This window comes from Mesorhizobium sp. M4B.F.Ca.ET.143.01.1.1 (assembly GCF_004792275.1).
GTDB lineage: Bacteria > Pseudomonadota > Alphaproteobacteria > Rhizobiales > Rhizobiaceae > Mesorhizobium > Mesorhizobium abyssinicae.
Map to the genome: position 1 here is coordinate 57,672 of NZ_SRSR01000015.1, position 85,112 is coordinate 142,783.

Sequence of the window (85,112 nt, forward strand, 5' to 3'; positions counted from 1 at the left end):
GTGAGATGCCGGGAGATTCCAATAGGCGCAGAGTAGCATCGGTGATCCAATTTCCGATCGCCCAACGAGCCAGCTCAAGGGCAAAGCACGGCTAATATTCGTGGTCTTTTCCGTCCGCGCACCAAGTCGCATCGCACTTTTCTGCAGGAGGACTACCACACACTGCCGAGAATGTGGAATTGGGTGCAAAATTGAAGTCCACGCTTTGGCCTTTTTGCAAACTCTGCGCCCCATGCCCCGAAGCACCGCCATCACCGTAACATGCAAAAACATAGAGAACTGTGTCGCACGTTTTGTTAGTTATTTTGGATTGCCCTCCAACACATGTATTCGCTGCTTGGACTGGTCCGGCCGAAATGCCAAGTCCAACCAGGACGCCAGCTGTTACGAACAAGGCCACTCTGCTCAAAAATAAAACGCTTAGTATTTTCGACATGCATGGCTCCTATTTTCCTAGATTTCTTTCCACGATATCCGCCTTTCCTAGGTGCTGTCAACTCGGCAGAAGACCACCCGAGACTAATACTTAAATTTAATCACGAATAGTGCTGTAGTAAATTTCGACAGCCTGTTCGGTTGTGAGGAGATCCGCGCCTCTAATCTAATTACGACAACTCAAGGAACGGCACTCTGGCACTGAAGCGTGGGCCTGATGTCACAAAGGTCGTCCTGTCGAACATCTTGTCGAGCGTGACCGGCTCTTCACGATAGGACGCCGGCATGCGGAGATCGATCTCCTCGAGATAGATGACCATCTGGCCTTTGCCCAGTTCGCCCAGCGCGGAACCCGACAGATCGAAACTGTGTTTCCAGATCAGGTCGGGGTCGCCGTCCACATTCGCCTCCGGCATTTCCAACGGCAGATCCTCTTCGGGGAAGGAAGCAGACCATCCGTCCAGATTGACCGGCCTGCGGATGCGGTCGCCGGCATCGCCGCTTTCGTGGAACACGCTCGCCCGGATTTTCGGCAATTTCAGCCTGTCGAAGTTCTGCTTCCAGCCAACCTGCTTTTCGGCCGTTTCCGCAGGCAGGTCGTCGAAGTTGAGTTCCCTGATGCCGCGCGAGGCCCGCCCTGAAACCTCGATCGTCACTTTGCGGCTGGCTGCGAGCGCCGGGGCTTTCAACAGTTCCACGTTGACGCTTACTTTCCGCTTCGGCAAAAGCTGCATGTGCAGGGCGATAGGCTCGGACGTCGTCAGGTCCGGCGAAATCGCATTTTCCTGATAGCGTACGAGACCGAAGCGGACGAACGGCTCTGAGGCGCGATTGGCCCTGAGGTCGACATCGACATACCACTCCTCGCGGTCGAGGTCGAAGCACGGCTCGTAGGTCAGCAGAGAAACGGCAAGGAACTCGCGTTTTTCATTTTCCGGCGCCTTCTGCTTTTCGTCATCCTTGTTTGGCGGAGCGGCCTTCGGAATGGGCATACGTGCTTCCCCAACAAATTTCGGCCGGTGCGGATTGGATTCCGCATCGGTGGTGGGGGGCGATACGTCATCGCCTGGCTTTGAACCGGCGGAATTGTCCGGCAATGGAATGTCGGCGAACGCATTGGGCGGAATGAAGTTGCCCTCCTGAATGCTCTTGTCGAGACGGATGGGATCTCCTCCCCATCTCGTGAGATAGGCGCCGGCCGCTCCCAGATCGCGGTCCTGGAAATCTTTGAGCTCCATCGTTCGGCCGCCGTTCAGGACGAGGTTGTTATCGAGTTTCTGCCAGTTGAGCTGGTCATACCGTGGCGGCCACAGGACGATGCCGAGACGCTCGCCCTCGCCTGAACTGAACCAGCCGCGGCCCAGATAAATACGCGCCAGCGCGTGGCGCTCCACGACATGCTCGATTGTCGTCTTGCCCGCAACCGGCGTGGCCGAGCGCCGGAAGACGAAGGAAGGCTCTGGCTTGCGGGCGTCCGGAGAGGCAGGCGCCTTGGTCGACTTGATCCACAGCTCGATGGGTGTGGCCGCCCGCGTCGCCTGATCGACGCGCCTGAGGGGCTGGCGGCGGAACAACGTCTGCTCCTTCCCCTGTATATAGGTCGGCGCCGTTTCGAAGGCTGCCGCGCCCCGCGAAACCGCGACGAGATCCAGGGTCAGCTTGCGGGCAAGCGTGTCCTTGAAAACATGCGGACGCTGTATCTGCAGCGCTCTTTTCCGATTGGTCCTGTCGACGCCGTTGGGAGGCATGGCGACCGACTCCTCGATCGATGTCCCGTTGATCACGGCGGCAAACAGGGGCAGCAGCGAAACCTCCGTCATCCGCGCCCCCTCCTTCGGCAAGGTGAAGACTTCTGGCATGCAGGCATCAGCGTTCACCGGCTGCAGCGGACCGATGGCGTCGGTCGAAGGCAAGTTCCCGACGCTCAGCAAGGTCACCGGCTCGCGCGGCAGCGTTACCCTGCCATCCTCGGCGACGGCGAAGCCGACGACATCTGCGGGCATCGCATAGGCGTCGGCGCCGTTGGGCGTGGTAACGACAGGCCACCTACCGGACCGCCTGGAAATCAGGCTGCGGCCCCTGTCCGGCGCGTCGAGCTGGAAGCCATTGGTGGCCACGGTGGTGGCGATGACCTGGAAGGACTTGATCAAATCGAGGTCGACCTTCAACTTGCCGTCGATAATGAGGTCTGTTGCGTCCTGTTCATCGATATTCTTGCCGGGGGCGTTGTCGCAAACCGACGTATCCTGCGTACGGATCGACCGGGGCTTGGGGTCGTCTGAAAGCCAGTCGATGGTCTTGGATAGCGGCTTGTTGAGCGCGTGATGGACACGAAGGCTCTTGACCTCGGCGATTTCCTCGACCGGCCATTTTGACTTCATGGCTTTGAGCAGCGACTCGGCGACCTTGCGCCGATAGCCGGGGACAGGGATCTGCTGTCCGGCCAACCCGGTCAGGCTGTCCGAACCGCCAGGAGTGCAGTCGGCAATCACCGAGTCTCCGCAGATGGCCTTCAGTCGTTTCCGCGCATCCTCATCTCCGGCAGCGGCGCTTAGCTGCATCGCCATCGTCTCGGGCACCGAGAACCTGTCGGCAAGCGTGGCGGCATCCGGCAGGCAGCTCACTTCGAGGTCGAAATCCTCGCCCTGATACAACGTGATCTCTACGAACTGGACGCGGGCGCGTCTCATATCCTTGGCCGGAATTTTGCCGGCGATATCCATCGAGGTCAGTTGCGGCGCTTTCGCAATATCGGAGATCGAACGTGGCCGAGACAGGCGGACTCCCGCGACGCGAACCACCTTCACCGCCAAAGGCAGTGCGTGGGGATAGTTGCTCGCCTGATAGAGTGGAACCGCCAGCGCCCCATCGAGATACTTGTCGCTGCCCTTTATCTTTGCCCGCATGCTGTATTCAGCAATGGCGGGGTCCGGGAGATAACCGACCTCGCCGTTCTGGGTCGTGTTCTGGCCGCCGGGTTCGAAGACCGGAATGCCGCGCGGCGTGCCGTCCTTCACGGGAAAGACGGTTCGCGGATAGATGACGCCCTCGTCGTCAAGCGAATCGCGCCGCGTGCTGACCGCGACCGGGAACCCGCTCGGCCTTTCGCGCTCGTCCTCAGCGGTGACGGCATTGCCGTGATTCTTGCGCGGCGTGTAGCTGACGTCGCGCAGGCCCCCCTTGCGGATATCGGCGGCATTCGGATTGTCCAGCCTGCCATGAGCCGTGACGAGCTGGTGCGGCGCCTCCGGCGCGACGAAAACGCGGATCGTTTCCGTCGGGTTGGCGCGGACGTCCTTCCCGACATATTCGCCCTTGATATCGTCCGGAAGCTGGATTTCCGCGACCTTCGAATCCTCATCGTTCCACGAGCGGACGATCGCCTGGTCGACCAGTTCATATCCCATCTGCTTGAACCGATAATCGGCAAGATGCCGGGGCAGTAGAAGGATAGGGGCGCTGATGGACTCGTGTCGCAGATACCGCCGAGGCGCGACCGCCTTGACATAGTGCCCGTCCTTCATGACGTGCTTCTCGGCGGGGACGACCGTCCCGTGTGTGCTTGGGGTGGACAAAGACGGTGAGCCGCCGCCCAGGAACATGGAGCGGAAGCGGAACACATAAGGTACGCCGAAGCGAAGCGGAGGAGGACGCAAGCCGGCTTCGCCGGCGGCAGACCCCGGTAGATCGAGTATTCGATCGAAAGGCAGGCCGCTGGATATCGATTCGTTGCTCGGGCGGCCATCGGTGAGGACGCTCACCGGTGTGCCGTCCCATAGAAATATGGCCTCCTCAGCCACCGCTTCGAATTCGGAAATCTCGGCGTTGCCCGAAGTCTTCGGGACGAAGCGCGCCGCGGTCTGGAATGAGGTTTCCTCCAGCAGGCCCTTGCTGTTGGTCTTCGTCCCCATCAGCGCGTAGAGCACCGACTCGACGAGCTTGTCGTTCTTGCCGAAATCCAGGTCGACGAAGCGATGCATAAGACTCCGCCAGACAAGCGCATCGAGCAGCTTGTTCGCGGAGGCAACGGCCACGTCGACACGCCGCCCTATCGTCAATTCCTCGGCATGAAGGACGACAACGGATTCCTCCTCGCGAAGTTTGTCACGGTTGATGTCAGCGAGGGCGATATCGCGGGCGATCTGTTCGGACCTGCCACGATCCAGGATCGTGAAGCCCCCGGTTCGATGGGCTTCGCCGCGGTCGCGTCCGAGTGTCTTGGAATCTACTGATCGGCGGATGTCCAGTGAAGCGAGTTCGTAGCGCGGTCCGTACTCAGTTGTGGCGCCGAGCTTCCAGATGCCGTCCGACTGCTCCACGAGGTGCGCCTGCCTGTTTTCCTGCCCGGGCGCTTTCGTGTCGAACACAGAGACTGGCCAGAAACCCTGCTTGTGGAGCTTCGCGGCGGTCGCCACCTGACCCGTCGCGGACGCGCCGCCGTCTGCCGAAACCGCAAGATGCAGCCGGAGCTCCGAGCCGGGAGCGGCAATGGAGCCGAGGGATGCGATTTTTTCGTCGATCGGCGCTTCGAAATCGAAGGCCAGGCCGAAGAGGCGCGACAGAATCGGGTCGCCTTGCATCGCGAAATAGACGCCCCGCATCGCCATCAGCGCCGCCGTCTTTGCATCATCTTTCAAGGCTTGATCGTCGACGACAGGTGGAATGATCGCGCCTCTACCCTCGGTGCTTTCGTCCTTCTTGCCGACGAGTTCAGGGCGACGCTGCAGCCAGCCGCCATATTCCTGCGTGGCCCGCCGTGTCTGGCGCGCGGATTCGCCATCGCCTTCCCGCGGGTGCTGGGGATCGATCACGTCGGCAGCCTCTGGAATCAGATAAGGTCGGAGAGGCGCTCCATTTGCGATTCCAAGGGCCTTGTCATCGTTGAGAGCCTCCTTGATCTTGTCGTAGGCATCCTTGGAATAGGCGCGCTCTGTCCTGGTGGCATTGATGGCCGCAGCGAAGCGGTCGACTGCCGAGCCGACAGCCCCGAGGTCTTCCTTGCGCTCATCGAGCACGGAGAACGGCCCCGCATACTGCTTTGCAAGCACCCGGGCGGCGCGCACGGTCTCCTCTTCCACGGCCAGGTCGCTCTGCCTGACTGGCAAAACCGCGCCCACCGTCAATTTATCTTCGGACGCCGGCCGGTGCACGGCGATGGAGCCGTCTGGCGCGAGCGTGCTCCTTGCCAGTTCCTCGTCCCCCTTTTCGATTTGCTCAGGCGTGCCCGTGGTGCCCGAATAACTGCCTTTCAGATCGGCCTTGTGCTTCGAACCCTTGAGCGATTGGGCAATGTCCTCTGCGAGTTCTTCCCAACTCGCGCCAGGTTCGGTCAGCGCTTTCTTCCATAGGTCGTTGATTTTCAGCCAATCGCCGCGCCGCGGCTCGGCAGCAGCGGCACCTTCGTCCATTCTGGTTCGGCGATCTCGGGAATATCGCCTCCGATCTTGCGGACCCAAAGCATCAGTCCGCCGTCCGGAAACGGCGAGTTGCCATCCCGCAATCCTTGCGCCATGGCGCTCGGCCAGTTCTCCAGTTCGAACGCCCCGGCATCGCTGCTCTGCTGGGGCGTCGCGATCACCGTCAGGCGCAGGGTCTTTTCATCCTTGAGGCCGTTGGCCACCGCGCGGAACAGCGGCTTGACCCTGGAACCACTCATCACATGAACTCCTTGGTCAGATTGGTGTCGAAGTACGTTGCGTAGGTTTTCCAGTCGCGCGCCTGGTCGGCGGCCCTGATCAGGATTGCCGAGGCAGCGGGCGCAAAAGGAGCAGTCGTGGAGGTCGAGCCGGTCGTAATGAAATCGACATCCGCGTCGAGCGCGGCGAAGCGCGTCTTCCCGCCGGACAATGACGCCTGCTTGCCGAGCGCATTCTCCTTTTTGTACGCGGTGATCGAATAGTCATAGTCGGCGATGCCGAGAGAGAACGAGAACGAATAGATTGCCTCGCCATACATCTCACCGCCCGCCGCGGTTCCCAGCCTGACGTAGAGCGACGTCGCGAAGTGAAATATCCAGACGCTGGCTGAACCGCCCGCGAAGAACGTGCCGTATAGTTCGGTCGTCTTCCTGCCATCGCTCTTGATGACGCGCACGAAGACGCCGACCTGGATGCGGCAGCTTGCCTGGAACGGACCGTACCCGATGGCCGCACCGCCGCCATATTCGAACGAGGCCTCGAATCCCCTGACCCCGTCGGCGGCGGCGAAGATAGCGAAGTAACCCGAGCCGACAAAGGGGAAGACGCCCATGGTGAACGGGGAAAGCCGACGTCCAAGCGATACTTTGAACAGCGATTCCTCGTTGCCGAAGGGGAGTTCGGCCGACACATTCAGCGAGACGTTGAAGAAGGAGGTCGCGCCGATGCCGATCGTCCCCAGATTGATACCGTATCCGACCTCGATGCCGGCGGTGCGGGTCATTGGCTGGATGAAGACGCCGTTGCCATCCTTGGGCGAGAGGTAGCTTTGCAGCTTCTGTGCGAATTCCAGGTCGCGGCCGATCACGAAGTCCTGGTAGACGACATCGAAGCGCGGACTGGTGTTGTTGGTCACGGTGAAGGCCGCGCCACCGAATTTGAGCCGCAGCGCGTCAACCACGCCGCCGATCAGGTAGATTTCGAACGGCCCGAGGCTCGCCGTGGCGCTGAAATCGGACCTCTGTTTCAAGAGGTCGATGGTCGCGCGCAGGGTGATGCCGAAGGGCGACCCCGGAAGCGGCCGGAAGATCGCCTGTGCGCCGGGGTCCTTGTCGACCGTCGAATTGAAGTCATAGCTGAGATTGATCTTGGTCGGTATCAGGCTGGAGATCGCATCCTCGATCTGGTCGCGGAAGGCTCCGAAGTCGATCGCGTCAAGCACGTCGCCGCGCATGAGGTCCTTGGCCATGTCGTCGGCCTGCGACAGGATCACCAGCGGTGCCGCCGTCCTGGCTGACCAGCCATTCAGAAACGCCACGACGCGGCGACGGTGGCCTTGCTCCAGCTTGCCGTCGTCAATCGCCGCAACGTCCTCTGCCACGCTGGCCTCCTGCGCCAGCCGGTCGCAATCCGTCATCGGATTGACGGACGTTGCATCGTCCACTTTGCACTGGTCGAGACTTTCGTTCTCGTCGCGGGCCAGCACCTGGACCGGTGTAACGAGCAGCGCCTTGCGCGCCGCGTCGCTGAAGACTGGAACGCTCTCGGCCAGTTCGAGCAGGTCGTTGCGCTGCTTCTTGAGCTCGGCATAAGCAGCATTGACGACAGAAAAGGCGCCGGTCGAAAGCAGTGCCTTTTCTGCCTCCTGCCGAAGCTTTTCGGGCGCGCCCGTCACGCGCTCCTCGAGCATGCGCCACTCGCGGATGACGCCGGTCTCGGCGTTTCTCAGCGCCACTTCGACGGCATGATAGCTGTTGGCAGCATCGTCCGGATTGAACAGCTTCAGGATCTTGACCTTGGCGCCGTCGGGACCGACCTCAGCGTCGACGAAATCCTTGAGGGTGGAGAGGTTGGCTGGCACGGTGGAACCGTCGAAGCTGAGCAGCTTCTTCTTGAGTTGGACGACCGCAGCGGTCAGCGCCTGCATTTCCTTGCTAAGGTCGAAGCCGAAACTCGAGGCGACCGCCGCCAGTTTTGGCAAAGCTTGCTCGACCTGCTCGACGGCGCCGGCCGCACCGAAAGCCGACTTTCCGATGAGCCCGAGCGCGAAGTTGGTGACCGTTGTAAGCTGGGCCACGATCTCCTTTTCAGCCTTGTCGATTGCAGCCTTGGCTGTCGTGATCGCCTGCCTGACATCGTCGGCGATGCCCTCAAGCTGGTTCTTGTCCAGAAACGTCTGGAGAACTGCCACCCCGCCGCCGATTATCCCGCCGGCTTTCAGGACAAGCTGGTTGCCTGGCTCTTTTGCAAACTGCGACAAGCGCTTGACGATGGTCTCCAGCCTGTTGCCAAGGCTTTGGCCGAGCTGGCGGAGCCGGCGCATGAAATCGCCGAGCGCCGTCTGCAATGAACGCACAGTCTTCGGATCGGGATCGGGGAAGTTCTGCAACCCACGGGTCAGGACGACGATATCGACAATATCGCCGTAGAGGCCTTCCAGATCGGTGATCAGGCAGTCCTTTCTGTCAAGTTTTTCGCCTTGGACGAGAAACCGGACCGCCGCGATGAAGTTCAGGAGACCATCTGCCCCGAGCCCGGTTTCGCCAGCCTTCTTGGCGGCGTCGTCGATCTTCCCCCTGTTGTTTTCAATCAGCGACTTGAGTTTGTCGAGAGAAGTGTCCGCGCTTGCCGCAGGATCGATGAGTTTGTCCAGTTCGCCTATTTGCCTGCCGATTGCCGCGAGCAATTCATTGCTGGCCACAACGGTAGCCGAGTTCTGAAGGCTGTATATCGGCAGCGGGCCTGGCGTTTTGGGCACATAGGCAGGGGCACTCAGAACATCGACCGCTAGACGTTCCTTGGCGAGAACCGCGCCCTCGCCGTTGTTCGGAACAATCGCGAAGACATTATCCTTGAAGACGGCCCTCGCCTGGGTAACGATTTCCGTCACCAATTTCTGCTCGACACCATCGACCTCGGCCTTCACCGCGGCGATGTCGATGCCGAGCACGTTCTGCGCAAACGAACCGCTGGCTCTCAGGATCGTCTCGCTGTCGCCTCCTTCGATCGCCTTTGCGAACGCCTTGCCCTCGCGGATGGTGACGTTGAGCCGGTCGATGCCGGTGACGACGGCGTTCAGCTCGTCTGGGTACTGGCCGGCGACGTCGAAGACGGCACCCAGTACCCGCTTTTCGAGCTGGTCCGCGTAGCTGTCGAGTATCGCATTCAGTTGCTTGACGGCATCCTTGACCGCTACCTCGGCGCCGGTCGCCGCCGTGTCGAGCGCCTTCTTGGTTTGGGCGATTGCTTCCCCGGCGCTTGCCTTGACCGCATCGCAATAGGTTTTGAGGCCTTCCTCGATTGCCGGTACAGGATCTTCGCCGCGGAACACCTTGGCGAGCGCGCTGGTCAACGTCGATTTGAGCGCATCCGCCGACGTCTTCCTTAGGTCAAGGATGAGCGTGTCGGCGATACCGCCTTCCCTGGAAGTTGCATCCCAAAAATCCTTGGCGGTGGTCTCTACGTCGACAATCAGCAGCTTCGTCAGTGCGCGAAGGTCCGGAGGCAAAGATGCCAACGGCATGAGGTTGGCGAGTTCGGACGCACCTTTGCTGTCTGCAACGCTTCGATTGGAGCTGTCGGCAAGCTTCTCGAATATCCAGTTCGTGACATATTCGGCGGCTTTGTCGGGCGCGGCCTGGACGAACTGCTCGACGAACGTTTTGAAGCTGTCGGCAAGACCTTGGACCTCTTTCAGTATGGCTTCGAGCGAAGCGATTTTTTCGCGCAGGTTGGCGGTAACAGCCTCTTCCAAACGTTCGATCGGGTTGGACGCGATGATCGCTAGGCCGCGGATGAGTTCCTTGGCCGCGGCATGGACGGCAGCAAGCTTGGGGATGAGGCTTGCCGCGTCTTCGGTCGCCAGCGCATCGTCGAGCGATTTTTCCAGCTTGCCGAGTCCGCTGTCCACTTCCGGATAGATGGATTTGAGGCTGAGCGGACTTTTTTCGCCGAGCTCTTTCAACCCTTTCTGCAGATCGGAGGAGGTGTCTGCCACCTTTTGGTCGAAGAGATCCCATTCACGGCGCAACAGCGCAACTGCCTCGCGCAGAGGCACCAGAACCCGGCTGCGTATATCGCCACTCAACTCGTCGGCCTCGCGAAGCGCCGCCGTGCCGAATTCCTGCAGTTCCTTGAGAACCGGGACGCTGTCGAACGACAGGCCCAGCAGCCGCATCAGATGCTTGAGCTTGACGGTGCCCAAGAGCTTGGCGTCCATGCTGAAGAAGGAGCTGATCTGCTTGATAGCCTCCGACGCCTGCCCCATGGCACCATAGGGATCCTGATCTTCTTCGTTTTCTTTGGGAGGTTCCGGGGTCGGTTTCCGCTCGACCGCGCCATTGAAATAAGCCGCCAGCGAAAAAAGCACGCCGCGTTGCACAAACTCCCGGAGTTTGCTCTCGCTCGGCTTGCCGCTGTCATACTGCAAGGGATCGCTTGGCGCGCTTTGCCCCGGCGCCGTGCTCCACCATGTCGCCTCGTCGCCGCCGAGGGGCCCTTTGCTGCGGCTGATGGCGACGATGTTGGAGTTGGGGCGCGCAATGCCGCCGGAACGGTCGCCACTGTTGCCCATGTCGAGCGGATACATGTTGCGCAAGACCAGGAAAACTTCCTGCGGGTTGGCGTCCTTTCCTGCCGGCTTCGCATACCCCTTGGGCGGCTCCTCTCCGGGGAACCCAAAGAGGACGTAGTGGCCGTCATACTGGACCTCGACGCGCGCCTGCCTGCCGCCGCTCATGCGCTCGACCTGGCCGAGCCTGATCTTGGCGAACTCCATCGCTGGATAGAAGGGTGGCTGGCTCGCGCCTTCCAGCACGCCTGTCGTGACGAAATTGTCCTCCGCCTCCAGCTGGCCCGCCCAGCTATCGCTGCTGGCGGACAGGAGGCGGCCTTGCGACCGCACGACGATCTGCTCAGTCTCGAACTGCGCCTCGCCGCTCTTGCTGTTCGGCGCGTAGTCGATCTTGCGCCCGGCCAGCCGGAGCGTGCGGGTATAGGGCGGCCGCAGCGTGCCCGGCTGCACATCAGCCTCCGGCACGAGGCTGTTGTAGTAGTCGCACGCGGCTTTCAAAGAATGAGCGGACGTCGCTGCGATGTTGTCGAGGAACAGCATCGGCAGTTCGGTCGGCGCGCCGTCAATGGTTACTGGGAAGCGAAACACTCCTTGGTCCGTGACGTCCGTGCGTGGCCAGAATGCTAGGCCGGGGCCCTGGTCCAGCCAGATTTTTCCGCTGAGGCTGACCGGGTGGTTCTTGTCCAAATCGCCGTCGATCGGGAAGGTCGGGTCAAGGATATCCGGCGTCTTGTCCGCCGTCAGCCGCACCTTCTTTGCGCACCACAAGCGCCCGCCATGCGGCTGGCCCATGGCCCCGTAAAGCTTTTCGGGATCCGCCATGCGCAGGAACATGCGCTGCCGCAGGATAGCCTTGATGCCGTGGCCCTCGACGCGCAGGAACATGCGCTCGGTCAATTTGACGAACGACGCCTTGTGGCCGAGCGGCAGGAGATAGCCCTTGTAGACCACCTCGGTGCGGATATCGCGTCCAAGCACGATGTCCTGCTGCAAGGTGTCGATGGAGAAGCCTTCGAAGATCTTGCGGCCGAATATGTCATTCGCCCCAGCGGACGGCTTGAACGCCGTTTCGTGGAGGAGCGAGCCGCCCAGCGCCGTCAGCGACAAGGCCTTGACGTCCAGCGGCACAGGCTTGTGCAGAGCCTGGTCGTCAGTCGCGTCCAGCAGCACGAATCTTTCCCCGGGTTCGATCTGGCCGGATTCTGCGATCAGGCCGCCGCCTTTCTCGGGGTCATTGTCCTTGCCCGGCAGGCGCTTGCCAATAACCGGCAGGCCATAGGCCGAGGTCAGCAGGACGAGCTGGTGCCGATCGAACGCGTCGAGCGATGTCCGGAAATAGGTATAGTCGCCTTTTGGAAGATCCTTGCGGACCCTCATGCGCTCCATGAGCCAGCGCGCCAGCCGCGAGCCTGCAAATTTGGGCGCGGCAATCTCCGTGAGAGTCTGGCTTTCGAGCTGTTCGAGTCCGATGAACCAAGGCGCATAGGGGCCGCGTGGAGGCGGGCCTTCTCCGGGCAGTCTCGGAATTGATTCGAGTCTGCGCGGCGCGAGCGCCGTGGTGCGCAGGTCCGGCGAGGACACGGCGCGCACCCATGGGTTCTCCCCTTGCGTCGCGAGCCGCACAGACCAGAGGTCGTATGGATATTCGTTGGTGAGCGGGTTTCCGGCGACCGAAGCGCCGTTCTCGAGCTCGGGCAACGCCTCGTTGGCGGCTGGTACGGGGGTGGGTAAAGTCTTGTCGGGACTGAACACCTCTTTTGGCATCCGCCGATTTGTGTACCACACCGCATCCTGCGCCGTGGACAGGATCAGGCGCGACGGCAGTTCGATGGCCGTTTCGAAGTCCAGCGGCTCTCCAGGGAACGGACGGTCGTGGCCGTCTTCGAGCGACGCGACGCGCTCGCTCTTGAGTGCGGCGCGCACTTCGGCCATGCGCGCTTCACCATTGGTCGGCGCTTCGGTGAAGCCCTGGAAGCGCATCATCGCCTGGTCGCTCGGGTTCACAGCCCGGTTGCCCGGACGCGGCAGCGTGCCGGATGGCAGGGTCTGGAACAGTTTGCGCGCACGTTTCGTCACGGCGGGCTCGAACCGCGACCATTCGGTCAGGCCCTCGAAGGTGAAGGGAATGGGCCTGAACCGCGTGTTGCCCGCGCCGGAGACGGCGAGGCCGTCCCCGCTGCTGGGCATCGTGCCGGCCTCGCGCGCGTCGACGCCGATCTGCGCCTCGCCATTCACGCGGAACGCCAGGCGACTCGGGCCGGACAACCTTGCGCCCATGAGCTTGTCCAGCGGATCCTTGCCCAGCGCACGGTTGAGGAAGGCGTCGACGATCCTGTCGTATCGCGGCCTGATGTCGCCGTAGGTCTTTGGCCGGTTGTTGTCGATCAAGTATTCGACCTGCATCCAGGAGTTCTGATCGAGCTGCGGAATGCCGCCCGGAATGGCCGAAGGGTCGCCCGTAACGGATTCCCGCCAGAAGGCGCGGAAGACGCCGTAGAGGGGCTCGAGCGACTCGAGCAGCGCCTCGTTGCGCAACGCGTTTGCAAAGTTCTCCTGCTCGCCGGACAGCGTGATGTCTTCGAGCCGCTTCGTCAGCGGCCCAGCGACCTGCGCCTTTACGCGCTCCAGCATGTCCTGAAGGCTTTTCAGGACGCCCGCTCTGCCCTTCTCCCGCATCAGCCTGCGCGCGACGCCCATGGCGTCCGGGTCGAGGGCGAACGGGCCGATATAGACATATTGATCGGCCGGCGGGCGCCAATCTTTCGGCAACTTCGCGATCTCGCCGGGCAAGCCGTCTGCAATCTCGTGGAACGGGCCTTGCGGCCCCTCCTCGTCCTCCTTCTTTTTCTTGGCGTGCTGGACCTTCTTTCGGTATTCTGTCCGGGCCTGCTCATCCGTGATGCTTGCAAGATGATCCAGGATCTGCTGGCGCGAGCCCTTGATGGGTTCTTTTTCCGGATCTTCCTTTTCTTGCAGGACGTCGAGATCGATATCGGGCAATTGCGGGGTTTCCGGAAGAAACACCGCCTCCTCCATGACGTGCTGCGGGTCGAATTCCGCCACGAGGATCGGACGGCTGTCCTGGACCGCGCCGTCCTCACCGACGCGCACCCTGGCGTCATCCCGGGCGGGCCGGATGCTCGGATTCGGATCGTAATGCAGCAGCAGATCGTGGAAGCGTAGACGCACCTTCATCAGGTCGTAGTCGCGGGCGCAGGTCAGCGTTGCGCGGGAAAGATCGATCACCGCCAGCGGCTGCGCGAGCGTCGAGGGAGCGCCCGTCCACACAAAACTGGTCGACAGGGAGCGCGGATATTCGCCTCCGGACAGTTCCTGGATCGGCGCACCGTCCTCGAAGGCGAGACGGAGTTCCGTCCGCCGGAAGGCCAGCCTGCTAAAGCTGGCGTCCGGCAATGCGGTTGCAACGCCGAGGAGCGTCAGATCGACATGGATGCGCCTAAGACGCGAGTCGCCCGGGCTCGACAGCTCGCGGTCGGCCAGCGCGTGGATCGAGGCCTCGGGTACGCCGCCGCGATCGCCGTTCGCGGCCTGGAAGAAGGGCGCCAGCCGGTTGCGGTCCTGCTCCTCGGCTTTTGGCTCTTCCTCGCCGACCTTGGGAGGCTCGCAGACATCGTCCCCGGACTTCTTGGCTGCGGCTTCGTCCTTCTTGTCCGTAGCCTCAGCCGGCTCTTTGGAGTCTTTGTCCTTCTCCAAATCGAGACGCAGGACGGGCTTGTCGATGCGCAGGGGTCCGATCGGGGAGTCAATCGTTCCTGGCCCGCCGAACGCCTTTTCTTGCCCTTCCTTGTTTGGGTCCGCTTTTCCGGTGGGGTCAGACGCCGCCTTTTCCGGTACTCCAGGCAGCATAATCAGGGGTTCGCCTGCGCCGTTCGTATTACCCCACAGCACCGTGCGCAGGACGCGCTTCAAGCCGTTCGCGCCTGGAGTGGTAGTCTGCGCGATGGTCAAGCCGTTCACCGCAACGCGGTCCACGAGCGCCGCCTCGCCGGAACGAATCGCCACGACCGCCGCCGTCAGACTGAGCGCGCACACCGCCTGGGATTGCGCCGGCAAGAAAGTCGCCGCGCCGACGATGACATCGAGCCTCGCCGTCCTACCCTCTGGCAGCCTTACTCCGAGATGGTGACCTCCGGCATTGCCATGGCGGTATATGCCGTCCGTTGCCGCCAGCGACAGGCTCTCCGACGTCGCTTCTCCGGAAAAATAAATGATGTCTCGCGGGGAGCGCGCCGTTGTCTCGCCAGCCGCCACCCCACCAGCGCCGCCGTCTTCCTGATCGGATTTCTGCTCCTTGAGCCGCCGCCAGGCGAAGCTCAGGCTGGACGACCTGATCTTTCCCTCATGCGCGAGCAGCCTCGCCGAGTCAAGCGCCTCGACATGCCAAATGAGATGCCGGTCGAGGGACACGTCGAAGACGCTTTTCGACGGCGCGGCTGCGGTGACCAGGTGGCCGAACGTGACCTGCAGCGTCTTGCCGACCCGGCCGGCCTCCACAAATTCGGCGGGGCGCAGCCGGCTCGCCAGCGATGTCGGCTTTCCGTTGGTCAGGGCCTTGTCCGGCTGCTTTTCCGTTTCGCCGATGAAGCGCCCGAGCTCAACGGAGCTGCTACTGACGATCGCCTCGGTGCTGCCGCTGGACCTCAGCCACAGATCCGTCTCGTAGGCTATCTTCCAGCGCGGTCCGAGTCGCGTGAACCGGAAAGCGACATAACCGGCCTTGTTGACCTTGCCACCCTTGCTGGTCGGCGTCTTGCCATCGGGGTCCTGCCAGGTGAAACGCAGACCGTATTGAACGCGCCTGACATAGAGGACTCGCTCATAGGCATTTTTAGCATCGACTGGACGGGCGTCCGGCTGACCCATGTCGAAAAATGCGTCCTTGCCGAACGCCGCCGCAGGCACGTCCCACACGCATGCGACGCAACGGACCTCGGAGAGCACCTCCGTGGACTTGCCAGCCTTCTTGACGAAGTCCTTATATACGTCGACCTTGATCTCGCGAACGGAAACGGAGGACTGGTTCTCGGAGATGACCAGTTCGAGATCGTACCAGCTCGAACTGTATTCCGCCTCGGCGGATGCGACGCCCGAATAGAGAACAGCGGGAGAAGCAACCAGCCCGCCAAGCAACGCGCGTCGCGTCAGTCTGGGGTTGGCAACCTCCTGCCAACCAACAGGCAAACTCCCATGCAGCGGCGATCCGCTGCCATCGAGCAAACAGGCCAAGACATCCCCCCTTTTGGCCGTCGCGACAGCAGTCGCCGACCTTGTTTATGCAAGTTGATGCACCCGCTGGTACTCGTCAATACGAATTCTTCGCAAATGGAAAGTCATTGAACATTTTTTCATTGCTTTCTTGGCAGTCTAAAGCATACTGCTTCTACAAGAAAGAAGAGGGTAGCTGCGCAGCAGTGCGCCACCCTGTTTTATTTTGTTGCGCAGACCAGCGGTGTGCGAGCTGGAGTAGCAGGGCGGAAGGCCGCGACAGTAATCCGTTGCGCCACGAGCAGTCAGTTGGCAGCATTTCCACAAGACGCGGGTAGTGGACTGAAATAACCATGGGATCATTTAGTGCTTGGCATTGGCTGATCGTCCTTGCCGTCATCATGTTGCTCTTCGGACGAGGCCGTATCTCGGCGCTCCTGGCCGATATAGGAAAAGGCATTGGTGGCTTTCGCCGCGAGGCGCGCGAACTTTCGAGCGGCCAGGACGCGCCGCGCAGAGTCCCAGTTGCTGTGGCCTCGCCGGCTCCTGTCCATCCCGGAGGGGATCCGGCCGCAAGCAACGACGGGGCGTTGGCAGACGGGCCGTTGTCCGCGTCCCAACCCCCAGGGGCTAAGTGGATGCCGGCAACCTGGTCAAATCCGAGTAGGTAGCTTACTCCTTCTCACATCGACGGCGCGAAAAGTGATGCGCACAGCTATGATTGCCGCGGTTGCATGCTTGAGTCTCGGTGCGAGCACCCTCAAGGCTTTCGCCCAGTGTTACTGCGGTCCGGACTTTTGCCAGTCAGATCCACGTGTAGGAATTGCATTGGAATCGAAGAAGGCAGAACTTAGGAATGCAGGTTGCCCGGATCGACTGACTGCCCCGGTCGACAGTGGCGACCAATGCGTGGCGCGGTCTCGCCGGCTGCAGTGCAAGTCAGGTCAAGCGGGTGTGGGCGGAATATCAGCGTGAAAATCCGAAAGGAATTAGCGCTGCCGACAAATAGCGTGAACCCAGCCGTATAGGGGGCGACCCCAGATTCATCACTTTCGTGTCGTGACGCCTACCAGAGAATTTGCTGGTGAACTGACCGGCCAACGCCAAACTCATGCTCGCCGGGCCGACTTGTCAGCAGACGAGAGAAACCGCTCAACGGCCGCGCCTTAGTAACCGCTTCAAGCTCAAGCCGGCCAACAAAATGTAAGGCGGCATGGCGAGCGAATAGTGACCACAGTTTAATTCCAAAATATTTGGCCTAGCCCCGGCGTCCCTCAGCCTCTGCATGAACCTCTCGGATAGCTCTAGCAACACCACTTTGTCTCTCTTAGCCAACACAACCTGAAGATCGAGATCAGGCCGTGCCAAACTATGCGCGTAATTCTCCAAGTTAAGTGGACCCCAGGCCCTTCTGAGATCGGTCAGCTCAATCTCAGGCTCAAGGCTATCGCGTATCGATCGTGTCGCCCGGCCCGTCCAAACCATATCCGCTAGACTCCCCGCCGTCAGAAACAACGAGGCTTTTGACACAGCCAAGTCGTGTGCCGCGACGATGGCCGCAACCCAGGAACCTAAGCTCATTCCGAGAACCGAAATCTCTCGATAGCCTTCGCTTTTCAACCAACGTATGAGTTTTCGCCCATCCAACACTGCCTGCCTTACAGATTGGATCGTTCGACCGAGATTAGGGCTAAGCATATAGTCGGCGTGCACGGAGCCGGGACGGCTGCGTTCGAAGTGATAAGGCATAGCAATCTCGACAACCGTGATACCACGCTGCGAGAAAAAGTTGGCAATCTGACGATTCCGGGCGCTTGCATTCCAATGGTGAAAAATCACCATCGACTGATCGAACGACCCGCTTTCTGTGATTTTCGCCGAGACGACATTGTTCTGTTCGATTTCAGTAGAAATGTCCGATGGAAATTTGAGCCACCCATCTAGCCTTTCAAAACCCTGATCACTCACACTCGGCTCATCGAAAAAGGTTGGATCAGCCACGGCTTGGTCCGCAAGGGCACAGAATTCCTCGATACTTGTTATCTTCTTCGCACCTGGAAAGGCGCGTTCCGCGTCAAGGACGAAATCCGTTGGTTTCTTCCCTTCCTCTCCGCGAAGGGCCCGGCGTTCGTCCCAACGATCGAGCCAACTATGAAACACTCTAATTGTTTCCTAACTCGCTCGCTCGCCAGCGGCCTAATCCTGGATCGAACAGGCCGTATAGTGCGACTAGCACTGAAATGGCCAGAAGGGTGGAAAAGCCGGCAAACGCGTCGATCAACAAGTAGCTGACAACAAGTAACGCCACGACCGCCGACATCTTCCACAAAGGCGCAAGAAATCGACCTCCGACACCTAATCGGATGGAGCCGTACAGAAATACAAAACAGGTCGAAATAACGATAAGAAGGCTGCTGTAATGCGTCGGCATACGATAGCGGAACCCGGTGCTCACATCATCGCGACCTTGGAACATCGAAGACATATCGCCGACCAACCACGCCACGATATTCTCACCACTGGATGCCAGATAAGAGCTTTGGACCTTCATCCATATGGCGACCAGAACCCCCAAAACAGTACACCGAAAAACCCCACGCATCACTGTGAGGCCGGCTTCATTGAGCTCTTGCTGATGATCAATATGCGGCAGCTTCTTCAATCCGTCTCCAATTCTCCAAAGATCATGAACAACCGTATAGAGCAAAATGAGACCTGCGAAGAAAAGATAAAACACCAGGCACATGTATAGGTAAGCGAGCCCCGTAAAAACGACTGTTTCTGGGGCAGATATGACCTCAGGACGCACAAGAGCTATTTTTCCCCAATCTATGGCATAGTTGCCACCGCCCTTCATCAACGGGATCAAGGACACGCCGATCCATTGAAAAAGACCCGCGAACAGCAAGCAAATCAAAAAAACCGACCAATATGTGTACGAGGAAGCGTCAACGTTGCGCAACCAGGCGTCGTCGCTTTCCACCTGATCGCCCTGCGCTGCGAGCTTTCTGCGCCCCTCACTTTTCCAGAAGACCAGCAACTCTATAACGAAGAAGAAAAACAGCGGTAAGAACACCATAAAGTCGAGTGTCCAATTCGCTGCCCAAAGGAATCCAACCTGCTTAACGAGCCCGTCCGCTCGCTCGTAGGTGACGTTGTGGATACCAATGATGTACGACAAAAAGCCGAGGGCGGTCATGCCGGCAAACACCGACGCCGGTAAATTCAGGGGAGATCCGTGACTAAAAAACGCCTCCGATTTCCTCGCCAAACTAAAACGCCGCCTCGGCCCCTTGGCGTCAGTATCCCGTGTCGGCTCTGCCGGGGAGTCTGTCTCGTCATCGAATGTCGCAGTCAGCGCCGTATCTGGAATCTCCTGTGCAACGCTGCTTCCGGCTCTCTTCCATTCTCGTCTCTTGGCCGATAACCGCGATTGCGCCGCACTAAGCTCCATCTGCCATTCGCTGGTTGCCACCGGATCATCGCACCCAAAAACCCTCGCCAGCCAACGAATATTGGCAGTGCTAATTCCCTTCTCGTTCTCTTGAAACCAAAGCTGCACCGTTCGCAGATCGACCCCAATTCGGTTGGAATCGATCTGTGAAATCGCCTCTGCGAGAAGCTCTGGCGTCCATGGGCCTGCAGGGAACCCGTCCTTGCCTAATGGCCTACCAGCACCCGCCGCGGCCAACCGCTTGAATATTTCTTTGAAATCACTTTCGTCCCCCGGCGGAGGGAGAAATATTTTTCCATTCTTAATCAATGGCTTACAGGCGCTGCTTTCGTTTCGTTTCGTATCCTATCGTGCTCTCGTCCTTGATCAACGTTTTTATCAACTCGATTTGGCCGGGGTGGCAGGGGCGGAGTGTGCCCGCATGAGGAATGAAGCCATGCTGAGCCTAGGAAAATCTTCAAATGACCTATCCGGAGACAACCATTTCACTCGGCAGAATCGCACGGCGATTAATGCTGAGGCGCGGCTCGGCACACTGGCCGACATAACCGAACGACATGTCGCAGCTCAAAGAGTGGCCAAAGCGTTGCGAGAGGCTGAGAAGGGGCCCGGGGCTGGCGACGTGATCGCGTTGGACGAGGCCGCGGCGCGGCGCGACGTGATTGCGTATCAGCCCGCCGATCACCAGGAATCCATCGGGAAGCTGGTATACATCGCGGCATATTTGATCGCGAGGCGGGAGCGTCTCGAGGAACAGGAAATGGCGACGGTTATGGAGATGGCGGCGCCTTTTGGGTGAGGTGATCGGCCATCATGGGGGTGAACAAGCCCGTTGAAAAGCGGGCTTCTTCATGCCACACGCGCTTGCGGTCAAAGTCGATCTGCTCTTCCGTGGATCAACCTGATCGCACCGGCTTGCACGGCACCGGTCAAGCATCCCCAAATCAAAGCGGCTATGAAGTTCCAGCCGAAAAGCAGGGCAATGACGAGGCAGATCAGACCTGTCGCACAGACTGTGGCGTAGTCGAGCAGTTCGTCTTCCATTTTCAGCAACACCTGTTTTCGTCGGTCTCGCCGTTTAAAAACGGCGGCGGAGGCCGGCTAGTTGATGGTAGCGATCCATTCTCCGGATGCGTCTTTGGCAAACCCGACGACGCGATCCAGAGGCTGAGCCTGTGGTGACATCTTGATTGATGTCATGCACGAAACCCCGGGGCCGCTGCTGTTCTTGTCGCACTGGCCGAGAGCAAGCGAGATCTCGGGCATGTTGTTGCGGTCCCAAACGAGCGGCGAAGCTTGCTGTGCCTTCCGGAAAGCGGCAAGAGCTTCATCCTCCGTCGGCGCTTCGACGATCGGGGCTTGCCGAACAGGGCACAGAGAAGGATCGGCAGAAATAGCCGCTGTGAGTTCGGCCTTAGAAAGTGCCTGTGCTTCGACGCTGGGCATCGCAAGCCATGTGCCTCCAGCGCCGGCTAACAAGCCAACGGTGGCGGCAATCGCGAGAAGTGCGTTTTGGTTCACGCTAGAAAAATCCTCACCTAAAGATTCAAATTGAACCAGTGGCGTTGTTTTACACCTTGGTCGTTCGGGATGTCGAAATACCAGGGATCGGCGCGGCGGGGACGCATTGACGAAATTTCTTTGGTGCAGCTATTGCTTCCGTTGTCGCTGTCACGACCAGCGCGACGAACGGGAATAGTGAGGCCATTTTTGTCGGCCTGGCTGTTAAACCTCGATTTGCAGACATTCACGGTCTTGACGCACTGATCGGGGACGCGGCGATTGCCTTCCTTGCCCCGCTCGCTATAGTCGACCTTCGAGCCTTCGGGGCAGTCTGCGTACTCTTGGCGGCCAGGTTCTCCAGCCTTTGCTTCGTGGCAAATCGGCCAAGAGAAGCCTGGCTTCGCCATGGCGCGAATAAGTTTCGTCATTGGCGGAACGCAGTAGGAGACGCCATGCCAGGACGGACTTTGCGAGGCAGCACAGAGCAGTACTTGGCAACCCCAGGAGGCATCTTGAGCCTTGGCGGCGGTAGCAGGCAGGATAGCGACGGCTGCTAGGCCGGCTGCCGCATAAAGCAGGTTTTTCATGTCAGGTGGTCCTCTCGATGGTGACTGCCGGTGTCGCCCGATCGACCTGGAGATTGTCGACGGGTAGGGCGGGCTGCGCTCGATCGCCGGCGGCATAAATGATGGCGGCGATGATCGCGAAGGCTGAGAACCAGAAGATCCCTATGCGGAACAGAAGCAGCTGGTTGGGTATGTCCCGGCACAGTGGCGGGAAAGCAAAGAGCCCAACCAGAAAGCTGTCGAATGCGAGGTTGCGTTGACTTTGAAAAAGGATCGACACGGCGAGCAGTAGCACGGCAAAGGGGCCATGCACCCACCAGATTCGTGAGGAAAGGACGATCAGCGCGAACGATATCGGAATGGCAAGCAATAAGCTCGCCAAGGGATCGTTTGCGATGGCGTTCGCAATATGGGCGAAGTCTGGCAACTATCGATCTGCCCTCTTCGGTTTTTTGCGAGCGTCGGCGAAGGGAGGCGAAATTTCGCTTTCCCGTTCTGCAATAAGATTGAAGTCAGCGATCGGCCGGCGATCTAAGGTCTTGTCCACGGCCTTCCGTCGCCACTCGTTCATGTCGAGAACATAAGTCGCCCACATGCCGTAACGTGCCGCCATGGCGTGACGCTGATAGGTGATGTACTGGCCGTTGTAGGGATAAGGGGTTGCGACCCGCGCCCAGCCGACGCGGAGCATTTCGAGTGCGAGATCGCGGCCCGTCACGACGCATCGGGCCAATGGCACGCCATCATCGCCATAGGCGAGAACGGTGCATTCGACGGATTTATTGCCGACGGTTCGTTTAAGCCAGGCTTTGGCGAATGGGCCGCAAGGGACCGGAGGCGGTGCTTTGACACGCTCGCGGTCCTCCCATTTCGGATTGAGCGCCCATTGGGGCAGCTCGCAAGCATCGATGTCTGCGAGACGAACTTGCTGAGCGAATTGCGGATACCAGAGGGTACGACCGTCCATGACGGCGACGCGCCCTTTGAAGACGGGATAGACGGGAGCGGGCACAACTGCGCGCGGCTCATAGCGGACTCGAGCCGGGCTCCTGATGACGTCAGCTGAAATCGCGGGGGTCGCGATACCTACTGCAACAATGGCCATAGCGACGATGGTTTTGTTCATTGTTTCGCTTTCTTGGCACGCTCATTGGCCGATCGACTCAGAAGGACGGCCGGATGCTGGACGTCTTCGAACCGCCACAAGCCAGCCCGCCTTTCGCGGGCGTCCTGTTCGGCAACGGCATAGGGAGGATGAAAGGGGAGGCCTTCGGCATTGAGCGAAGCGAAGGCATAGCCGCTTGTGATCATCATTGTGGCCAGGTCGAGCCGGTCTTTACCAACCGTGGCGTAACAGACGACATAGGAAAATTCGGCCGTCTTGGCGACGGGCGCACACACCGGTTTCGTGTCTTTGATATAGGCGGCGAAGACGGCTAGCGATGCGTCGCCACAGTCGCGCTTTTGGCCTCTCTTGTCGGTGTAGGGCGTACCACGTAGGCAGGACTGGATGCCGAAGAGGCGGTATTTCTGTCCGTCTGAAACCCACGTATCGCCGGTTTCGAGCGTCACGCCTGGCTGAAGGTCGAAATAGCCGGCCGGGGCGGCGGATGTTGCCGCCGGAGGCAGCACGACACTGAGAAGGGTGAGAAGCCGTCTCATTGTGCTTTCACCCGTGGGTCGGACCACATGCCGTATGATCCCGCCTTGCCGATTTCTTCGGCCTTGGCGAGATCCGGCCGGACGTATGTTCCGTCCGGCTTCTTGGCGAGCCGAAGCGCTCCCAGCGACAAAAGCTGCTCCTCGAACATGTCTACAGTGTCGAGGCTGCCGGGGTAGTTGTAGTAGCCGTAGCAGGTCGCATTCTGCTTCGCGGCGTTTTGCTCACTCACAAACGCCCGGCAGAAAACCACCTTCGGGCTTTTCAACATGATCTGAAGCTGCTCTTGGGCGAATATTGAGCACGCCCCGGCAAAGTCTTCCTTGCGGTTGACCATCTCGCCCTGACACGGCTCCAGCCCGAAAAGATGCAGCGTTGTTTTTTCATCAACGCGAAAGTCTGTCGGGGAGACGGCCTTGTAACCAGCCTCAGACGCATAGCCCGTGCGGTCCACGACCTTACCGGAACCGTCGTAATACTCGATGACCAGCACCGTCTTGCCCGGTGCAGCTAGTGACTTGATGTAGTCCTTGTTGATGTCCTCCACGGACAAAGCCGGTGTTGCCATGACGCAACTAGCGAGTGCTGCAATGATGGTACGTTTCATTTTCTAGCCCTAACCATCCTGGTGACATTTGATTCCCCGCGAGAGGGGGGTTTAAGTATGGCGCAAAAACTTGTATCACTACACCAAATCGGTATCATGCAACTACGAACTTAATCGGTTTTCGTTGCAATCTCAACACCGCAAGTTAGGCGGGGGACGATGATCAGAAGGGCTAGAATTGACGGTGCTTCGCGATTGGCTGTGATGGCGGGCGCTATAGGCTTGACTGCGGTCGGACCGCTAGCGTCTACGGCTCAGGAATCGCAGAAACAAGCCGCTTTTATTACGAATATGCCAGCTTCGGCGTCGGTCAATGACGCTTCGATCAGCGCTATTTTCGCAAACCGGTGGGGTAAGGCAAGCGGCGAATTCGTGCTCGGTTCTGATGGTGTGGTCGCACCCGAAACGGAATCTTCCTCAGAGGCCGATCAAGATAACCCTATTGATAACGTAGGACTTGGTTATGCATCCGAAGGAGATATCAGAAATATTACCGATATGAGTAAGTCCACGACTGGTGCGATTACCCATAATGGTGTGGCCGTGCCGGCAAGCACAAACACGGCAAACGTGCATGAATGTGGACCGTCCCCGCTAAGCCCCCCGGAAATCAAGAGCTTAATCGTCGAAACGGCACGTCGACATAAGGTCGATGAAGTTTTCGCCACAGCCATTGCCTGGGCTGAAAGCGAATTTGACCAGACCCGCAATTCCGACAAGGGCGCACGCGGCCCAATGCAGCTAATGCCCGGCACTGCAACACGCTTCGGTGTCGAAGACGTTTGCGATCCCGCGCAGAACATCGAAGGCGGCATGAAGTACCTGCGCGAGCTGCTCGACGAGTTTCAAAATCCCCTTCTGGCAGCGGCTGCCTACAACAGCGGGGAGCACCGCATTTATGAGCATGGCGGCATCCCACCGTTCAAGGAGACGGTCGGGTACGTCGCCAAGGTGGTGAATTACCAGCTCGGTCTGGCAATGCCGACAGCTACGACAAAGACCACGGCGGCCGCCCCTGCGGCGGTCGCTGATGCGGGTGATGACGGCGACGCCGGCGTCATTGCCGTGACGAAAACCGGCAAGTTTGTCGGCGGTGTGATGCACTTTTGAAGGAGAGAAGGCATGAAGTGCTTTGCGGATAAGGGTACGGGGATTAGCGCCCTGAAGCTGGCGGCCTTGCTCGGGCTGGCGGCGACAATTCAGCTGGCGGGCGCCGACCTGGCGCTTGCGCAAGGTAGCGGCGGTGGAAGCGGAGCCTTTGCACCGCTGCAAACTGTCGTCCAAATGATCGTCGATTTCATTACCGGTCCGTTCGGCCGGTTGTTGGCGATTATCGCCGTGATTGGTCTTGGCTTCCTGGCCTTCGCCGGCCGTCTGTCATGGTTCACGGCTGGAGCCGTGATCGTGGGTATCGGTCTCGTGTTCGGCGCTCCAGCGATCGTCGACGAAATGATCGCAGCCGTCGGTCAGTAAGATGGCTGAGTACGAGGACGAAAAGCCAGCCTTGACGGCGTTAGTGATCGGCCTAACCCGATCGCCAACGTTTTGGGGCATCCCCTACATGGCGTTCATGATCATCGTCGGGGTGACCGTGATCGGTTGGTTGGCGACCAATCGCCTGTGGGCGCTGCTGGTCGCACCCATCAGCTATCTCGTTCTCTTTTCTCTTTGCGCCTGGGACAGCAGGATTTTGGACGTGCTGCAGGTGGCGTCGCGGATGACGCCTCGCACCCGGAACAAAACCTTTTGGGGCACCAATTCCTACGGACCGTAACCGATGCTGAAAGTCGTCAGAGAAGAGCTTGGATTTGGAAAGGTCGCTCATAATGAGCGGCCTATGTCCACACATATCCCGTACCTACGGCACGTGTCCGATACGGTGATAGGGCTGGAAAACGGCTCCTTGCTGAGCGTCATCAAGCTGGACGGCCTGTTTTTCCAGACGGAGGACCAGGCCGAACTCAACATGCGTTCCGTCGTGCAAAACACGATGATCCGGGCGCTTGGCTCAAGCCGCTTTTCGCTTTGGTCGACCGTCATCCGTCGTGAGGTCGAGACGGAGATTGGCGGCGCGTTCGACGAACCGTTCTGCGAGTTGCTGAACAGACGCTACATGGACCAATTGCGCGAGAAGCGCATGTTCACGAACGAAATCTACCTGACCATCGTGCGGTCAGGGATGCGTGGCGCTCTCGGTATTGGTGATACGGTCAAAAAGCTGCTTGATCGCGCCAACCGAGAAGTGCGGAGCCAGCAAACACGCGAGGATGTCACCGAGATCGAGGAGCTGATCTCCAACATCACGCGCGAACTCCAGAAGTACGGCGCTCGCGCGCTGGGGATCGCCTATCGCGACAAGGAGCCGTATTCTGAACCGTGTGAGTTTTTCAACACGATCCTGACCTGTGGCGTGCCGCGCAAGATGCGATTGCCGCGCATGGGCATACGAAACTTCGTCGGAACATCGCGGCTGCACTTCAGCAAGCGGACAATGCAGGCTCAGGCTGCGGTCGACGAAGAAAGCCGTTTCGGCGCTCTGCTGTCGGTGAAGGAATATCCGCCGTTCACCGGGCCGGGCATGCTCGACGGGCTGTTGCAGGTCAACCATGAATTCATCCTGACGCAGTCCTTCACAATCGCAGACAAGCCGATCGCACAGGAGCGCATCACTCGCCTGCAACGGCAAATCCAGGCGTCGGATGAGGCCGGAAGTTCGGTCGAGAAGGATATCGATTACGCGCTCAATAGTCTGATGAACCAAGAAGCGGTTTTCGGCTTCCACCATCTCACGCTGTTGTGCCTGTCCCGCGATCTGCAGGGCGTCAGCAAGTCGGTGTCTGAGCTTGGGGCCTGCCTCACTGACATGAATATCAATTGGCTGCGCGAGGACGTGAACCTTGAAGCCGGTTTTTGGGCGCAGTTGCCGGGAAATCGCAGCTACATCGCCCGCAAGGCGATGTTGTCGAGCGCCAATTTCTCCGGCCTCTCGTCGATGCACAATTTCGCAACGGGGCGGATCGACGGCAACCATTGGGGCCTGCCAATCACCATTCTCGAAACCACGTCGCAAACGCCGTACTGGTTCAATTTCCATCAGCGCGACATCGGCCACTTCTTGGTGACCGGTCCGACCGGTTCGGGCAAGACGGTGGCAATGACCTTCCTGCTCGCCCAAGCAATGCGCGTCAATCCGACCCCGAAAGCCGTGTTCTTCGACAAAGACCGCGGCGCCGAAATCTTCGTGCGCGCGATTGGCGGTTCCTATGAAGTCCTGTCACCTGAGACGCCGACCGGTTTCAACCCGCTTCAGCTCGAAAACACCGGTCCCAACCGCGAATTCCTGATGCGGCTCCTGAAAGCCATGCTGCGGTCCAGCGACCGCCGCGACTTCGCACAGGAAGACGAAGACACACTTGAGAAGGCGCTTACGCGCCTGATGCAAGAGCCGGCGGCTGAACGAAACCTGCCGAATCTGTCCGGCCTGCTCGTCGGCCGTTCGCGTGCTGACGCCAACGATCTGCATTCCCGCCTTCGGCCTTGGATCGACGGCGAAAAGGCCTGGCTGTTCAACGCACAGCACGACGTCCTGTCATTCTCGGGACAGAGTGTTTTCGGCTTCGATATGACCAGCATCCTCGGCAATGAAGAACTGCGGACGCCGGCGCTGATGTACCTCTATCACCGCCTAGACGAACTGCTGAACGGTGATCCGGTCATGTTCTTCATGGACGAGGGCTGGCAGCTACTGCAGGACGAGACATTCAGCAATTTCATCGTCGACAAGATGAAGACCATCCGCAAGCTCAACGGCATTGTGGGCTTCGGAACACAATCTGCGGCCGACATCGCGAAGGCCAAGGCTTCGCACACCCTGATCGAACAGTCGGCAACGAACATCCACTTCCCGAACCCTCGCGCCGATGAAGAGAGCTACATCAAGCGATTTGGCCTGACGGTGAAGGAATTCAACTTCATCAAAAACACCCCGCCGGAGAAGCGCACTTTTCTCGTGAAGCACGGCAATGACTCGGTCATTGCCCGGCTCGATCTGTCGTCCATGCCCGACATGGTGAAGGTTCTTTCGGGCCGCAAGAAGACAATCGAGGAATGCGCCGCTCTACGGGAAAAGTACGGCGATGAGCCGGAAAACTGGCTGGCTGAATTCTGCGGATTGGAGAGGGGTCAATGAAGAAAAGTCCTGCTCTGTGGCTGATGATAACAGCGCTTGCCGCGCCCGCTCCTGCATGGGCCGGGGGCGTCCCTGTCATTGATGGCGCAAACCTGACGGAAAAGACGGTCCGGAAGGATAAGACGAATGACATCGAAAAGGTCGATAAGGACCGACACTCGATCAACACGAGCGTCACATGTTCGATGTACCGGAAAGGCCGAAAGGACGATCCGGTGGCAGCTGCCAACGCTAATCCGGAGATTGCGGGGTTGGTAAAACGTGTTGCGCGCGAAGAAGGCGTTGATGAAAATCTGTTCATGGCTCTCGTCTACCAGGAGAGCCGTTTCAACCCTTGTGCCAAATCTGAGGCGGGCGCCATCGGCTTGTCGCAGTTGATGCCGGGGACTGCCGGCGATCTCGGCGTTAATCCCTACAATATCGAACAGAACCTGAGTGGCGGCGCGCGCTATCTGAAACAGCAGCTCAAGCGCTTTGGCGGCAACACGAACCTTGCCCTGGCCGCCTATAACGCCGGTCATGGCAATGTCCAGAAGTACGGCGGCATTCCGCCATTCAAGGAAACACAGGGTTACGTCAAAACGATCACCCAACAGTGGTTGCCGGCATTCGGCGGGTCGAACGGGGCCAACATTCCGCTGAACTATGGCGGCGGCGACAGCGCCTACACAGGCATGCGGGATTCGACGATCAACGCCATGGCAACCAGTCAGGCCACGCAGGAGAGCACCGGCAATGTGGCGTCCTGGCTGCAACAGCTGGGCGGTCTCAACGCCGGCACCATTCAGGAAAGTTGGGACCACAATTCGGGCGCCCGCAACGCCAATCTGGAGATGATAAACCAGGTCATCCTACTCGGAACGACCATGGCGGACCTGTTCAACTCGCGGAACACCTCGCAGACAAGTGAGGTGTCGGGATCGTCGCAGTCCGCCGACGTCAAGAAAAAGGACGACGAAAAACCGCGCGAAACGACGGGCATTTGCGACCCGCGCACCGGGCTCGAATGGAGCCCGATCGAAGAAGCCTGCGTGCAGAAGCGCGAACGCGAGGCCAACGTAAAACTTCAGCTGCAGCCCCAATAGGAGAACTACAATGAAGCGCTACATTCTCACTGCGTGCTCGATGCTCCTTGCATCGGCGGCATCGGCCCAGGTGCCGGTTATCGACAACGCGAACTTCAAGATCGCCAAGGAGACGTCGGTCACCACCGACAAGATCCTGAACACCAACAAGGACATTCTGACGACAGTCACGGATACTTTGAAGGCGGTTACGGGCGATCGAGGCAGCGAATCCGGCCATATGCAAAACCTTGCCGTGGGCAATGGTTTCAGCGTCGCAACCATGCCGTCCTTCGATAGCCTGATGTCGGGCGGCGTGCCGAATTTTGGCGGGATCGGCGGCGATATTTCTCAAGTCGCCTCCACCTTCATCAACGGCCTCCAACTGGTCAAAAGCCTGTCCGGCAAGGCAAACAGCGGTTTTTCCAGCGACAAGTCATATGAGGAGCTGGTTTCTACCGTTCTTGGTGTCGCCGCCTTGGTCAATGGCTCGCAAAAGGCTGTGACAACGCGCCGGAGCGCGTTCGAACAGGCCGGGCAGAGCATCGGCAAGGCCCAGGACATCAAGGGCTCGATCGACCAGAACACACAGCTTCAGGTGCAAGCCGGCCTGACGATCAACGAACTCGTCGGCGTGATGAACGGTGCCGTCTCCTCGCTGCAGGCCGACAATCAACGCCGTTTGACCGATATTTCCAATTCAAAGAAGGCGCTCACCTACAGTGGCAACTAAGACCATCAAAACTGCCAAATTGCTGTCGGTCATCGTGATCGCAGCCGGCATCGCCGGCTGCGGCACGGTCAAAGAAAAGACGGCTCCCTGTAAGCGACCCGCCAACCTAACGTCCTATGCCGCTGATCCTCGCCAGGAATGCGGCCGGATGGCGTCTATCAACGGCGACCCGTCGGCGGCCTTCGCGGCGATTGACGCGATGGTGGCGGAATAAAGGACAGTGGGCAAAAATGCAGGACTTCTTGGGCGATCTGCTAGACAGGATTGAGCAGTCAGGGGCGAATTTTTCTGAACGTGCATACGGCATTGTCAGCGGCGAGATCATGCCGCTGCTCAACATCATGTTTCTCGCCTATGTCGCCTATTACGGCCTCCAACTCTTCATGGGAACGTCGCGGGTCAGCGTGGCCGATGTCATCGGCCGCATCGTTCGCATGATGGTGATCCTGATCCTCATCAGCCAGTGGAGCCATTTCAACACGTTCTTCTATTCCTGGCTGAACGACACGCCCGAAGACGTAGGCCGCGCGATCCTGACCGCCACAGGCACCGGCATAACCGAGCCAACAAACGGCCTTTCCATGATCTGGCGCACCGCCAATGAAGCGGCATCCGCGTTTGCGGAACAGTCGGGCTATTTCTCGGTCTTGCCGTCGATGGTCGGCTTCCTGATCATGCTTTGCGTCGCCGTCTTCATCGCCGTCGCACTGGCGATCCTGCTACTAGCAAAGGTTATGATGTGGGTGCTGATCGGCACGGCACCAATCTTCATCGCCTGCATGCTATTCGAGCAGACGCGAAATCTCGGAGTTTCGTGGTTCCAACAGGTGCTTCTCTACGCGCTCATCCCGCTTTTCGTCTATGTCGTGGCCGCTTTCCTGATCGCTGCGATGGACCCTGAGCTGACCAAAGTCTCCAACGCGGCCAGTCAACGCCGGCTTCAGCTCAGCGATATCTCGGCGTTCCTGCTGCTGTGCTGCGCCGGCGCGTTCGTCCTCATCAATATTCAGGTTCTCGCGCAGGGCATTGTCGGTGGCGTCGCCGCCGGCATTGGCAATGTGGCGCGGGCTGTTGGACGCTTCAGCGGAGTGACCGCGTCGATGAAAGCCGTCGATGTCGCGCGCGGGGCTGCCGGCTTCGTCGGCACTGCCGGCATGCAGGCTCGCGATCGCACACATGCCGGCATGCTCAGCAACATCCGCGACGCCAACGCCAGGGCGGCGATGCAGAACCGAATAAGCAACAACAGCATGCCGCGCTGAGGTGCTTTTGAGAGTAACTAAGGGCTAGATCGAAAATGTCAGATTCAAAAGAGACCGCACTACGGACCTATTTCCAAGACGGCGATCGTTGGGAATATGAGATCGCAAAAAAGGCCAAGCGATCGCGCGGACTCGCCTGGTTCGTGACGATCATTTTCGGGGCGATCACGCTGCTAGCGCTCGCGGCACTGGTGCTGCTGGTTCCGTTGAAGAGCTTCGAACCGTATGTCGTCGTGGTCGACAAAAATACCGGCTATCTGGAGGTCAAAAGCGGTCTGACTAGGCCTGCCAACCTCACCGAACAAAAAGCGGTCACCCAGGCCAATGTCGTGCGCTATATCCGCGCTCGCGAAGGCTATGACCCCTACGAGATCGAACAAAACTTCGGCATTTCCGCCTTGTTGTCGACCGGCGATGCCGCGCGGGAGTTGCAGGAGCTTTATAGCGCCGCCAATTCGAATAACCCCGCAAAAGTCTACGGAAAAAACAAGCGGGTTTCGGTGGACATCAAATCGGTGGCGGTCACTGAGCCGAGCGATCCTAGTCAACCGCCGTCGACGGCTCTTGTCCGTTTCTCAACGACGGAAAAATCCGATACGGATTCCATCACGCGGCACTACATTTCGGTCGTGCGTTTCCGCTACACCGACACCCCCACTGAAAATCAGTGGCTTTTTGAAAATCCCCTCGGCTTCCAGGTCTTCAGCTACCGCCGCGACCAGGAGACGGTGACCCCAGGAGGTGAGGGATGATGAAACACCTCCTGTTTTCGGCGGCGTTCATCGCCGCGATCATGAATCACGCCCATGCGGCTCAGTCTCCACGCCCGGGCAACCTCGACGGTCGCGTTACGAGCGTTGTCTATCAGCCCAACAACGTCGTGACTGTCAACGCGACTTACGGCATTTCGACTATGATCATTTTCGATGAAGATGAACGTTTCGAGACCATTTCGCTTGGCGATACGGAGAGTTGGCAGGTTGCCCCTGCCGAGAAGGGCAACATCCTGTTTGTGAAGCCGATCGCCAAGAACGTCACCACAAATATGAATGTCGTTACGACGAAGAGGATCTATTTCATCGAGCTTCACGACAATCCGCCTGCCGCCGGCAAAAAGGTCTTCGGCGTCAGGTTTGTCTACCCGGAAAAGGACCTCAATGCGGCGCTGCGCAAGGAAGCTGAGTACCGCGCAGCCAATCCGAATATCTCGAACATCGACAAGGCAAACGTCAACATCGACTATTCGTTTTCGGGTGACGCTAACCTGAAGCCGTCGATGGTTTTCGATGACGGCAAGAAGACCTTTTTCAAATTCACCGGGCGTGTGCCGGCGATTTTCGCCGTGCAGTCGGATTTTTCCGAAACACTGCGCAACTTCCGCAAGGAAGGGGAATACCTCGTCCTTGATGGTGTCGCGACCCAATACACGCTGCGCGATGGCAATCAATGGACGTGCATCTTCAACCTTCGGAAGCCTGATTTCGGCGCTCCGGATCCTGATGTCCTCGGTCCGGCTCCTGATCGCGTCGCCAAAAAGCGCTGGAGGAGCGGCAACAAATGAACCGGACACCTGAGCTTGAGGCCATGATGTTGGCCGACGACACGGCCGTCAGCAACAAGAACGCAAAGCGCAACCCGCTCCTCGGCGGAGCAGCCTTGCTTATTGGCGGCGTCGTGGCAGCCTACTTCGTCCTTGCAACGCCGACGGAAACAGCTCGCGGCACAACCGAAGGCGACGAAGAATTCCGAACCACGACGTTCCGGCCACCGTCGTTCGTCCGCGAGGAAGAAAAGCCCGAACCGCAACCTAAACCTGACGTGATCAACATCCCGCCGCCTCCGGAGCCGGTACAGGAAAGGGTCGACACGACCACATTTAACGTGCCCCCTCCGCCTGAAGTCGTCCAGGCACCGCCCACGGACCCGGCAGCTGCGCCGCCGCCTGAAGAATTTCCGGAGCGCTATAGGTCCAAGCTGATATCGTTGGATACGGCTCGCGAGGAGGAGGGCGCCGGCGGCCTCGGTGGCGCCGACGGCAACGGTTTGAGTGTTGCGGGCGAGGACCGAAACAGCAAATTCCTCGCGGCGGCGTCGAGCCTGGCTGATCGGTCGGCAAGGGCAAAGCAGATCAAACGCATCGACGCGCTGGTGCCTGAAGGCACCCTAATCCCGGGCATTCTGGAGACCGCGATCGTCAGCGATCTTCCGGGCCAAATTCGCGCGATCACATCTCAGGATGTCTATTCGTTTGACGGGCGGCGCGTCCTGATTCCGACTGGAACCCGGCTGATCGGCGAATATCAGTCCGATGTTGTCAGGGGTCAGAAACGCATTTTCGTCATCTGGACCAGGCTTCTCCGCGATGACGGTGTGTCCGTTCGCCTCAACTCCATCGGCACCGACAGCCTTGGCCGCTCCGGATTGACCGGCCGTGTCGACAACAAATGGCGGGAGCGGTTCGGTTCCGCAATTGTGCTGTCAATTGTCGGGGCAGGAGCTAGCTACCTCACCGGCTATGGAAGCGATGAAGCTTTCGGCCAAGATAATGATGAAGCCAAGCGTGGCGAGGAACTGGCGCGCGACACGATCGCGCAAACGTTCAGCGATATGGCTAACCAGGCTTTGAGCGAAAATCTGCGCATCCCGCCCACCATCAGTGTCAGCCAGGGCGAACGCATCTTCGTCTACGTGCGCCAGGATCTCGATTTCAGCGCCATGTATGACGATCCCGTTACAGAAGCGATGAAGGAAATACAACGTGAACGTCGCGGTCAGTAACAAGGGCCGATCGGCCACCAATCCCTATTACTTCCTTGATCGGGCACTCGAACCGATCCGCGGCTTTCTTGACGATCCGCGTGTAGTCGAAATCTCCGTGAACAGGCCGGGCCATGTCTATGTGGAACGGCTGGGCTCCGATCATATGGAGCTTCACGAAATTAAGCCGCTCACGGCCTCTGAAATTGAAAATATAGGGGAGCGCGTGGCCGGCGCAACGAACCAGTTCATCAGCCGCGCCAAGCCCATTCTAAGTGCGGCCCTCCCGACTGGCGAGCGTATTCAGATCGTGCTGCCTCCCGCCGCGCCGGAAGGCGGCTCGATCTCGATCCGAAAGCAGGTCGTGAACAATTTCACGCTCGAGGAGTACCGCGATAGCGGCTCACTGGATAAAGTCTCGGTCGCAGTCGGCGGACTGAGCGACATCGACCGGGAGCTGATCGCGCACCTTCGGGCGAGCCGTATCTATGATTTCATCCATACGGCGATCACCAAGCGCGTGTCGATTTTAATCAGCGGCGGCACCTCGTCGGGCAAGACCACATTCCTCAACGCATGCCTGAAAAGCGTCGATCCGCATGAGCGGATACTGACGCTCGAGGACACGCGCGAGCTATTTCCGCCTCAGCCGAACAAGGTGCATCTGATTGCCTCCAAGGGCGACCAGGGTACCGCAGACGTGACGATCCAAAACCTGTTGGAAGCGTCGCTTCGGATGCGACCGGACCGACTCTTCGTCGGTGAAATTCGTGGCGCCGAAGCCTTCTCCTTCCTGCGCGCCATCAACACCGGCCATCCGGGCAGCATGTCGACGGTGCATGCCGACACGCCGATGGGCGCCTATGAACAGCTCGCCATGATGATGCAGCAAGCCGGCATGTCGTCGGGTTACTCCAAGCAGGATCTCATGTCCTACATTCAAATGGTCATCCCAATTGTTATCCAGTTGCGCCGCGATGGCGGAAAACGGGGCGTTTCCGAAATCTTCTTTGCCCGAGACGAGACATGAACAAGGGCTATCAGGCCTTCTATCTTCTCTTCTGCGCCGGAATCGTCTTCGCCGTCTGGACCCTCGCTTACGGACTTGGCTTGCAGCTCGTCTATAAGGACGGCCGAATTCTCGAAACGACGATCACCACCAATCCTTTCGCGCCTGTTCAACAGTTCTGGCTCTACAAGCGCAGCCCTACGCTGCAGCAGGTCGCGCTCGTTGCGCTCCTGCCGAGCCTGTTCGCCGGCGGCCTGGCAGCCTACCTTGGCTTGAAATCGCCAAGCAACCCGCTTGGTGACGCCGCTTTTCAGGACATTGCCGCTTTGCGACGCGGCAGATGGTTCCGCAAGCAGGGGCACATTTTCGGCCGCCTCGGACGCAAAATCCTCCGCTCAAAAGATGAACGTCACCATCTCATCATCGGTCCAACTCGATCCGGTAAGGGTGCTGGCTACGTCATCCCCAACGCCCTCATGCACGAAGGCTCGATGATCGTTACCGATCTCAAGGGCGAAGTCTTCAAGGCCACGGCCGGATATCGCCGCCGCAAGGGCAGCCAGGTCTTTCTATTCGCGCCGGGATCGGAAGCTACCAACCGCTACAATCCGCTCGACTTCGTGCGCCAGGAGCGCGGCACGCGGACGACGGATATACAGAACATGGCGAGCATCCTAGTCCCCCAGAACACCGAATCCGAGAATTCCGTATGGCAGGCCACGGCGCAACAAGTGATGGCGGGCGCTATCAGCTACGTGCTGGAAAGCTCGCACTATAAGGGCCGGCGCAATCTTGGCGAGGTCAATTCGTTCTTCAACAGCGGCGTCGATCTACAGGCGCTGATGAAGTTCATCAAATCGAAAGAGCCGTACCTTTCCAAATTCACCATGGAAAGCTTCAACGCCTATCTCGCGCTGTCAGAACGGGCAGCCGCCTCTGCCTTGCTCGATATTCAGAAGGCCATGCGGCCCTTCAAAAACGAGCGCATCGTTGCCGCTACGAACGTAACCGATATGGATTTGCGGGCGCTCAAGCGCCGGCCGATCTCGATCTATCTCGCGCCGAACATCACCGACATCACGCTTCTACGCCCGCTCCTGACGCTGTTCGTGCAACAGACCATGGACATTCTCACCCTAGAGCACGACACCTATTCCCTGCCGGTCTATTTCCTGCTCGACGAATTCCGACAGTTGAAGAAGATGGACGAGATCATGACAAAGCTGCCCTACGTGGCCGGCTACAACATCAAACTCGCCTTCATCATCCAGGACCTCAAGAACCTCGACGAAATCTATGGCGAGACCTCCCGCCACTCGCTGCTTGGTAATTGCGGCTATCAGCTCGTGCTTGGCGCCAACGACCAGGCAACGGCCGAATATGCCTCTCGTGCGCTCGGCAAGCGCACAATTCGCTATCAGTCGGAATCGCGTACCATTGAGCTTTTTGGCCTGCCTCGACGGACGAAGGTCGAACAAATTCGCGAACGCGATCTGATGATGCCGCAAGAAATCCGGCAGATGCCGGAAAGAAAAATGATCCTACTCATCGAAGGCCAGCGGCCGATCTTCGGTGAGAAGCTGCGATTTTTCGAGACACAGCCCTTCAAGGCTGCAGAGGTTTTCTCACAAGCGCACGTGCCGGAAGTCCCATCCGTCGAATACCTGCCCGTCAAACCGGTACCGGCGTTGACAGAAGCGTATGCAGGCGACAGCAAGCCAACCGTCGAGACGGTCCAAGACCTGGCACCGGCGAAGGCGCAAGCAACCTCCTCGACCGCCGACGACAAACAGCCGGAATCGGATTTCGGACGGCCGGCTAGTTCTTCCGCTCGTGTTGTCAACCGCAAGGCGATCGATGCACGAAAAAAACCAACCACGAGCGATTCCGGCGCCGGCGCCGAAACGTCGAAACGCGACGTTGCGGCAATCGAGGAGCGCATTAAGACGGTTGAAGAGAGATTGAAACCTAGCGCGGAACGGCTGAAGGCGACCGTTGCGCAGAAAGTCGAAAAGCTCGGTGACCGCTCCCCGACAAAACGAAAGAATTATCTGGATATATTTTCAGCGACGGTTCCTGATCCCGTCGACGTTGGCCTGGCCGCCGAAGCTTAAGTGTAGCGAACCGCAATCATCCGACGTTCGGACTGCAAACATCCACGGATTCTCGACCGAATTATTTGCGAGCATCGGGCCTGCTTGGACCACAATATCTGAGAACGGGACCAGATTAAATGAGAACGAGCTGCAATCATCGGGTCTCGACCACATTATGTGAGAATGAGAATTCTCCCGATAATTGTATCGGCTTGAGATCATCGGCGCTTGGGCGCGAGATCATCGCGATTTCTGGCTCAGATTATTTGAGAACATAAATCCGGCTCGGCTCAGATTAAATGAGAATGGGCTCGAACTGTCCGCGACGCGCTCACATTGCTGAGACCAGACGCCAGAGTGTGAGACTGAGCGCAGTTCCCCACCGCAAAAGCCTTGATCCTCCGGTTATTCTCGCGCAGGTTGTCGCCGATCAAGTCCGACTAAGGCAGGTGAGAGATGGCAAACTGCGGACGATCATTGCTCTTGGGATTGCTCCTCGCAGGGCTTCAACCGACGAACGTGATTGCCGCGGGGCCAGAAGCCTGTACGGCGATACGGGATGCGGCTTCTCAAACAATGGAAGCCGCGCGCGTTCGAATGAGGCAGGTATTGCAGTTGAGCGACGGTGGAGAGGTACAGCGCGAATGGCGGCTCATCGATGATCGCCGATACAGAAAGCAGGGCAACGCTGCTTGGGTCGAGGATAAACGCCCCAACGATTGGATACAGATGCGCGGCAACGAAATTTCGAACTGCAAGCGTGCTGACCAGGAGGTGATCGATGGTGTTGCCGCCACGGTCTGGACATATTCGCGTGACGTTGAAGGCGAGCGCGGCACGGTGAAGATGTGGGTTGACAAAACGTCGTCGCGGATTTTGCGAACCGATGTCGAATTTGAGCCGGGCAAATCCCGATATCGGCGATCAGATAGTCGGTTCGACTATAGCAACGACATAGAACGTCCGGGCGCTTAACATGGTTTGTGGGTGGTTCTCTTCATTCATAGGGCGCATTGCTATCGTGGGAGGCGCGCTGGCTGGCATCTGCTGGAGTGCACACGCGTCGGATGACTTTAAGCCTCAATGGCGAGAAGATCGGATCAAGCTGAGGATCACGGCGCCGGCCGAGTGCGCGCAATTTGCGCTCGAAGGACTGGTGCGACGCACCGTGTTGCGCATCGCTATGCGTTCTCGACAAGGATCATCCGCATGTGGCTGTATGAGAATGCAGTACGTCGTTCGGGCAAAGCCGTCGACCGGTGTCGCATCGGATGCCGGGGACGCGGCCACATCGCCCGGGTGGAGTGCATCGCGCCGAGGTCAGACCGTTGCCCAAGGCTCCTTCATGGCACTCAGGGATGTAGATCATCTTGACATTGTATTGCCGCGTAAACCATCGTTCAAAAACCCATGGCTTGAAGTCTCGATCGGCTGCTTCTCAGTCTCGCCGGACTTTTAAAGTACGACAGTGCCAGCCCTTCTAGAGAAGCATTCTCCGCCAGCGCACAGCCCGAAAGGGGCAGATTTTGAGGGAACTTGCTTATGCGCACGCGCCGTATTGTCCACCGCCGGCGACGAGGTCCTCTGTGAGGGCTGCATTATTGGAGGTTCGACGTTTCGATGGCCGAAGGACGAAACCAAGAGATTTTGGAGCGGCGACGCGCTGGCGAAACATTTGCAGCCATCGCAAGGGATTTTGGTATTTCTCAACCAAGAGTGCGCCAGGTTTTCGAACGTGAGGAAAAGCGAGAGCTGCGGCGACGGGAGTTGGCCGAGGCTGATCGTCGCCCGGATCAGCCCAATCCATTGCAATTGGAGCCAAGATTGCGAGCAATGCTCGCTGAGTTCTACGGGAAAGCGGATTTCACACCGGATGACATCGAGGCGCTAGAATTTTCGCGTAGCAATTTTGCCTGTATCGGCTTTAACGCTGCAGATTGGCGGACTCTCGTGAAGTGGATGGCGCTCGCAGGCAAGAAGCCGATTGCGCCTCATAGATGGACAGTTGCAGAGTGGCTTGAACATGATGCGCGCAAACCGGGCAAGCGTCGGTGAGCCGAAGTGCCCGGCCGCCAGCGGGACGCGATCGCGGCGTGGCGCTATCGTTTCTGTAAACATGAGTGGTTCCAGCGTTCCGGCAAGGCACGACGGCCATGTAAGTGAAAGACGACCGCGGCCTACAATTCGCCAATCTGGTCGGGCTGCGCATTCTTTCGCGGACATCAGCCGAACGTGCGTTCGACATTATCCAGCCGAAAATCTGGAGGGGACCGAGCGACCAGAGCTCGTGGTACGGGCTGAAGGTGTTCTCCCTTGAAAAGAGAACGGCACCTTCGACTGACCGGCCCGGAGCCTCCAACGGATCGTTCTGCCTCATGATCAAAGTGCAGATCATTCCCTCAGGCTACGGATTTCGGACTCGATCTGCCGAGCTGCGCGGCGGTTCAGTATGACGACAAAAACGGCCAAGGCGAAGGTCAGACCTCCTCCGACAAGCGCAAAGATCGGACGCTCGGGATTTGCCATCCAGTATCCGAGATAACTCACGACGAACCCGGGCACCATCGGCCCGACATACCAGGCCCAGGCGGAGCGAAGAAGGTCGCGCTCCCGCTCCAACCGCAGCATCAGATGGTCTATCCCGCTTGCCGCCATATCGGCGCCGGCGCGCGTGCTCTTCCTGAAGATCTGCAGCCCCACGATCACCATGCCGAGCGCCAGCGTCGCAAATCCTGCCGCCAGCACCCAATGAGCTACGGTGCGGGCGGCGAGGAAGGTCACTACGCTCATGACCAGCAGAAATGCTGCGGCTATACCTCCGGCGACATATTCCAAGGTGTTGCGACGCCTTATGGTCCGGCTCAGAGCGGCATGTCGCTTCTTGATCTCGTCGAGACTGATGACCGCGGTCGTCACGGGCTGTTCCTTCCATGAATGTCGGGATCGGTCGCTCATGGCGTTGCCTCCAGATTGAGCTGGCCAGCCAGAAGGCGTTTGATGCGGCTGATGCGGGTCGCCACGGCGCCTGCTGAAAGACCGGAGACCTCGGCGATGGTTACGGCGCTCTCGTCTTCCAGGTAGAGGATCATCACTTGCCGGTCGATCGGCTGCAGGCGGTGGAGCATTGCGTGGATCTGCGCCAGCGCCAGCTTGTCTGAGACCTCCATCTCCGGAGTGGGACGCGGGTCCGCAGCAATCTCTGCCGCGCACTGATCGAGGCTGATCATGCCTTTCCGGCGTCGGGCTCGCCCGACATGATCGGCGGCCACGTTGTGTGCCACGCGATAGACCCAGGTGCGCAGCGAGCAGCGTCCGTCGAAAGACCTCAGGCTGCGCCAGACCTGAAGATGGATGTCCTGCACAAGATCCTGCCGCTCGGCGGGATCGGATTCATATCCCGCCGCCAGCCGCGCCAGCGCGCCGCCCAGCAGTTCCACCGCAAGCGTGTAGCGTTGATCGACGTCTTCTGGCACAGCCGGCTCGGCCTCGCCTCTCTTACCTTGGCGCACCATGGTCATCTTCAGATAGTCGTGCCGAGGCGGAACTTCTTACACGCGGCCCGAAGCCGGCGCTCATTCCCGAGCGCAAGATGTTGGCCACGCGCGATGATCGCGGTTCGCCCATTCTCATTTAAAGTGAGCCGAGGCGCTTCGGTAGTCGCAAATAATCCGAGCCGAAAACGCGATGATCTCGCGCCCAAGCGCGGATCTCAAGCCGCTACAGATAATTCAAGAGGATGCGAGTGTCTGGAAACCAGTCTCTTTCCCTGAAAGCAAGACGTTGAAATTCGGACAGGGATGCGAGACGAATTTGTCGAGCGACTTCGGTGTGACTTTGATCAGTGCCAAATAACGATCAAAGTCACAAAAAACCTGTCGCAAAAGTCAGGTGCGAAAGTCAGGGTTGCGCGACTGACTTTTGCGACACCTCGCAGCCAGAATCCGGGCCGCCGCGCTCCCAGATAGGACAGCAGCTACAACGAGTGAACTTTACCGTGATCGCCGAGAATGAAAGCCGCCGAGTCCAGCGCCAAACCCCAACCCGACCGCCATTCCGACCGCCATGCTGTCAAAGAGAATTTCGCCTAACACCAATCCGACCATGATGCCGACGGCTATGTACGCGCCTATCATCATGTCGGCCAATCTGGCGGGCGGGTGTGGCGAGAGTTAGGCGTCCCGAGCTTGGACCTGACGGTGGTGGTCACGGCGGGTCTCTATGACAACCCCTCTCTCCAATCTGTTGTCAGAGACGTTGTGCTGCGCCGCTACGCTTTACCGTCCGCGCTCACATCTTGATCAGCCAGAAACCGCTCCCTTTGCTACCATCAGCAAGTGCCAATTAGCGCTGATAGTCAGTGCCAAATAACGATCAAAGTCACAACTTCGGTGGGAAAATTCATGCCGGAACGGTGTGTTGGAAACGACCGTTTGGCAGGCACAGGCATTCGCAGATATGGTGGCGCCCCGCTCTCCGGCCGGACATATGAGGAATGGTACCCGATGCTGCCGCAGCTCACCCTCAATCGCGCGTTCATGGTGGATTTCTCGGCGGCCGAGCCGCCCTGCTTTGCGCTCGGCATGGTCGCGGTAGACGGCAAAGAGACTGGCTTTCTGGCGATGCGCCCGAAGGAGGCCATACCGCGCCATATCACGGACCAAGGGTTTCAGTTCGGCCACGCGCTATATGGCACCAGCCAGGCCGTGTTGGCGCAATTCGTCTTCCGCTTCTACGGTCATGCGCTCTATCAAGCATTGGTCAATCCGGCGCTGCCGATGGTGCAAATCATCCTGACGACCATGATCGCGAGTGGAGACTATTTCTTCTTCGCTCTCAATCCCAGCGGCCAGGTTACTGCTTTCCGCTCCGAGATCGATGCGCACAATATCGCGGGCATGCGCGACAACCTGCCGGCGATGCAGGCTGCCACGACCTCCCATCACGAATATGAGCAAGGCGTGCGCGCTTTCGCGCGCAATCCGGCACCGGAAGGAACACTGATGAACTGGGCCTGCCGGGACAATCCGGACTATCTCGATCTGGTGAACAACGTCGCCACGCTGAACCGCGCTGGCGCATAGTCGCAGTTATTCCGGTCGAGCCGCGATGTTTGCAGCCCGGTCGCAAATAATGTGGTTTCATTCGTGGATTATCCGGTCGAAGCCGCCCGGATATTCGCACTTAATGTGGTCCGAAAATAGCCGATGTTTGCGGTTTCGCCGCATTTCGTTTGCGGTCCGCTACACTTAAGAGCTTCCTGGCGGCCAGCTTCCTCTAGAAGGGGTGAGAACAAGAGCTGCTCGAAACCGTACGCTAAGGTGAGCCCAGTGCCGATGCTGCGCCACTTCGGCATAACGTGACAGTTGACAATTAGACAGTGGACTGTCACTAAAATGGCATGCCCACTACAAACCACTATTACAACGCCGCTCAGCTCGCCCAACTGACGGGCGTCTCCGAGCGAACCGTACGATACTACGTGCGCGAGAAGCTTATAGACCCACCGGCTGGTCGAGGCCGGGGAAGCCATTTCGACAATCACCATTTGGCGCAACTGAGATGCGTGCGGATGCTGCAAGACGGTGGAATGGGCCACGCCGACATCCGGACACACCGCCAATCCATAGAAAATCTTCTGGCAAAACGCGGCATCCCGATCGAGGAAGCCGAAAGCGCCTGGGGCAATTTCAGCGCCCAATCGGCCGAATTTCAAAAAATCATCGCGGGAATGGGGACCCCGCCGGCTACCGAACTGGTCACCAGAATCCGTGTTGCCGACGGCATCTGTCTTCTGATCGACCATCCCGTTCGCCTGCCACCGCCGGAGAAGCTGGCGCTCGCAGTCAATGCGGTTCGCACCGCCTTTGCGGTGCCCGCAGACACGGACGAGCTTGGTACCGAAGCTGGCAAGATTGTCTGATACCGCAGATTGAATGCAGAGGGGGTATCATGAACAATTTCCAGATGGATGCCGGCAGGGGAAGCTTCCAGTTCTCCGATCCCGCGGCAGGCACTCGGCAGTCAATGCGGGTATTCTATTTTCGACCAACATCTGGCGCTCAAAACGCCCGCATTGTCATCGCCATGCATGGGCTCGATCGCGCGGCATCAGACTTCCGGGATGTGCTGGTCAGACAGGCGGACCAGCACGGGATGATCGTTCTGGTGCCCGAATTCGACAGCGAGGCATTTCCGGACGTCTATGCCTATAACTATGGAAACGTGAGATCGGGGCCGGACGCAGCCGTCGCAACTCGAGACCGTTGGTCCTTTGGAATTGTCGACCGGTTGTTCCGGCATGTGTGCGACGGGGTTGGATCTGAACGCACGACGTTTGGAATGTTCGGCAACTCTGCCGGCTCGCAGTTCGTCTTGAGGTATCTGGCACTGACGGACGCAACGGCTGTTAAACGAGCTGTCGCATCTAACAGCGGCATTTACATGCTGCCGGATCTCGATGTCGAATATCCGAGCGGCTTGGGTGGACTCGATCTCGATCAAGCCTCGTTGCGTCGGTATTTCGCCAGGAAACTGACGATATTGCTGGGAGAAGCGGATTCCGACAGCACCGCATTCGATCTGCCTCGCGACAAAGAAGCATTAACACAAGGACCACATCGCCTGGCCCGGGGTCTTTGGCATTTTGATCTCTGTAAGCGGATCGCAGATCGCCTTGGAGACCCTCTTGCCTGGACGCTTCGGACAGTCCCGGGCGCGGGGCACGTCGATCAGCAAATTTTCGACACCGCTCTCGATGTCCTCGCCGGAGGATAATAGACAAGATGTACGTGACGATCTCGCGATGGGGATCAGCGTGTCGTCTTTATCCAGGAAATTCGCGACCAGCCGGCAGACCATCATGCGGATCCGCGATGAAGGTTCACGTCCCCGTTCGGGCTTAACGTACGATTTGGAGCAGCTCTTGTTCCGACCCCTAGAACGGCCAAAAGCTGGCGATGAACGCGGCGGTCTCGCCGCCCCACTGCACAATCGAGTGATACCAGCCGACAACCGTCTCATAAGCGATCTGGATCACGCCAAGCGCGAAAACAAAGCAGATGACCACGCCAAGACCCTTGCCGAAGCCTTCATCGCCCTTCGGGTCGTTGGTCTGGATTACATAGTCCTGCCGGTTGTTCAGCATCGTGCTCACTTAACGCTCGCGATCGTCGCGGTCTCGTTCCTTCCGTTCAATTTCCTCGCGCTCCAGCTCTTCAAGCCGCGGTATATGCTGCTGTGCTGGGTCGGTGCGCGTCGTCTCTCCGCCGCGCTGTGTTGCTTCCTTCTCCTTGTTTAGCCGATCCTGAAGGCGATTTGTAGCGTCTTCCGTTGATGCGAGTTCGTGCGCCTCTCGGGCGTCCGGCTCGTTCGTTGGTCGCTCTGCATCATGGCGAAGATCGCGTTGCTGTTCTCCTGTGGCGTCGACATTCGCCGGCGTCTTGTCCTTCTCCCCTTCCGACCGCGCGCGGTCCTCCGCCTCCACCTCCTCTTTACTCGGCCATGGCTTTTCACGGTCGGGCTCTTGCGAGCGGCGGAAATAATATTCATTGTCGGCGCGTGTCACTCTGTTGGCAAACTCCCGCAGTGACTGATCCGATTGAAGGATGGCATTTTGCCCTCGTTGCGGCGATTTTTCCGGCCGCGCGGCGTCATTCTTCTCGGCCTCCTCGATGGCGCGCATGAGGTCAGGATCGTCTCGCTCGGCCACTTCACGTATATAGGTGTTGCCCTCGATCGCGAGCTGCGCCGCGCGGCCGATCGCCTCTTCCAACGCTTGTTCGCCCCGCTGTCTCATCCGGTCGGTCTCCTGCCGCTCCTCTTCGCTCACCTCACGATAGCGATAACTGCCGGTTTCAGAGTCCTGCTCCGGTTCGACCTTTTCCAGGTCGACCAGCATGTTTGCCCTGGCTTCGATCTCGATCAGCACTTCATTCGCGGCCTCAACGGCCGCCGCGCCATGCTTGGCGATCGCGGCGTTCAACTGCTCCGCTTCAACGTCGCGCTCAGCGGTGGGAAGCATCTCTTCCCTGCCCTGCCCTTCCATCGCCTCGTTTCGCTGCTCATGCAGCGCCATTAGGTCGCGACGCTGATTGACGTGATCACGCGCCAGGTTGGCAACCTCATCAAAATCGTTCCGGTCATCAGGTCCAACACTTCTTTCAAGCTTGAACAGCGCCTTTTCGACCTGCTTTTCATAAGTCTCAAATTCAGCCCTGGATGTTTCGCGCACGTCCTGACCCTCCAATACGAGCTTTTGCAATGTTACCAGATTGGCGCGGAATTTTGAGCCGAAATCTGCATGCACCACATTTGGTGTAGCTTCCGCCTGACCTGCTGAAAGGCTTGCTGTCAATTGGTCCCGCTGCTGTTCTGCGTAGGCGACGATCCATTGATCACCGCTGGCGAGCGCGATTTTCAGCCAACTCTGCGTTGCCTTTATGGCATACTCCCGGCTTCTTTCGGCCTTCGCCAGACTTCTCCGGCCGCCCCGCTTGGCGTCGTACCGTCCCTGTGCCGCCTCGCTGGTCCCGACGTGCTCGGTCCGCCCTTCCCTGCTCACCGGCCTCACCTGATTGCGGGTAAAGGCGGGCGGACTGGCGAACTCGCGACGATCGGTCATCTCCATCGCTATTCCCTGCGCCCGGGCCATCTGCGCCATCGTGGCCCGCCACTCCCGAAACACCTGAGGGGTCGTCTCGATCCGATCGCCCGATTCCGATCGCATCGTGATAATCGCGTGCGCATGGACATGGGGCCGCTTGCCCCCATCCCCTTCTTCCTTCGGATCATTGGCCGGATCATGCATGGCAAACACATAGCGATGGCCGGCGAACTGCTCGGCAAGGAAGTCGCGTGCAGCGTTTTCAAACGCCTCGACATTCGTACCGGCCCGGGCCGACATGATCAGGTGCATCACGTCGCGGCCCTTGCGGCTGTGCAGATCACCGCGCCATTCCTTTTGCACCAGGTCGCCAGCATGTTTTTCGTCACCGAGGACTTGGCCGCGGTCGTCGCGAACGTTGCCGTCATGACGTTCGACCAGGCTCCGCAATCTGCTGGCGCCATGCTCCACACCGTTGCCGTAGCCCTGGAACGAGAACCGCGCAGCCGCATCCTGCGCGGCCGCACTCGCGTCATATCGCGCCTGAATGATGCTGGAGGCCTTGTCGTCGCCAGTCAGCCGCTCTCCCTGCCCGCTTCTGAGCACGACTGCTCCTTGAACCGTCAGCGCGCCGTCGGCCTGGCGCGTGACCGCATAAGCATAGCGTCGATCGCCGAACGCGCTCGTCAAATTGTTCCTGACCAGCTCATGCATCGCCTCGTCTGACGAAACCGCCGCAGTCGCAATCTCTACGGTGAAGCTGCCGATATCGCGGCTCTCTGCGCGGTTCTGGAAAAGATGGTTCCAGTCGCCCCGCAACCGCGCCAGATCCTCGCGGCTACTGATGCGCTCGCCGTTCTCGTTCTCGACGGCGAGGTCGCCGCCGCGCGACACATAGTTCAGCATCGCCCCTACCCTCGCGCCGGCGCCATAGGATGCCATTTTGACAACTGCGGGCTGGCTGCCCAGGGCAACTGCCGCTAGCCGCGCTTCAATTGGACGGGACCCCACTGCTGCCCGCGTCTCGGCCGCGAAGATCGGCTTGGCGGCCGCCCGCCGCATTTTCGGCCGGCTGTCACCGCTGCCACCGGGACCAGCACCACCGTCGCCGCCCAGCGCGGCCAGGGCCTTCAGCCGCCGGCGCATTTCTTCCTCGGCCGACCGCCGCTTTCCACCAAGCGACAATTCATGCAGCAACGCCGCGCGCCGCTGCTCCCATTCGCTGGTGAAGGCGCCGAAGAAAATTTCCAACTACGCCTCCCCTCGCCGCTTGTGACCAGCACGTTTCGATAGCGATCGCAACTCCGTCAAAACGGCCGCTTGGACGCGCTGCACGTTGCCTAGATTGATGTCGAGCTCGCTCGGGTGAACGCTCTTGCCGCTGTTAATCGATCGCGCCACCTGGTTCAGGTTCACGCCGATCGCCCGCATGTCCTCCAGCAGCAGCGCCATGACGAGCCGATCATCCTTAGTCAGGATCGGTCGTACGCCGGCGCCTTCGAGGATCAGCGACCGGAAAAATCCCGAAACCGTCATGTCGGCCGCCTTCGCGGCCTTTTCGATCGCCGCATATTCGTCCGCACTGACGCGGGCATGCACCATCCGACCCTTCCGGTCCGGCGCGAGCCGGACCTCGAATTTCGCGTCGTCCATTTGGCCTTGGGCCCCTCTCTCTGGCGCTTGCGGCAGGCATCGAGGGCTGGTTCCTCGATCGTCGGGAAAAATGTCGCACATTTTTCCGTATCCTGCCATCATCAATAGACGTGAAATTCGAATTCATCAAAACCAACTTTTCGAGCGGCCCACATTTCGCTCGTCCACATCGAAACGATGGGCATGGCCTCCGTCCCTGCCCTTTCAAACGCTAAAACGCTCTCCAGGGTTCACCTCCAGGACCGCTTTGTCGGCCTTTGTGTGCCCCTCGTACTCGTCCGCAAGGGACGCTCCGCTCTTCGCCCTGGCGGACTGCGTGCGAGCGTCACAGACGGCCTTCGCGCGGCTCCGGGGTTCACCACAAAGGAAACGGAAGGCCTGCGGCGGCGCTGACGGCCTCTTGGCTAAACGAGGGAAAATTGCGTCGACTGGCGAGGGCACCAGGGTTTGCTCAACGCCACCATTTCACACGACTTGTTCACACGATGTGTTCACATGCCATGACGTTATGATGTGAAAGTAAGATGTGGTTGAAGTATCACATCAGTGAGGCTTGGATCGCATCGTGTAAAACGCCTTGCGAAACCAAGCACTCACTTCGTTAGGAAATGCTGTTGCCCAAGAGGATGCATGAGCGTGGCGACGGCCTGCCGCGTTCAAGCTTTGAAGACGGCAAAAGAGGGATCGAACATGCCTCGAAGGATCTGCGCGATCAGCGGAAAAGGCGGCGCCGGAAAGACGACGGTCATTATCCTCGTTGCCGGCGAGTACGCTATTCATGGAAAGAAGGTTCTTCTGATCGATGCCGACCCGCGCCAGAACCTCGCCGAATGGTGGAAGCGATGTGAGGCCAAGGACAATCTTCCGGCCAATATCGAGCTCCACAGCGCGGCAACGCAGCGAAGCATTGAAACCGCGCTCGCCGAACAGGACGGCGTCTACGACGTAATCCTTATGGATTCACCGGGCGTCGACAGCGTCATCCGCGATACGATCATCCGCAACGCCGACCTGGTGCTGACGCCAATTCAGCCGAACCAGGATGAAATCAAGGCGGCCGGCGAAGCCGCCACCATCACGGCGGATATTGGCGACAGGGAAGGACGCACGATTCCGCACCTCAACGTGGTGACGCGCATCGCCCTTCCGGGGCGCGTTCTCGAGGCTTACAGGCTGATCCGTCCGTTCATCGCCAATCTTCGCGACAATGGCTATGAATCGACGTTAATGGATACCGAGCTCACCGAACGCAATTGCTACCGCGAAATCCGTAACGGCCTCGGCACCTTGCAGATGCTCGAGCTGACCGACCCGGTCATGAAAGGTCGCGCGGAGATCGCGGCGTTTGTGGCCGAGCTCGATCGCCATCTCGCGGCAAACCGGGAAAAGGTGGGAAATGTCTAAACCAGGCAAACTGTCCGTCTCTGACTTTCCGATCGCACCGCGACGGCCGAAGCCGGCCACATCCAAAGCCACAATGAACCCAGCCTCTTTGTCGGAAGAGGCAGAGGCGCGAACGGCTGCACCGGAACCAACAGCGGCGCCGGCTTCAGAAGCGGATGCGACAAGAGAACGGCCGCGGCGCGGTCTGCCGAACCCGAGCGGTGAAGAGCGCAAGAGCAAGTCGGTCGAACGTGCTCTGGCTCAGGAGGAGGGACGCTATCGCCTGCGCGACCTGAAACGAGGGCACACGCGAGAAGCCAAGCACTACGTCAATTGCCCGCTGGACTACGACACCAAGATGCGACTGCAAAAGGCCGCCTTCGACAACGACATCAAGATGACTGTGATCATCAAGGCGGCCATCGACCAGTTTCTCCGCGACAACGGCTACTGAGAATGACGAGCCGCGGCTTCCTATTTGGAATAGCCATCGGCACCGTCATCGGCACCTACGCCGCGCCTATGCTCGGCCGGCAGAGCATAGGCCTTCGCGAGACATCGCAGGCCTTTTTGTCTATCGTCAAAGGCACTGACCGCATACCCGATAAGGTTACGTGGCCGACCAGTGAACACGCGAAATTGGAACTCTTCCGCATATCCAAATGGGATATATCCAAGCACGGTGATGGATCGACGGTTAGTGTGAAGCGGTGTATAAGTATTGATGAATATTCGATAGCTTGCGAACTATCGGCGCATCTTGGTTGGATCGATGGTGAAAAATTCGTGGAATCAGTGTTCAAGGGCGGGCCAGACCGTTGGACAATGGTCGCAGCAAAGAACCGCTAGGGCCCTTGCAAACCGTACCGCCCGTATAATCACCGATCACTCCAAGAGGTCGGAGGACTATCCGTGCACAGCAGCTTCGGCCGACCTCCAATCCCCCAAAATGATACGGGAAAAAGCTAGTTCTGGGGATTGGAACTAGCGCTGAGTCTAACAAAATTGGTACATAGTGCCGCCCTGTGGGCGGTTTTTCATTTGGAGGGATGGGTCCGTGACGCGCGATATGAACACCTATAAAAGTGCAAAGGGACTGGTGGAAACGACCGATCCTGAGATTGATAAGCCGATTTATCGACGGCCGGGGTTTGACGGCATCACGACCCTGGGCGAGATGGACAAGAAGATCGCGGCCTTTCTTCGCAAGGAGCGCGAGGACGAAGGGCTGACGCGCGCGGATCTCGCGCCTTTGCTTGGCCTGTCAATGCCTGTCTACGGGCGATACGAACGTGCTTTCTCGAAAATGCACGTTACTCGTATGATCCATCTCTGTGAAATCCTAGGCTTCATGCCGATCGAAATGCTTTTTGAGGCTGCTCCTCATCTTTGGGGCCGGACGCCGGAGGAAGCCGAGGATCGTCTTGAACTGGCAAAACTTATGGTGGACTTGCCCCACGACACGACGCGCGATCTCCTCGCCCTGGTTAAGCGCATGGTCTCACACCAGAAGGCGGCCAACGCCGCCACAGCCTCATCAACAACGAAGGACGAAGGCCGCTAAGCGTTTTTGCTACCTCCTTCCACGGCGTGGAGGTGATCGCCGGTGTGCCCTGATCAAGCGTGTTGCCGGCTTAGGAGACAATCGCGCCATCACCCTGCCCGCGCCTCACCCGATCGGCTTTGCGTTCGAAGAAGAGGGCATCGCGTTGTTTAGCGTACTTTCAACGCGATGCCCTCTAAAACGCGTGGCGGCCGGATGCCCGGATGTGAGCTACGAGGAACTGCTTCATGTTGGCCGGCACTTCATCCATCGGGATGCGCTGGAGGCGGCCTGCGGACGTGTTGCCAATGCGACGCTGGCAATCCGCAACACCGCCATCTGGGGCGAAGCCGGCACGGCCTGTGCCTCGGATTCCAAGAAATTCGGCGCCTGGGACGGCAACCTTATGACCGAATGGCATGTCCGCTATGGCGGTCGCGGCGTGATGATCTACTGGCACGTCGAAAAGGGTTCAACCTGCATCTTCTCGCAGCTCAAGCGCTGCTCGTCCTCGGAAGTCGCTTCGATGATCAAGGGCGTGCTGCGGCATTGCACCGACATGGAAATCCAGCGGCAGTATGTCGACAGCCACGGCCAGAGCTCGATCGGCTTTGCCTTCTGCCATCTGCTCGGGTTTGAACTGGCGCCGCGCCTGAAGGCGATCGCCCGGCAGAAGCTGGCGCTGGCGCATGCAGGCCTGCGCGCTGAATTGCCCAACCTGCTTCCCGTTCTTTCAAGCGTCATCAACTGGCAGGAGATCGAGCAGCAATATGACGAGATGGTCAAATATGCCGCCGCCATGCACGGCGGAATAGCCGATCCGGAAGCGATCCTGCGCCACTTCGCCCGCGCCGAGGTGATGCATCCGACCTACAAGGCTCTTGCCGAGCTCGGCCGGGCGATCAAGACGATCTTCCTGTGCCGGTATTTGCGCCACGAGAAATTCCGCCGCGAAATCCACGAAGGCCTGAACGTGGTTGAGAACTGGAACAGCGCCACCAATTTCGTGTTTTTCGGCAAGGGCGGCGAGGTCGCCAGTAACCGGCTCGACGATCAGGAGATATCTGTACTGGCCCTGCATCTGCTGCAGGCGTCGCTGGTCTATGTGAACACGCGCATGATGCAGTCGGTGCTCGCCGAGCCGAAATGGTCGGCGCGGCTGACGCCGGAAGATTATCGCGGCCTGACGCCGCTGATCTACGGGCACGTCAATCCTTATGGCCGCTTCAATCTCGACCTGAACAGCCGGATCGATTTTGAGCAGAAACAAGCGGCGTGAAGCATCGAAGGGAATGGTAGAAATGCCTGTATCTAAGAAGCCCCGAAAGAAGGCAGTGGCGAAATCCAAGAAGCCGGAAAATGACAATGCTCTGCCTCCGATGCCGGACCGGCGCGGCATGGAGGGGTTCATGGCAGGTCTTTTCGGCGGAGGGCGTGGGAGCGACCCGACGGACGCTGCGCAAGACATCATGTATGAGGCTTGGGAAGCTACCAGTCGCAGCAAGCGTATTACGCTGGCCAGGAAAGCGCTTAAAATCTCGCCGTTGTGCGCCGACGCCTATGTGCTGTTGGCCGAAGAAGAGGCGGGGTCTGTCGAGGAAGTGCTGGACTACTACCAGAAGGGCGTCACGGCGGGTGAAGAGGCGCTGGGCCCTGACGGATTTGAGGAATATGCCGGTCGCTTCTGGGGTTTTCTCGAGACGCGCCCCTACATGCGGGCGCGGGCAGGTCTCGCCGCCGTACTCTGGCGGCTTGGTCAGTATCAGAAGGCCATAGACCATTATCAGGCGATGCTCAAGCTCAATCCGAATGACAATCAGGGCATCCGCTACGTGCTGGCCGGGCATTTGCTGGCGCGCGACGATATCAAGGCCCTGAGGAAGCTTCTCAAACAGCACGAAGACGATGGCGCTGCTGCATGGCTCTACACGCGGGCCCTTCTTGCCTTTCGTGAAAACGATCCGGGCGCCGGCAAGCTTGCCGAGGAGGCCTGGCTCGCGAACAGCCATGTGCCTGGCGTCCTTTCCGGCAAGCAGCCTTTGGTTGCTTCCATCGACGGCTATATCACCTTGGGGGGCGAGGATGAGGCAGCGGACTACGTCGAGGAAAACGGCCAGGCCTGGCAGGCCACGCCCGGTGCAGTCGCGTGGCTGGCGGAGGTTACCAAAAAGCTGAAACCACGACGACAACGGCGTAATTGACCGTCCGGAACCGAAGTGCGTGTTCTAATTTGGGTATACCCGGCCTGAACACCCGCCATGAACACGTCGCAACCGGAAAAGCCTGTATATTTTGGGCTTAATCTTCGTTAATGAACAGAGCATCGCGCCGGCACACCCAAAATGAACAGATTGCATGACCCGCATCGGATACGCCCGCACCTCCACCATCGAACAGAACCTCGCCGCGCAGATCGCCGCGCTCAAGGCCGCCGGCTGCGAGGTTATTCGCGAGGAGCAGAAAAGCGGTTCTACGCTGGAAGGCCGTCCACAGCTCAACACAATTCTCGACTTCATTCATGCTGGCGAGACGCTCGTCGTCACCCGGATCGACCGACTGGCCAGGTCGCTGCGCGACCTGCAGGTGATCGTGGACAAGCTCAAGACGAAAGGCGCGCATCTCTTCGCGACCGAACAGCCCGTCGATACGTCGACCGCCGCCGGCAAGGCCTTCTTTGACATGCTTGGTGTCTTTGCCGAGTTCGAGACCAATCTGCGGCGCGAGCGCCAGGCGGAGGGAATCGCTGCCGCCAAGAAGCGCGGCACATACAAGGGCCGGCCGCCGAAAATCGACCGCAACGAGATCCGACAAAGGCTGAAACAGGGCCACGGTCCGACACAAATCGCCCGCGATCTCGGCATCTCACGCGGCACTGTCTATCAGGCACGGAAGGACAGATGACGAAGGGCAAGCCGATAAGCCGTCTGACGCCAGCGGCATGCGAAGAGATCCAGACCCGCATGATCGAGGTCTGCCAGAAGATCGCTGAGGACCACGGCCTGGTCATCGAGGGCGCCGGATGGCGTGGCGCCGATACCGGTTTCTCCTTCGAGCCCGTGTTCCGCGTCAGCATTCCCGCCTCCGACGGCACGGCATTCAATCTTGAAAAAGACAGGTTCGAGTTCTTGGCAGAGCAATTCGGATTGGCCCCTTCGGACTTCGGACGCGAGTTCCGCACCGGAAGCGAACGGTTCCGGATCACCGGCATCGATCCAAAGCGGCCACGCTACCCGATCTCCGCTGAGCGAATTCCCGACCGCAGAGGATTCAAATTTACCGCCGAAAATGTCGCCATGCTCCTCCAAGTCAAGGAGAGCAAGCCGTGAAGTTCTCCGATTGTTCCGCAAGTTGGCCAAAATCGCAGCTTCGGGCCGATTAGGCCTGTAAGCAATACCAAGTCCCCTATCCCGGGTCGGGCTACTGGACCCGCAAATCTCTCGGCCTTGCGGCAGATCTGCTAGCCCTGCCGGAGGCACCCGATGAAACCATCGAGATCACGCCGTCGATCCCAAAGCGACGGCCGAGGAGGACGCCAGAAGAAATCGCGGCACGCAAAACCAGGCGCGTCGCAAAACCTGATCGGCCAGCACATCATCCGCTATTGTTCGGTGTCGAAGAGCATTTTCGAAAAACGCGCGACGTCAAGGACGGCGAGTTCCTCAGGCCCTACAAAAGGATCTTGCCGGATCTGATTTCATCGGTAACTGCGCTGCCGCGCGCTCTGTCGATCGCCAATGACCTGTACCTCACTCTGTACAAGCAGGGGTACAGAGTTCACATCGCTCAGGCTGCCGATGACTTTGGTCGCATCCACGTCAAGGAACAGGAGGTGGAGCGAAAGGATCGCAAATACGGACGCTATCACTCCGGAAGCATCTGGGCTCCGGATCGACCCACGGTCTTCTATATCGACTCGGTGCCAATAGGGCTCGCCATCACCGAGATGACCGAGAGAGTGCTGATGCGATACCTCAATGGTGAATACCATCGCGAGGACAGCAGGCTCATAAGATCAGCCAAACCTTGGCAACTGACGCATTCCTGGACGACAGAGCAGGATATGCCGTCGGGACGTTTTCGGGTGATTGCCTATTCCCCGAAAAAAGGCGTCGATTGGTCCGTCAGCTGGCAAGAGACGGATCAGAAGGCGCTTGCCACGTTGATCCCGAAGATCGTCGAGACTTTGAAAGCGGCGAAGGACAATTTGCAACGCCTCATGGTCGCCGAGGATCTGGCTGAGGCGAAGAGGAAAAAAGAGCGAGAGGAGGAGTGGGAGCGCTACCTAAGGCAAGAGGATGCCCGGAAAACAGCTCAGGCCCTTGCCGATAGCCGGCAGCAGCTTGGGGAAATTATCGAGCGGTGGGGAAGAGCAATGACTGTGGAGCGATTTTTCGCCGATGCGGAAGAGCGCCTGAAGTGTACGAACGGCGAGCGTGGGCAGCGTCTGGAGGAGCGTCTGACCCTCGCGAGGGCAATGATCGGAGGCGTAGACCCGCTGGATTTCATAGAAAGCTGGGTAGCCCCGGAGGAGAGGCACCGTTCAAAATACATCTAAGCGGTTTGGTTGACGGCTTTCGGCAACGGCGGCCAATTCGGACAGAGACGCGGGATCGTGGGCTGCGAAATGGATCGTATATCCATGGGTCAAGTGCCAGAAAGCATCCTCGAAATGCGGAGTGCGTAACGATCGGTCATGCCTGACGTAAAATCCGCGAGCGCGTGAAGCGCGTCTTCCGAAGTGTTTACGTTCCGCAGATCAAGACCCAATGCTCTGACCAAGTGGCAGGAATGGGCCGTCAATCCTGCCTCCTTCCAGCCGGATCGCCTAAGATCTTCATAGACTGGCAATATGCCCGTCATCACATTCCATATGATCTTGCGTCCAGAGATTTCGAGCTCAGTCTTCCGGCGAGCTGTAAAGACCTCATCTTTTGAAACTTTCTTCATCCGTTCGAACAGTGATTTCATGCTGCAGATGTCCGCGAGTGACCCTGAGAAACTCCCGCTCATGATGGCGGCGTAGTTTTCCTTGAATGCTTCCACGCAACTCTCTACCGCCTTTCCGATGCTGATAGCACGCAGCATCGCGATGTTTTCAGCCGCGGTATATGTGGAAACATCTCGGTTCGGCTTACCAGCTGCTTCGTACAGTATATCTCTCACGACGTCGTACCCCACTTCGCCAGTCGTAAAAGCATCCTCAAGGTCTACGATGTTGTAACAGATGTCGTCAGCCGCCTCGACAACGAACACCAGCGGATGACGTCGCCACCACGTTTTATCGCCCTGATTCTCCACCACCAGACCCAGAGTGCTGGCGGCGCCGCGGAACGATTCAAGTTCACTGTCGAAGATGCCGAACTTCTTGAGGCCCACGTATCCCGCGGCCGTTCCCGATGCCGCGGACTCACGCGTGGATGCCGTGACAGGATATTTCGTGAACGCCCCCAATGTGGCCTTGGAAAGCCGCATCCCACCATCATTCCGATACATCTCCAACCGGCACAAGATTCGGAACCCCTGTGCATTCCCTTCAAAGTTCTTGAAGGCCAGCTGCCTATCGCTTGGGACCTCACTGATCAGGTCATTTGAACTAGAGAATTGATCGGCAAACCAGTCCCCCATGGCCTCCTCGCCAGAGTGGCCGAATGGAGGGTTCCCGATGTCGTGAGCGACACATGCCGCCTGCACAATATTCGCGAGACTATGCGCCTCCCCGGCCTCAATCTCGTTCTCCTGCTCGAGCCAGTTTCCAATCGCCATCGCCAGCGAGCGGCCAACGCTCGCAACCTCGACGGAGTGGATAAGCCTGTGGTGCACGTGATCGTGCTCGTATAGCGGTTGCACCTGCGTCTTATTTGCAAGCCGCCTAAACGGTGCAGAGAATATGATCCGATCGTAGTCCTGTACAAAGATGGAACGATTTGGCTTCGCCTGGTAACCAGTGTCTCCCAAACGTTCGCTGCTGAGCAAGTGTTCCCAATCCATGAGCATTCCCCTCCCATCCCTACCCGAATTCAGCTCGGCGGCATCAAGCCTGATCATAGTATCCTGCGCTCTGAAAATTACTCAGAGTTGAAACGTGATCGCCTTCGCCAGATGGCTGAAGCAGATAACTTGAAACAAGCGACCTTAGGTTCACTTCGCTTTAGCTGACCCGGTCACCATGCCAAGTGATTTTGGCTCCGGCGGTGGGGTGCGAGTATCGGGCAAACTAGGCTGATCGGTGTTCGCGTTGTTGCCCCGTTCGAAAGTTAGGCCATAAGGTCCGATCTCCAGCCGATACCCAGATCCGGCGGCAATCACCACCAGCAAGATCAGCGCAGTAACCAAGACCAGCCTGTTGACGTCCAGTTTTGTCACTTGGTGTCGTCCCCGAGCGTCTGAAGCCACCAAGGAGTGCGCCGCACGAATGTACCGTTCTCGTTGACGTAATCATTGTTGAACGCGCGAAGGGCAGCGCTAAGGGCGTCTGACCGGCTCATATTGAATCGTTGCGCGGTCTCATCGAGTATGGCCAAGTCGTCTTCGGCGAGACGAAACGAGATGATTTTTTTGCTCATACCAAGAGCGTAATCGCCATTGGTAAATAAAGAATAAACTTTGTAATACGCGAAGGCCGGTGTTGCCATTGCCAGCTTGGGCAGCAATTCTGAGCCAGCGAGCCGATACTCGGTCTATCAGCGATCCACCCTTCGCCTGAGGCGCTGAGCCGAGGTCAAGTCATCTTCCGGGTCTTCCTCATCCTCATCAGGCGGGTTCATCGAAAGCATGATCATCGCGAAACCGTCACGCTGGAGCAGCACCTGCTCGTAGAGGGCGGGCGGTTTGCGGCCCCGCTGGACGTCGATCCATACCCCGGCATCGGTCTCATCGATGTCGCTCGGTACACCCTCCTGATGGGTTCGTCTGCGCAGCAGCGAATAGGGAGAAACCGGCCGGGCCCGTTCAGCCGAAAGACCCGGGAACTTGGCATAGTCACCGTAGACCCGAAGGACTTTGCCGTGACGGGCAATCACCACCGCCACCGGCTCCTCCCGGTAGCGCACATACGAGCGGCTGGCCGCTTCCTTGCTGACATCGTATTTGTCGGCAAGCTTGACCAGATGGCTAAGATCGGGATCCTTGCCCGCCGCCGCATCTTTTCGGAAAAGTGGGGCCGGCATCAAAATATTTGCCGCGAAGCGGTTCGCTTCGACTTCCATCTTCATGCGGCGGTCTGCCTCGTTGGCCTTCAACGCCAGCATATCCTGCAACCGGCACAAAAACCGTCCCTCAGCCGAGGGGACGTGGGACGGCATGAGGAAATGGCCGAGCTCGTGGGCGATCGTGAAGCGGCGCCGTCGCCGCGGGCTGGCCTGGTTGAACAGGATCGACCCGTTGAACTTGTCGACGGGCGTAATCAGCCCGCCCTCATAGCCGTCTGTTTCAAGCGGAAGGATATCGACAATGTCGAGCTGCCGGGCAAAAGCCTCGATCGGCACAGGAATCGCGAGGCCGGGCTCGTTCTTGAGAATCTCCAGAACAAGTTTTTCCGGAGTGGCCGCATCGGCCAGATCGATTCGGCTGACCGTCATGGTTTCCGACTGGCTTTCAACCGCTCCATCAGTAGCGCGATGGTTTCGCGGTCACCGGGCGAAAGCTCGCTAAGATTGCGGTACATCGCCACCAGTTCGGCATCTTCCTCCGGTGCTCGGGGATTTTCACCCACCAGATCCGCTACCCCTACCCTGTAGAAGTCTGCCAGGCTCTTAATAAGGGTCAACGATGGGTTTTTACTCGCGCCGCGTTCGAGATCCCACACATGAGCCTTCGAGGCCCCTACCGCATCGGCCACTTCCTGCAGCGACTTTCCGCTTCGCATTCGCAGCTGTTTCAATTTTACAGCCAACTCCACCATACAAATCCTTTCCACGAGTCATAGCGACGCGGTCGCTTATGCGTCCGCGCCGTCTGATCACAGCTTACAAGACCATAATATGGGACTTGACGCAAGTCGCCGTAAGATTTATCTTTACGATAATGTCTAGCAACTCAACTAATGGAGCTTTTTATGGGCAAGAATCAACATGTCGTACCTCACAACGGCCAGTGGGCTGTGCAAGGTGCCGGTAATAGCCGCGCCACTTCGGTGCATTCCACGCAGGCCGATGCGATTTCAGCCGCGCGTGAGATCGCCATCAACCAGCATAGTGAAGTCGTCATCCACCGGCCGAATGGCCAGATCCGCGATCCCAATTCCTACGGCAACGATCCGTATCCGCCGAAAGGCTAAACCCCGAAAGAACCCCTGCAATGAACGATAAGCCGCGCTTTCCTGGGGTCCTAGGGCCCGTCGAGCCCTTCCTCAATCCACTGGATGCAATTCTGGCCGACCTGGCCATCAGCGTTCAGTTGCCTGCCGGCCTGCACGCCAGGACCGGCGACCGCTACGAAGCCATTCGCAAGCACATCGAGTGCCCTGGCAGTCCGCTCCACGGGCGGGTCTTGTGCTTTTACCCGCAGGGTTCCATGGCAATCGACGCAACCATTTCGACGCGGGGAACCGACAACGAATACGATCTTGACGTCGTGGTCGAACTCGACGTGTCGGAGGACATGTCGCCTGAGGAGGTCCTTGACCTTCTGGAAAGCGCCGTCGCCGATTACCCCGTGCAGGCGGTCGAGCGCCAGAGCCGCTGCATCACGCTGCGCTACGCCGACAACATGCACGTCGACTTGACGCCGTCCCGCCGCCTGGCAACCCTCAAAGACCGCGAAAGCGTGATCTTCCATGCCAAGCACGGCGACCCGACCCATCTCCACAGGCCGGTCATGATGAACGCTTGGGCGTTCGGTCGCTGGTACAATGCGCGGACGCCGATGGAGGAGCGGTTCGCGCTGGCCTACAACAAGCGGCTCTATGAAGCCGACGGCATCGAGTTCGCCGTCGATGCGGATGTGCACCTAGTGCCGGCACAGACCCCCCTCATCGTGAAGAACACCGCCACAGTGGCGCTGCAGTTGATCAAGCGGTTCCGCAACGTCCTTTACGCTTCCACCACAGGCCGGATCCCGCCATCGGTAATGCTGTCGTGTCATGCCGGCAAGGCGGCCCTGCCGGGCATGCTGCTCTCCGACATGGTGATCCGGCAGGCGCGGTGGACGGAACGCGCTATCGAGGAAGCGTCACGCCAGGGACAGCTCCTCGATGTCCGCAATCCGGAGTGGGACGAAGACCGGTTCACCGACCGCTGGCCGGAGAACAAGATGCAGCAGGATGCATTCGCGGCCGCCCTGCGTGATCTGGCCGACGGACTGAAAGCAATCAAGCAGGGCAACGTGCAGCTGGAGGATTTGCAGGACTGGTTGCGTAATCGGTTCGGCGATCGGGTTGTGTCGTACACGCTGAAGACCTTCAACGACCGCACCGGCCGGGCGATCCGTTCCCTGGATCAAAGCTATACCCGCAAGGGCGGTCTGTTCGTGCCGGCAGCACCGGCCGTTGTCGGTTCGATTGCCGTTGCGTCGCCAGTGGCCGCGCGCTCCCACACGAATATGGGAGAACGGCGGTGAGCAGCGAGGTTTTCACAATAGAACGTCAGATTTCGGCCATGGCCGACCGTTGGCCGCAGTTAGTACTAGCCACCCGTGAAGGCGCCTCCGCGACATGGCGGGGGCCGTTGCGGCCGCTGCTGCAGACCTTCCAGGTTGAGATCACGTTCCGGGCCCCTTCCATTATCGAAAAGCTCAACAATCGCCGCATGCAGCCGCGGGTGAAAATCCTGACCCCGCAGCTGCGGCCCCGGCGCGGCGACCCGGAAGGCCAGCTGCCGCACGTCTATTACATCGGCTGCGGCCCGCTCGATGTGGTGCTGTGCATGTTCGATCCGGATTCGGATGAATGGTCGCCCTTCATGTCGGTTGCCGAAACCACCGTGCCGTGGGCGATTGACTGGCTGACCTCCTATGAAGGCTGGCGCGCCACGGGAACGTGGACCGGCACCGGTAAACATATCGAACAGCCGCGAGCCGCGCTTGGCAGTGCAGTGAATAGATGACCTGCCTCCCACCTCGCCGCTCGGACGGCACCGCCCAGAGACGCCGCCTGCAACGCCCTTGGCCGAAGGGCCGGCCCTTCCGCATCTTGTCGATAGATGGTGGGGGTATCTGCGGCATCCTGCCGGCAGCTGTCCTCACCGAGCTCGAGCAGCGGTTCCTGGGCGGCAAATCGGTGGCGGGTTGCTTTGATATGATTGCCGGGACCTCCACCGGCGGCATTATCGCGCTGGGGCTTTCGCACGGCAAAACCGCGCGCGAGATCCGTGAAATCTACGTCGAACGCGGCGGCTTGATCTTCCCGCCGCCCAATCCCCTTCAGCGCGTGTTGCGCAGGGTGCGGCGCTTCGGCCGCTATGCCTATGATCGCGATAACCTCGAAAGCGAGCTGCTGCGCATTTTCGACGACACCCCGTTCGGGATGGCCCGCAACCGCCTTGTGATCCCAAGCTTTGAGGGGCGCTATGGCGAGCCGTGGTTGTACAAGACCCCTCACCATCCGGATTACAAAAAGGACCGGTTTGAGCGGATGGTCCGGGTCGGGCTTGCGACGGCGGCGGCGCCGACGTTCTTTCAGGCTCTTCCCAACAATGGCTACATGATGGTCGACGGTGGCCTATGGGCAAACAACCCGACGATGAACGCCCTTGTCGATACGCTGGCGTGTTTCGAAATCGACCGTGCCAATATCCAGATTCTGAGCCTCGGCTGTGGAGAGACTGCTTTCACGGTCGACGCTACCAAGTCCAACGGTGGGATCCTACAATGGCGCGACATCTACTTTGGCGCTATGCGGGCCCAATCACTAAATGCCCTCGGACAAGCATATCTGCTGGTTGGCAAGGACAATGTGATGCGGATCGATGCGCCCGAAGCCCCTTCGCCTATAGCCCTCGACGACCACCGCCGAGCAAGAACCGAACTTCCCGCGATGGCCAGGGTTTTGGTTGAAGCGGCAGGGCATCGGATTGAGCAAATGTTCCTTCATTCGCCAACGGACCCGTATGTGCCAGTTCCACTTCAGAGTGAAGCCGACTAGCTCTGATCTTCTATTTTTCTCAAGTTTCCTCAGTTAATAATGTGCGCGTATAATAATGATTCTCTATTGATTCTTCCGCAACGCATGCTTGGGTGCAAGCGAGATGGGTCGCACGATTGTAGCTTTCGACGGCCCCCGCGGCGTCGGCAAGTCAAGCTTGCTGCCGCAGGTCATCTCCCTATTGGCTGATCGAGGACAGCAGTACGAGCTGTTCAGCAATGTGGAGTCTTCCTCCCTCAACACGCTGATACGCAAGCTCGCTAGCTCCGCAACACCCGGTTTGACTCTCAGCTTGGCGCTTTCCACAGCTCGCGCAGAACTTATCGAAAGTAACATGGGCAACCTTCTGCTCGACAGATTCGTGCTGTCCGGCCTTGTCTATCAACCCATTTCCGGGGTCGACCAGGATTTCGTCTACGCAAGCAACGCGCCCTTGCTTGAAGGGGTTACAACAGTTGCTCTCGAGATCACCGCTATGGAGCTTGGCAAACGCAGGCGATCACGTGGACCGATGCGATCGGATTTCTTTAAGGACCGATTGGATATCGAAACAGAAATATCGCTTTTCGCCGAGCGTGCGGAGTTCCTTCGGTCCAAAGGCCACGTCGTTATCACCTTGGATGCGGGAGGAACCATCGAAGACACCGCGATGAACGCTGTGAATCTAATCACTGCTTGTGGCCAATGTCATGAATGATCCGCGCATTCTAGGCGCGGACGGCCGCCTTGACCTGCTGCTCGTTAATTCGCCGCTGAAGGACTACGGCCACGCGCGCCGCGTCAACGACTTCACTCTGCCAACCCTTGGGCTCGGCTACATCGCTACTGTAGCCGCGGCAACCGGTTTCAGCGTCGGACTGCTCGACAGCGAAGCGCTTGGGCTTGGGCTCTCAGAGACGGTCGGCATTATCAACGACGCACAGCCAGGTTGGGCGGGATTCAACCTGCTCGCGCCAACCTACGCCCATAGCCGCGCAATCCTTGCCGGCCTGGATCCGGGCATTTCTGTGATGCTAGGCGGTCATCAGGCGAAAGCAATGCCCCGGGAAATCCTGGAGGATCATTGCATTCCCCGTATCGACGCACTTGTTGTCGGCGAAGCGGAAACCCGGGTGCCGCTTCTCTTGGCCGATATCGAGTCACGCAGCAGCCTGCCCTCAATCGGCTGGCGGAACGGTGACGGTCTCACCATGCCGCAGATGCGCGGTGACAAGGCCCTCCTGGCACCGAACATCGATGCTATGCCGTTTCTGGATCGCAAGTATCTGGTGCAAGACCCTTACCTCGACGCCGGCGAACTGGAATCAGCCATGGTCGCTTCACGGGGATGCCCCTTCGATTGTTCGTTCTGCGGCGCCGCGGTGAGCGCGAATCCTGACGTGAGCATCCGCATGCGAAGTCCAGACAATCTTATCGCCGAGATGGCCACGCTACGCGATCGATACGGCGTTACCCGCATACGATTTGTCGACGACCTCTTTCTCGCCAACTCCAAGATAATTGTCAGAACGCTCGACGCCTTTGTCCGAGCCAATCTTTCGCTTCGTTGGGATGCGACCGGCCGGATCAACGTCCTCGACAAGGTTCCGAACGACACTATTGACCTTATGGTAGCGTCCGGTTGCCGCGAAGTTGCTCTCGGTATAGAGGCTGGCAGCGACCGGCTGCTCAAGCACATCGACAAGAAAATTTCCGTGGCGCAGACCATCAGAGTGGTCACCCGCCTCTGCAGCGCTGGCATTTCGGTGAAGGGCTATTTCATCCTAGGCTTGCCAACCGAAACCCGCGAAGAACATCGCGCAACGTTGGATCTGATCGAGACCCTTTGGTCGGTAACAGACGCCCTTCCAGGGCGTTTTCGTTGCAGTGCCTTTGAATACAGACCTTATCCTGGCACCCCGGACTGGCTCCGCCTCCTTCGCGCAGGTTACTCGCCGTCTGCAATGCTGGCCTATAGCTCACCCGAGTCCCCCGGAATTCAGGCCGTTGCGGGTCGCGACGAGTTCAATTTCTCGACTGGGATTCAGTTCGGGGAAGTTCCCGTGGACCAGGTTCGAAAGAACTTATACACCATTATGGCGTTACAAAATGCGAGATGATCGAGCAGAAGATTTTGTTTCTCGGACTGTGCGCCAAAAAGAACGCCGACGGCGGATTGCATGCGCCGCTCGCTCCCACATCCCGCTCGGGCAGTTTCCTAGCCTCTTTGTTGGCAGAATTGCCGCTAGGCGAAATTGCCATCGCGCGTGACAACATCATACCCGGCCCAGTATTTGGACAGAATGGCGTGGAGCGCAATCCGACGTGGGCAGAACTGTTACCCTGGCTGCGTGACCATTGGCTCTGGAGAGATGATACGCTAGCGGCGATTGTTGCGTTTGGCGCGGAAGCCGAACGCGCATTCGCTGCTCTCGCTGCAGAACGATCGTCCGATACACCGGTCTATTTTCTCCATCATCCCTCTTACGCGTTGCGGCAGCCGAAAAACCGCCGCGCAGAGTATGCGCGCAAGCTTTCGCAAGCGATTGTTGCTACCGATGCATCGATAGCTGCACGTCTCTAGAGCGTTTCATGTCTTGAGGGAATCGTAGGATTCCCAACGACGCTGGTTTGTGATTCAAGATGCTGGCTGGACGGAGGCCAGCGTCTGATGACACGAGCCCTTTCGAACGATCTTCGTGAGCGTGTTGTTGAAGCTGTCGGCACCGGCGAGAGCTGCCGTGCGGTGGCATCGCGTTTTGGCGTGGCAGTATCCTCGGTGGTGAAGTGGTCGCAGCGTTACCGTGCCACCGGCTCGGTTGCGCCGGGCAAGATGGGCGGGCACCGCAAGCGGGTTCTGGAGCCGCATCGGGCCTTCATCGTGGAGCGGATCAACCAGACCTCAGATCTGACGCTGCATCGGCTGAAGGACGAGTTGGCCGCACGCGGGGTGATGGTCTCGCACAACGCGGTCTGGGTGTTCTTGAGGCGCGAGGGCTTGAGCTTCAAAAAAAACGCTGTTCGCTTTTGAGCAGGCCCGGGCCGACATCGCTCGTCGCCGCCAGCGCTGGAAGTCATGGCAGGGTCGCCTCGATCCGGCACGTCTGGTCTTCATCGACGAGACGTGGATCAAGACCAATATGGCCCCGCTTCGTGGCTGGGGGCCAAGGGGACAGCGCCTGCGCGGCTTCGCCCCACATGGCCATTGGCGAACCCTGACCTTCCTGGGGGCGTTGCGCTGCGACGAACTCACCGCGCCATGCGTCTTCGACGGCCCGATCAACGGGGAATGCTTCCGCGCCTATGTCCGTCAGCAACTGCTCCCGACCCTGCGGCCCGGCGACATCGTGATCATGGACAATCTGGGCAGCCATAAATCCGCAGCCATCCGTCATGCCATCAGGGCCGCCGGCGCAAGGCTCTGGTTCCTGCCGCCCTATTCGCCCGATCTCAACCCGATCGAGCAGGCCTTCGCCAAGATCAAACACTGGATGCGCCACGCCCAGAAGCGAACCATCGAAGACACGCGGCGCGGCCGCTGCGAGAGGTTGGTCATAGGTCATGACCACTTTTTCCTTGTACAGTATTCGACTGTCCGCTTTGCGCCGCAAGCAGGCCATCCGACCAGCACGGCTCGATCTCCGTTAGCCTTCAGGATGCGCGAACTGCCGCAATGGTGGAAGGTTGTCGTCGACTCCAGGTCGCCGAACCGGCGTCGGCTAGTCACTCTTCACCCATAGTGAAACGAGTAGGCACCTTAAGCACCCTGATCAAATCATCGATCGCCCAAACCGGTCCACAGGAATGCGAGATCGGTCGGGGGCAAGAACATCAGGCTGGTAGTGGGGACTACTCCGCCGCTTCGGCGTAGCGCGCCGGCACATAGTTGAGGACCGGCCCAAGCCAGCGCTCGACCTCTACCAGCGGCATGGCCTTGCGCCGCGCATAGTCCTCGACCTGATCGCGCTCGACCTTGGCGACGCCGAAATAATGGCTTTCGGGATGCGACAGGTAGATGCCGGAGACGGAGGAGCCAGGCCACATGGCGAAGCTTTCGGTTAGGCTCACGCCCGCATTGCCTTCGCCGTCGAGCAGGCGAAACAGCGTCGCCTTTTCGGTGTGGTCGGGTTGCGCCGGATAGCCGGGCGCGGGGCGGATGCCGCGATAGGGCTCGCCGATCAGGTCGTCCGGGGCCAGGTTCTCATCGGGCGCGTAACCCCAGAACACCTTGCGCACCTTCTCGTGCATGCGCTCGGCGAAGGCTTCGGCGAAACGGTCGGCCAGCGCCTTGACCATGATCGATGAATAGTCGTCGTTGGCCCGCACGAAGCGCTCGGCGATCGCCACTTCCTCGATGCCCGCAGTGACTAGGAAGCCGCCCACATAGTCGGCCTTGCCGCTGTCCGCAGGCGCGACGAAATCCGACAGTGCGACATTGGCCTTGTCGCGCTTGGCCAGTTGCTGGCGCAGCGTGAAGAAAGTCGCCAGTTCGTGCGAGCGGGCCTCATCCGTGAACAGCCTGATATCGTCGTCGAGGGTATTGGCCGGCCAGAAGCCGATCACGCCCTTGGGCGCGAACCATTTTTCCGCGATGATTTTCGCCAGCATCGCCTGGGCGTCCTCGAAGAGCTGGCGTGCCGCCGGCCCTTGGTCCTCGTCGTCGAGGATTTTGGGATAGCGCCCCTTCAACTCCCAGGTTTGGAAGAAAGGCGTCCAGTCGATATAGCGGGCAAGCTCGGCCAGATCCCAGCCTTCGAAGACCTTCAGTCCAAGGAAGGACGGTTTTGGCGGCTCGTAGCCCGCCCAGTCGATTTTGTGGGCATTGGCCCGCGCCCTGGCGAGCGGCAGCCGCTGCTTGTCGGCTTCGCTGCGCGCATGCGCGTCGGCAACCTTCTTGTACTCCGCGCGGACGTTCTCGACATAACCGGCGGCCTTGGCCTCGTTCGATAGCAGTGCCGACACCACGCCGACGGCACGGCTGGCGTCGGCGACATACACAGTCTGGCCTTTCGCATAGCGCGGATGGATCTTGACCGCCGTATGCACGCGGCTGGTCGTCGCGCCGCCGATCAGCAGCGGAATGTCGAAGCCTTCGCGCTCCATCTCGGCCGCCATATGCGCCATCTCGTCCAGTGAAGGCGTGATCAGGCCGGACAGGCCGATGACGTCGACCTGTTGCTCACGCGCCGTCTGCAGGATCTTCGCCGCCGGCACCATGACGCCGAGGTCGATGATCTCATAATTGTTGCAGGCAAGGACCACGCCGACGATGTTCTTGCCGATGTCGTGGACGTCGCCCTTTACCGTCGCCATCAGGATCTTGCCGGCGCTCTGGCGCTCGCCATTGTCGATTCCGCTGGCGGCGTTCGCCAGCTTCTCGGCCTCCATGTGCGGCAGTAGGCCGGCCACCGCCTGCTTCATCACGCGGGCCGACTTCACAACTTGCGGCAGGAACATTTTTCCGGCGCCAAAGAGTTCGCCGACGACGTTCATGCCCGCCATCAGCGGGCCTTCGATGACATGCAGCGGCCGCTCGGCGGCGCGCCGCGCCTCGTCCGTGTCGGCGTCGATAAATTCGGTGATGCCGTTGACCAAAGCGTGCGAAATGCGCTGCTCGACCGGCCAATCGCGCCAGGCGAGAACGCGTTCCTGCGCCTCCTTGCCCGCCGTGCCCTTGAAGCGTTCGGCGAGTTCCAGCATGCGCTCGGTCGCCGTGCCGCCGCCCTTCGGCTCGCGGTTGTTGACGACATTCTCGCAGGCTTCGCGCAGTTCGGGGTCGATGGTGTCGTAGACGGCAAGCTGCCCGGCATTGACGATCCCCATGTCCATGCCCGCCTGGATGGCGTGGTAGAGGAACACGGCATGCATGGCCTCGCGCACCGGTTCGTTGCCGCGGAACGAAAAGGAGAGGTTCGACACGCCGCCCGAAATATGGACATGAGGAAGCGTCGTGGTGATCTCGCGCGCCGCCTCGATGAAGTCGACGCCGTAATTGTTGTGTTCCTCGATGCCGGTGGCGATGGCGAAGATGTTCGGATCGAAGACGATGTCCTCGGGCGGAAAGCCGGCCTGCTCGGTCAGCAGCTTGTAGGCACGGGTACAGATCTCGACCTTGCGCGCCCTGGTGTCGGCCTGGCCGTCCTCGTCGAAGGCCATGACGACGACCGCAGCGCCATAGGCCCGCACCAGCCTGGCATGATGCAGGAACGCTTCCTCGCCTTCCTTCATGGAGATCGAGTTGACCAGCGGCTTGCCCTGGACGCATTTCAGGCCGGCCTCGATGATCTCCCACTTGGAACTGTCGATCATCACGGGAACGCGGGCAATGTCCGGCTCGGCCGCGATCAGGTTGAGATATTCGACCATCGCCTTCTTCGAATCGATCAGCCCTTCGTCCATGTTGATGTCGATGATCTGGGCGCCGTTGGCGACCTGGTCGCGCGCGACATCGAGCGCTGCGACATAGTCGCCCGCCGTGATCAGCTTCCTGAACCTGGCCGAGCCCGTGACATTGGTCCGTTCGCCGACATTGACGAACGGAATCTCGTCGGTCAGCGTGAACGGCTCGAGGCCCGACAGGCGCATCTTCGGCTCGATCTTCGGGATGGCGCGCGGCGGATATTTCTTCACCGCCGCCGCGATGGCGCGGATATGGTCCGGCGTCGAGCCGCAGCAGCCGCCGACGACATTGACCAATCCGTCGCGCGCAAAACCCTCGATCTGCTCAGCCATGAATTCCGGGCTCTCGTCATACCGGCCGAATTCATTGGGCAGGCCGGCATTCGGATAGGCGCAGACAAAGGTGCCGGCGACACCCGAAAGCTCATCCAGATGCGCGCGCATGGCATTGGCGCCGAGCGCGCAATTGAGGCCGATCGTGAACGGGCTGGCGTGACGGACCGAATGCCAGAAAGCCGTCGGCGTCTGCCCGGAGAGCGTGCGGCCGGACAGGTCGGTGATTGTGCCGGAGATCATGACCGGCAGATGCACGCCCTTTTCGACAAAGATCTCGTTGCAGGCGAAGATCGCCGCCTTGGCGTTCAGCGTGTCGAAGATGGTCTCGATCAGGATGATGTCGGCGCCACCATCGATCAGCCCACGCAGCTGCTCGCCATAGGCATAGCGCAATTCGTCGAACGTCACTGCGCGGTAACCGGGATTGTTGACATCCGGCGACATTGAGGCGGTGCGGTTGGTCGGCCCGAGAGCGCCGGCGACAAACCGCCGCTTGCCGTCTTCCTGTTGTGCCCGGATCAAAGCACGGCGGGCAAGCCGAGCGCCGTCGCGATTGAGGTCGTAGACGGCATTCTCCATGCCGTAGTCGGCCTGCGCTATGGAGGTTGATGAGAAGGTGTTGGTCTCGATGATGTCCGCGCCGGCAATAGCGTACTGATAATGAATGTCCTCGATCGCCTTGGGCTGGCTCAGGATCAAAAGATCGTTGTTGCCCTTCTGGTGACAGGCGCAACCGACGAACCTGTCGCCGCGGAAATGGTCCTCGTCGAAACCGAGACCCTGGATCTGGGTGCCCATGGCACCGTCGAGGATGAGGATGCGTTCGCGCGCAGTAGCTTGAAGCGTAGCCAGGACGTCCGACCCGTCTCGCTTCTCGCCGGCCGGACCAAACAGATCGTCCAGGGAGGACGGACTTTGCGACATTCCTTGTCCTTGTAACGACCGCCAGCCAGTAATCACATAAAGACATCTTTATGTCAACATGCCATCGATGCGCACCTGTTTTCCGCGCACGGACTGCGCGCCGGCTACCTCACCGAAACCGCCCGCCGTGGCATCTCCCTCGTCGAAGCCATGCAGCAGTCGCAGCACCGATCCGTCCAGCAAGCTTCGCGCTGCTACTACAACGACGCGGAACGGCAGCTGGGACGCGCGGCGCGGCGGATTGTCTGACGCTTCCCCAGCCGTGCTCTCGGGAAAATTGCTGCCCGCACAAAGACGGCCCCTATGCATTATTAGGACACCGATTCACGGTAGCGGTTTGACAGCGCTCTTCCTCCTTCCAAGGGCCGATGAAGTTTAAGGACCCGACGCATCCTCCCGGCTCGGAACTGTTTCTATGGGACCGAGCGTCACCGTCCTACTTCCTTGATCCCTTGCCTTCCCTTACAATCCGTTCTGGATACAGAGGAGTTCCGCCATGAGCGAAGACGCCTTCAACATGTCGATCCGCAAGTTCCTGAAGGAAGTCGGTGTAACCTCCCAGCGCAAGATTGAGGAAACGGTGCGCGCAAGGCAAATCGGCGGCGAGAAGAAGTTGAACGTCCGCATGACGCTGACGGCGGAAGGCACCGGCCTCAACCACGTGGTGGATGGCGAGATCGAACTTCCGTAGGCCGGGAGAAGCGACCTAGCCAAACGTCCAACGCGGCCGAAGGCGTCGAGACGGATTAGCAGTTGGAATGGGGTCCGGTCGGATCCACGCAGTATCGCTCACCACGCTCTTGGCTATCGGCCCGACCGGTGCAGTTCGAATAGGCCCTTCTGACCCCACAATGCTCGATGAGCCTCCAGGGTGACGAGAACGCCTGCTCCGGATCTAGACTCTTGTCTTAATTTAGCACTTCCGAAAGGAAGAACAGGGACGGTATAGTCCCGTTTCCCTTTGCCGCCGATACAATGGCTCAAGAAGTAGATCCCATGATCATTGTGCCTGAGGATCCACAAATGGACACAGTCAGGGTTCCGGTGCTGAAGGTGTTCGACGGCGATGGGTTTCTAACTCGGGTCAGGGTTTCCGAGGTGACAGGAAACCCTAAGGATCAAGCCGAGATCGAGGTAACCGCAAGATTCGGATTCATCGACGCTCCGGAGATTGAACAGCCCGGTGGCCGCGAAGCCAAGGATTTCCTCACCGCCCTGATCGGCGGCAAGTGGGTCGAACTTGCCATCTTGATGAAGATGAATACCGGTCGGTCAGTAGACACGTACGGCCGTGTCGTCTGCGTTCCCTATCTGACGTTGGATTACGCCGCCGGCGAGTTCAGAACACCGTCGTCATGCATAACAACGTTTGGGGCGCCCTTCCGCGTGACGAGAAACATCGAGCTAGAGATGGTCGTGAATGGATGGGCTTGGGTTCTGGAGCGATACGGACCCGATCAGCGTTACCTCGATGCCCTCGAAGAGGCCCGACGCGCAAAGCGAGGCATATGGGCCTTCAAGGACAACATCCATCCTTGGGAATTCAAGAAACAGAAATATCGCAGCAAGGCGCCAAAGCATTCATGCCCGACAGAAACCTGTCGCGGCCACCTCGTTAGAAAGAGGGGCAGGTTCGGCGAATTTCTGGGCTGCTCCGAATATCCTCGGTGCAGGTATTCTTGTTCGGTGGCCGGCTGACCGTCCGACCACGCCAACTACCCCTCAATATAGGGCATCTACTCGAAAAAATGCCAATGATGATGAGGTCTCGATGAAGGGAACATGTGACGAGCGGAGCCTTTCGCTCTTCTCGTCTAGGCTCGCCTTAGGTTCAGGTCGCGCACCGGCACGAAGGCCCGATTGGTTTCTGCTGCACGCCGGTCCTTGTGGCGCAATACGTCGGTTAGGCTCACGCGGCCATCCAGCACTTCATAAAGATCGAGGCCATCAACGCAGATCAGATTGGTCTGGCGGCCGCGCGCAAACGCTTCGAGCCCCTCCGCGGTAAAGCCGGAATTGCTCACAAACAGGCCACGCGACCAGGATGCTTTTCCTCCAACCTTGCCAGAGAATGTCATCAGATCGGCGAAGCCGATCTGCGGTCCGTGCCACTTTGCCTCGACAAGGTACGTTTGCCCATCCAGTCGAAAACTCCCGTCAATTTGCTCGCCAACGAGCCGGAACGAGCCGCGCGGCGCCAACTCGAAGGCGCCGAAGAGTTCACTAAGGAAGCCCTCGAAACGCAGGCCGCGCTCTTGGGGATTTAGACGACCGATTTCGATTAGGAGTGAAGCGAGCACCTTGCTCCGCTCTATGCTGAGGGGGCCCGATTGCGGTTCGCGCCGTACCTCTGATGTGCCGCTCAGACTCTCAAGGAACGCGCGATCAAGCAGTTCGGGAATTTTGAACGAGACGCCCGGGAGCAGGCTATTCAGCCGTTCGACCTCGGCACGGGTCAACGGATTGCCTTTGCCACGGCGATAAGTCATCGCTTGGCGTACAATCGACATCACCAGCTTCGTGAACAGGTGACGGCGTCGCTCCAGAGTAGCGGTGAGAAGTTGAACGATCGCCGGACGCTTGCTGCCGGGAACCCACAAGTCGCCGACGCCGGCCTGCGCGGCTGCCAGTGGAAACGCCGTGCGATTATTTCCGCTTCCCGGCAAGAAGTCATAGAGGAGGTCTGCAAGATCTTCGACGGCCTGCGCCTCAGGAAAGCCCAGCATCGACTTACTCCCGCGAAGATACGACCGTTAACTCTGGCCGACGTTTCGGCGTGGGAGGACGGCCGGATCCGTTGAGACCGGTAAGGGCGAGACCGAAGACGAGCTCATCGACGTCCTCGGCATGCACATTCAGGGCGCAAGCAATATCGTGCTTCCCGATTCCGTCTTCTCGCAACGCTGCGAAGACCTTTTGAAGGATTTGCGAGACCTCCCGCGGCCCGCCGGCAGGCTCGGTCTTGCGATATCCGCGCGACGCGATCTCAATGTAGAGTTTGCGGTAATGCCAATCTGTCAGCAAACCAAGCTTGTGCAGACGATATGTGATGGCGGCGAGCGAAACGCCCCAGATTTTCTTCAGTCGGATAAGATTGTCGATGGTCGGGAAACGAGGCGCGTGTGCACGAACGCTCGCTGCTGGCATTAGGAATGCCGAGGCGAAGGAGTTGGCGTCCTGCTCCGCCTCTTGACCATTCGGCGCGGCATGGCGGTGCAGCACGAGATGTCCAAGCTCATGCGCCGCGTCGAAACGCCCATGCTCAGCGGACTTCAAAGTGTTGAGGAACACGAAAGGACGATCCTGCCGCCACATAGAAAATGCATCGACCTCAACGGCGTCGATGGCGAGCGAGTAGACCCGCACGCCCTTCGCTTCCAAAAGGTGGACCATGTTCTTGATCGGCAGTTCGCCGAGGCCCCAAGCTCGCCGCACAGCTTCTGCGGCGCCCTCGGGACTGCCGTCACGTCCAAGATCGGGAACATCGGCGTGAGGAAGATCGAAACGCCCTTCGATCCATTCGTTGAGTAGCAACGCGATCGCGCCGCTCCCGAGCGCTGTGTCCCGCTGTGAGGCGGTCATCTTCGACATCGATCGGAAGCTGGCGGTATCGAATGCAGGCTCCTCGAGATCGTCGCCGAAAAAGAAGTTCTCGGGAAACCGAAGCACGCGCGCGATTCGGGTCAGCTTGTCCGCTTCCGGAGCGAACTCCCCGGTCTCATACGCGGAGACTGACCGCAGATCGACGCCCAGTGAGACGGCGAGCTTCGTTTTCGTTAAGCCACGGCGGCGTCGCGCCCATGTCAATCGAGACGAGTTAAAAATCTCGATGGTGCTCATGCCTTTCGCTTCACGTCGATATCCAGATCGGGCCCCTCCGGTGCGATAACCTCGACAATATCTCCATCGAGCGGGATTGAGGACAGGATCAACCGCTCCTTCCAGCGACTGATCCTGCCATCGGGCGACATCTCGAGAGGCAAGGACAATTCGCAGCGAATTTCGTCGTGTGCACGGTGGAGGAGTAAGAACCAGGTCAGCGGTCCATCGTCTTCCGATGACGGAAGTTCCGGCACCGGCAAATCGAGTTCCAACTGGATTTGATTGACCGAGATCGCATCAGCTGTGCTGACGCCTTTGGGGGCCTTGTTGCTCGGGCTGGTATCAGGCCGGCCAGTTCCGGAGTCGCCAGTTGCAACACTGATTGCCATCGCGCCGTCGGGGCTGATCACAAGTGCATAGTTGCGCTCATCTGATCGCACCCAGCCCAAGGGCATAGTCGTCTCGCGCAATGCCGCCACCGCCTCCATCCAAGCTGCGATGCCGATTCCGAACGGCGGGTGGTTCGCCGTGAATCCACTCCAGGCTACATGCCAGCGGCGCGCAGCGTGCAGTAGGGGTTCTTCCGTCAGGCCGAGCTCCTGAAGACGCCCAATCACCTGATCGGGCTGCGACAGAACTAGCGGAGAAGGTGTCGTCATCGAATCCTCGAATCGCCCAAGTTCCGCTTTTTCTGCCTCAGATGAGGGAGAAAAACAAGAAGTGCGCGCCGATTTCCATCACTATCACGACGAAGGCCCGCAAATGGGAGGATCAAGTCGTGTCTTGTGCGTCAACGCCTTCAAAACAGTCGGGGATCGAGTGAGAAGGGTTCCTGGTCAACGATTCGGATGTCGGCCGCAGCCGGATGGCCGTGATTTATTAACACATTTACGTCCGGTGAATTGGCGACCGGCACAATGGCCGAAGGTACGCGTAACAACAGGGTGGAGCGTCCTTCATGCCATTTGTCTCCCCTGTCCTGACTCCAGGCCTCGTGACGACGCCAGTCCGGCGGCAAATCCGGGAGTCCAATGTCCTTTGTCGCTACCGAATCTGGCAGCTCATACGTGACCATGACAAGTTCCGGCAGGAGCGCCGGGTCCTCGACATGGACGAGCTTCTCGAGAACGCAGAGCGCAGGAGAGGTCGCGCAGTACGTGACCGCATGGCCGACAGTGTTCCAGCGTCCGTCAAAATGAAGACCATAGCCGCCGTCGAGTGCCTGAGCATACTGTTTGCCCGACAGCCGCCAGAGGAACATCAGGCAGCGGCGCCCCAAGCGATCTTGCCGAGGATGGTCTCGATGACACGCGCGCCCGCTTCGGTTTGCGCCACCACGAGCGGCGTCTCACCGCCGAGTTCGAGGAGCGGTCGACGAAGCCAGCGGTTCGCCTTCTCCTGATCACCGAAGGTCTGCTCGGCCAGAGATTGGACTCGCAAGAGCCGGACAGCGCGATCCGACTCATCCACGGTCAGTGGCTGCTGCTTGTCCGCGCGGTGACGGCGGGTGCGCTGCGGGATCACAAATGTCTCAATTTCCTGCTCGGACATCCCGGCCTGGCTAAGGCCCCGAAGGGCAGAGAGCGGTAGCCTATTGCGCACGGCCAAGGCCAGGTCGGCTTGCGAACGCACGACCCGGCCAAGCACGCTCTGGCCACCGAGCTTTCGTGCGACTTCCTCGACGATAGCGATCGACATGACAGCCTCCTTGCTGCAAATGGCAACTTGCCATAAATATAGACGGCAGATTGCCGTTGATCAAGGACGGCGGGCGGTCAGGAGGTACTTAAAGCATGCTCGGGACGGTCGGCATATTGGCGTATGGATCGCTGATCGGCGATCCTGGTGACGAAATCGAGCCTTTCATCACCTCTCGCATTGCCAGTCAAACGCCATTTCCCGTGGAGTTCGCGCGGCAGAGTCGAACAAGAAAAGGGGCGCCAACGCTGGTCCCTAGCGAACTCGGCTGCCCGGTAAAAGCCGAGATACTCGTGGTCAAGCTCGATGCCAAAGAGGCGGCCGACCGCCTTTACCGACGGGAACTACACGAAGTTGGATCGACCAAAAGCTATGCGCCACCAAAGCAGCCGACGCCCAACAGGATCATCATCGAGAGCCTAACGAATTTCGAAGGCATCGCGACGGTGCTCTATACCCGAATCGGCGCGACCATTCTTGATCCGACAGCGACGAGCCTTGCCGAGATGGCCGTGGCCAGCGCCAGAGGGCTGAGCGATGGGACCGACGGCATCTCTTACCTTGATGATGCCGTCAAGGCCGGCGTCGAAACCCTGCTGACAAAAGACTATGTCGCCGAGATCCTGCGCCTGACTGGAGGGAATGATCTTAGGGATGCCATCGAGCGCATACGAGATGGCCGGTATCAGGTGCAGCCGTGACCGTCAGTGGAGTGCTTGATTTGGGGCGGATCGAGATGACGACGATCGGGCTGGGCGGGCGAATATCCGATGCTGCATAATTACCCGCCGCCAATGCCTCTTCTTAATCGCTGGCTCCGAGGGGCCGCGCAGATGAACGGAAACTATGGACACCTGCTGTTCGAACAGGCGGTCGCAAATGACAACACTGTCGTCGAGGAGTTGCGCCCGTATTTCGAGTCCGCTCATCTCGATGCCCGGGATGTCTTTCATCGTGCCGCCAGAATCGACCTCCATCCAGACGCGGATGGCCCAGGCGCGGATGCACAGTATCCGAACTGCCTCCCAGCGACCGCGAAAAAAGGACTGTTCGGTGAGGTAATGGCCGGTCTGATGACCCAGGCTTATCGGTTCATCGGCGGCCACCAATGGACGATTCCTATCTTCCTGTTCCGGTACCACGCCGAAGTGGAAGCCTACATATTTGATCTGGCTCGCGACCCTGCTCGCGTTCGCGAGGTTTCTGGACGTCATGGGAATGACTTCATTGCGCTTGGAATTGATCCGGTCCGTGGTGAGGTCGTACGATTCATTGCCGGGGAGGCGAAGTGGCGCGCGGCGCTCACGCCGAGTGCCATGAACGACATGATGCTTGGCAGCTGGACTGGCCCGGCAGGGGCGAGAGTGCGAAGCAACGACGGCGTTTGGAATGAAATGAACCGCGGCCTTCCAGCGCCACAGGGCCTTGAGCAAATGCACCGACTGCTTTGCGAAAAGGCGCGCGATGAGTATGCAGAAGCGATCGTGTCTCTCGATCGGGCCCTGCTGATCGGGGCGGCACCTCTTCCTCGAACCGATCTGGTCTTCGTCGCCGGCAATCGGGCAGCGCGGAGAGGCGCGGGCCAAGCCTATCTTCCGGTGGCGGCGCCGCCGCCGGAATATACCGCTGGGCGGCCACTGCAGGTCGTCGAGCTGGTGCTTGAGGGCGGCGTCGAGCTCATCGAGCAAATCTATCGGTCTCTATGGAATAATCGCTGATGGCTCGGCTCGACGAACAGCGTCGCGAACTGGCGACGAATATCCGCCTTGGCCGGGCCGCCGAAAACGAGCTGACGCCGGCACAGGCGCGTCTGTTCGTTCGAAGTCTGCAGAACTCTTGGCACGTGCCACCTATCGGGTGGGCCCAGAGCGAGTCACATGAGCAGTTCGACGATGCTCGTCGGCTGCTACATGCCGCAGGGATCTTCCGGGAGATAGAGGGACAAGGCTCAGTGGATGCGCTCGGATGCTACCGACGTGCCGCCGAGTTACTCGAATGGCTGGCACGATCCTCTGACTCAGTCACCCGCGACGTGCCCGTCGGGTTGCTTGCTGCCGGCGCCTATCAGTTGGCTGGCCTGCCCGCGATGGCGACAAGTCTGCTGCGTCAAGGGGGGTACGGTCGGGGTGTTGCAGAAATCTTCGCTGCGTTTTTGAGTACCGACTTTGACCGTCTGCTCGAGCGTTCTGCCGCATTCTGGAGAGACAACCCCGCGCTTACGGGGCGGGACGGCTCGGGCTCGCTCCTTGCAGCGGAGGACGAGGCGGACATTGAGAGCGACGAACCGGCCGAGGACGGCGTCGAGGTCGCACGCGCGCCAGACGATCGAGACGAGGGCGTACCCGCGCCTCCCGCGAGCAAGATTGGCTGGTATGTCGTGGTCGAATTGGTGCGCGCTGTCGGTCTGATAGGCGACAGTCTCCGCAGAGGCAATAGTTCCCGGATCGAGCAGGCGGTGAACAAACTGTCGGGTCTGAGCACGTTGGCGACACGCCTCGCCAGCGACGAACTATGGATACTGATCAATCTGATCGAGGCGACCGCAAAGCGGTATTCCGACAACAGCCTTCATGGCCGCGTCTCGCGACTGACGGCAAACGTACCGGGACTGCAAGCGCGGATGTGGAGGTTCGCGCGTGAGCAGTATGCACGCGGTCGAGGTGTGTTGTGGACGTCGCAGGTTCAAGGTCTCGAACGCCTCATCACGAGCAACAGCTTTGCACTCTGCACTCCGACCGGTTCAGGCAAGACTCTGGTTGCCAATCTGGCCCTCGTGAAGGAACTCCTTTTGGTTCACACACAACCAGGGGCCGCACCACTTGCGCTGTACCTAGTTCCCTCACGTGCGCTGGCGAGCGAGGTGGAAGCAAAGCTGACGGCAGAGTTGGGTAGCGACCTGATTGTGACAGGGCTCTACGGCGGTGCCGACTGGGGGATCACCGACTACTGGCTCACCGCTGACCGTCCAGTGGTACTGATCGCCACGGTCGAGAAGGCCGAGGCGTTGATGCGCTATGTGGGTCACCTGCTGGTCCAGCGGCTGCGACTGCTCATCCTTGACGAGGCACATCAGGTCGTCAGCGAGAATGACGCTAACGCGCAGGAGGCGCTCGCCGCCCACACCAGCCGAGCGATGCGGTTGGAGGCAATGGTATCGCGGCTATTCTCGGTGAAGCCGGGAATGGCGCGAATAGCCTTGACCGCGGTCGCTGGCGGCGCGGCGGGTCCCGTTGCTCGATGGATAGAGGGGCGTGCAGACGCCATGCCGGTTGGCTTGGGTTATCGCAGCAGCCGGCAGCTGATTGGCGGCCTGCGGGTAAATCCACGACGCGCGCCTGAAGCCGTCCTCGATATCGTGAATGGTCAGCCGCTCTATGTCCGAGGACGAGACGCGCCAGTCTACCTTCCGCTACGCCTCCCAGCCATGCCGCTTCCTGCAGCCGGCATTCGGAACAGCTTGCCGCACTACAACGAGTTGTATGTTTTGTGGACGGCGCTGCACCTGCTTGAGGGAAACCGGCGCGTTTTAATTTCAGTCGCTCAATCGCCGGAGCGCTTGATGAAACGCTATGTCGAGGCGTTTGACCTTCCCGGATGGCAAAATGTTCCGCCCTTCGTCCCGCCGACCGACGCCGAGGGGCAGGCGCGCTTTCAGGAAGCCCGTGCAGCTTGCGTCGATTATTGTGGCCAGCAGTCGTTCGAACTCCGCCTGCTCGATCGCGGCATCGCGACGAGTCATGGTCAGATGCCACAGCGCCTGCGGCGGCTGATGACCGACCTTATCGATCGCAGGATCTGTCCGGTCACGATCGCCACGGCAACGCTGACGGAAGGCGTAAATCTGCCATTCGACATCATATTCCTGACCAGCCTGGAGCGTCGCAGCTACGACGCCCAAGCTCGTCAGCCGATCGTAGTGCCGATGTCGACTGCTGAGTTCCGCAACTTGGCGGGCCGTGCGGGTCGGCCGGGCGCAGCGGAGTCGATCGAGGGCATGACGCTGGTGGCGATCCCGGAAGCTATCTCGACCACCGCGCGCGGCCAGCGCAGAGAGCAATCGCGTCAAATCCGGCGAGCAGAGGCCGACTATAACAATCTGCTCGGCCGACTTCAGGCGGAGCAAGCGGCCGGTCCTGTGCACAGTCCGCTTGTCGTACTCCTGCGCTCCATCTGGCAAAAGGCTGCGGCGCAATCCGGACTTCGAACGGAAGAACAGTTTCTCTCCTGGCTGGAAGCGACACTGCCTGAAGGCGCCGGCGCCAATCTCGGCGTCGCATCGCGCATTCCGGCGGATCAGCTCGGCGACAGTCTTGACGAGCTGGACGGGTTCCTGCTCAGCGCGATCGAAGAACTCGCTCGGGCGGACCAGCAGGTTTTGGATGGGGCGCGAACCGAGGCGCTGTTGCAGGACCTGTGGCAACGAACATTCGCCCGCGTTGCCGCTGCCGAAGAGGCTTGGTTGGAACGAAGCTTCGTGAGGCGGGGACGGGCCTTTGTTGAGCGGCTCTACCCAAACACGGAGCAGCGTCAACGGCTGTACCAGTACGGCTTCACGCCTTACATCGGACGGCGCTTCGAACTTGTGGCACCTCAGCTGATCGCCGAGCTGCAAGGAGCCGTCGAGTATGGCGCGTGGCCAACAGAACAAAAATTCGCACTTTTCATCCGTCTCGGAGAACGCGTCCGGGCGGAGCCCGGGATTGGCTTTCGCGTGCGAGACACCGTCAACGACCAAGCTTCACTTGCGAATTGGCGCGGCATCATGGGCTGGTGGATGCAGCTACCCAGCTCTCAAGCCCCGGAGGCCGAGCGCTTACGCTCCTGGCAACGCTTTGTCGCTGACAACATCGAGTTCAAGTTGGGAGTTGCAGTTGGTGCAGCGGTGGCACGAGCCTGGGGCGAGAATGCGGCCGGTCTAGAAACACCCACTCTCGATACATGGCGGGCGACGACCCGCTTGCCGTGGGTTGGTTTTTGGTTCCGCGAACTTCTGCGCTGGGGCACGCTCGATCCCTTCGTCGCGTTCGCTCTCGCACAAGGGCTAGCGCAGACCCGCGAGGAGGCGGCGGCGAGACGTTTGGCATTCGAGGCATGGCTAGCACAAGAAGGCTACGATCGTGGCGCTGAGACGCTGATCGATCCGCAACGGTTCCTTGAATGGCAAAGGACGCTCGTGAGGCAAGGAGATGCTGCAGAGGCCGTACGGGGAAGCGCAGCCCGGCTCACGGCAACGGACGGTCGGCGCGGGTCCTACGATGTGCGCCCTGTAGTCCGCGACGACGGCATCGAATGGATTGACGCCGCCGGCTATTCAATTGCCCGAACGCAATACTCAGAAGCGCTACTGACGGCTCGCCCCGAGCGGCATGATTTCAGATTAAATGTTTGGCCGGCGCTAGAAGTGACAAGGACCTACTAAAAAATGGATGTGGCAGCGTTGATGCTGTCACTCTGTGCAGCAATGGCAGGAGATCTGTGCCTGCGGGAGACGTTTGATGATCATGTCGTAGACAGTCTCCAGGAGCTCATCTGCATTTCCAGAGGTGAGACGAAGTGGCTGCAATCCAAATCTATCGGCGATCGCTGCGATGTGCTCGCCAGCCGCAATACGAAATGCTTGATTTTCATCTCGCCCCTCGCCGAGGGGAATGCTTGGATCGAGTTCCGTAAGGAGAATGATGTCGTAGTCGCCAGCGTGAGCGGCGGCGATAGTCTGGAGCTCTTCGACTCGCCGAGGAGGAAGCGATCGGCCGGAAATCTGCAACGCAGCATCAAGATAGCCCAGAGCGTCGAAGACCGGCCTATCGATCAAGATAACATCTTCATTGAGAGAGGCTTCAGCTTCCAGCCTCATACCCTCTGCCATGATCCAGAGTGTACTTTCGAACGTGTGTTGGATCAGAATCGGAAAGCCCCGGGCGCGGGCGCGCGCTGCAAGATCTTCGATTTGTCCGGTCTTGTACCCACCATCAGACAGCCGAGACTTAAGCCTCTCCAGGAAAGTGGACTTTCCGGTCGAGTGTGTTCCTGCTAGCCCGATTTTCACGACGATTCGTGTCATAAGAAGCTGCTCTGTCGGCTAAAGAGGACATCGGCGTCGCGAAGGCAATCCTCGCGCGCGCTTTGCTCCAGTGGCATCAATAGGTCAGCAAAGATCAGCGCGGTAAGCATCGCATCAAAGAGGGCGGAATGATGCTTGCGGTTCGTTCGCCGGGCGGCCTCATCGATAAGCCCGAAGAATGAACCGAGCTTTTCCAAGCCATAGGAATCTAGGCCCGGTTTCAAGGACCGAGCCAGCTTGAGCGTATCTATCGCGGCGACCGGTTTCCACTCCGGAATCTGGCGCTGGATGGTCTCCAACTCGACACGGACATTGTGACCGATGATCCTCCCATTTTGAGTCCAGGTCAGAATTTCATCGGCTATGTCTGCAATCTCCGGCGCATCGGCGATGTCATCATCTGTAAGCCCATGGATCCTGGTCACCGCTGGTTGGATCGGCTGCGAAGGCTTCACCAGCCAATGGAATTGCTTTCCGGTCGGCACCAACGCTGAGAGCTCTATCATGGCCAATTCCACGATCTCCGGGGGGGAGGCGCCGTTGCCTTCGACGTCTATGACCCAATATCGGTCCGAACTCATTCCCAACCGACCTCCGCTCTGCCGTGACGATATGGTCGATGAGGTTGTGCGCGATCGTGCACCTGGTAGTTCAACGCGTGTTGGATGAAGTAGCGCTGATACTCGGTGCTGCCGCTCACCTCTACGGCCCGGTCCGTCACTAGAGCGTTGTCGGTTTGTAGGTTGACCATTTCCGCCAGTTTCCGCACCTCATCAATATCTGGGCGGCGATGCGCTTTGCCGCAGAGTGCTCGTTGGTCGTTGGGACAGATATCGCAGATCTCGCTGATCCCGAAATGACCGTTGTAATCCGCCGTTCCGTGGGCATATGCAACGCCACACGAGGTCTTGCGAAATATCGGGACACCTTCAAACGCGCGAAGCACGCGCCGCTCGACCGAGCTGGGAAGGATTTTGCGCCGAGCAACTTCCTGGTAAAGGTCAGGGATGCCGGCAGCCCGGAAATGTTCCCGGATTTCCTCCCTGAAAAACAAACCGGTAAAAACGGTCGCATCGGCATACTGCGCGAGTGTGCGCGCGCGCTGCAGATGGGCACACGTATCGTTCAATCCCGCTATCAACGGCCGCCAATACAGCACGATTTTCGTTCGGCTGGCCGCGCTCCGCAAGACCTCGAGCGATCGTTCCGCAATGCGTGACGAGACCGGTTCGATCCTGTCGTTGTCGATCCCCGACCACGTCACCAGGATCGTCAGCTTGACATTCCTTAGCGTCTCCAGCCAAGCCACGTCCGAGGCATCGATTTCCCATCTGGTGATCACGAGCACCGGGTTTGAAAGACCACGATCGTCGATCTGCTTCAAAGTGGCAAAGAGATGATCTTTGACACCGGGGAGAAATGGGTCTGTCGCCCGGTTGAATATCTGCAGAGGCGTTCGATGCGGCACGAACGCCCAATGACCGACCAGCTGCTCAACCGCCACCTCATCGTCCACGATCAGGTGAGGGCGTTTCATCTCGTAGTTTGCGAAGATGTGCCTGACGCAGTAGCCGCAATCCAAAGGACAGCCTACAATGTGATTAAGGCTCAGCCCGGATTTGCGGTAATCGATAATCTCTCGGAGTGCCGGGGGGAGATTATTGGGCGCAGACCGCACTCTCTTTTGTCGAACCCTTTCAAAAGCAATCACTCGAAGCACTCCCCTTTCCCGCTTCAGTACTGCCCGATACTGATCGTTTTGCAATAGGTGTTCTGTCCGCGATGAAAGATGGCGCCGATGGCTATCATGCGCATCTTGTTATCGGCGCTAACCGTCAGAAAAAATATCGCTCTTATCCGACTGTGCTCCTATGAACCCCAGAGAGGTGTCTCCTGCTAGGAGCTTTTCCTTGGACAGCAGGCCCGCGTCCTCGAGCGCCTCGAAATCCGGCAATTGGCGCAGCGTGTCGAGCCCGAACTGCGATAGGAAATTTTTCGTCGTCACGTAGGTGTACGGCGCGCCCGGCTGCGGGCTGCGCGGTCCCGAGGCGATGAGCTCCTGCGCGCGCAGCACGCCGATCAGATCGCGCGACACCTCCTTGCCGAAGAAGGAAGACAGCTCGCCACGCGTGATCGGCTGGAAATAGGCGATGCACATGAGGACAAGTGACTCCGACTGCGACAGTTCTTTTGTCCCCTGCCCCGCCGGCGTGCCGAAGGCGGCCTGGATGACGTCGCCAAAGACCTTCTTGGTCCGGTGCTGCCAGCCGCCGGCGACCGACACCAGTTCGTAGGGGCGGCCGGCGAGCTCGGCGCGGATGTCGTCGACGACCAGGTCGAGATTGCAGTTTTTTCCCACCACCCGCGCCAGCACCTCGCGCGGCACAGGCTCATTTGCCGCAAAGATCACCGCTTCGACGCGGCCCATCCACTCGCGCCAGCGCAGTTCCGGCGGCAGGTGCTCGAGCTCGATGTCCAGCAGCGCCGGCTGCTCGTTCGGCTTGCGGCGGACCGAGGCTTGGCTCATCGCTACAGCCCAAACAGCCGGAAGGTCGGACGGCCGGAGAGCTCGCGCACGGCCTCGAGCTGCTGCAGGCGCTCGAACAGGCGTCGCGCCGCAAAACGCGACAGGTTCTTTGTGACCAGCGATCCGGGTACGGCATCTTCATTCAGGAGCAAAAAAATCACGTCGCCGGCGCCCTTGGCACGGAGTTTTGGCGCCACCGCCAGGAGTTTTTCGGCGCGGCGCGACAATTCGCTGGCAAGCCGGCAGGCTTCGGCCGCCGCTTGCACCAGCGCAACGCAGACCGCTCGGTCAAAATTCTTGTCCCCGGGTCGGACCCGCTTGCCGCCACCACCCTCGGTGCGGAAGGCCGGGCCAAAAGCCTGCGTCATCAACAGCGGCAGCGGCAGCGGCCAGCGCAGGCCTTGCGCCAGCACCAGGTCGGCGAGCCACCAGCCAAACAGCTCGGCATCGGGGCGCATGGCGACGACGCGGGTGGCGATCGCCGCCGCGGCGAACGGCGCCGGCGGCCGCGACCCGGCTAAATCTTCAATTTGCGTGCACAGGTCGGCGAGCGCCTCGTCGTCCCAGGCGAGACCGAGCATCTCGGTCACTTTTGCCAGCCGATCGGCACCGACGGCCGGCGGCTGCAGCGCCAGCTGGCGCCAGGTCCCCAAAATGGCGCCGGCGGGACCGGGATCGGCGCCGGCCGGGCAAAGCTGCCAGGCATCGCGCAAGGCGGCTTCATCCTCGGCGCGGCCGGCGAGCCGCATGCTGGCGGCGGCAGATTTGAGCGCCAGCCGCTGGCGCCATGCACCGGCCCAGCTGGCTTGCGCGCGGGCGAGGCCGTCTAGCGCGCCCAAGGCGGCGCCGGCCTGGAAGGCGGCGGCGGCGTCGCTCGGCCCACCGCCGCCGGCAAGCGCCCAGGCCGGGACGGCCGGCGGCGCGGCGGAGCTGGCGGGCAAGGGATTGGCAGTAAGGGGATCGAGGCGAATCATGTGTTTTGAGGGTAAAGCGGCCGTGCGCTTTTGGCGATGATTTTCGCGTCAAAACGCACAGCTTGTCGCCAACACAAAACGAATGATAATGTTGCCTTATCGTTCGTTTTGGTCTTTATAGAAGAAATGGCCTCTGTCGCTCTGCCTGGATCGCTGGAAAAGCCCGGAAATGCGCGATTTCAGGCGTCTTTCTCGCCCTAATTCGGTGGATTCTCACCCTAATTGAGTGGACAGATCAGCCAGGATCAGTGGATTTGGAGCGGTTTTCGTGAGACTACGCACCAGATCGGATGGCCTTCGCTCTCCTAACCATATGAATTTCCTTGGGTTTGGTGGCTAACGTCAGTGCGCAGACGAGCGCGTTGTCGCGTAGTCTCGCTATTTCCGACTCGGCATCACGTAGTCTCATCAAATCCGCTACGCCCGCCGGCAAACAAGGCCAAATCGACGTTTCTGGTGCTCCGGCGCGGCTCCTTTGGGGTGTTCGGGCTCGAAACGGACAGTTTTGGGCTCTCTCGGCCGTAGCGGGCCCGTGGGCGCGATTTGGCCCTCTCTGAGTCCTCGGGCACCTCCGAATGCCCGGATGGCGCTCCACGGGCCTGCAAATCGGTCTCTAATACACACCTGCAAAGGTTCCTTTTCTGACACATTGCAACTTTGTAAAAACCGACCCAAAATGTGCCGCAAATGGCCAATCCACGCACCCAAGCTGCACCCCCTCCCCGCTCCCGCCGCCTGATCGGCTATGCCCGGGTTTCCACTGAGGACCAGCTCAACGACGCCCAGGTCGACGAACTCAAGGTCGCTGGCTGTCACCTGGTTCACCAGGAGCATGGCTCCGGCGCCTCGCGCTCCCGGCCTGTGCTGGCGAAGCTGATGCGTGAGATCGCCGCCGGCGACGTTCTCGTCGTCGTCCGCCTCGACCGCCTCGCCCGCTCGGTCGGCCATCTGCTGGAGGTCATAGAACAGCTTGAGGCGCGCGGCGCGCACTTTCGCTCGCTGCGTGATCCGATCGACACCTCGACGCCGCAAGGCGTGTTCTCGCTGCAGGTGCTCGGCGCGGTCGCTCAGCTCGAGCGCGCGCTGATCGCCGAACGCACCAGGGCTGGCATGAAGGCAGCCAAGGCGCGCGGCCGGCTGGCCGGCAATCCCGGACTTCGCGAACGCCGCCCCGAAGCTGTCCGGGCAATATCTGCTGCACGCCAGCGCGCCTATATCGACGATCTCATCAGCTCGGTGTTGATGGCGTTTCAAAAGCGCGGCTAAACGACGACAAGAGTTTGGTGCTTGTGGAGGGAACAAAAAAGGCGGCCTTTGCAGGCCGCCGAGTGTCGAGGGATGTGTGCTTCAGAACGAGGACGGGG

At 59.5% G+C, this 85,112-nt stretch carries 74 protein-coding genes and 2 pseudogenes; 43 read left to right on the top strand and 33 right to left on the bottom strand.

Features of this window, described 5'->3' with window-relative positions:
- Positions 1–605: 605 nt before the first annotated feature.
- The 3 genes from EN786_RS28210 to EN786_RS28220 are packed head-to-tail and all read right to left on the bottom strand — an operon-like array spanning position 606 to position 15,882.
- A complete protein-coding gene (locus tag EN786_RS28210; RefSeq protein WP_135909103.1) occupies positions 606–5,843 on the bottom strand; it encodes a hypothetical protein in 5,238 nt (1,745 codons plus the stop codon).
- Positions 5,795–6,091 carry a hypothetical protein gene (locus tag EN786_RS28215; protein WP_128347014.1) on the bottom strand — a complete coding sequence of 99 codons (297 nt, stop codon included), beginning with the start codon at positions 6,089–6,091 and terminating at the stop codon, positions 5,795–5,797. Before EN786_RS28215 ends, EN786_RS28210 begins: the two co-directional genes overlap by 49 nt.
- Positions 6,091–15,882, bottom strand: a complete 9,792-nt coding sequence (locus EN786_RS28220) for a hypothetical protein (RefSeq protein ID WP_135909105.1) — start codon at positions 15,880–15,882, stop codon at positions 6,091–6,093. The genes EN786_RS28215 and EN786_RS28220 overlap by 1 nt, the downstream gene beginning before the upstream one ends.
- Positions 15,883–16,223: 341 nt before the next feature.
- Between EN786_RS28220 and tatA the strand changes: the two genes are divergently transcribed.
- Complete coding sequence (tatA, locus tag EN786_RS39345) at positions 16,224–16,541, top strand: twin-arginine translocase TatA/TatE family subunit (RefSeq protein ID WP_128346950.1); 318 nt, start codon at positions 16,224–16,226, stop codon at positions 16,539–16,541.
- Positions 16,542–17,022: 481 nt separating this feature from the next.
- On the opposite strand, the gene EN786_RS28230 is transcribed toward tatA, so the two are convergent.
- Both EN786_RS28230 and EN786_RS28235 read right to left on the bottom strand, forming a co-directional pair.
- Positions 17,023–18,030, bottom strand: a complete 1,008-nt coding sequence (locus tag EN786_RS28230) for a dienelactone hydrolase-related enzyme (protein ID WP_128346951.1) — start codon at positions 18,028–18,030, stop codon at positions 17,023–17,025.
- Between the two features lies 1 nt (position 18,031).
- Positions 18,032–19,633 carry a hypothetical protein gene (locus tag EN786_RS28235; protein WP_135909107.1) on the bottom strand — a complete coding sequence of 534 codons (1,602 nt, stop codon included), beginning with the start codon at positions 19,631–19,633 and terminating at the stop codon, positions 18,032–18,034.
- Between EN786_RS28235 and EN786_RS28240 the strand changes: the two genes are divergently transcribed.
- Positions 19,566–20,123, top strand: coding sequence for a hypothetical protein (locus EN786_RS28240; protein WP_189524311.1), 558 nt, complete (start codon positions 19,566–19,568; stop codon positions 20,121–20,123). The two genes, EN786_RS28235 and EN786_RS28240, sit on opposite strands and share 68 nt — an antisense overlap.
- A gap of 71 nt (positions 20,124–20,194) precedes the next feature.
- Here the strand turns inward: EN786_RS28240 and EN786_RS37885 are convergent, their stop codons facing one another.
- Genes EN786_RS37885 through EN786_RS28270 form a run of 7 tightly spaced genes read right to left on the bottom strand, consistent with a single transcriptional unit; the run spans position 20,195 to position 23,660 of the window.
- Positions 20,195–20,368 carry a hypothetical protein gene (locus EN786_RS37885; RefSeq protein WP_158302502.1) on the bottom strand — a complete coding sequence of 58 codons (174 nt, stop codon included), beginning with the start codon at positions 20,366–20,368 and terminating at the stop codon, positions 20,195–20,197.
- Positions 20,369–20,425: 57 nt separating this feature from the next.
- Positions 20,426–20,845 (bottom strand): hypothetical protein, encoded by a 420-nt coding sequence (locus EN786_RS28245; RefSeq protein ID WP_128347149.1) that lies wholly within the window; start codon positions 20,843–20,845, stop codon positions 20,426–20,428.
- A 17-nt stretch (positions 20,846–20,862) separates the two neighbouring features.
- On the bottom strand, positions 20,863–21,414 hold the full coding sequence (locus EN786_RS28250; protein WP_135909110.1) for a hypothetical protein: 552 nt from the start codon (positions 21,412–21,414) through the stop codon (positions 20,863–20,865).
- Between the two features lies 1 nt (position 21,415).
- On the bottom strand, positions 21,416–21,820 hold the full coding sequence (locus EN786_RS28255) for a hypothetical protein (protein WP_095483114.1): 405 nt from the start codon (positions 21,818–21,820) through the stop codon (positions 21,416–21,418).
- Positions 21,821–22,519 carry a thermonuclease family protein gene (locus EN786_RS28260; RefSeq protein WP_128346745.1) on the bottom strand — a complete coding sequence of 233 codons (699 nt, stop codon included), beginning with the start codon at positions 22,517–22,519 and terminating at the stop codon, positions 21,821–21,823. It lies immediately after the preceding gene.
- Entirely contained in the window at positions 22,516–23,055 is a 540-nt protein-coding gene (locus EN786_RS28265) for a thermonuclease family protein (protein ID WP_128346744.1), read from the bottom strand. Before EN786_RS28265 ends, EN786_RS28260 begins: the two co-directional genes overlap by 4 nt.
- Positions 23,052–23,660, bottom strand: a complete 609-nt coding sequence (locus EN786_RS28270) for a hypothetical protein (protein ID WP_128346743.1) — start codon at positions 23,658–23,660, stop codon at positions 23,052–23,054. The genes EN786_RS28265 and EN786_RS28270 overlap by 4 nt, the downstream gene beginning before the upstream one ends.
- Before the next feature lie 159 nt (positions 23,661–23,819).
- Here EN786_RS28270 and EN786_RS28275 point away from each other — a divergent pair, with 159 nt between their 5' ends.
- The 15 genes from EN786_RS28275 to EN786_RS28345 all read left to right on the top strand — a co-directional run bounded on the left by EN786_RS28275 (position 23,820) and on the right by EN786_RS28345 (position 38,825).
- Positions 23,820–24,770 carry a lytic transglycosylase domain-containing protein gene (locus EN786_RS28275; protein WP_245493480.1) on the top strand — a complete coding sequence of 317 codons (951 nt, stop codon included), beginning with the start codon at positions 23,820–23,822 and terminating at the stop codon, positions 24,768–24,770.
- A 12-nt stretch (positions 24,771–24,782) separates the two neighbouring features.
- Positions 24,783–25,133 (top strand): TrbC/VirB2 family protein, encoded by a 351-nt coding sequence (locus EN786_RS28280; RefSeq protein WP_128345002.1) that lies wholly within the window; start codon positions 24,783–24,785, stop codon positions 25,131–25,133.
- Position 25,134: 1 nt separating this feature from the next.
- The gene (locus EN786_RS28285; RefSeq protein ID WP_128345000.1) at positions 25,135–25,434 is read left to right on the top strand and encodes a VirB3 family type IV secretion system protein; all 300 of its coding nucleotides are present in this window, start codon (positions 25,135–25,137) and stop codon (positions 25,432–25,434) included.
- 3 nt (positions 25,435–25,437) lie between these two features.
- Positions 25,438–27,849, top strand: coding sequence for a VirB4 family type IV secretion/conjugal transfer ATPase (locus EN786_RS28290; RefSeq protein WP_128346742.1), 2,412 nt, complete (start codon positions 25,438–25,440; stop codon positions 27,847–27,849).
- Positions 27,846–28,934 carry a lytic transglycosylase domain-containing protein gene (locus tag EN786_RS28295; RefSeq protein WP_135909112.1) on the top strand — a complete coding sequence of 363 codons (1,089 nt, stop codon included), beginning with the start codon at positions 27,846–27,848 and terminating at the stop codon, positions 28,932–28,934. The genes EN786_RS28290 and EN786_RS28295 overlap by 4 nt, the downstream gene beginning before the upstream one ends.
- A 10-nt stretch (positions 28,935–28,944) precedes the next feature.
- Complete coding sequence (locus tag EN786_RS28300) at positions 28,945–29,646, top strand: type IV secretion system protein (RefSeq protein WP_128346902.1); 702 nt, start codon at positions 28,945–28,947, stop codon at positions 29,644–29,646.
- Positions 29,636–29,860, top strand: coding sequence for a hypothetical protein (locus tag EN786_RS28305; RefSeq protein WP_128346903.1), 225 nt, complete (start codon positions 29,636–29,638; stop codon positions 29,858–29,860). The genes EN786_RS28300 and EN786_RS28305 overlap by 11 nt, the downstream gene beginning before the upstream one ends.
- Before the next feature lie 16 nt (positions 29,861–29,876).
- Positions 29,877–30,908, top strand: coding sequence for a type IV secretion system protein (locus EN786_RS28310; protein WP_128346906.1), 1,032 nt, complete (start codon positions 29,877–29,879; stop codon positions 30,906–30,908).
- A gap of 35 nt (positions 30,909–30,943) precedes the next feature.
- Positions 30,944–31,660, top strand: a complete 717-nt coding sequence (locus EN786_RS28315; protein ID WP_128346904.1) for a type IV secretion system protein — start codon at positions 30,944–30,946, stop codon at positions 31,658–31,660.
- Positions 31,657–32,469, top strand: a complete 813-nt coding sequence (locus EN786_RS28320; protein WP_128346905.1) for a TrbG/VirB9 family P-type conjugative transfer protein — start codon at positions 31,657–31,659, stop codon at positions 32,467–32,469. The genes EN786_RS28315 and EN786_RS28320 overlap by 4 nt, the downstream gene beginning before the upstream one ends.
- A complete protein-coding gene (gene virB10, locus EN786_RS28325; RefSeq protein WP_135909115.1) occupies positions 32,466–33,686 on the top strand; it encodes a type IV secretion system protein VirB10 in 1,221 nt (406 codons plus the stop codon). The genes EN786_RS28320 and virB10 overlap by 4 nt, the downstream gene beginning before the upstream one ends.
- The gene (virB11, locus tag EN786_RS28330) at positions 33,667–34,695 is read left to right on the top strand and encodes a P-type DNA transfer ATPase VirB11 (RefSeq protein WP_128347037.1); all 1,029 of its coding nucleotides are present in this window, start codon (positions 33,667–33,669) and stop codon (positions 34,693–34,695) included. The genes virB10 and virB11 overlap by 20 nt, the downstream gene beginning before the upstream one ends.
- Positions 34,692–36,788 (top strand): type IV secretory system conjugative DNA transfer family protein, encoded by a 2,097-nt coding sequence (locus EN786_RS28335; RefSeq protein ID WP_135909117.1) that lies wholly within the window; start codon positions 34,692–34,694, stop codon positions 36,786–36,788. Before virB11 ends, EN786_RS28335 begins: the two co-directional genes overlap by 4 nt.
- Before the next feature lie 465 nt (positions 36,789–37,253).
- Positions 37,254–37,745: a hypothetical protein gene (locus EN786_RS28340; protein ID WP_128347035.1), complete on the top strand. Its 492-nt coding sequence runs from the start codon at positions 37,254–37,256 to the stop codon at positions 37,743–37,745.
- A 645-nt stretch (positions 37,746–38,390) separates the two neighbouring features.
- On the top strand, positions 38,391–38,825 hold the full coding sequence (locus tag EN786_RS28345; protein ID WP_135909119.1) for a hypothetical protein: 435 nt from the start codon (positions 38,391–38,393) through the stop codon (positions 38,823–38,825).
- A 336-nt stretch (positions 38,826–39,161) separates the two neighbouring features.
- Here EN786_RS28345 and EN786_RS28350 read toward each other — a convergent pair whose 3' ends face one another.
- Together EN786_RS28350 and EN786_RS28355 are read right to left on the bottom strand one after the other, a co-directional pair.
- Positions 39,162–39,686 carry a hypothetical protein gene (locus tag EN786_RS28350; protein WP_245493558.1) on the bottom strand — a complete coding sequence of 175 codons (525 nt, stop codon included), beginning with the start codon at positions 39,684–39,686 and terminating at the stop codon, positions 39,162–39,164.
- A 35-nt stretch (positions 39,687–39,721) separates the two neighbouring features.
- Positions 39,722–40,288 (bottom strand): RNA polymerase sigma factor, encoded by a 567-nt coding sequence (locus tag EN786_RS28355; protein WP_135909120.1) that lies wholly within the window; start codon positions 40,286–40,288, stop codon positions 39,722–39,724.
- Between the two features lie 984 nt (positions 40,289–41,272).
- Here EN786_RS28355 and EN786_RS28360 point away from each other — a divergent pair.
- From EN786_RS28360 to EN786_RS28370, 3 genes are all read left to right on the top strand, one after another.
- A complete protein-coding gene (locus tag EN786_RS28360; RefSeq protein ID WP_135909121.1) occupies positions 41,273–41,851 on the top strand; it encodes a hypothetical protein in 579 nt (192 codons plus the stop codon).
- Between the two features lie 317 nt (positions 41,852–42,168).
- Positions 42,169–42,690, top strand: a complete 522-nt coding sequence (locus EN786_RS28365) for a MerR family transcriptional regulator (RefSeq protein ID WP_128346976.1) — start codon at positions 42,169–42,171, stop codon at positions 42,688–42,690.
- A 29-nt stretch (positions 42,691–42,719) separates the two neighbouring features.
- On the top strand, positions 42,720–43,544 hold the full coding sequence (locus EN786_RS28370; protein ID WP_128346975.1) for a hypothetical protein: 825 nt from the start codon (positions 42,720–42,722) through the stop codon (positions 43,542–43,544).
- Between the two features lie 160 nt (positions 43,545–43,704).
- Here EN786_RS28370 and EN786_RS28375 read toward each other — a convergent pair whose 3' ends face one another.
- From EN786_RS28375 to EN786_RS28385, 3 genes are read right to left on the bottom strand one after another with little or no spacing between them, the layout of a single operon-like run.
- On the bottom strand, positions 43,705–43,914 hold the full coding sequence (locus EN786_RS28375) for a hypothetical protein (RefSeq protein ID WP_128346977.1): 210 nt from the start codon (positions 43,912–43,914) through the stop codon (positions 43,705–43,707).
- A gap of 9 nt (positions 43,915–43,923) precedes the next feature.
- Positions 43,924–46,623, bottom strand: a complete 2,700-nt coding sequence (locus EN786_RS28380) for a conjugal transfer protein TraA (protein WP_135909122.1) — start codon at positions 46,621–46,623, stop codon at positions 43,924–43,926.
- Positions 46,624–47,025 carry a MobC family plasmid mobilization relaxosome protein gene (locus EN786_RS28385; protein ID WP_128346870.1) on the bottom strand — a complete coding sequence of 134 codons (402 nt, stop codon included), beginning with the start codon at positions 47,023–47,025 and terminating at the stop codon, positions 46,624–46,626. It abuts the gene before it with no gap.
- Between the two features lie 690 nt (positions 47,026–47,715).
- On the opposite strand from EN786_RS28385, the gene EN786_RS28390 reads away from it, so the two are divergent.
- From EN786_RS28390 to EN786_RS28430, 9 genes are all read left to right on the top strand, one after another.
- Positions 47,716–48,429 (top strand): ParA family protein, encoded by a 714-nt coding sequence (locus EN786_RS28390; RefSeq protein ID WP_128346872.1) that lies wholly within the window; start codon positions 47,716–47,718, stop codon positions 48,427–48,429.
- Complete coding sequence (locus EN786_RS38795; RefSeq protein WP_245493499.1) at positions 48,422–48,862, top strand: hypothetical protein; 441 nt, start codon at positions 48,422–48,424, stop codon at positions 48,860–48,862. The genes EN786_RS28390 and EN786_RS38795 overlap by 8 nt, the downstream gene beginning before the upstream one ends.
- A 2-nt stretch (positions 48,863–48,864) precedes the next feature.
- Positions 48,865–49,257 (top strand): hypothetical protein, encoded by a 393-nt coding sequence (locus EN786_RS28400; RefSeq protein ID WP_128346871.1) that lies wholly within the window; start codon positions 48,865–48,867, stop codon positions 49,255–49,257.
- Between the two features lie 220 nt (positions 49,258–49,477).
- On the top strand, positions 49,478–49,972 hold the full coding sequence (locus EN786_RS28405; RefSeq protein ID WP_128346874.1) for a helix-turn-helix transcriptional regulator: 495 nt from the start codon (positions 49,478–49,480) through the stop codon (positions 49,970–49,972).
- Between the two features lie 112 nt (positions 49,973–50,084).
- A complete protein-coding gene (locus tag EN786_RS28410) occupies positions 50,085–51,230 on the top strand; it encodes a Tn3 family transposase (RefSeq protein WP_281405020.1) in 1,146 nt (381 codons plus the stop codon).
- Positions 51,231–51,285: 55 nt separating this feature from the next.
- Complete coding sequence (locus EN786_RS28415) at positions 51,286–52,152, top strand: tetratricopeptide repeat protein (RefSeq protein ID WP_210214591.1); 867 nt, start codon at positions 51,286–51,288, stop codon at positions 52,150–52,152.
- A gap of 154 nt (positions 52,153–52,306) precedes the next feature.
- Positions 52,307–52,852, top strand: coding sequence for a recombinase family protein (locus tag EN786_RS28420; protein ID WP_135909123.1), 546 nt, complete (start codon positions 52,307–52,309; stop codon positions 52,850–52,852).
- Complete coding sequence (locus EN786_RS28425) at positions 52,849–53,277, top strand: hypothetical protein (protein ID WP_128347193.1); 429 nt, start codon at positions 52,849–52,851, stop codon at positions 53,275–53,277. The genes EN786_RS28420 and EN786_RS28425 overlap by 4 nt, the downstream gene beginning before the upstream one ends.
- A gap of 275 nt (positions 53,278–53,552) precedes the next feature.
- The gene (locus tag EN786_RS28430; RefSeq protein ID WP_246688765.1) at positions 53,553–54,506 is read left to right on the top strand and encodes a hypothetical protein; all 954 of its coding nucleotides are present in this window, start codon (positions 53,553–53,555) and stop codon (positions 54,504–54,506) included.
- An 89-nt stretch (positions 54,507–54,595) separates the two neighbouring features.
- Here the strand turns inward: EN786_RS28430 and dgt are convergent, their stop codons facing one another.
- From dgt to EN786_RS28455, 5 genes are all read right to left on the bottom strand, one after another.
- On the bottom strand, positions 54,596–55,996 hold the full coding sequence (dgt, locus tag EN786_RS28435) for a dGTP triphosphohydrolase (protein WP_246688766.1): 1,401 nt from the start codon (positions 55,994–55,996) through the stop codon (positions 54,596–54,598).
- A gap of 93 nt (positions 55,997–56,089) precedes the next feature.
- Positions 56,090–56,314 (bottom strand): hypothetical protein, encoded by a 225-nt coding sequence (locus tag EN786_RS28440; protein ID WP_135909124.1) that lies wholly within the window; start codon positions 56,312–56,314, stop codon positions 56,090–56,092.
- Positions 56,311–56,601 (bottom strand): ribbon-helix-helix protein, CopG family, encoded by a 291-nt coding sequence (locus tag EN786_RS28445; RefSeq protein ID WP_135909125.1) that lies wholly within the window; start codon positions 56,599–56,601, stop codon positions 56,311–56,313. Before EN786_RS28445 ends, EN786_RS28440 begins: the two co-directional genes overlap by 4 nt.
- A 30-nt stretch (positions 56,602–56,631) precedes the next feature.
- The gene (locus EN786_RS28450; protein WP_128346814.1) at positions 56,632–57,528 is read right to left on the bottom strand and encodes an ImmA/IrrE family metallo-endopeptidase; all 897 of its coding nucleotides are present in this window, start codon (positions 57,526–57,528) and stop codon (positions 56,632–56,634) included.
- Positions 57,525–57,851 carry a helix-turn-helix transcriptional regulator gene (locus EN786_RS28455; RefSeq protein ID WP_245493491.1) on the bottom strand — a complete coding sequence of 109 codons (327 nt, stop codon included), beginning with the start codon at positions 57,849–57,851 and terminating at the stop codon, positions 57,525–57,527. The genes EN786_RS28450 and EN786_RS28455 overlap by 4 nt, the downstream gene beginning before the upstream one ends.
- Positions 57,852–58,004: 153 nt before the next feature.
- Here EN786_RS28455 and EN786_RS28460 point away from each other — a divergent pair, with 153 nt between their 5' ends.
- The 8 genes and pseudogenes from EN786_RS28460 to EN786_RS28495 all read left to right on the top strand — a co-directional run.
- Positions 58,005–58,226 carry a DUF2188 domain-containing protein gene (locus EN786_RS28460; protein ID WP_128346813.1) on the top strand — a complete coding sequence of 74 codons (222 nt, stop codon included), beginning with the start codon at positions 58,005–58,007 and terminating at the stop codon, positions 58,224–58,226.
- 20 nt (positions 58,227–58,246) lie between these two features.
- Positions 58,247–59,506 carry a nucleotidyltransferase gene (locus EN786_RS28465; protein WP_128346812.1) on the top strand — a complete coding sequence of 420 codons (1,260 nt, stop codon included), beginning with the start codon at positions 58,247–58,249 and terminating at the stop codon, positions 59,504–59,506.
- Entirely contained in the window at positions 59,503–59,991 is a 489-nt protein-coding gene (locus EN786_RS28470) for a hypothetical protein (protein ID WP_245493490.1), read from the top strand. The genes EN786_RS28465 and EN786_RS28470 overlap by 4 nt, the downstream gene beginning before the upstream one ends.
- A complete protein-coding gene (locus EN786_RS28475; protein ID WP_135909126.1) occupies positions 59,988–61,028 on the top strand; it encodes a CBASS cGAMP-activated phospholipase in 1,041 nt (346 codons plus the stop codon). Before EN786_RS28470 ends, EN786_RS28475 begins: the two co-directional genes overlap by 4 nt.
- 103 nt (positions 61,029–61,131) lie before the next feature.
- The gene (locus tag EN786_RS28480) at positions 61,132–61,725 is read left to right on the top strand and encodes a hypothetical protein (RefSeq protein WP_135909127.1); all 594 of its coding nucleotides are present in this window, start codon (positions 61,132–61,134) and stop codon (positions 61,723–61,725) included.
- Complete coding sequence (locus EN786_RS28485; protein ID WP_135909128.1) at positions 61,718–63,127, top strand: radical SAM protein; 1,410 nt, start codon at positions 61,718–61,720, stop codon at positions 63,125–63,127. The genes EN786_RS28480 and EN786_RS28485 overlap by 8 nt, the downstream gene beginning before the upstream one ends.
- Positions 63,124–63,591, top strand: a complete 468-nt coding sequence (locus EN786_RS28490) for a uracil-DNA glycosylase family protein (RefSeq protein ID WP_128346520.1) — start codon at positions 63,124–63,126, stop codon at positions 63,589–63,591. The genes EN786_RS28485 and EN786_RS28490 overlap by 4 nt, the downstream gene beginning before the upstream one ends.
- Positions 63,592–63,678: 87 nt before the next feature.
- Positions 63,679–64,534 (top strand): annotated as a pseudogene (locus tag EN786_RS28495) (IS630 family transposase); the annotation flags it as partial.
- A gap of 322 nt (positions 64,535–64,856) precedes the next feature.
- Here EN786_RS28495 and metH read toward each other — a convergent pair.
- Positions 64,857–68,666: a methionine synthase gene (metH, locus tag EN786_RS28500; RefSeq protein WP_128346521.1), complete on the bottom strand. Its 3,810-nt coding sequence runs from the start codon at positions 68,664–68,666 to the stop codon at positions 64,857–64,859.
- Positions 68,667–69,162: 496 nt separating this feature from the next.
- Between metH and EN786_RS28510 the strand changes: the two genes are divergently transcribed.
- Together EN786_RS28510 and EN786_RS28515 are read left to right on the top strand one after the other, a co-directional pair.
- Positions 69,163–69,357 (top strand): DUF6494 family protein, encoded by a 195-nt coding sequence (locus EN786_RS28510; protein ID WP_128346522.1) that lies wholly within the window; start codon positions 69,163–69,165, stop codon positions 69,355–69,357.
- A 332-nt stretch (positions 69,358–69,689) separates the two neighbouring features.
- Positions 69,690–70,364, top strand: coding sequence for a topoisomerase DNA-binding C4 zinc finger domain-containing protein (locus EN786_RS28515; RefSeq protein ID WP_189379690.1), 675 nt, complete (start codon positions 69,690–69,692; stop codon positions 70,362–70,364).
- A gap of 116 nt (positions 70,365–70,480) precedes the next feature.
- Here EN786_RS28515 and EN786_RS28520 read toward each other — a convergent pair whose 3' ends face one another.
- From EN786_RS28520 to EN786_RS28540, 5 genes are all read right to left on the bottom strand, one after another.
- Positions 70,481–71,392, bottom strand: coding sequence for a restriction endonuclease (locus EN786_RS28520; RefSeq protein WP_210214568.1), 912 nt, complete (start codon positions 71,390–71,392; stop codon positions 70,481–70,483).
- Between the two features lie 4 nt (positions 71,393–71,396).
- Positions 71,397–72,506 (bottom strand): XRE family transcriptional regulator, encoded by a 1,110-nt coding sequence (locus EN786_RS28525; RefSeq protein WP_128346524.1) that lies wholly within the window; start codon positions 72,504–72,506, stop codon positions 71,397–71,399.
- Entirely contained in the window at positions 72,503–73,147 is a 645-nt protein-coding gene (locus tag EN786_RS28530) for a hypothetical protein (protein WP_128346525.1), read from the bottom strand. The genes EN786_RS28525 and EN786_RS28530 overlap by 4 nt, the downstream gene beginning before the upstream one ends.
- Positions 73,148–73,287: 140 nt before the next feature.
- Entirely contained in the window at positions 73,288–73,749 is a 462-nt protein-coding gene (locus EN786_RS28535) for an RES family NAD+ phosphorylase (RefSeq protein WP_135909130.1), read from the bottom strand.
- Positions 73,749–74,186, bottom strand: a complete 438-nt coding sequence (locus EN786_RS28540) for an antitoxin Xre/MbcA/ParS toxin-binding domain-containing protein (RefSeq protein WP_135909132.1) — start codon at positions 74,184–74,186, stop codon at positions 73,749–73,751. Before EN786_RS28540 ends, EN786_RS28535 begins: the two co-directional genes overlap by 1 nt.
- A 95-nt stretch (positions 74,187–74,281) precedes the next feature.
- Here EN786_RS28540 and EN786_RS28545 point away from each other — a divergent pair, with 95 nt between their 5' ends.
- From EN786_RS28545 to EN786_RS28555, 3 genes are all read left to right on the top strand, one after another.
- Positions 74,282–74,887 carry a hypothetical protein gene (locus tag EN786_RS28545; RefSeq protein ID WP_135909134.1) on the top strand — a complete coding sequence of 202 codons (606 nt, stop codon included), beginning with the start codon at positions 74,282–74,284 and terminating at the stop codon, positions 74,885–74,887.
- A gap of 132 nt (positions 74,888–75,019) precedes the next feature.
- Complete coding sequence (locus EN786_RS28550; RefSeq protein ID WP_348642251.1) at positions 75,020–75,904, top strand: aminotransferase; 885 nt, start codon at positions 75,020–75,022, stop codon at positions 75,902–75,904.
- Positions 75,904–79,605: a DEAD/DEAH box helicase gene (locus EN786_RS28555; RefSeq protein WP_135909139.1), complete on the top strand. Its 3,702-nt coding sequence runs from the start codon at positions 75,904–75,906 to the stop codon at positions 79,603–79,605. Before EN786_RS28550 ends, EN786_RS28555 begins: the two co-directional genes overlap by 1 nt.
- 27 nt (positions 79,606–79,632) lie before the next feature.
- Here EN786_RS28555 and EN786_RS28560 read toward each other — a convergent pair whose 3' ends face one another.
- The 5 genes from EN786_RS28560 to EN786_RS28580 form a co-directional block, all read right to left on the bottom strand.
- Positions 79,633–80,247, bottom strand: a complete 615-nt coding sequence (locus EN786_RS28560; RefSeq protein ID WP_128347096.1) for an AAA family ATPase — start codon at positions 80,245–80,247, stop codon at positions 79,633–79,635.
- Positions 80,244–80,828: a 3'-5' exonuclease gene (locus tag EN786_RS28565; RefSeq protein ID WP_128347097.1), complete on the bottom strand. Its 585-nt coding sequence runs from the start codon at positions 80,826–80,828 to the stop codon at positions 80,244–80,246. The genes EN786_RS28560 and EN786_RS28565 overlap by 4 nt, the downstream gene beginning before the upstream one ends.
- Entirely contained in the window at positions 80,825–81,784 is a 960-nt protein-coding gene (locus EN786_RS28570) for a radical SAM protein (protein ID WP_246688767.1), read from the bottom strand. Before EN786_RS28570 ends, EN786_RS28565 begins: the two co-directional genes overlap by 4 nt.
- Positions 81,785–82,075: 291 nt before the next feature.
- Complete coding sequence (locus EN786_RS28575) at positions 82,076–82,774, bottom strand: SMC-Scp complex subunit ScpB (RefSeq protein WP_128347093.1); 699 nt, start codon at positions 82,772–82,774, stop codon at positions 82,076–82,078.
- A 2-nt stretch (positions 82,775–82,776) separates the two neighbouring features.
- A complete protein-coding gene (locus EN786_RS28580; RefSeq protein ID WP_135909141.1) occupies positions 82,777–83,748 on the bottom strand; it encodes a DUF1403 family protein in 972 nt (323 codons plus the stop codon).
- A gap of 687 nt (positions 83,749–84,435) precedes the next feature.
- On the opposite strand from EN786_RS28580, the pseudogene EN786_RS28585 reads away from it, so the two are divergent.
- Positions 84,436–84,984: pseudogene (locus tag EN786_RS28585) on the top strand (recombinase family protein); the annotation flags it as partial.
- Between the last annotated feature and the right edge of the window lie 128 nt (positions 84,985–85,112).

Coding starts and splice junctions, on each gene's coding strand:
- EN786_RS28425 (WP_128347193.1), top strand. CDS start 52,849: ATGACGAAGGGCAAGCCGATAAGCCGTCTGACGCCAGCGGCATGCGAA.
- EN786_RS28535 (WP_135909130.1), bottom strand. CDS start 73,749: ATGTTCCTCTGGCGGCTGTCGGGCAAACAGTATGCTCAGGCACTCGAC.
- EN786_RS28355 (WP_135909120.1), bottom strand. CDS start 40,288: ATGACCATGGTGCGCCAAGGTAAGAGAGGCGAGGCCGAGCCGGCTGTG.
- EN786_RS28405 (WP_128346874.1), top strand. CDS start 49,478: ATGAACACCTATAAAAGTGCAAAGGGACTGGTGGAAACGACCGATCCT.
- EN786_RS28280 (WP_128345002.1), top strand. CDS start 24,783: ATGAAGTGCTTTGCGGATAAGGGTACGGGGATTAGCGCCCTGAAGCTG.
- EN786_RS28210 (WP_135909103.1), bottom strand. CDS start 5,843: ATGGACGAAGGTGCCGCTGCTGCCGAGCCGCGGCGCGGCGATTGGCTG.
- EN786_RS28525 (WP_128346524.1), bottom strand. CDS start 72,506: ATGAGCACCATCGAGATTTTTAACTCGTCTCGATTGACATGGGCGCGA.
- EN786_RS28460 (WP_128346813.1), top strand. CDS start 58,005: ATGGGCAAGAATCAACATGTCGTACCTCACAACGGCCAGTGGGCTGTG.
- EN786_RS28315 (WP_128346904.1), top strand. CDS start 30,944: ATGTCAGATTCAAAAGAGACCGCACTACGGACCTATTTCCAAGACGGC.
- EN786_RS28540 (WP_135909132.1), bottom strand. CDS start 74,186: ATGTCGATCGCTATCGTCGAGGAAGTCGCACGAAAGCTCGGTGGCCAG.
- EN786_RS28565 (WP_128347097.1), bottom strand. CDS start 80,828: ATGAGTTCGGACCGATATTGGGTCATAGACGTCGAAGGCAACGGCGCC.
- EN786_RS28290 (WP_128346742.1), top strand. CDS start 25,438: ATGCTGAAAGTCGTCAGAGAAGAGCTTGGATTTGGAAAGGTCGCTCAT.
- EN786_RS28490 (WP_128346520.1), top strand. CDS start 63,124: ATGATCGAGCAGAAGATTTTGTTTCTCGGACTGTGCGCCAAAAAGAAC.
- EN786_RS28465 (WP_128346812.1), top strand. CDS start 58,247: ATGAACGATAAGCCGCGCTTTCCTGGGGTCCTAGGGCCCGTCGAGCCC.
- metH (WP_128346521.1), bottom strand. CDS start 68,666: ATGTCGCAAAGTCCGTCCTCCCTGGACGATCTGTTTGGTCCGGCCGGC.
- EN786_RS28295 (WP_135909112.1), top strand. CDS start 27,846: ATGAAGAAAAGTCCTGCTCTGTGGCTGATGATAACAGCGCTTGCCGCG.
- EN786_RS28520 (WP_210214568.1), bottom strand. CDS start 71,392: ATGCTGGGCTTTCCTGAGGCGCAGGCCGTCGAAGATCTTGCAGACCTC.
- EN786_RS28480 (WP_135909127.1), top strand. CDS start 61,132: ATGGGTCGCACGATTGTAGCTTTCGACGGCCCCCGCGGCGTCGGCAAG.
- dgt (WP_246688766.1), bottom strand. CDS start 55,996: ATGATCAGGCTTGATGCCGCCGAGCTGAATTCGGGTAGGGATGGGAGG.
- EN786_RS28560 (WP_128347096.1), bottom strand. CDS start 80,247: ATGACACGAATCGTCGTGAAAATCGGGCTAGCAGGAACACACTCGACC.
- EN786_RS28550 (WP_348642251.1), top strand. CDS start 75,020: ATGAACGGAAACTATGGACACCTGCTGTTCGAACAGGCGGTCGCAAAT.
- EN786_RS28570 (WP_246688767.1), bottom strand. CDS start 81,784: ATGAAACGCCCTCACCTGATCGTGGACGATGAGGTGGCGGTTGAGCAG.
- EN786_RS28285 (WP_128345000.1), top strand. CDS start 25,135: ATGGCTGAGTACGAGGACGAAAAGCCAGCCTTGACGGCGTTAGTGATC.
- EN786_RS28385 (WP_128346870.1), bottom strand. CDS start 47,025: ATGGACGACGCGAAATTCGAGGTCCGGCTCGCGCCGGACCGGAAGGGT.
- EN786_RS28270 (WP_128346743.1), bottom strand. CDS start 23,660: ATGAAACGTACCATCATTGCAGCACTCGCTAGTTGCGTCATGGCAACA.
- EN786_RS28510 (WP_128346522.1), top strand. CDS start 69,163: ATGAGCGAAGACGCCTTCAACATGTCGATCCGCAAGTTCCTGAAGGAA.
- EN786_RS28310 (WP_128346906.1), top strand. CDS start 29,877: ATGCAGGACTTCTTGGGCGATCTGCTAGACAGGATTGAGCAGTCAGGG.
- EN786_RS28300 (WP_128346902.1), top strand. CDS start 28,945: ATGAAGCGCTACATTCTCACTGCGTGCTCGATGCTCCTTGCATCGGCG.
- EN786_RS28450 (WP_128346814.1), bottom strand. CDS start 57,528: ATGACGGTCAGCCGAATCGATCTGGCCGATGCGGCCACTCCGGAAAAA.
- EN786_RS28345 (WP_135909119.1), top strand. CDS start 38,391: ATGGCCGAAGGACGAAACCAAGAGATTTTGGAGCGGCGACGCGCTGGC.
- EN786_RS28555 (WP_135909139.1), top strand. CDS start 75,904: ATGGCTCGGCTCGACGAACAGCGTCGCGAACTGGCGACGAATATCCGC.
- EN786_RS28360 (WP_135909121.1), top strand. CDS start 41,273: ATGCTGCCGCAGCTCACCCTCAATCGCGCGTTCATGGTGGATTTCTCG.
- tatA (WP_128346950.1), top strand. CDS start 16,224: ATGGGATCATTTAGTGCTTGGCATTGGCTGATCGTCCTTGCCGTCATC.
- EN786_RS28475 (WP_135909126.1), top strand. CDS start 59,988: ATGACCTGCCTCCCACCTCGCCGCTCGGACGGCACCGCCCAGAGACGC.
- EN786_RS28260 (WP_128346745.1), bottom strand. CDS start 22,519: ATGAACAAAACCATCGTCGCTATGGCCATTGTTGCAGTAGGTATCGCG.
- EN786_RS28215 (WP_128347014.1), bottom strand. CDS start 6,091: ATGAGTGGTTCCAGGGTCAAGCCGCTGTTCCGCGCGGTGGCCAACGGC.
- EN786_RS28420 (WP_135909123.1), top strand. CDS start 52,307: ATGACCCGCATCGGATACGCCCGCACCTCCACCATCGAACAGAACCTC.
- EN786_RS28530 (WP_128346525.1), bottom strand. CDS start 73,147: ATGACGACACCTTCTCCGCTAGTTCTGTCGCAGCCCGATCAGGTGATT.
- EN786_RS28335 (WP_135909117.1), top strand. CDS start 34,692: ATGAACAAGGGCTATCAGGCCTTCTATCTTCTCTTCTGCGCCGGAATC.
- EN786_RS28320 (WP_128346905.1), top strand. CDS start 31,657: ATGATGAAACACCTCCTGTTTTCGGCGGCGTTCATCGCCGCGATCATG.
- EN786_RS38795 (WP_245493499.1), top strand. CDS start 48,422: ATGTCTAAACCAGGCAAACTGTCCGTCTCTGACTTTCCGATCGCACCG.
- EN786_RS28575 (WP_128347093.1), bottom strand. CDS start 82,774: ATGAGCCAAGCCTCGGTCCGCCGCAAGCCGAACGAGCAGCCGGCGCTG.
- EN786_RS28250 (WP_135909110.1), bottom strand. CDS start 21,414: ATGAAAAACCTGCTTTATGCGGCAGCCGGCCTAGCAGCCGTCGCTATC.
- EN786_RS28275 (WP_245493480.1), top strand. CDS start 23,820: ATGATCAGAAGGGCTAGAATTGACGGTGCTTCGCGATTGGCTGTGATG.
- EN786_RS28365 (WP_128346976.1), top strand. CDS start 42,169: ATGCCCACTACAAACCACTATTACAACGCCGCTCAGCTCGCCCAACTG.
- EN786_RS28485 (WP_135909128.1), top strand. CDS start 61,718: ATGAATGATCCGCGCATTCTAGGCGCGGACGGCCGCCTTGACCTGCTG.
- EN786_RS28400 (WP_128346871.1), top strand. CDS start 48,865: ATGACGAGCCGCGGCTTCCTATTTGGAATAGCCATCGGCACCGTCATC.
- EN786_RS28580 (WP_135909141.1), bottom strand. CDS start 83,748: ATGATTCGCCTCGATCCCCTTACTGCCAATCCCTTGCCCGCCAGCTCC.
- EN786_RS28515 (WP_189379690.1), top strand. CDS start 69,690: ATGGACACAGTCAGGGTTCCGGTGCTGAAGGTGTTCGACGGCGATGGG.
- virB10 (WP_135909115.1), top strand. CDS start 32,466: ATGAACCGGACACCTGAGCTTGAGGCCATGATGTTGGCCGACGACACG.
- EN786_RS28545 (WP_135909134.1), top strand. CDS start 74,282: ATGCTCGGGACGGTCGGCATATTGGCGTATGGATCGCTGATCGGCGAT.
- EN786_RS28265 (WP_128346744.1), bottom strand. CDS start 23,055: ATGAGACGGCTTCTCACCCTTCTCAGTGTCGTGCTGCCTCCGGCGGCA.
- EN786_RS28370 (WP_128346975.1), top strand. CDS start 42,720: ATGAACAATTTCCAGATGGATGCCGGCAGGGGAAGCTTCCAGTTCTCC.
- EN786_RS28390 (WP_128346872.1), top strand. CDS start 47,716: ATGCCTCGAAGGATCTGCGCGATCAGCGGAAAAGGCGGCGCCGGAAAG.
- EN786_RS28375 (WP_128346977.1), bottom strand. CDS start 43,914: ATGCTGAACAACCGGCAGGACTATGTAATCCAGACCAACGACCCGAAG.
- EN786_RS28455 (WP_245493491.1), bottom strand. CDS start 57,851: ATGGTGGAGTTGGCTGTAAAATTGAAACAGCTGCGAATGCGAAGCGGA.
- EN786_RS37885 (WP_158302502.1), bottom strand. CDS start 20,368: ATGGAAGACGAACTGCTCGACTACGCCACAGTCTGTGCGACAGGTCTG.